At 37.9% G+C, this 115,343-nt stretch carries 111 protein-coding genes and 1 pseudogene (2 of these 112 running past the window's edge); 37 read left to right on the top strand and 75 right to left on the bottom strand.

All coding sequences use genetic code 11. The annotated features are described in order from the left end of the window. Positions 1–256: the 3' end of a galactitol-1-phosphate 5-dehydrogenase gene (locus BN997_RS03940; RefSeq protein WP_042529857.1), read on the top strand. 791 nt of this gene lie to the left of the window's left edge; 256 of the gene's 1,047 nt are visible here — the last part of the coding sequence; its start codon lies off the left edge, out of view; the stop codon is at positions 254–256. Between the two features lie 106 nt (positions 257–362). Here BN997_RS03940 and BN997_RS03935 read toward each other — a convergent pair whose 3' ends face one another. Continuing rightward, positions 363–938, bottom strand: coding sequence for a GNAT family N-acetyltransferase (locus BN997_RS03935; RefSeq protein ID WP_042529855.1), 576 nt, complete (start codon positions 936–938; stop codon positions 363–365). 32 nt (positions 939–970) lie between these two features. Continuing rightward, complete coding sequence (locus BN997_RS03930) at positions 971–1,567, bottom strand: NAD(P)H-dependent oxidoreductase (protein WP_042529853.1); 597 nt, start codon at positions 1,565–1,567, stop codon at positions 971–973. A 155-nt stretch (positions 1,568–1,722) separates the two neighbouring features. On the opposite strand from BN997_RS03930, the gene BN997_RS03925 reads away from it, so the two are divergent. Next, on the top strand, positions 1,723–2,319 hold the full coding sequence (locus BN997_RS03925; RefSeq protein WP_042529851.1) for a TetR/AcrR family transcriptional regulator: 597 nt from the start codon (positions 1,723–1,725) through the stop codon (positions 2,317–2,319). A gap of 152 nt (positions 2,320–2,471) precedes the next feature. Here BN997_RS03925 and manA read toward each other — a convergent pair whose 3' ends face one another. From manA to BN997_RS03910, 3 genes are all read right to left on the bottom strand, one after another. Beyond that, positions 2,472–3,428 (bottom strand): mannose-6-phosphate isomerase, class I, encoded by a 957-nt coding sequence (gene manA / locus BN997_RS03920; protein ID WP_042529848.1) that lies wholly within the window; start codon positions 3,426–3,428, stop codon positions 2,472–2,474. Between the two features lie 204 nt (positions 3,429–3,632). Continuing rightward, positions 3,633–4,520: a protein phosphatase 2C domain-containing protein gene (locus BN997_RS03915; RefSeq protein WP_042529846.1), complete on the bottom strand. Its 888-nt coding sequence runs from the start codon at positions 4,518–4,520 to the stop codon at positions 3,633–3,635. Positions 4,521–4,651: 131 nt separating this feature from the next. Beyond that, positions 4,652–6,163 (bottom strand): DHA2 family efflux MFS transporter permease subunit, encoded by a 1,512-nt coding sequence (locus tag BN997_RS03910; protein ID WP_042529844.1) that lies wholly within the window; start codon positions 6,161–6,163, stop codon positions 4,652–4,654. Between the two features lie 330 nt (positions 6,164–6,493). Here BN997_RS03910 and BN997_RS03905 point away from each other — a divergent pair, with 330 nt between their 5' ends. The 3 genes from BN997_RS03905 to BN997_RS03895 all read left to right on the top strand — a co-directional run bounded on the left by BN997_RS03905 (position 6,494) and on the right by BN997_RS03895 (position 9,126). After that, complete coding sequence (locus BN997_RS03905) at positions 6,494–7,381, top strand: TetR/AcrR family transcriptional regulator (protein WP_042529842.1); 888 nt, start codon at positions 6,494–6,496, stop codon at positions 7,379–7,381. A gap of 166 nt (positions 7,382–7,547) precedes the next feature. After that, on the top strand, positions 7,548–8,258 hold the full coding sequence (locus tag BN997_RS03900; protein ID WP_042529840.1) for a DUF6612 family protein: 711 nt from the start codon (positions 7,548–7,550) through the stop codon (positions 8,256–8,258). A gap of 319 nt (positions 8,259–8,577) precedes the next feature. After that, complete coding sequence (locus BN997_RS03895) at positions 8,578–9,126, top strand: competence protein ComK (RefSeq protein WP_042529838.1); 549 nt, start codon at positions 8,578–8,580, stop codon at positions 9,124–9,126. Positions 9,127–9,490: 364 nt separating this feature from the next. Here the strand turns inward: BN997_RS03895 and BN997_RS03885 are convergent, their stop codons facing one another. Beyond that, positions 9,491–10,279 (bottom strand): SDR family oxidoreductase, encoded by a 789-nt coding sequence (locus tag BN997_RS03885; protein WP_042529834.1) that lies wholly within the window; start codon positions 10,277–10,279, stop codon positions 9,491–9,493. A gap of 331 nt (positions 10,280–10,610) precedes the next feature. On the opposite strand from BN997_RS03885, the gene BN997_RS03880 reads away from it, so the two are divergent. The 3 genes from BN997_RS03880 to BN997_RS03870 all read left to right on the top strand — a co-directional run bounded on the left by BN997_RS03880 (position 10,611) and on the right by BN997_RS03870 (position 12,639). Further along, the gene (locus BN997_RS03880) at positions 10,611–11,366 is read left to right on the top strand and encodes an SDR family NAD(P)-dependent oxidoreductase (protein WP_042529832.1); all 756 of its coding nucleotides are present in this window, start codon (positions 10,611–10,613) and stop codon (positions 11,364–11,366) included. 37 nt (positions 11,367–11,403) lie between these two features. Continuing rightward, the gene (locus BN997_RS03875; RefSeq protein WP_175296998.1) at positions 11,404–11,775 is read left to right on the top strand and encodes a nuclear transport factor 2 family protein; all 372 of its coding nucleotides are present in this window, start codon (positions 11,404–11,406) and stop codon (positions 11,773–11,775) included. Between the two features lie 117 nt (positions 11,776–11,892). After that, a complete protein-coding gene (locus BN997_RS03870; protein ID WP_042529828.1) occupies positions 11,893–12,639 on the top strand; it encodes an SDR family NAD(P)-dependent oxidoreductase in 747 nt (248 codons plus the stop codon). Between the two features lie 487 nt (positions 12,640–13,126). On the opposite strand, the gene BN997_RS22840 is transcribed toward BN997_RS03870, so the two are convergent. After that, positions 13,127–13,270 carry a lmo0937 family membrane protein gene (locus BN997_RS22840; RefSeq protein ID WP_139089005.1) on the bottom strand — a complete coding sequence of 48 codons (144 nt, stop codon included), beginning with the start codon at positions 13,268–13,270 and terminating at the stop codon, positions 13,127–13,129. 440 nt (positions 13,271–13,710) lie between these two features. Here BN997_RS22840 and BN997_RS22095 point away from each other — a divergent pair, with 440 nt between their 5' ends. Then, the gene (locus BN997_RS22095) at positions 13,711–15,072 is read left to right on the top strand and encodes an SGNH/GDSL hydrolase family protein (RefSeq protein ID WP_052484895.1); all 1,362 of its coding nucleotides are present in this window, start codon (positions 13,711–13,713) and stop codon (positions 15,070–15,072) included. A 106-nt stretch (positions 15,073–15,178) separates the two neighbouring features. On the opposite strand, the gene cyoE is transcribed toward BN997_RS22095, so the two are convergent. Continuing rightward, positions 15,179–16,072 (bottom strand): heme o synthase, encoded by an 894-nt coding sequence (gene cyoE / locus BN997_RS03860; protein ID WP_338112876.1) that lies wholly within the window; start codon positions 16,070–16,072, stop codon positions 15,179–15,181. A 123-nt stretch (positions 16,073–16,195) separates the two neighbouring features. On the opposite strand from cyoE, the gene moaC reads away from it, so the two are divergent. Beyond that, a complete protein-coding gene (gene moaC / locus BN997_RS03855) occupies positions 16,196–16,678 on the top strand; it encodes a cyclic pyranopterin monophosphate synthase MoaC (RefSeq protein WP_042529824.1) in 483 nt (160 codons plus the stop codon). A 102-nt stretch (positions 16,679–16,780) separates the two neighbouring features. Here the strand turns inward: moaC and modB are convergent, their stop codons facing one another. From modB to BN997_RS03835, 4 genes are read right to left on the bottom strand one after another with little or no spacing between them, the layout of a single operon-like run. Then, on the bottom strand, positions 16,781–17,440 hold the full coding sequence (gene modB / locus BN997_RS03850; RefSeq protein ID WP_084612838.1) for a molybdate ABC transporter permease subunit: 660 nt from the start codon (positions 17,438–17,440) through the stop codon (positions 16,781–16,783). A gap of 9 nt (positions 17,441–17,449) precedes the next feature. After that, positions 17,450–18,220, bottom strand: a complete 771-nt coding sequence (gene modA / locus BN997_RS03845) for a molybdate ABC transporter substrate-binding protein (protein ID WP_042529820.1) — start codon at positions 18,218–18,220, stop codon at positions 17,450–17,452. Positions 18,221–18,234: 14 nt separating this feature from the next. Beyond that, a complete protein-coding gene (locus tag BN997_RS03840) occupies positions 18,235–18,753 on the bottom strand; it encodes a MogA/MoaB family molybdenum cofactor biosynthesis protein (RefSeq protein ID WP_042529818.1) in 519 nt (172 codons plus the stop codon). Between the two features lie 12 nt (positions 18,754–18,765). Then, positions 18,766–19,365, bottom strand: coding sequence for a molybdenum cofactor guanylyltransferase (locus tag BN997_RS03835; protein WP_042529817.1), 600 nt, complete (start codon positions 19,363–19,365; stop codon positions 18,766–18,768). A gap of 116 nt (positions 19,366–19,481) precedes the next feature. On the opposite strand from BN997_RS03835, the gene BN997_RS03830 reads away from it, so the two are divergent. Next, entirely contained in the window at positions 19,482–20,204 is a 723-nt protein-coding gene (locus BN997_RS03830) for a Crp/Fnr family transcriptional regulator (RefSeq protein WP_042529815.1), read from the top strand. Between the two features lie 12 nt (positions 20,205–20,216). Here BN997_RS03830 and mobB read toward each other — a convergent pair whose 3' ends face one another. The 11 genes from mobB to BN997_RS03775 form a co-directional block, all read right to left on the bottom strand. Next, complete coding sequence (gene mobB, locus BN997_RS03825; RefSeq protein ID WP_042529813.1) at positions 20,217–20,714, bottom strand: molybdopterin-guanine dinucleotide biosynthesis protein B; 498 nt, start codon at positions 20,712–20,714, stop codon at positions 20,217–20,219. Further along, positions 20,715–20,948 carry a molybdopterin converting factor subunit 1 gene (gene moaD / locus BN997_RS03820; protein ID WP_042529811.1) on the bottom strand — a complete coding sequence of 78 codons (234 nt, stop codon included), beginning with the start codon at positions 20,946–20,948 and terminating at the stop codon, positions 20,715–20,717. Further along, complete coding sequence (locus BN997_RS03815) at positions 20,945–21,418, bottom strand: molybdenum cofactor biosynthesis protein MoaE (RefSeq protein WP_042529809.1); 474 nt, start codon at positions 21,416–21,418, stop codon at positions 20,945–20,947. Before BN997_RS03815 ends, moaD begins: the two co-directional genes overlap by 4 nt. Beyond that, on the bottom strand, positions 21,411–22,724 hold the full coding sequence (gene glp, locus BN997_RS03810; protein WP_042529807.1) for a molybdopterin molybdotransferase MoeA: 1,314 nt from the start codon (positions 22,722–22,724) through the stop codon (positions 21,411–21,413). Before glp ends, BN997_RS03815 begins: the two co-directional genes overlap by 8 nt. Positions 22,725–22,736: 12 nt before the next feature. Further along, a complete protein-coding gene (locus tag BN997_RS03805; RefSeq protein ID WP_042535738.1) occupies positions 22,737–23,744 on the bottom strand; it encodes a MoeB/ThiF family adenylyltransferase in 1,008 nt (335 codons plus the stop codon). A 15-nt stretch (positions 23,745–23,759) separates the two neighbouring features. After that, positions 23,760–24,770: a GTP 3',8-cyclase MoaA gene (gene moaA / locus BN997_RS03800; RefSeq protein ID WP_042529805.1), complete on the bottom strand. Its 1,011-nt coding sequence runs from the start codon at positions 24,768–24,770 to the stop codon at positions 23,760–23,762. 117 nt (positions 24,771–24,887) lie between these two features. Further along, complete coding sequence (locus BN997_RS03795; protein ID WP_042529804.1) at positions 24,888–26,375, bottom strand: tetratricopeptide repeat protein; 1,488 nt, start codon at positions 26,373–26,375, stop codon at positions 24,888–24,890. Positions 26,376–26,509: 134 nt separating this feature from the next. Beyond that, on the bottom strand, positions 26,510–27,205 hold the full coding sequence (gene narI / locus BN997_RS03790; RefSeq protein ID WP_042529802.1) for a respiratory nitrate reductase subunit gamma: 696 nt from the start codon (positions 27,203–27,205) through the stop codon (positions 26,510–26,512). 11 nt (positions 27,206–27,216) lie between these two features. Further along, a complete protein-coding gene (gene narJ, locus BN997_RS03785; RefSeq protein ID WP_042529800.1) occupies positions 27,217–27,753 on the bottom strand; it encodes a nitrate reductase molybdenum cofactor assembly chaperone in 537 nt (178 codons plus the stop codon). A gap of 60 nt (positions 27,754–27,813) precedes the next feature. After that, positions 27,814–29,286, bottom strand: a complete 1,473-nt coding sequence (gene narH / locus BN997_RS03780; protein ID WP_042529798.1) for a nitrate reductase subunit beta — start codon at positions 29,284–29,286, stop codon at positions 27,814–27,816. Beyond that, entirely contained in the window at positions 29,276–32,959 is a 3,684-nt protein-coding gene (locus BN997_RS03775; RefSeq protein ID WP_042529797.1) for a nitrate reductase subunit alpha, read from the bottom strand. The genes narH and BN997_RS03775 overlap by 11 nt, the downstream gene beginning before the upstream one ends. Before the next feature lie 350 nt (positions 32,960–33,309). Here BN997_RS03775 and BN997_RS03770 point away from each other — a divergent pair, with 350 nt between their 5' ends. Further along, positions 33,310–34,821 carry a nitrate/nitrite transporter gene (locus tag BN997_RS03770; protein WP_042529794.1) on the top strand — a complete coding sequence of 504 codons (1,512 nt, stop codon included), beginning with the start codon at positions 33,310–33,312 and terminating at the stop codon, positions 34,819–34,821. A 58-nt stretch (positions 34,822–34,879) separates the two neighbouring features. Here BN997_RS03770 and BN997_RS03765 read toward each other — a convergent pair whose 3' ends face one another. The 11 genes from BN997_RS03765 to BN997_RS03720 all read right to left on the bottom strand — a co-directional run bounded on the left by BN997_RS03765 (position 34,880) and on the right by BN997_RS03720 (position 45,962). Next, positions 34,880–36,274: a serine hydrolase domain-containing protein gene (locus BN997_RS03765; RefSeq protein ID WP_042529792.1), complete on the bottom strand. Its 1,395-nt coding sequence runs from the start codon at positions 36,272–36,274 to the stop codon at positions 34,880–34,882. Between the two features lie 122 nt (positions 36,275–36,396). Next, on the bottom strand, positions 36,397–37,344 hold the full coding sequence (locus BN997_RS03760; RefSeq protein ID WP_042529790.1) for a ribose-phosphate diphosphokinase: 948 nt from the start codon (positions 37,342–37,344) through the stop codon (positions 36,397–36,399). Between the two features lie 415 nt (positions 37,345–37,759). Next, positions 37,760–39,115 carry a PTS cellobiose transporter subunit IIC gene (gene celB, locus BN997_RS03755; RefSeq protein ID WP_042529788.1) on the bottom strand — a complete coding sequence of 452 codons (1,356 nt, stop codon included), beginning with the start codon at positions 39,113–39,115 and terminating at the stop codon, positions 37,760–37,762. 17 nt (positions 39,116–39,132) lie between these two features. Beyond that, the gene (locus tag BN997_RS03750) at positions 39,133–39,639 is read right to left on the bottom strand and encodes a hypothetical protein (protein WP_042529786.1); all 507 of its coding nucleotides are present in this window, start codon (positions 39,637–39,639) and stop codon (positions 39,133–39,135) included. Between the two features lie 11 nt (positions 39,640–39,650). Next, on the bottom strand, positions 39,651–39,977 hold the full coding sequence (locus BN997_RS03745; RefSeq protein WP_042529784.1) for a PTS cellobiose transporter subunit IIA: 327 nt from the start codon (positions 39,975–39,977) through the stop codon (positions 39,651–39,653). A 258-nt stretch (positions 39,978–40,235) separates the two neighbouring features. Beyond that, complete coding sequence (locus BN997_RS03740) at positions 40,236–40,556, bottom strand: PTS cellobiose transporter subunit IIB (protein ID WP_042529783.1); 321 nt, start codon at positions 40,554–40,556, stop codon at positions 40,236–40,238. A gap of 45 nt (positions 40,557–40,601) precedes the next feature. Continuing rightward, on the bottom strand, positions 40,602–42,035 hold the full coding sequence (locus BN997_RS03735; RefSeq protein WP_042529781.1) for a 6-phospho-beta-glucosidase: 1,434 nt from the start codon (positions 42,033–42,035) through the stop codon (positions 40,602–40,604). A 255-nt stretch (positions 42,036–42,290) separates the two neighbouring features. Further along, the gene (locus tag BN997_RS03730; RefSeq protein ID WP_042529779.1) at positions 42,291–44,219 is read right to left on the bottom strand and encodes a BglG family transcription antiterminator; all 1,929 of its coding nucleotides are present in this window, start codon (positions 44,217–44,219) and stop codon (positions 42,291–42,293) included. Between the two features lie 38 nt (positions 44,220–44,257). Next, positions 44,258–44,395: a PTS sugar transporter subunit IIB gene (locus tag BN997_RS23810; RefSeq protein ID WP_354005224.1), complete on the bottom strand. Its 138-nt coding sequence runs from the start codon at positions 44,393–44,395 to the stop codon at positions 44,258–44,260. Positions 44,396–44,670: 275 nt separating this feature from the next. Continuing rightward, the gene (locus BN997_RS03725; protein WP_244882330.1) at positions 44,671–45,480 is read right to left on the bottom strand and encodes a cytochrome c oxidase assembly protein; all 810 of its coding nucleotides are present in this window, start codon (positions 45,478–45,480) and stop codon (positions 44,671–44,673) included. Next, positions 45,477–45,962, bottom strand: a complete 486-nt coding sequence (locus tag BN997_RS03720; protein ID WP_042529777.1) for a DUF2243 domain-containing protein — start codon at positions 45,960–45,962, stop codon at positions 45,477–45,479. The genes BN997_RS03725 and BN997_RS03720 overlap by 4 nt, the downstream gene beginning before the upstream one ends. 469 nt (positions 45,963–46,431) lie before the next feature. On the opposite strand from BN997_RS03720, the gene BN997_RS03715 reads away from it, so the two are divergent. Then, positions 46,432–46,770, top strand: a complete 339-nt coding sequence (locus BN997_RS03715; RefSeq protein ID WP_139089003.1) for a hypothetical protein — start codon at positions 46,432–46,434, stop codon at positions 46,768–46,770. After that, positions 46,771–47,151 carry a type II toxin-antitoxin system RelE family toxin gene (locus tag BN997_RS03710; protein WP_042529773.1) on the top strand — a complete coding sequence of 127 codons (381 nt, stop codon included), beginning with the start codon at positions 46,771–46,773 and terminating at the stop codon, positions 47,149–47,151. A 111-nt stretch (positions 47,152–47,262) separates the two neighbouring features. Here BN997_RS03710 and BN997_RS03705 read toward each other — a convergent pair whose 3' ends face one another. Next, the gene (locus BN997_RS03705; RefSeq protein ID WP_042529771.1) at positions 47,263–48,219 is read right to left on the bottom strand and encodes a helix-turn-helix transcriptional regulator; all 957 of its coding nucleotides are present in this window, start codon (positions 48,217–48,219) and stop codon (positions 47,263–47,265) included. Positions 48,220–48,330: 111 nt separating this feature from the next. On the opposite strand from BN997_RS03705, the gene BN997_RS03700 reads away from it, so the two are divergent. Then, positions 48,331–48,810, top strand: a complete 480-nt coding sequence (locus BN997_RS03700) for a GyrI-like domain-containing protein (protein WP_042529769.1) — start codon at positions 48,331–48,333, stop codon at positions 48,808–48,810. 171 nt (positions 48,811–48,981) lie between these two features. Here the strand turns inward: BN997_RS03700 and BN997_RS03695 are convergent, their stop codons facing one another. From BN997_RS03695 to BN997_RS03675, 5 genes are all read right to left on the bottom strand, one after another. After that, positions 48,982–50,904 (bottom strand): BglG family transcription antiterminator, encoded by a 1,923-nt coding sequence (locus BN997_RS03695; protein ID WP_042529767.1) that lies wholly within the window; start codon positions 50,902–50,904, stop codon positions 48,982–48,984. A 298-nt stretch (positions 50,905–51,202) separates the two neighbouring features. Continuing rightward, positions 51,203–52,591, bottom strand: coding sequence for a glycoside hydrolase family 1 protein (locus BN997_RS03690; RefSeq protein WP_042529765.1), 1,389 nt, complete (start codon positions 52,589–52,591; stop codon positions 51,203–51,205). Positions 52,592–52,601: 10 nt separating this feature from the next. Next, on the bottom strand, positions 52,602–52,910 hold the full coding sequence (locus tag BN997_RS03685) for a PTS sugar transporter subunit IIA (RefSeq protein ID WP_042529762.1): 309 nt from the start codon (positions 52,908–52,910) through the stop codon (positions 52,602–52,604). Between the two features lie 363 nt (positions 52,911–53,273). Continuing rightward, complete coding sequence (celB, locus tag BN997_RS03680; protein ID WP_042529760.1) at positions 53,274–54,557, bottom strand: PTS cellobiose transporter subunit IIC; 1,284 nt, start codon at positions 54,555–54,557, stop codon at positions 53,274–53,276. A 21-nt stretch (positions 54,558–54,578) separates the two neighbouring features. Beyond that, a complete protein-coding gene (locus tag BN997_RS03675; protein ID WP_042529758.1) occupies positions 54,579–54,887 on the bottom strand; it encodes a PTS sugar transporter subunit IIB in 309 nt (102 codons plus the stop codon). 317 nt (positions 54,888–55,204) lie between these two features. On the opposite strand from BN997_RS03675, the gene BN997_RS03670 reads away from it, so the two are divergent. From BN997_RS03670 to BN997_RS03645, 6 genes are all read left to right on the top strand, one after another. Continuing rightward, the gene (locus BN997_RS03670; protein WP_042529756.1) at positions 55,205–55,627 is read left to right on the top strand and encodes a PTS sugar transporter subunit IIA; all 423 of its coding nucleotides are present in this window, start codon (positions 55,205–55,207) and stop codon (positions 55,625–55,627) included. Then, positions 55,627–56,094: a PTS sugar transporter subunit IIB gene (locus tag BN997_RS03665; protein ID WP_042529755.1), complete on the top strand. Its 468-nt coding sequence runs from the start codon at positions 55,627–55,629 to the stop codon at positions 56,092–56,094. The genes BN997_RS03670 and BN997_RS03665 overlap by 1 nt, the downstream gene beginning before the upstream one ends. A gap of 24 nt (positions 56,095–56,118) precedes the next feature. Continuing rightward, positions 56,119–56,865: a PTS mannose/fructose/sorbose/N-acetylgalactosamine transporter subunit IIC gene (locus BN997_RS03660; RefSeq protein WP_042529753.1), complete on the top strand. Its 747-nt coding sequence runs from the start codon at positions 56,119–56,121 to the stop codon at positions 56,863–56,865. Further along, entirely contained in the window at positions 56,865–57,686 is an 822-nt protein-coding gene (locus BN997_RS03655; protein ID WP_042529751.1) for a PTS system mannose/fructose/sorbose family transporter subunit IID, read from the top strand. Before BN997_RS03660 ends, BN997_RS03655 begins: the two co-directional genes overlap by 1 nt. Before the next feature lie 14 nt (positions 57,687–57,700). Further along, positions 57,701–58,774, top strand: a complete 1,074-nt coding sequence (locus tag BN997_RS03650; RefSeq protein ID WP_042529749.1) for an SIS domain-containing protein — start codon at positions 57,701–57,703, stop codon at positions 58,772–58,774. A gap of 70 nt (positions 58,775–58,844) precedes the next feature. Further along, positions 58,845–61,610: a sigma 54-interacting transcriptional regulator gene (locus BN997_RS03645; protein WP_052484894.1), complete on the top strand. Its 2,766-nt coding sequence runs from the start codon at positions 58,845–58,847 to the stop codon at positions 61,608–61,610. A gap of 350 nt (positions 61,611–61,960) precedes the next feature. Here the strand turns inward: BN997_RS03645 and BN997_RS03640 are convergent, their stop codons facing one another. The 4 genes from BN997_RS03640 to BN997_RS03625 all read right to left on the bottom strand — a co-directional run bounded on the left by BN997_RS03640 (position 61,961) and on the right by BN997_RS03625 (position 65,268). Next, on the bottom strand, positions 61,961–62,203 hold the full coding sequence (locus BN997_RS03640; RefSeq protein ID WP_052484893.1) for a pepsin/retropepsin-like aspartic protease family protein: 243 nt from the start codon (positions 62,201–62,203) through the stop codon (positions 61,961–61,963). A gap of 117 nt (positions 62,204–62,320) precedes the next feature. Continuing rightward, a complete protein-coding gene (locus BN997_RS03635; protein WP_139089001.1) occupies positions 62,321–62,503 on the bottom strand; it encodes a P-loop NTPase family protein in 183 nt (60 codons plus the stop codon). Between the two features lie 277 nt (positions 62,504–62,780). After that, positions 62,781–64,295, bottom strand: a complete 1,515-nt coding sequence (locus tag BN997_RS03630) for a sodium:solute symporter family protein (RefSeq protein WP_042529747.1) — start codon at positions 64,293–64,295, stop codon at positions 62,781–62,783. Positions 64,296–64,398: 103 nt separating this feature from the next. Beyond that, positions 64,399–65,268, bottom strand: coding sequence for an N-acetylneuraminate lyase (locus BN997_RS03625; protein WP_042529745.1), 870 nt, complete (start codon positions 65,266–65,268; stop codon positions 64,399–64,401). A gap of 282 nt (positions 65,269–65,550) precedes the next feature. Here BN997_RS03625 and BN997_RS03620 point away from each other — a divergent pair, with 282 nt between their 5' ends. From BN997_RS03620 to BN997_RS03605, 4 genes are read left to right on the top strand one after another with little or no spacing between them, the layout of a single operon-like run. After that, the gene (locus tag BN997_RS03620) at positions 65,551–66,258 is read left to right on the top strand and encodes a FadR/GntR family transcriptional regulator (protein WP_042529743.1); all 708 of its coding nucleotides are present in this window, start codon (positions 65,551–65,553) and stop codon (positions 66,256–66,258) included. Next, a complete protein-coding gene (locus BN997_RS03615; protein WP_042529741.1) occupies positions 66,245–66,922 on the top strand; it encodes a FadR/GntR family transcriptional regulator in 678 nt (225 codons plus the stop codon). The genes BN997_RS03620 and BN997_RS03615 overlap by 14 nt, the downstream gene beginning before the upstream one ends. Before the next feature lie 10 nt (positions 66,923–66,932). Continuing rightward, on the top strand, positions 66,933–67,805 hold the full coding sequence (locus BN997_RS03610) for an ROK family protein (protein WP_052484892.1): 873 nt from the start codon (positions 66,933–66,935) through the stop codon (positions 67,803–67,805). Positions 67,806–67,809: 4 nt separating this feature from the next. Beyond that, entirely contained in the window at positions 67,810–68,481 is a 672-nt protein-coding gene (locus tag BN997_RS03605; RefSeq protein WP_042529739.1) for an N-acetylmannosamine-6-phosphate 2-epimerase, read from the top strand. A 112-nt stretch (positions 68,482–68,593) separates the two neighbouring features. On the opposite strand, the gene BN997_RS22090 is transcribed toward BN997_RS03605, so the two are convergent. Both BN997_RS22090 and BN997_RS03595 read right to left on the bottom strand, forming a co-directional pair. After that, positions 68,594–69,367: an excalibur calcium-binding domain-containing protein gene (locus tag BN997_RS22090; RefSeq protein WP_052484891.1), complete on the bottom strand. Its 774-nt coding sequence runs from the start codon at positions 69,365–69,367 to the stop codon at positions 68,594–68,596. A gap of 446 nt (positions 69,368–69,813) precedes the next feature. Beyond that, the gene (locus BN997_RS03595) at positions 69,814–70,377 is read right to left on the bottom strand and encodes an HAD family hydrolase (RefSeq protein WP_042529737.1); all 564 of its coding nucleotides are present in this window, start codon (positions 70,375–70,377) and stop codon (positions 69,814–69,816) included. Between the two features lie 221 nt (positions 70,378–70,598). On the opposite strand from BN997_RS03595, the gene BN997_RS23425 reads away from it, so the two are divergent. The 3 genes from BN997_RS23425 to BN997_RS03585 all read left to right on the top strand — a co-directional run bounded on the left by BN997_RS23425 (position 70,599) and on the right by BN997_RS03585 (position 73,060). Next, positions 70,599–70,985, top strand: coding sequence for a GntR family transcriptional regulator (locus tag BN997_RS23425; protein WP_244882329.1), 387 nt, complete (start codon positions 70,599–70,601; stop codon positions 70,983–70,985). Between the two features lie 20 nt (positions 70,986–71,005). Beyond that, entirely contained in the window at positions 71,006–71,320 is a 315-nt protein-coding gene (locus BN997_RS23420) for a UTRA domain-containing protein (protein WP_244882328.1), read from the top strand. Between the two features lie 279 nt (positions 71,321–71,599). After that, positions 71,600–73,060, top strand: coding sequence for an APC family permease (locus BN997_RS03585; RefSeq protein WP_042535727.1), 1,461 nt, complete (start codon positions 71,600–71,602; stop codon positions 73,058–73,060). A 263-nt stretch (positions 73,061–73,323) separates the two neighbouring features. Here the strand turns inward: BN997_RS03585 and BN997_RS03580 are convergent, their stop codons facing one another. Continuing rightward, on the bottom strand, positions 73,324–74,622 hold the full coding sequence (locus BN997_RS03580; protein WP_042529735.1) for a S8 family peptidase: 1,299 nt from the start codon (positions 74,620–74,622) through the stop codon (positions 73,324–73,326). 246 nt (positions 74,623–74,868) lie between these two features. Further along, positions 74,869–75,726: a non-homologous end joining protein Ku gene (locus BN997_RS03575; RefSeq protein ID WP_042529734.1), complete on the bottom strand. Its 858-nt coding sequence runs from the start codon at positions 75,724–75,726 to the stop codon at positions 74,869–74,871. A gap of 90 nt (positions 75,727–75,816) precedes the next feature. Here BN997_RS03575 and BN997_RS03570 point away from each other — a divergent pair, with 90 nt between their 5' ends. After that, positions 75,817–77,601, top strand: coding sequence for a DNA ligase D (locus BN997_RS03570; protein ID WP_042529732.1), 1,785 nt, complete (start codon positions 75,817–75,819; stop codon positions 77,599–77,601). Between the two features lie 519 nt (positions 77,602–78,120). Here BN997_RS03570 and BN997_RS03565 read toward each other — a convergent pair. The 5 genes from BN997_RS03565 to BN997_RS03545 form a co-directional block, all read right to left on the bottom strand. Next, positions 78,121–79,530 carry a M24 family metallopeptidase gene (locus BN997_RS03565; protein WP_042529730.1) on the bottom strand — a complete coding sequence of 470 codons (1,410 nt, stop codon included), beginning with the start codon at positions 79,528–79,530 and terminating at the stop codon, positions 78,121–78,123. A gap of 126 nt (positions 79,531–79,656) precedes the next feature. After that, positions 79,657–81,105: a M81 family metallopeptidase gene (locus tag BN997_RS03560; protein WP_042529728.1), complete on the bottom strand. Its 1,449-nt coding sequence runs from the start codon at positions 81,103–81,105 to the stop codon at positions 79,657–79,659. Positions 81,106–81,212: 107 nt separating this feature from the next. Beyond that, complete coding sequence (locus BN997_RS03555) at positions 81,213–82,610, bottom strand: PTS transporter subunit EIIC (RefSeq protein WP_042529726.1); 1,398 nt, start codon at positions 82,608–82,610, stop codon at positions 81,213–81,215. 538 nt (positions 82,611–83,148) lie between these two features. Continuing rightward, complete coding sequence (locus BN997_RS03550; RefSeq protein ID WP_042529724.1) at positions 83,149–84,561, bottom strand: glycoside hydrolase family 1 protein; 1,413 nt, start codon at positions 84,559–84,561, stop codon at positions 83,149–83,151. 259 nt (positions 84,562–84,820) lie between these two features. Continuing rightward, complete coding sequence (locus BN997_RS03545) at positions 84,821–85,606, bottom strand: MurR/RpiR family transcriptional regulator (protein WP_042529722.1); 786 nt, start codon at positions 85,604–85,606, stop codon at positions 84,821–84,823. A 181-nt stretch (positions 85,607–85,787) separates the two neighbouring features. Between BN997_RS03545 and BN997_RS23065 the strand changes: the two genes are divergently transcribed. The 3 genes from BN997_RS23065 (at position 85,788) to tnpC (ending at position 87,958) form a co-directional block, all read left to right on the top strand. Next, on the top strand, positions 85,788–85,958 hold the full coding sequence (locus BN997_RS23065; protein ID WP_175296996.1) for a hypothetical protein: 171 nt from the start codon (positions 85,788–85,790) through the stop codon (positions 85,956–85,958). Continuing rightward, the gene (gene tnpB, locus BN997_RS03540; protein ID WP_042528993.1) at positions 85,948–86,304 is read left to right on the top strand and encodes an IS66 family insertion sequence element accessory protein TnpB; all 357 of its coding nucleotides are present in this window, start codon (positions 85,948–85,950) and stop codon (positions 86,302–86,304) included. Before BN997_RS23065 ends, tnpB begins: the two co-directional genes overlap by 11 nt. Before the next feature lie 97 nt (positions 86,305–86,401). Beyond that, on the top strand, positions 86,402–87,958 hold the full coding sequence (tnpC, locus tag BN997_RS03535; RefSeq protein WP_052484890.1) for an IS66 family transposase: 1,557 nt from the start codon (positions 86,402–86,404) through the stop codon (positions 87,956–87,958). Between the two features lie 566 nt (positions 87,959–88,524). Here the strand turns inward: tnpC and BN997_RS23660 are convergent. The 3 genes from BN997_RS23660 to BN997_RS03525 are packed head-to-tail and all read right to left on the bottom strand — an operon-like array spanning position 88,525 to position 91,383. After that, entirely contained in the window at positions 88,525–88,650 is a 126-nt protein-coding gene (locus BN997_RS23660) for a hypothetical protein (protein ID WP_256705104.1), read from the bottom strand. Between the two features lie 16 nt (positions 88,651–88,666). After that, complete coding sequence (locus BN997_RS03530) at positions 88,667–90,115, bottom strand: sodium:solute symporter family protein (protein ID WP_042529720.1); 1,449 nt, start codon at positions 90,113–90,115, stop codon at positions 88,667–88,669. 17 nt (positions 90,116–90,132) lie between these two features. Next, complete coding sequence (locus tag BN997_RS03525) at positions 90,133–91,383, bottom strand: NAD(P)/FAD-dependent oxidoreductase (RefSeq protein ID WP_042529718.1); 1,251 nt, start codon at positions 91,381–91,383, stop codon at positions 90,133–90,135. Positions 91,384–91,969: 586 nt separating this feature from the next. On the opposite strand from BN997_RS03525, the gene BN997_RS03520 reads away from it, so the two are divergent. Further along, complete coding sequence (locus BN997_RS03520) at positions 91,970–93,019, top strand: M14 family zinc carboxypeptidase (protein ID WP_084612833.1); 1,050 nt, start codon at positions 91,970–91,972, stop codon at positions 93,017–93,019. A 232-nt stretch (positions 93,020–93,251) separates the two neighbouring features. On the opposite strand, the gene BN997_RS03515 is transcribed toward BN997_RS03520, so the two are convergent. Both BN997_RS03515 and BN997_RS03510 read right to left on the bottom strand, forming a co-directional pair. After that, entirely contained in the window at positions 93,252–94,106 is an 855-nt protein-coding gene (locus BN997_RS03515; RefSeq protein WP_042529716.1) for a glycerophosphodiester phosphodiesterase, read from the bottom strand. A gap of 158 nt (positions 94,107–94,264) precedes the next feature. Continuing rightward, positions 94,265–94,960 (bottom strand): poly-gamma-glutamate hydrolase family protein, encoded by a 696-nt coding sequence (locus tag BN997_RS03510; protein ID WP_052484889.1) that lies wholly within the window; start codon positions 94,958–94,960, stop codon positions 94,265–94,267. A gap of 209 nt (positions 94,961–95,169) precedes the next feature. Between BN997_RS03510 and BN997_RS03505 the strand changes: the two genes are divergently transcribed. From BN997_RS03505 to BN997_RS03495, 3 genes are all read left to right on the top strand, one after another. Continuing rightward, a complete protein-coding gene (locus BN997_RS03505; RefSeq protein ID WP_042529714.1) occupies positions 95,170–95,892 on the top strand; it encodes a GntR family transcriptional regulator in 723 nt (240 codons plus the stop codon). Between the two features lie 142 nt (positions 95,893–96,034). Continuing rightward, positions 96,035–97,423 (top strand): sodium/glutamate symporter, encoded by a 1,389-nt coding sequence (locus BN997_RS03500; protein ID WP_042535718.1) that lies wholly within the window; start codon positions 96,035–96,037, stop codon positions 97,421–97,423. A gap of 30 nt (positions 97,424–97,453) precedes the next feature. After that, complete coding sequence (locus BN997_RS03495) at positions 97,454–99,073, top strand: amidohydrolase (RefSeq protein WP_042529712.1); 1,620 nt, start codon at positions 97,454–97,456, stop codon at positions 99,071–99,073. Positions 99,074–99,269: 196 nt separating this feature from the next. On the opposite strand, the gene BN997_RS03490 is transcribed toward BN997_RS03495, so the two are convergent. Beyond that, a complete protein-coding gene (locus tag BN997_RS03490) occupies positions 99,270–99,572 on the bottom strand; it encodes a hypothetical protein (protein WP_042529710.1) in 303 nt (100 codons plus the stop codon). Positions 99,573–100,111: 539 nt separating this feature from the next. Between BN997_RS03490 and BN997_RS03485 the strand changes: the two genes are divergently transcribed. Next, on the top strand, positions 100,112–101,341 hold the full coding sequence (locus BN997_RS03485; protein WP_052484848.1) for an IS4 family transposase: 1,230 nt from the start codon (positions 100,112–100,114) through the stop codon (positions 101,339–101,341). A 145-nt stretch (positions 101,342–101,486) separates the two neighbouring features. On the opposite strand, the gene BN997_RS23060 is transcribed toward BN997_RS03485, so the two are convergent. The 16 genes and pseudogenes from BN997_RS23060 to BN997_RS03405 form a co-directional block, all read right to left on the bottom strand. Next, positions 101,487–101,657, bottom strand: a complete 171-nt coding sequence (locus BN997_RS23060; protein WP_175296997.1) for a hypothetical protein — start codon at positions 101,655–101,657, stop codon at positions 101,487–101,489. A gap of 164 nt (positions 101,658–101,821) precedes the next feature. After that, a pseudogene (locus BN997_RS03475) lies at positions 101,822–102,247 on the bottom strand (group II intron reverse transcriptase/maturase); the annotation flags it as partial. 991 nt (positions 102,248–103,238) lie between these two features. Further along, positions 103,239–103,982 (bottom strand): HAD family hydrolase, encoded by a 744-nt coding sequence (locus BN997_RS22085; RefSeq protein ID WP_052484888.1) that lies wholly within the window; start codon positions 103,980–103,982, stop codon positions 103,239–103,241. A 38-nt stretch (positions 103,983–104,020) separates the two neighbouring features. Beyond that, positions 104,021–105,172: a YhfX family PLP-dependent enzyme gene (locus tag BN997_RS03465; protein WP_042529704.1), complete on the bottom strand. Its 1,152-nt coding sequence runs from the start codon at positions 105,170–105,172 to the stop codon at positions 104,021–104,023. A 15-nt stretch (positions 105,173–105,187) separates the two neighbouring features. After that, on the bottom strand, positions 105,188–106,399 hold the full coding sequence (locus BN997_RS03460; protein ID WP_042529702.1) for a phosphopentomutase: 1,212 nt from the start codon (positions 106,397–106,399) through the stop codon (positions 105,188–105,190). Positions 106,400–106,454: 55 nt separating this feature from the next. Further along, positions 106,455–107,561 carry an aminotransferase class V-fold PLP-dependent enzyme gene (locus tag BN997_RS03455; protein ID WP_042529700.1) on the bottom strand — a complete coding sequence of 369 codons (1,107 nt, stop codon included), beginning with the start codon at positions 107,559–107,561 and terminating at the stop codon, positions 106,455–106,457. Between the two features lie 10 nt (positions 107,562–107,571). Next, a complete protein-coding gene (locus BN997_RS03450; protein WP_042529698.1) occupies positions 107,572–108,447 on the bottom strand; it encodes a phosphotriesterase family protein in 876 nt (291 codons plus the stop codon). A 117-nt stretch (positions 108,448–108,564) separates the two neighbouring features. Continuing rightward, positions 108,565–109,857 carry a YhfT family protein gene (locus BN997_RS03445; protein WP_042529696.1) on the bottom strand — a complete coding sequence of 431 codons (1,293 nt, stop codon included), beginning with the start codon at positions 109,855–109,857 and terminating at the stop codon, positions 108,565–108,567. A 21-nt stretch (positions 109,858–109,878) separates the two neighbouring features. Further along, positions 109,879–110,241 (bottom strand): DUF2620 family protein, encoded by a 363-nt coding sequence (locus tag BN997_RS03440; protein WP_042529694.1) that lies wholly within the window; start codon positions 110,239–110,241, stop codon positions 109,879–109,881. Between the two features lie 12 nt (positions 110,242–110,253). Continuing rightward, positions 110,254–110,619 carry a PRD domain-containing protein gene (locus BN997_RS03435; RefSeq protein ID WP_042529692.1) on the bottom strand — a complete coding sequence of 122 codons (366 nt, stop codon included), beginning with the start codon at positions 110,617–110,619 and terminating at the stop codon, positions 110,254–110,256. Positions 110,620–110,675: 56 nt separating this feature from the next. After that, entirely contained in the window at positions 110,676–111,755 is a 1,080-nt protein-coding gene (gene yhfZ, locus BN997_RS03430) for a GntR family transcriptional regulator YhfZ (protein ID WP_244882327.1), read from the bottom strand. Positions 111,756–111,764: 9 nt separating this feature from the next. Then, positions 111,765–112,022, bottom strand: a complete 258-nt coding sequence (cas2, locus tag BN997_RS03425) for a CRISPR-associated endonuclease Cas2 (RefSeq protein WP_042529688.1) — start codon at positions 112,020–112,022, stop codon at positions 111,765–111,767. Between the two features lie 276 nt (positions 112,023–112,298). Further along, positions 112,299–112,946 (bottom strand): hypothetical protein, encoded by a 648-nt coding sequence (locus BN997_RS03420; RefSeq protein ID WP_139088999.1) that lies wholly within the window; start codon positions 112,944–112,946, stop codon positions 112,299–112,301. A 285-nt stretch (positions 112,947–113,231) separates the two neighbouring features. Then, the gene (locus tag BN997_RS03415) at positions 113,232–113,996 is read right to left on the bottom strand and encodes an SDR family oxidoreductase (protein WP_042529685.1); all 765 of its coding nucleotides are present in this window, start codon (positions 113,994–113,996) and stop codon (positions 113,232–113,234) included. A 6-nt stretch (positions 113,997–114,002) separates the two neighbouring features. Beyond that, positions 114,003–114,983 (bottom strand): ABC transporter substrate-binding protein, encoded by a 981-nt coding sequence (locus tag BN997_RS03410; RefSeq protein WP_042529683.1) that lies wholly within the window; start codon positions 114,981–114,983, stop codon positions 114,003–114,005. Continuing rightward, positions 114,980–115,343: the end of an ABC transporter permease gene (locus tag BN997_RS03405; protein ID WP_042529682.1), read on the bottom strand. 395 nt of this gene lie beyond the right edge of the window; only the last 364 of its 759 coding nucleotides appear in the window; its start codon lies beyond the right edge, outside the window; its stop codon occupies positions 114,980–114,982. Before BN997_RS03405 ends, BN997_RS03410 begins: the two co-directional genes overlap by 4 nt.

The raw sequence follows: 115,343 nt of genomic DNA, 5'->3' as shown, positions 1-115,343 counted from the left end.
TGGCGATATTACCCTCCATCGCTATTATTTTGAAAGAATCGTCCGAAATGAATTGCGGATCTTAGGTGCCTGGAATGCATTATCTGCACCTTTTCCAGGGAAGGAATGGACTACGGGACTCTATTATATGAAAACAGGACAGCTAGATGTAAAGCCGATGATTTCTCATCATCTTCCGCTGGAGAAAGGTCCTGAGATTTTCCAACAGCTTATTCATAAAGAAATAGACGCTGTGAAAGTTCTTTTTCATCCTTAGGCTGTGAAATTGAAAAAAAGAAGCCGGAAACAGAGCTCCGACTTCTTTTTTGCTGCTAATCAAGCTGTACACAGTTCTTTCTTTCATTTACCTGCATGATGGCATATTACCGATTCTCCTTAATAAATATACTCCCTAACGGCAATCTCAAAATACGATTATACAGCTTTTGATAAAAAGAAATATCATAAGCCTCTGTCCCACCTAAATTATCCATCATTCGAAATGGGACAAAAAACGTATTTACCTTCATATCCGGATTCACAGCCAGTCCATTTCTTTCATAAAAGCGGATTCGCCGAAGCCTCGTTGCCTGATCCTTCTCATCCTTCGCAGCGTCCGGATCCTCCACCTCCAGTAAAATACCATCAGGAAACAACGCATTTAACTGACGAATGAGTTCACTGCCAAGGCCTTTTGATTGATATTTTGGAAGAATAGCCAGATATGCAATAAAAACACCTTTAAACCCAGGCGCCTTCTGATAAATAGCATAGCCATATTTTTCCTGCCCATCCGTAAGATAGACAGCTTCCCAAATGCTCTTTTTGAAATTACGCCGTATCACAAAACGGGGAAATAACTCCCCCCGGCCAAATTCCTGTTCTAAATAATTATAAAGAACCTTTATATTGATATTCGTTACATTCATTTTTTCTAAATAGTATTTCGTCGATTGCATGATAATCCTCCAGTTTCTATTTCAAGCATTACTTAGATTTTTTGCGCTTCTTTTGTCATTCGCTGTAAAAACCTTTTTCTGCTCTTTTCTTTTGTATATCTTAAAAAAGACATGGTATGTACTGTTGTTGGTGTAATGCCGCACATTTTAAGCACTTGCTTCTTTAACACTTTTCCATAATCTTGCTGTACGATTTTCGCATAGAATGAAGGGGTATCGTGGGTTGTAATAATCCAGCTTGTTTTATTTTTCAACAGACCGACTGGTACAATACCTTTATATTCATATGCAAATCCTTTTGCAAAAACACGGTCGATAAATCCCTTTAAAATAGCTGGCATTCCGCCCCACCAGATTGGAAAAATGAAAATAAGATGCGTTGCCCATGACACTATTTCTCTATATCCTTTTACTTCTTCATCGAACTGTAAATTTCTTCTTTTATGTGTATCATCAAAGTATAAAACCGGATTATACTTATCTTTATATAAATCAATAACCTTCACATGATGCTTTGATGAAATATTCTTTTCTACGGTTGAAAAAATAGCGGAATTAAATCCGTTATCATTTGGATATGCATAAATAATTACAATATTTTTTGCTGTAGAACGTTTATTTTGAACCATGTTATCCGCCTCTTCTTACATACTTTTATGAACATCTGTTTATTAATGTATACATGTATTATATAATCGCATTAATAAAGGAACAATATTCAATTTCTGTTCATCTGTAAATAAATAAACAGTTTCTCAAATAGTGTTTAGAAAGGATGAAAAAGATGGTGGACCGACGTACGAAAAAAACACAAAAAGCAATTAAAAATACCTTTTTAACGCTCCTGGAAGAAAAAGAATTAACGAAAATAACCGTTTCAGAAGTTTCCAATTTAGCGGATATAGGACGGGGAACCTTTTATTTACATTACCAAGATATATTCGACCTTTACAACCAGTTAGAAAATGAATTATTACATCAGCTTTTGCAGTGGATTGATGAACTATACGGCGGCAGTCAGTCTATTACGCTAACAGAATTTATGGAAAAAGTAGCAGAAGCTATTCTTCAAAACCAGAAGATTTTTAAACTATTTATGAATGAGCAAAGAAGCAGCCTGCTGCTGTCAAAAGTAAAAGAAAAAATTACAGAAAAAGAACTGGAAGACAGAAAGCGGCATGGCGTCCTTCAAAATGCTGATTTCGAAAAGTATAATGTTTCCTTTCAAGTTTCCGGTACGATAGAAGTATTAAATGAATGGATAAAAACTGGAATGCATCAAAGTCCGAAAGAAATATCAGAAACGATCTCGCGCATTATTTGTGATGCGGACGATATTGCCAGAACAGTCACAAAGATAAAATCTACTTCGCATACATAAGAATGTAAAAGAAATGGAGCTGCATACAGATACAGGAGTGTACAGCTCCACTTCTTTTCTTCATTTATTAATTACCAGGAAATGTTTGTTTCCCCTTCATTCACTTCAGACTGCTCAATAAACACGGGTTGTTTTTCAATGCCCTTCACCTGCTACGTATGAGACACAACCATCTCCGCATTTCCTTTTAAAGAAAATGCTTTTACCGTATGAGGAATAACAAAATGATTTCCCTTTTCAATAGAGAAGGTTTTATCATCTATCGTAATCGAAGCTTCTCCTTTGATTACACTCACCTGCAGAAAATCTTTATCTCTTTCCATCATGGCGTCTCCTTGTAAATCCCAATGATAGACCGTAAAATAAGTTTCCTCGACAAGTTTTTGGACTGTCAAATCCTCTATTGCTTCCTGAAGTGTTCCCACACTCGGATCTTCATGAGGTACATTGGTTACTTCAGCAGCCTGTTCGAGATGTAATTCCCTTGGCTCCCCGCTGGTATCCGTGCGGTCATAGTCATAGACACGATACGTAATATCCGAGCTTTGCTGTGTTTCTAAAATGACAATTCCTGCACCAATGGCATGAATGGTTCCGCTTGGCACATAGACAAAATCTCCTGCGGTTACAGGCACGCGTTTTAACAGCGTATCCCACTCGCCATTTTCCATTGCTTGCTTCAGCTCTTCCCGGCTGTCGGCATGATGGCCCAAGATTAATTCTGCTCCTTCTTCCGCATCCAGTACGTACCAGCATTCTGTTTTTCCATAAGGAACGCCCTCTTGTTTCTGGGCATAGATATCATCCGGATGAACTTGAACAGAAAGATTTTCATTCGCATCCAGGATTTTAACTAAAAGCGGGTACGTCTCTCCTGCAGCCTCTGCTCTATTAAATAATTCCTTATGGTTTTCCCACGCATCTTGAAGTGTCCTGCCCTCGAGCGGTCCATTTTTGATTTGGCATGGTCCGTTCGGATGAGCGGAAATAACCCACGCTTCGCCCGTACGTTCATAAGGCGTCGAATAACCGAATTCTGTTTGAAGCTTCTTTCCTCCCCAAATTCTTTCCTGCAAAACCGGTTCTAAAAAAAGTGGTTCATTATACATACAGATCCTCCTCAGAAAAATCTTGCTTCCCCTAAAATTTCTTATTGTTACCTGTTGCTCTATTCTTTTAAATGAAGCCTGCTTCCTTTAGTATAGCTTCTTTTATTGAACTTCCTCAAGCAGTTTCCCTATTCCTTCGCTTTACACTTCTCTTGTTGCATATTGTAGCGATATCACTTTCCGTGGAAATGAACTGCTGCCAGGTTATTTCGATTTTTCGATGAAACCTCTCTCTTCATCGCTGCATTCCAACAGTATTGCCGTTTTGTCATCAGCATACTTAAACCGCGGATACCTTTGCAGATAGATATCGCTTTCTTCTTGCTGTACAACATATTTCAACAACCGTTCAATGCCATACTCCATCGCATACATCGCCGTATCTCTCCAAACATCGCCATCCACTCCATAGAGCTGCATCCCATCTGTAAGCAGCAGAACCTTTTCCACCTGTTGAAGCGGAATTCTTCCATAACTTAAAAAATCCATCGCTTCCGCTGTACCATCCATAATGCTGTAACCCTGAACTGTATTTAACTTCCTTCGATTCGCTGCCAATGCAGGAATAACCTGTTCTTTCTCCTCTTGATAGACCTTTTGAAAAGCTTCTCCACTGACATCTGCGCCGATTCTCCCGGAAATAGCTTCATATAAATCAGAGATTACCTTTTCATCCAGTCGCATAACATGATCATAGGAAAGCGCCTGTATTCCGCCATCCTGATACTTTACAAAAATCATGCAATCCCCGGACTGTGCATACTCCATATACGTTTCATGTATTTGTATTGCTGCAATCCCGCAGGTGCTGCGTTTTTCTTTTGAAATGGCATTGATTTCCTGACCCAGCTCCTGTTTTGTCCTCTCCGCCAAATCTCTATTTCCTTGATGAATCAAGTCGATGAACGAAGCACCAGTATTCGTGTTATCTAAGCGATGCTGCATGGTTTCTGCTGCTATTTTCCCTGGCAAGCCTCCTACTCCAGTTGCCCCGTCAATCACTGCAAACAGCTTTCTTCCCAAATTTTCTACATAGGCATCTTCATTTGTCGGAGCACTGCCTTGCTTATGTACTTTTGATATGTGAATCATTCTATTCCTGCTTTCTTTGTTGATCAGATTTTAAATCAAATGAATAACCCTTTCCTTAGTTTAACATGCGAATAACGTCTCCATGCATAAAAAACTATCACCCGTCCATCAGATGATAGTTTTCTGCTTTCTTATTCTGCTCTTGATTTTGTAATGATTTTCCCGTCCGTGCCTACTCTCCGGATAAACAGCGCCAGAATAAATGCTAAACCGATAATCAACAAGGAGATAAAGAACGAGAAGTTAATGCCGTGAAGCATTGCCTCATTCATTATTTCTGTCTGCATCTGCTCTGCTGCTGCACCAGTCGGCATTTGTGACGGATCTATATTTTTCATTGCTTCCTCAGCAAGCGATTCTGCCTCACTGTTCGTCCGGCTGTTCATCACCGTAATCAGCAAGGCCGATCCGATAGCTCCAGATACCTGCTGCAGCGTATTGTTCATCGCCGTGCCGTGCGGGTTTTGATGCATCGGCAATTGGTTTAGCCCATTTGTCATAACAGGCATCATTACCATCGACATTCCAAAGGAACGAAGCGCAAAAATGACCATAAGCGATGTGATCGTAATCTCTAAATCCAACTGTGTAAAGAAGTACGTTGTCACACCTGTAATCGTAAGCCCGACAAGCGTTAATGTACGGGCACCGAATTTATCGAATAAACGTCCGGTAATCGGCGACATAATCCCCATCACAAGCGCGCCAGGAAGCATGAGCAGCCCTGCTTCAAATGGTGTAAATCCGCGGACAGTCTGCACATATAACGGAATTAAAATCATTCCTGAAAATAATGCCATTGCCAATACAACAGAAATGGCTGAAGATAAGGCAAACATCGGGTAACGGAAAATACGGAACTCAAGCATTGGATCTTCCATACGTAATTGACGAAGAATCAGCGCGACAATACTAATTACACCGACAATCAATGTCATATAGACAGCCGGATGACTCCATCCCATCTCTGAATCTCCTGCTGAACTAAATCCATACAATAAACCGCCAAATCCTAAGCTGGACAAAATAATTGATAGAACATCCAGCTTGATACCACGCTGGGGCGTAATATTTTTCAGCTTGAATACGCCGATTAATAAGGAAATCACAGCAATTGGGAAGACCACATAAAATAGCGTTCTCCAATCAAAGTGCTCCACAATCCATCCAGATAATGTTGGCCCAATCGCCGGCGCCACAATCATTACCAGACCGAAAGTTCCCATTGCCGTACCGCGCTTTTCAATTGGAAAAGCAGTCAGCATGACATTCATAAGCAATGGCATCATTACTGCTGATCCTGCTGCCTGAATCAACCTTGCCAGTAAAAGAATGGAAAAGGTCGGTGAAATAGCCGCTATTAATGTACCTAATGTAAACAATGTCATTGCGGTTAAAAATAACTTTCTATTTGTAAAACGCTGAATCAAAAACGCACTTGCCGGAATAAGAATTCCGTTCACAAGCATATATCCATTCGTCAGCCATTGAACCGTAGTCGGACTTACTTCAAATTCTGTCATTATTGAAGGCAGTGCTACGTTTAATAATGTTTCATTTAAAATAGCTACAAACGCCCCGATAAATAAAATAGCAATCATCCCGTAAGGCGGTTGTTTATGCATTTCTTTTATGTCTGTCATTATATACCCTCACTTTCTCTCCATAGGAAAAATCATGTTTCCTTCTGTCTGTTATGTTAAAATTTTTGTTGCACTGAAATACGTTTCTATGCTGCGTAGTGCTTTTCTGACATACAAATAACGGCATTAAGAAGAGGGTTAAAAAACATTTATTTGTTGTTTCAAAGCAGCCTCTCACTTAAGACTTAACTATTTTATACCTGTAGTCCAATAAATGCAACATAAATCTTTCAATGATTTTAAAATGTTGATATATCAAGGGATGTAGACTATCATAAATATTGTACACCTATTCTATTTTCGCAAAATTTTATATAAAGGGACGGTTACATGAACAAGAAAAAGAAACAAATTATTGAAGCTGCACAAACGCTTTTTATTAAGAAAGGGTTTTCTGCGACTCCAATCCAGGATATTTTAGAAGCAGCCAATGTATCAAAAGGAACATTCTATAATTATTTTTCTTCCAAAACGGAATGCTTAATGGCCATTTTGTCATTTATCAAGGAGGAAGTTATCCACGACCGCCATCAGCTTGCTCTTGGAAAATCCTCCTCAGACAAAGAGGTTTTTGTTAAACAGATTGCTGCCCGTTTTCATATTGATAAAAAACATAACCTGATGGCCTTGTTCGCTTCTTTGGCCAGTTCAGATACAGCACATCAAGAATTAAAAGAATTCCTAAACCAGCAATACCTGGAGGAAGTCACGTGGATGGCTGAACGGATTTGTGACGTGTTCGGTGCTAAGAAACAAAAACACGCCTATGACGATGCGGTTACCTGCTTCGGCACCATCCATTTAACCTCTAAAATATTAATGGATATCAACAAAACAGAAATTCCGATAGAAGAAACGATTTATTTTGCTCTCGGGCAGATTGAACGAGCAAACTTACATCCGCCCTTTTTACAGGCTGACTATTTTCTTCCCTACCATCAGATAAAAGATGCTGGAGAGCAAGACAGCAAAATCGAATTACAGCAAACTTTAACAGCGTTAAACAGCAAAGTGGACAAGCTGAAAAATGATAAATTGACATATTATCATCACTTTTTACTAGAACAGCTAAAATCAGAGAATCCCAATTTATTTTTGATGGAAAGTGTCATGAATTCCTATCAGAACGCCTTACTGCACACCGAATTAGAGGATAAGCGAAAATATATTCAAATACTGTATACGCAATTCATGGAGGAGAAAAGGGAAAATAGCTAACAATCGTTTTCCTTTCCAGAGTTAGAAAAGGTTTATTTTCCCAAAATAAAGAAAAAATCGCATACATTTTGATGTTGCAGCTAATTTACAAAACCTTTGTGAATGTTATAGACTATAAGTTAGAGTTTGAGATAATTCACCCATATTTAAGAAAGGTGGTGAAAACGTGAAAAAGATATACACTTTGCTTTCTATTTCCCTGCTATTCTTTTTGATTGCTTGTTCTCAGGAAGCAAGTGAAGATGAGGTTGTTGAAAATGTACTAAGTTCCCATCGTGATGTGAATCAATACGCAGCTGACTTTACAATTGATACATCTGACCTTACCAGAACGACAAGCTATAACATAGAAGTTCAAGTGACAGAGGACCCTACAGCACTGCATCAGATTTCTACAGCGGAAGCGGATGGAGAAGAAACCTCCATCGAAACGTATCGTGCCGGCGAGGAAATTTATACACAGGAAGCAGATAATCCTTGGGTAATGAGAGAAGCGGAAGAAAATGAACCTTTATTCAGCCCATCCTACAGAGAGGTTGTTTCTGTCCTGGAAGCTGTCATTGATTATGCTGAATTTGATTCGGAAGGCGGAACCTACACCTTTCATTATGATGGCTTTGAACGGGATATTTATGAAGCATTTGAAGGCCCATTCAATATTCTGTTAGGCGGTTCGGATATTGCTGATGAGGACATGACTTTAGATTACACCTTTGAAGTAAACAAGAAGGATTTCTATATTGAGAATTTAGAATACAACCTCTCCGTTGAAAATGAAACCGGCAATGTAGATATAAATATTCTTGTAAACTATGATGATGTAAATAATGTTGATGACATTGAAATACCTGATGAAGCGGTTGAAGAAGCATCTTAACCAGATGCAGTTGATACCGGTATCAGGTTTCGTTGAAATAGATGTGCAATAGAACCTCTTCGTAATGCGCTAAAGCTTTATGAGGGGTTCTTTTTATGCAGGCAAATGCTAGATTGGCCTCTTAGAAGCACACAAATTAGACAGGTCCAGTAATTTTTCTGATTGCATAGAAATAATTATAAAATTCATTTTTAAAAAATAATAGTTATTAATTTTTGAAAAATAAAAACATTTTATGTTTATTTATTATTTTGAATATGGTAAACTATTTTTATAAGATACATAATATGTTAAAAATATAAACACAAGGAGGGTTGTCATGGCACCTATTTATGAAATAACCGGGAAAACCATGGCAATATTGCCAGGAACAACATCCAAATCCGCATCAAAAGTCCTTGAATCAAATAATGAACATATGCTTACTTTCAAAGAAAAACCCTTTGAAATCATTGAGCAGAACTGCATAAAAAATCTGTCTTCTTATGCTGGGAGAAGAGCTTCTGTTCTTCATTACACAAGTTATACACAAAAAACCCCTGTCCCCGTCAGCGTTGCCCGGGGAATTATTGTATTTCCGACGCAGGGGCTTTCCAATAAAAAGTGTGTATGGATTTTTTACCAGCATGTTTCCAAAATCATAAAAAAAAGCGATGGAAGTGATATCATATTCAAAGATGGTACAACGTTATTTTTAAAAATCTCTAAAAAGCAATTAACTAATCAACTTTCGCGCTGCAAGCGGCTAAATGGAATCATTGAAAACATCGAAGAAAATGGGGTGCCGCCTTCAGAGGATCCATCTGAAGCATTAGGCAGGATTCTTAGTACGCTGATTCAAAAAGAACCTGTTGAGCCTCAGAAGTAAGCGTGACGTTTTTTAACAATCTCACAGCAAGACAATCACTCACAGGGATCATTCTTCTGAGTTTTTCACCTCATAAGTCTGGTTGCTCTTGTTCTGTGTATTGTTTGATATTTTCTAAATCAGAACGTTCACCATAGGAAATTGCTATATCCCGGTCTTCATAACAAGGATATCCTCTCTTGCCTCCTCTACAAAATACCCCCCTCTTTTTTTAAGCTTATTAGTAAACCAACAGAAAAACGCTCCCACCTTCAGGTTAAAGGAAAGAAGCGTTTTTACATTCGTTATAAATAGAATAGCCTTGTCCAACAGATTATTTTTTCTAGCTGAATTAAAACCATTAAAAATGAAATAAATCACATCATCAATAAGCCTTAACCACACCACCATCTATCAATAATGTCTGTCCGGTAACATACGTATTTCGATAGGAGCCTAAGAAGACGGCCGCATCTGCAAATTCCTCCGGCGTGCCGTATCGGCCGATTGGTATCGACGCCTGGACTTTATTTTTCCAATCCTCTAATGCAACCTGATTCTTTTCCGCATTTTTCTCATCGAGGCTCCGTAACCGGTCCGTATCAATTTTTCCTGGTCCTACGATATTAATTAATATATCATTTGCCGCATAATCCGCTGCCAGCGATTTGCAAAGAGCCTGGACACCGCTTCGAAAAATATTAGACAGCAGCAGCTCGCTGATCGGCTCTTTAATAGAAGTAGAGGCGATGTATAAGATTCTCCCCTGTCCATTCGTCTTCATCAAAGGAATCGCTTCTTTCATCGCCCGGATAGCACTCATCAAGGTTAACTCAAAGGCATCATACCAGTCCGTTTCCTCACTGGATTCAAAATCAATAACCGGCGGTCCTCCTGCATTGCTTATCAATACATCAAGCACGCCAAACTGTTCCTTCACAAAAGCAAATAAACGGGCGATATCTTCCTTTTTCGAAACATCTGTAACAAACGGAATTACTTCGCTGCCCGTCTGATTGGAAAGCTCAGCTGCTGTTTTTTTCAGAGTATCTTCATTTCTGCCGGTAATTATAACAGAAGCCCCTTCTTCCGCATACCTATTGGCAATTTCTCTGCCAATGCCTCTGCTGGATGCTAAAACAAGTACTTTTTTGTTTGTTAGTTTTAAATCCATTGAATATCGCTCCCTTTCATTGTTATTCATCATAATATCATATATGGTGCAAGTTATAGAAGGCTGACGCAGGTATTCATTAAATGGGCAAAAGCCCAGTTCTTATGTGAAATTAGCTTTGTCTGAAAAGCAAAAATATGTAAAGGGAATCCAATTAATTGACAGCTCCCTTAGGTTCCGAGGTGCTTGACCAAATCAATGAAAAGTATTCCACACTGACCGATTCCTTATGGAAAATTTTTCCGATGAAGAATTACATGAGCTGCATGGATATTATAAAAAAATGGTAGATAATCTAAAAGAATACAGAATAGATAAGGAGAAATGATGTATGTCTGAAGCAGAACAAATTGCAGTTATCACTGGTGCTGGAAGCGGGATGGGACGCGCTTCCAGCCTTAAATTGGCTGAGCAGGGCATGAAATTAGTCTTAGTTGACTTCAATGAGCAAACCCGAGAAGAAACACTTCGCCTGGTGAAGGAACAAGGAGGAGAAGGCATTTTTGTCAAAGCGGATGTTTCCAAAAGTGAAGACGTGCAGAATTATGTACAAGAAGCCGTTAAAGCCTATGGCCGCATTGATGTCTTCTTCAACAATGCCGGTGTCATCCAAAAGCCTTATTTATTGGCGGATATCCCGGATGAAGAATACGATCGCGTCGTTTCCATCAACTTTAAAGGGGTATTCCTGGGAATGAAATATGTATTAAAAATCATGGAAGAACAAGGTTCCGGTGTAATTATCAATACATCGTCAAGCTCAGGACTGCGCGTGGAACACAGCTTAGCAGTCTATTCTGCAAGCAAGCATGCCGTGGTCGGCTTGACAAAATCAGCTGCAAAAGAATATGCCGATAAAGGAATCCGCATCAATGCGATCTGTCCTGGCGGTGTGGAAACAAACTTGGTATCCGGCTTCCAAAAAACATGGGAAGAAACCGGAAACACACCGAAAATTGACTTTCCGATTATAGGACGCATGTCCGAACCAGATGAGATTGCTGATGTGGTTGCCTTTCTGGCTTCCCCAGGTGCCAGCTATATGACTGGATCTGTTCTTGCCGTTGACGGCGGGTTGACTTTATAAAAGGATCATTCCAATTAAGCAAAGGAGCATCGTATTGATGGACAACGCCACCATGAAAAAAGCATTACACGCATATGTTGATGCTTTCAACGCAAACGACATCGAACGTTTAATAGCTTTATTTTCGGATGAAGCAAGTGTGGAGGATCCTGTTGGCACACCGCCAAAAACAGGACGTAAAGAAGTGGAAGCATTTTACAAAGAAAGCATATCCGGCGCCAGGTTGGAGCTATTGGCGCCGCCGCGCGGATCTTATCGTAACGCAGCAGCCATTACATTTGCGGTTCACACAGAAAAGGAAGGCCAGCCAATCCGAATCGACGTCACCGATGTCATGACATTTGATTCCAACGGGAAAATTGCAACAATGCATGCTTATTGGGGGCCGGACGATATTCAGCAGCTTTAATGCTGCTGATCGCATGGAATAAAATAGATATTACTACACTCTCCTACCAGGCAAGACAGGAGTGTGTAACAAGCTTGCATGGACAGAGTATATAATTTATGGAAAAGGATGATTACAATGGGACGATTAACAGGGAAAGTAGCAATTATCACCGGGGCAGCTAATGGAATGGGAGCTTCAGAAGCAAAGCTTTTTGCACAAGAAGGAGCAAAAGTAGTCGCAACAGATATTAATGATAACGTATTAGATGAGGTAATCAACGAAATTAAAGAAAATGGCGGAGATGCCATCGGCCTAAAACATAATGTGACATCAGAGGATGAATGGAAACAAGTTATCCAGGAAGCTGTAACACATTATGGAAAAATTGATGTGCTCGTAAATAACGCAGGTGTATCCAGTCCGAAAACCATCGCACAAATGGAGATGGACGAATGGAATAAAGTCATGGATATCAATTTAAACGGCTGTGTTATCGGGATGAAATACGTTATTCCGGAAATGCAAAAAGCCGGCGGCGGCTCCCTGATTAATATTTCCTCTATCGGAGGCATTGTTGGGATGGCTGGTTCAAGTCCATACACTGCTGCTAAAGGCGCTTTACGATCTCTATCAAAATCTGCAGCTGTAGAATATGGCAAAGATAAAATCCGCGTCAATTCCGTTCACCCTGGTATCATTGAAACACCAATGACGGCAGATTCCTTTGCGGATGCAACCCCTTATTATCAAACATTCACCCAGCTTCCTTACTTCGGAAATCCGGAAGATGTGGCATATGGTGTGCTGTTCCTTGCATCGGATGAATCACGCTTTATGACTGGAGCTGAACTGGTTATTGACGGCGGCTGGACTGCGCTTTAATATGAGGTAGAAGTTTTCAAATTTATTTTGCTTTAAGACTCTAAAAGAATCTTTTATTCAGCAGATTTTAAGAATTGTGTCTGCTGGCAGGATCTTGTAAATTTATAAAATAGGATAGAACACCCTCTCTATGGTATCACTAATTTCCAGGCAATCATACCTGTTATAGAGGGGGAGTTTATCTATACAATCTTAATGACAAGCGTCTAAAAGAAGATATAAATATAATGGTTTGTGAATTTATCAAAATCTACTTTATCAGTTTTCCCTATACGAATATGGTAATCGATATCATTCTTCATTTCCTTTTCAACCAACGATATTTCCAAATGTATTAAAAGAGAATTAACAGTAAAATTATCTTATCTATGTATTATTGTACAACTGTGTATTCGGCGTTCATTACATTAAAAATGACAGTATTGACAATTTTAATATAATGAACTACCGTAATTTTTCCCTATTATCGGTTATTAAAAAAACTTATCTAGGATTTACGGCCAGTTATAAGTCGATAAATTAGTATAATCAAAGCTACAACTAATAATATATGCACTAGGTTTCCTGCTATATCTCCAATGAAGCCTAGCAGCCATAAAACCAGAATAACAATTAAAATGGTCCAAAGCATTGTCTGACCTCCTCCCTTCTTCTTTTAATAATCATTCCCCTTTCTTATTTTTAATAAACACCGTTAAGCAACTAAACTTAAGCATATGATGTTATTTCTATCACAATCAAAATCCGTTCTTCGAAAAAATTTCCTTCTCCTGTTTCTGCGATAAAATAGAGAAAAAAACGATTTTCTAGAATAATCACTGATATTCTTTATAAAATCTATAAAATAATTACTGTATGAAGTTTATATTTAATTATCTCAACATAACTGGCAATATGTCGAGATACCTTGAATATACTCATTTAAGGATTTTTCATGATTTATGATACATTTACATATAAGTGTTTGATGTACCGAAATGTATATTAGATATAAAATATGTACTAGCTCAAATTGAGTTACATAAACACTTGTCAGTCAAAGCAGCTTAGAAAATACAAGGAGGAGATATAATGAAAAATAAGCTTTTATTGACTTTTCTATCCACACTTCTAATCGGTGTGATTCTATCCCCTAGAGCAATGAAGGCTCAGCCGGCAGAAGGATATGATCCCGCTGATGAAATGTATATCAAAGCAGATAAAGATCACTACTGGAAAGGACGCTATTCCAACGGACGGGTCTTTTCTGAATATATCGCAAACGAATTAGCTGGAGATTACGACAATCTGATCAACTATGCGGTAGGTGGAGCTTTTAGCGGCGACATGGCAAGTACGGGAGAAGAGCATTCCAACTGGTCTTCTTGGTTAAAAGGCTGGGGCGGTGTTGAACAGACAGAAAGGTTTCTGGCGGATATGCACGGAGAAGCTGACCCCGAGGCTCTTTATATTATCAGCATCGGCGGAAATGATACATATGCTGTAGAAGATCTGGGAGTAGAGCCTGCAGCAGAGCTTGCAAGTGATTATTCTCTTGAAATGGTTCAAAATCTTGTCGAGGGCGGTGCCAAATATATACTACTGCCAAACCGTTTTGAAGATGAACGTACGAATCTGACCGATTTCAGTGATATCAGAAACCAGCAGGTCGTTCAAAAAGTAGAAGATTATCTTGCACTTGACAGCACTCCTGATGATGTAGAAGTGATTTATGGACATAATCAACAGCTGCGTGAAAATATTGATGAACAAGGTTTTGAAGAATTCGGATATAAAAGCATGGGCTTTTATCTTGTATCCGATTGGGTTCCAGCCTATGGCTACGCCTTAGCTTCTGAAGATAACAGTGATATTTTCCCTGCTAATGAAGCAGAAGACACCTATGGAGGTTATGGTCATTACTCCATAGACAGCGAGTATTATAATCCAGAATCAGCTGGCTGGGAGCCGGATGATTTCTACACTTACGACGAATACCATTTGTCTAATAGAAGTCAAAAACACGTAGCTACGTATCTTTTAAATTCCGACATTGCAACAGATGACAATGACGGCGTTTTTGAACAAGTCTATAATGGAGAAGTCAGCAGCTTTGCTGAAGCAATTGCCGACGGTAAAATACCTTCTGAGTATACAACCGTCTACACTTTTGGCGACAGCAGTATTGATACGGGGCGCGGTTTAGAAGTTACTACTGAATTAGTAGAAAACCGCGGAAAACCAGAGGTATCCTCTTATACTGTACAATCCGGAGATAATCTATGGAATATCGCAAAAAGGAATTATCCAGGAGAACAAGCAAATGCACAGATAGCGAAAGAAGTGCAAGCTATTTATCAGGCAAATAAAGATCAGATCCGAAATCCTGATTTAATATTTCCTTATCAAACAATCACTTTGCCAACAATGAATGACTCTAAAACAAGTAAATAATAATTGAAAAACTTAGGCTTATCGCGAAGTTCTTTGTGAAAGCCTAAGTTTTTCAGATACTTTCATATCGTCTTGTCATTTGATAAAGGGTAACTTCATTATTGCATTAAAGTGAAACCGGAAAAGTAGCCAAGATAAGTAATAGAAATATAATGACTAAATAATTAACCGAATATAAAAAATTCCATTGCGCCCATTTTCGAACATCCTTCATCCAAAATCCGGCAAGCGCTAATATAATCCAGCTAACGTTAAGAATGGCAGCAATAACGATAAAGAGAACTCCTAATTGTGCTATAAGAAATGGTAACGGCAGCAGGCAGGTAATATATACAAGCATTTGCCTTTTTGTCATTTCAAATCCATATACTACAGGGAGCATCGGAACTCCTGCCGCACGATACTCCTCACTTCTTTTTATTGCGATAGCAAAGGTGTGTGGAATTTGCCAAATAAATAGGAGTAAGAAAATCGTCAAAGGAACCGGATGAACCGCCGAATCCACAACCGCCCAGCCAATCAGCGGCGTAACAGCCCCAGAAATACTGCCAATAATTGTATTTAGCGTATATTTTCTTTTCGACCACATTGTATATAAAACAACATACGTAAACCAGCCGATAAATGCATATAAAGTGGTTTCCAAGTTAACAGCAAGAAGGAGGATAAATCCCAACGCAGTTGTACCAATACCAAGTGTTAATACTTGTTTGTCCGTAAAATGTCCTGTTACCGTCGGCCGCTTTTTCGTTCTCTCCATTTTGGAATCAATATCGGCATCAAACCAATTATTTATAATCAAAGCTCCGGCCATCACGAAAGTCGATCCAATGAGAGCAAGTATAAAGAGAAACCAATAATTATAGAATCTGGCATTTGTTATATAAATAGCCAACACAAAGCCTGTTATTACCGGAAGAACATTTGCGGCTAGTACATTAAATTTTATAAGTAACTTAATATCATTTAAGAAATCAGATTGTTTTTTTCGTTCCATCATTCATCACCCTTTTAAACGTATTCCACCTTTATATTCCGGATTCCTTTTACTGCCTATATTGAATTTAATAGTAGCTTAAGCTAAACTTATTATGTAATCTAAAAGAAAAGTCAGGTGACGAACATGGCAAATTTCACTCATTTTAATGACGATGGACGAGCAAAAATGGTCGATATTTCTAACAAAAATGAAACAGCTCGAAAAGCCATTGCAAGATCCAGTATACAGATGAATCAAATCGTTTATGAAAATATTACACAGCAAAAAATTAAAAAAGGAGATGTATTGTCCGTTGCCCAGGTTGCGGGAATTATGGCGGCAAAACAAACTTCCTCTTTAATTCCAATGTGTCACCCAATTCCTATTAGCGGCGTCGATTTATCTTTTGAATGGGTCCATACGGATAAGGAAATGTATGAGCTTCTCATCGATGCGGAGGTAAAAACAGTGGGAAGTACCGGGGTCGAAATGGAGGCATTAACAGCCGCTTCCGTAACCGCATTGACCGTTTACGATATGTGCAAAGCAGTAGACAAAGGCATGGTTATCGGCCAAACCTACTTACTTGAAAAAAGCGGCGGTAAAAGCGGAGATTATAAAAGATAATTCAGAGGAGAACTCCGCTTTCCTTTTTCCCTATGCGTAAAGATGATTATTTACTCCAATCCATAGAGCCTGTATTGCCAGCTTACGGGCTCTGCCAGCGTTTTAATCATTTGGTTTCATTCGATTAATGATTAACAGCAGTAAAAAAGATAAACCAATGCTAATTAAAACATAATACCAAGCAAGTGTTGTTTCTCCTGTTTCTATTGCCAAATAAATCGCGGTTGGGATGGTTTGCGTTTTTCCAGGTATATTTCCAGCAAACATCAATGTGGCACCGAACTCTCCAAATCCCCTTGTAAATCCAAGCACCGCACCTGTAGTAAGGGAACGATACGACAGCGGAAGGATTACCTTTATAAGCGCAGTCCAATCTCCCGCACCATCCACTTTCGCAGCCCCTACGATATCCTTATCAACCGCTAAAAATCCTGTTTTGATGGATTGATAGATTAATGGAAAGGCGACAACGATTGCTGCAATGATTGCTGCTGTCGATGTAAACAATATACTCTTGCCAGCTATATCCTCTATGAATTGACCAATCCAGCTATTTGTACCGAATATCATAATAAGAAAAAAGCCTACAACTGTCGGCGGCAGCACCAATGGCAGAAAAAAGACTGTCTCTATAATTGCCTTCCCTTTTCTATCTTTACGAATGATCCAAAAAGCAGATAAAATGGCTAAAAGAAATGCAATTACAGTTGCGATGGTTGCTACATAAAATGATAATTGAACAGGATGCCATGACCATTGCATGCTACTCACCTACTCCACTGGTTGAAATCCATTATTTTCAAATACTTCATTAGCTGCTTCACTAGATATAAATTGGCAGAAAGCATCTTTTGCCTGCTCCACGCCTTCTTCCTTTTCCTCACTTTGAAGCGCAGCAATATAATACTCAATTGGAGAGTGCAGGCTTGAATCAAAGGTTTGGACGACTGTTACATCTTTTTCGTCATTTACATCACTGGCATACACAATTCCAACGTCTGCAGCGCCTTCTTTTACCAACGTAAGCACCTGCGTAACATCTTTCGTATATATAAGCCGGCTCTGCTCTTCCAACTGCTCCCATACGTCTAATTCTTGCAGCGCTTCTTCTGCATAGGAACCTGCTGGAACTGCATCTGGTGTGCCGATTGCCATTACCTGATTTCCTGCCATAAAATCATTCAGAGAGGCTATATCCCCTTCTTTTGGTTTGATTAGAACGAGTTGATTTGTAAGTATTGCTTTTCCATTATCCACACTGTCTTGATCAGCTAATTTTTCATAGTCAACACTTGACGCAGAAAGAAAAATATCAACCGGAGCTCCCTGTTCAATTTGTTTCCGTAATGAACCAGAACCGCCATAGTTATAAGAAATGTGAATGTCAGGATATTCCTCTTCAAACATTTCCGTCAGTTCTGTTAAACTTGCTGTCATACTTGCAGCAGCAGAGATCGTTAATTCGGTTTCACTTCCACCCCCTTGAGAGCATCCTCCAGCAAGCAAAATTAAAATAACAATAAAAATAGAATACTTTCTCATATGAAACATCCTTCTTATCTCTGTTCTAAGTCCTTATGGATTTCTCTGACCATATGTCCGACTTCCGGCAAAATGATTTTTTCCATTGCTAATGTTACCGCACCAGTTGACCCTGGAATGGAAAAAATAACGCAATGGTTACGAACCCCGCAAATCGCTCTCGATAAGATACTGGCCGTTCCAATATCATATTGGAAACTTAAATGTCTGAACAGTTCTCCAAAGCCTGGAAGCTGTTTTTCAAATAATGGCTCAATCGATTCGATGGTGACATCTCGGTGAGATATACCTGTCCCGCCATTTACAATAACCGCCTCGATTTCCCCGCTGAAAACCGTTGTTTCTACTGTCTTCCGAATATGATCTTCATCATCTGATATAATTTCATAAAAGTTCACTTGATGTTCATGATTTGTTAATAAATCAATGATTTTCTTTCCACTTTTATCGGTTTCTTTTGTTCTTGTATCGCTAACTGTGATAACAGCACACGAAATATGTTTAGCTGCATGTTTTCGATGCGTTGTCAGCATTTTAACCCACCTCTAATTATTTTCATTTTTTGGACCAGCAATCCACTTATAATAATCCTCCCGCAGATTAATATTATAAAAGCATTTTTCCTCTTTCATCGGGATGTATCTTACGTTTAAATTCTCCAGTAATCGATGAACGGATAATATTTCTTTTTGAAGCTGCTCCAAAATAACTTCTTTTACACTATGATGATAAATAGAAATAAGCGGTTGGATTTCCCCTGAAACTACTGGCACGACCGCATCGATATTCTCTTTTTCATAGGATAATAACGTATGGAAAATAGCCGTATTTATAAACGGCACATCGATTGGTGCCGTTATATACCAATCTGCTGACAGATATTCCATTCCCGTATACATCCCAGCTAGCGGACCTGCTCCTTTAAAATACTCGTTATCTGTTATGATTGCTAAATCATCTGCTTCCTCATCGAATAATGCTTTCAGTTCTGTATTGGTTATCATCACAATGGAGACCGTGATTTCCCTCAATGAATCGACAGAATACTGATAGAAGTATTTCTCATCCATCCGAAGAAAAGCCTTTGGACTGCCAAACCTTCTCGATTGCCCCCCTGCCAGCAGGAGACCAGCTATGTTTCCCATACAATGCACCTCCTTGTGGTAAATTTCACAAATTCGTAAAGGAAAGAAAACCAACTAAAAAGATACGAGTGTTAAAATAGAAATAAGATGTTACATCCATAAAGGAGTTGATTGCTATGCAAACAAGCGCGTTATTACAATCAAAAACGGGAAAAGACAGTATCTCAGAAGAGCTTAGAGCAGTTTTACATTCAATCGGCACGGTAAAAAGTATGGAAAAACACATGTATCTCTTTCATGAAGGCACAGAATCAGAACAAATATTTATTATTAAATCCGGACTGGTCCAAGTTTCCAAATTAACAGCGGACGGGAAAGAAATGATTCTTCGTATTTGCAAACAGCAGGACATTATTGGCGAGTTAACAATTTTTAGTGATGATTCCAGATATATGCTGAGTGCTAAAATTATTGATAGCGGCGAAGTATTAGTTATTCAAAAAGATCAATTAGAAAAAGCATTAATGTCAAACCCGCATTTAACATTTGAATATTTAAAATGGACGAGCAGCCATATGCGTAAATACCAATCCAAAATTAGAGATTTATTGTTGAACGGAAAAAAAGGTGCATTATATTCAACCATCATCCGTCTTTCGAATAGTTACGGCATAAACAAAAAAGATGGCATACTAATCGATTTGGTCCTCACCAATCAAGAATTAGCTAAGTTTTGTGCTGCGACCCGGGAAAGCGTTAACCGGATGCTCGTCGATTTAAGAAAACGTGATATTATATCTATGGATAAAACTGGCCGTATTTTTATCAAAGACATCGATTATTTACGAGACCAAATTGGCTGTGAAAACTGCCCAATTGAAATATGCAATATCAATTAGCTGGTGCACTATTTATGCTTTCTTTTTTAACTGTTCCTCTAACCACTTACAAATTCCGTTATAATCATGTTGCTGAAAAACTGGAAATGGATAAGCATTTTTTTCAAGGGCTACTCGAGCGATGATAGCTTTTACGTTTTCCACTTTATCTAATAGTTCAAGATCTTTTTCATCGCTTATGAGTACCACCTTTGGAAAGGAGTATGCTTTAAATCCCTCTATAATCAATAAATTTATTTGCATCCATTCATAAATTTGAATCATTTCATCCAATGTCCAATTTTCCTTAGACAGCTGAAATACACCGTCTCCTTCCACTCCTGAAATAAGCGATCCTGCTTGTTTATGTTTTTCACTGTCTGTATCGGATATTCCCTCTGGAACACCGCCATGACCATGATGCTTTAAAGAGGCAGTACGGAATCCTTTTTTAGCTGCATGTTCGATTAATTTGCATGCAAGCGATGTTTTCCCGCTGTTTTTATACCCCACAACCTGAATAATATCCATTTACCCACCACTGACTGGCGGGATGAAAACAACAGTATCTCCAGATTTCACGATATCATCCTCCATTGCATATTCCTCGTTTACTGCCGTCATGACGTGATCGATTTCGAATAATCCAAATGCCGTTTTAAGCTGCTCTTTTAATGCTTTAATCGTTATGGAATCACATTCATACGCTAAACTATCTTTTCCCATTTTTTCCTGTAAGTCTGCAAAAAGTAAAATACGAATCATTTCTTCACATCCTTTACATCTGGACTTCCTTCCGGATAAGCAACCTTTTCTAATTGGTCTCCTACCCAGGTCTCTCCGTCCTCCCAATGTTCTTTTTTCCAAATAGGCACCATTTGTTTAATTCTTTCTATCGCATATTCATTTGCTTCATAGGCTGCCTTTCGATGTGGAGAGGAAACACAGATAACCACAGCGATATCTGAAATATCCAACTCGCCAATTCGATGTGTAATAGCAGCTTTTGAGTTTGGCCATTTCTTTTCAATCTCTGCTCCAATTTTTTGCAGCATTTTTACAGCCATCGGTTGATATGCCTGATATTTTAAATACATGGTACGTTTCCCGTTTGTCCACTCGCGCACAGTACCAATGAAAGTATTGATTGCTCCCGCTTCTCTGCGCTCTACTTTCTTGATGATTTCATTTACTTCTATCGGCTCCTCAACAATCTCGTATAATGAATCAACCATCGTTTCTCTGATCCTTTCTGGAATCGATATCCTTATCCAAAAATGGTTCCATCGTTATTCCTTCCTGATCTTCTAATAAAATGACGGATACATCCATTCCGGCTTCATAGCCTCTGGTCCCTCCCGGAAGCAGAATGAGAATATTGGCTTCCGCTAAAGAGGAAACAACATTTGACTTATCCAGCCCAACTGGTGTGGCGACTAAACAACCGTGCTGATAGCTTACATATCCTCTTACAAAACGATCAAATGGATTGGATTTCAGAAAATCCGCTCCAAGCTTTGCTGTTTCTTTCTTTAAAAATGGGTGGCTGCTATGCAAATATGTCCGGATAGCGGGCCGGGTATACAGTTCAAAACCGACATAGCATGCGGATGGGTTGCCGGATAGGCCGTATAATAATTTCCCGCCCTTTTCAGCTACTGTTGTCACACTGCCGGGTCTCATTTTGATTTTATTAAATAAAACATTGCACCCAAGCTTGGCATAAATAGCTGGTAAATAATCATAATCACCAACAGACACTCCGCCAGTAGTGATCAGCATATCCACCTTGACGATAGCATCCTTCACTTGGTTATAGCACATGTCAAAATCATCACTAAACTGTCCAAAGTACAGTGCTTCTCCACCTGCACGAGTAATTTGCGATTGAATCATATAGGCATTGCTGTTCCGAATTTTTCCCGGCTCCAGAGCTTCATCTACCTCTAATAATTCACTGCCAGTTGCAATCACTCCAATCTTAGGCCTTTTTGCGGCTGGTACTTTTTTATAACCAAATGTTGCAAGCAATGCTACAATTCCAGGTGTGATATAGGTTCCTTTTTGGGTAAGTATGCTTTCTTTTTGAGTGTCCTCCCCCATAAAGGAAATGTTGGTTCCTGCTTTGATATTTCTTTTTATCTGGATATATTTTTTTCCGTTTCTTTCTATCTCGTTTACCTCTTCAAGCATTACGACCGCATCACAGCCATTAGGAATCTGGGCCCCCGTCATAATCCGAACTGCTTCTCCTGCTGTTACCGGACGTTCAAAGACACTCCCTGCACCAATTTTTCCTGCTACCTCCAGTTCAACCGGATGATTACGGGATGTATGATCCGTATCTGCTGAACGTATCGCAAAACCATCATAGGGAGAACGGTCGAATGGCGGCACATGGTGGTCAGCAATTAAATCTTCTCCCAGAAAACGGCCATAGCTTTCTTCGATTGGAATGTATTCGACGCTTCCCGCCTTTGCAAAATGCATCGTACGTGTGATGGCTTCCTTTACGTTAATCGGTTTTCTTCTTTCTACCATAGTGATTCACCTTCATCCTGCTAGTTGATAATAAATGCTTTTGGCCTTTTCGATTGAATTCGTTCCATGAATCAGGGTTCTTCCATCTTGAAAGAAAACCAGACGATAGGACTCGTATTCCACGGATATTAAAAAATCATTGGCTTTTACAGCTCCCATTCTTTTTAACCGTTTCTTCAATATTTGAAAATCAGGCGCTTGGGTGGCTCTGATTTGAACGGTATTTCTGCCGCAGAGTACCTCTGATTTTGTACGGCATTGATAATTTAACGATGGATAGCTTGGATTCTCCCCGCATGAAGGACAAGTCTGTTTCTTCGCCCGCTCCACTTTCATGGTATGATACTGATTATTCCATAAATCAAAGCTGAGAAGGGACGTACGGAGAGCCGCTTGATCCTCTACTAGAATTTTCAACGCTTCTGTCGTTTGATGGGCGGCCACCATCTGTACAGCTGATGAAATAATTCCTGCAGAATCACAGGTTGCACCGTTGACAGGAATGGCATCGAGCAAACAACGGAGACAAGGAGATTCATTTGGAAAAATAGTGTAGCTCATTCCCGTACTGCCAACACAGGACCCAAATATCCATGGTATCGAAGCTTTCTGCAATAAATCATTTAGCATAAAACGGGTATCAAAATTATCTGTAGCATCCATAACTAAATCGATTCCTCGTAATAAGGGCTGTAAAGTGATTGCATCAGCATCCATCACATAGGCTCCTATCTCCACCTCTGAATTGATTTCATGTAATCTTGCTTTAGCTGCAACAGCTTTTGGGATTTGATTTTCCACATCCGCTTCCGTATAGAGCTGCTGCCTTTGAAGATTACTCCATTCCACATAATCCCGATCAACAAGTACCATCTGCCCGATGCCTGCCCGGGCCAGGTTTTCAGCATTTGCTGAACCAAGTGCCCCGCACCCAATAATCAGTACACGCTTCTCCGTGATTTTTCTTTGCCCCTCTTCCCCAATAGGCATAAATAACATTTGCCGGGAATATCGCTCCATCTCTATCACTGTCCTTTAACCGCCAATGTAAGACATTTCAATTTTACTTCTGTTTTTTGCAGATTCTTCAGTTCGTTCATCAGAATAGCGATCTGCCCGATGATTCCATATGTGTACAACTTCATCTTTGATTTCTTCATCACACATACCGGAACGCAGCATTTCTCTGAAATCAATACCTTTCTCCGCAAACAAACAGGTATACATTTTCCCATCTGCAGCAATCCTTGCCCTTGTACAAGTGGAACAGAAGGATTCTGACACGGAAGTGATAAATCCAACCTCTGCACTCGTGCCCCGGTAACGGTAGCGCTGGGCAACTTCACCGAGGTATGCCGGTTCCACAGGCTCCAGATCAAAATGTTGCCTTAGTTCCTCGAAGATTTGTTTCTTTGTGATGACCTTGCTAAAATCCCAGCCGTTTGACTGGCCGACATCCATAAATTCGATATATCTCAACGCAATTCCCTGCTCTTTAAAATAGGCGGCCATCGGAATGATTTCTTTATCATTCATTCCTTTTTTTACGACCATATTCACTTTCACTTCCAGACCTGCTTCTTTCGCTTTCCCGATTCCTTTTAGGACACGCTCCGGTTTGACCCCACTATCATTTATTGATTGAAATAATTCTTCATCTAATGCATCTAAACTGACATTGACACGCTGAAGACCGGCTTCTTTTAACCTCTCTGCCATATGTCCCAATAACGAACCATTTGTCGTTAAACCGATATCTTCTAACCCATCAATTTCTGTTAATTTTTTTATTAAATTGGGTAAATCTCTTCGTAAAAGAGGCTCTCCCCCAGTTAATCTTATTTTTCGAACACCCAAACCGACATAGATTTTGGCTATGCGTTCGATTTCCTCAAAGCTTAATAGCTGCTCTCTTGGCATAAAGACAAAATCCTTGCCAAAAATCTCTTTCGGCATACAATACGTACATCTAAAATTACAACGATCGATTACGGAAATCCGAAGATCCTTCAGCGGGCGGCCCAATTTATCTGTTATAACGGACACGTTGGCTCCCTCCTTTTATCTATCATAGGGCAAGTTTACATGATTCGACCGGGATAGGTTGTGAAAAACATCACTCACGTGTATATTTGTACATATTTATTTTTTCAATAGATGAAGCTATTGGTTCTTATTCGTCAGCTGTACAAATTTTTCTTCATATATTTTTCTTTTCTCTGGCTGGTCATTTCTGCTGTAGAAGTCAATGATACCGGCTAATGCTTCTTCCAGCAGTTCTTTATTAGGCGTTTTTTCGATTTGTTTAAACCCTTTTTCATAGCATTGTTCCGCTTTCTTTCGATTAGGTTCTTTCCTATTTTCATAACAGTATCCCAGCCGAATGAGAGTCAGGCCCTTTTCCTCTTTGCAATTGGAAATGTTATCGTAGGTGGCCAAGGCTTCTTCGTACAGTTCAAAAGCTTTTTCAATTTGATTTTGGTCGATATAGTTAAACCCAAGCGCTTGCAGTGTATTTCCATACGCCATCGAATTTTTACGGTCTTCCTTCTCCAAATTTTCTAAAAACGATGCAAAAACCGCTTCCGCTTTGTCATAGCTTTTCTCATCCGAATAAATTTTTCCTAATGCATATAGAAATTGCATACGAATTTTTGGAAAGGGATGAGATAACATTAATCCTTCTTCTAAATATTCTTTTGCCTGGCTAATTTTAAACGTCCGAATAGAGATGGTTCCAATTTTTGAATAAATATAGACAATCATAAAATGATTTTTCTCATAAATCTTTATTAACTGCCCCAGCGCTTGTTTATAATAATTGATTGCTCTAGGGAAGTTCCCCATATTTTCATCAATTTCAGCTAGCATCAACACAGCTTTAGCTATGTCTAAAGGAAATTCCTCTGGTAACGACGCAAGCGTTTTGATTGATTTCGTTATCACTTTTCTTGCTTCTTTTAAATCGATATAAAAGTTTATTTCACCAATTTTTAAGAGTTCTCTCGCTTCGGAAAGCTGATCTTTTTCCTTCTTATGAGTATTCCAGATTTGCTGATGCAGCTCCAGGGCTTCCGCATAATTTTCAATCTGCACCAATACATCAGATAATGTGTATTTAGCAGAAATTAGAACGGGGTGTGTTTCAGGCAGCGCCTCACTGTAATAATGCAATGCTTTCTCATACTGTTTCATACCGCTTTCTATATTTTCTTCATGTAAGGATACTTTGGCTAAACTGCTGTAAATCACACCATATGTGTACGCATCCTGATAATGATTTGTATCCAGAAGAGCCAATAATTTTGCAAGCTCTATTCTTCCATTGGACTCCTGGCCATATTCTATTTCTAAATGAGCATAATCCAGGTACGTATCAATAACCTCTTCTAAATAATCTTTCCCGATATTTTTGGAAAGGCGAATAGCACTGCGGCTGTACTCTCCAGATTTGTCGTAATTTTTCACTTTACGATAATACTTTCCCAAAACACTTCGGACAAAGAACTCCTCTGTTACGGAGAATTCTTTACCTCCCAGCCGACTTTCTAATACTTTGACCGATTCTTTCACTTCATCTAGCTTTCCATTAATAATGTCTTCCTTTAATTCTTGATAAACAGATAAAGGAAATTCCACATTTGTCGTCATAAACACTCACCACCTAAATTTATTATTGACTTTTTTGTAAGATGAGTAACTACGTCAAAGTTGTCAGGTTAATCCGACAACATGGTTAATCATATTCTCATTGATATAAATTAATAGTCAAAAAGAGAGCATGTTTAAAAGCTCTCTTTGGTTGTATTCCTTGGCACACGTTTTTTGTAAATAACATAGCTTCTGCGTAAATAGCGTAATGGGAAGCTAAAAGCGTGCACCAATCTGGTAAATGGCCAGATAACATATAATGCGAATGTACAGTAGATGTGTATCTTAAACCAAATTGGGACGGATTGCATCAGCTCTGGCTGCAGGTTAAAAATAAATAATCCTCTTAACCATGGCGCAATGGTTGTTCGATAATCAAAACCCTGAGCATCTACATTGAATGAAGTTGCTATCAAACCGGACAGGAGTGCTAAAAGAACAAAAATTAAAGCTGCCCAATCACCGGGAGAAGTGGTCGCTTTGATTCGTTTTACACTAATCCTTCGATAGGTTAACAGAAGGATTCCTGCAAATGCGGCGATACCAGCAGGCACTCCGAAACCGATGGCAATCATATGGTATTGATGCTCTGTAATCCCTAAGGCATTATAGAAGCCCACCGGAATAATCAAGCCAAGGACATGCCCGCCAAACACGAATAGGAGCCCCCAGTGAAATAAAAGCGAACCAACTCGTAGCTGTTTTTTCTCCAAAAATTCACTTGATTTGGTTGTCCAGCCGAATTGATCCTTTTGATAGCGATAAATATGTCCTAAAATAAAAATCGTTAGTACAATATAAGGAAATACGCCCCATAATAATAGGTCCATCTGTTTCCCTCCTAAATGGCGTCTTCTGTTACGACATGTAGTCCATGACTCTCCATCTGTATGAAAAGAGCCTCAAATAAGATATGATAAAAACTATTTTCCTTCTGTAATTTCTTTTGGATTTCAGCAATTGCTTTTCCATGCATATCTAGTATCTCATTGCTTGTTTCTACCGGGACATGGGCACAAAATTCTAATAGGATCGGTAAGTAATCTGGTAATTCCTTATCTGTTACCTCAAACCCATGTGCCTCATAATATTTTTTTAGTTTTAATAATTCCAGTCCTCTTTCCCGCTGTTCCCCTAATTTCAAATACGTTACATAAAGATTGGTTAACCTGCCGAAGTCAAAATGGTTAATATAATGCGCCACCCAGTCATCCAGCGACAAACGGTCAACCTCATGAATAAACTGCTGCAGATTTTCTTTGACACCATCTGTTGATAGTTCTTCTATCTCCTCACTTATTTCCGGCAAAAATTCTTTCATTTGTTGATTTGGATAGGTTAAAAGAAAAGAAATCAGTTGATAGATTGATGGATTCATCGTCTTCACTCCTTATTTGAAACCAGGATTGGCAAAGCCTTGTTTACCAATCCTATATTCTTATTGCAATACACCACAGCTTCCTGGTCCGCCTGCGAAGTCCAAACCGCATGCTCCCTGTTCTTCATAAAGGTCGGCAACTTCTTCTCTATGGCTTCTAGGAATAACAAATCGATCATCATATTTCGCAATCGCTAATAAACGATACATTTCTTTAATTGCTTTTTCTGTTAAGCCAAGTTCGGTAATCAAATCACTGTCAAAGTCCTTTCCAGTTTGCTCAGCCCGCATATAGCTGCGCATTACTGCCATTTTCTTAAGCACCTTACGAATATGACCGGTATCTCCAGCGGTTAACAAATTAGCAAGGTATTCGATGGGAATACGCATGTCATCAATTGCCGGGAAAATGTCCGCTGTATCTGCGGTACTCCCTTTGCCTTCAATCATGTTCATGACCGGGCTAAGCGGCGGTACATACCAAACCATCGGCATGGTTCTATATTCTGGATGCAATGGTAAGGCAATTTTCCAATCAATAATCATTTTGTACAGCGGTGATTTCTGTGCTGCTTCAATCCAATCCATTGGAATACCATCTTTTTTTGCTTGCTCAATTACTTCAGGATCATTTGGATCCTGGAAAATATCCAGTTGTGCATGGTATAAATCCTTTTCGTCTTCCACAGAAGCTGCTTCCAGTACTCGGTCCACGTCATACAGCATGATTCCGATATAACGGATCCGTCCGACACAAGTCTCTGAACAAATCGTCGGCTGGCCATTTTCAATTCTTGGATAACACATCGTGCATTTTTCTGCTTTATTGGTCTGCCAGTTAAAATACACTTTTTTATACGGACAGGAAGTCGTACAGTGTCTCCAAGCACGGCATGCATTTTGATCAACAAGCACGATGCCATCCTCATCTCGTTTGTACATCGCACCTGATGGACAAGAAGATACACATGGTGCATTAATGCAATGTTCGCAAATACGCGGGAGATACATCATAAATACTTCTTCAAATTCCGTTTTAATGGACTCTTCCATCTGCACCACGTTTGGGTCACGGAGTCCGGTAATATGACCTCCAGCCAGGTCATCCTCCCAGTTTGGTCCCCATTCCAAATCCATAAATTCTCCAGTGATTGCTGATTTTGCCCGGGCAACCGGCTGATGATTTTTTTCCGGACTGTTGGTCAACGTTTCATAATCATAGTTCCAAGGTTCATAATAATCATCCAGCTCTGGTTGGTGAGGGTTATAAAACAGGTTCATTAATCGGTTTGTTTTGGAGCCTGATTTTAAACGTAATTCACCCTTATGCAGCTCCCAGCCGCCTTTATATTTCTCCTGATCTTCCCATTGTTTTGGATAACCAATACCTGGTTTGGTCTCTACATTATTGAAGTACATATATTCAGCACCTGGGCGATTCGTCCATGTATTTTTACATGTCACACTGCATGTATGGCATCCAATACATTTATCCAAGTTCATGACCATCCCGACTTGCGCTTTAATCCTCAAGCCAATCCACCTCCTTCATTTTTCGTATAACCACATTTAAGTCACGCTGGTTTCCTGTTGGACCATAATAATTGAATCCGTAACTTAATTGACCATATCCGCCAATCATATGCGTTGGTTTTACATGGATTCTCGTTGGACTATTGTGCGTACCGCCGCGATTCTTTGTTAAGTTTGTCCCCGGCGTATGGATATGACGATCTTGCGCATGGTGCATAAATGCCATGGTTCTCGGAATCCGGTGAGAAACAACTGCTCTTCCAACGACAACACCATTACGGTTGAAGCATTCAATCCAATCATTGTCCTCCACATCAACCTCTGCTGCATCCTCGTTATTCAGCCAGATCGTCGGCCCTCCACGGAACAGCGTCAGCATCGGCTGAGCATCAAAGTACATACTATGAATAGACCATTTATTATGCGGCGTTAAATAATTTAACGTAATTTCCTTTCCTTCTACTTCCGGCCGTTTTGAGCTGAAAGGTTTTTGATTCAAAATTGGTTTAAATATCGCAAAGGATTCTCCAAATTCCTTCATTGTTTCGTGATCAACAAAGTAAGATTGACGACCGGTAATGGTTCTAAATGGAATCATTCGTTCAATATTCGTCGTAAAAGGAGAATATCTTCTTCCACCCTTTTCCGAGCCGCTGAATGCAGGAGAAGTAATAACCGTCTTCGGCTGAGCATTAATTTGTTCAAACGTAAATAACTCCTCTTCCCGCTCTTCCGCCAAATCCTTTAATTCGAGATTAGTTTTCTCTTCTAATGCTTCCCATGCTTTTACAGCGACCTTTCCATTGGTGGTAGAAGAAAGCATTAAAATGGCTTCACAAGCATCCTTCGCGTCGGTAATATCTGGATGACCATCAGCAATGGATCCATTATCAATTGTTCCAAAGGTATTTTTCGCCAGATTATATTCCTCTTTCATGGACCAGTTAATTCCTTTTTCTCCATAAGGCTTATTAACAATATTTGGTCCGAGCGATGTCATTTTATGATAAAGGTTTTTATAATCCCGTTCGACCACATGGATTTGCGGCATCGTCTTTCCGGGAATTGGATCGCATTCCCCTTTGGACCAATCCTTTATTTCTCCATAAGGCTGAGCCATTTCAGCTTTTGTATCATGATTTAACGGGGTAGCAACCACTTCCTTCATCGTATCCATATCGATTTCTTCCGCTAAATTGGAAACGCCTTTTGCCAATGATTTAAAAATATCCCAGTCTGATTTTGCTTCCCATGGAGAAGAAATAGCCGCATTGAACGGATGCACAAATGGGTGCATATCCGTACTGGATAAATCATATTTTTCATACCAGGTAGATGCCGGTAAAATAACATCGGAATACAAAGCGGTTCCTGCCATACGGAAATCCAAATTGATAAGAAGGTCTACTTTACCTTCTGGAGCTTCTTCGCGCCATTTTATTTCCTCGGGGCGAAGACTGTCTTCATCCGTATTGAGTACACCATGGGAAGCACCCAGTAAATGCTTCAAGAAATATTCATGGCCTTTTCCAGAACTGGAAATCAAGTTCGCTCTCCAGACAAATAAGTTTCTCGGAAAGTTTACGGGATTATCCGGGTCTTCAATCGCAAATTCCAAGTTTTTATCCTTTAATTGCTTAGCGACATAATTTCCAATTTGTTCCGATGTTTCATTTCCTGCTGCGTATGCTTCGTTGTATAAATCAATCCCATTTTTATTAAAGGTTGGGTACGACGGCAGCCAGCCTAAACGTGCTGCCAATACATTATAATCTGCCGGATGATCATATCTTGACTTATCAACCGTTGGACTTGCCAGCTCGTTAATCGATGTTTCTTCATAACGCCATTGGTCCGTTGCAAAATAGAAGAAAGAAGTACCATTTTGCAATCTTGCTGGTCCGCCCCAGTCTTTTGCTGATTGGACCGTTGTCCAGCCTTCTACAGGACGTAATTTTTCCTGGCCGACATAATGTGCCCAGCCGCCGCCATTGACTCCTTGTGCTCCAACCATCAGAACAAGGTTGACAACAGCTCTGTAAATCGTATCGGAATGGTACCAATGGTTGATTCCGGCTCCCATGATAATCATGGAACGTCCATTTGTATCAATGGCATTTTGAGCAAATTCACGAGCAATTTTAATTACTAAATTGCGGTCCACTCCGGTAATCTGTTCCTGCCATGCAGGTGAAAACGGCGCAATCTCATCGTAGGACGCAGCCGCCTCCCCTCCCAATCCGCGGTCGATTCCGTAGTTGGCAAGCATTAAATCATACACCGTTGCGATATATTCTGTCTCACCGTCTATCTCGATTTGCTTTACAGGTACGGTACGAGGAAGTACTTTCTTTGTCTCTGCATCAAAGTACGGCATATCTACAGAAACAACTTCATCTTCCCTGCCAAGAAAACTTAAAACCGGCTCAATTTTTTCGTTGGTTCTTTCATCAAATAGTTTTAAATTCCAGTTGCCTTTTTCGTCCCAACGAGATCCCATCGTGCCATGCGGGATGGAAAAATCCCCGGTAAGATCGTTGTACAACGCTGGTTTCCATTCATTGTTCTCTGATTCTATTCCAAGGTCTTTTGCATGTAAAAAGCGATTTGCTGTAAACCTTCCATTTTCCTTTTTCAAACGTACGGAAAATGGAAAATCCGTATATTGCTTCGCGTAGTCTTCAAAATAAGGCGTTTTATTTTTATCATAAAATTCATTTAAAATAACATGCCCCATTGCCATCGCAACTGCGCCATCCGTGCCTTGTTTTACCGACAGCCAGTCATCCGAGAATTTGGTGGATTCTGCATAATCCGGACTTACCGAGATGACCTTGGTACCTTTATACCTTGCTTCCACTAAAAAGTGTGCATCAGGTGTACGAGTTAACGGAACATTCGAACCCCAGGTAATAATATAGCTTGAATTAAACCAGTCAGAGCTTTCCGGCACATCTGTCTGATCTCCCCAAATCTGCGGGGATGCCGGCGGTAAGTCTGCATACCAATCATAGAAACTCAGCATTTGACCACCGAGAAGGTGCATGAAGCGGCTACCTGATGCATAACTGATCATGGACATGGCAGGAATCGGAGAAAATCCAACATTTCGATCCGGACCATATTTGATGGCAGTATATAAGCAGGAAGCTGCAACCAGTTTGTTTACCTCTCCCCAATCAGCACGGGCGAGGCCGCCTTTTCCTCTTGCTTGTTTATAGGATGCTGCCTTTTCCTTATCCTCTACAATGCTTTTCCAAGCTTCTAATGGATTTTCATGGGTTTGCAATGCTTCTCTCCATAGCGTAAGTAATTTTTTTCTTACATAAGGATATTTCACACGTAAAGGGCTATAAATGTACCACGAAAAACTGGCTCCTCTAGGGCAGCCGCGAGGTTCAAATTCTGGCATATCCGGGCCAGTTGTCGGATAATCCAACGCTTGCCCTTCCCATGTCACGATGCCGTCTTTTACATAGATGTTCCAGCTGCATGATCCCGTGCAGTTAACCCCATGGGTAGAACGAATAACGGTGTCATGCTGCCATCTTCTTCTATAAACATTTTCCCAATCACGGTTTCCTTCTTGCAGTTGACTATGGTTATTGGAATATTTCTCTTTCGGCTTTAAGTAATTCAATCTTTGCCAAAGCGGAGATGGTTTCTTCGCCATCTAAATCCCTCCTAATAGAATTGCTAATCAATCTATGACCTATTAAATCATTTCTTATTTCGGCTCGTTGTGAAAAACATCACACGTAGGACAGAAATTAAAATGGATTCAAACGGATAGCATATTGCTTGTTGTTGAGTGTTTGAAAAAGACTGCTATTACTGCCAAAAAGAAGTTCCAGCAAAAAAATCTTCTTTCTGTCTTCAAAAAAATGACACAAATCATGTGATTTATTTCACTACGTATTTGTGAAAGAAAGATTAAAATTTTCAACGTAATCAAATGAATAGAAATAGAAGCATCGAAAAAAACAAATGAAAGAATTACCTCATCATGGAAGGAGAATAAAAATGAAAAAACCCGGATTACAATTAATCTTACAGACTTCAAATCTATTTATCGGATTTATGGTGTGGGTACTGATTTCATCGCTCATGCCATACATTACAATGGATATTTCATTAACATCCGGTCAAGCATCTATTATTACGGCCATCCCTGTTATTTTAGGATCTTTACTGCGTATTCCAATTGGTTTTTATGCCGATCGCTTTGGGGCACGAATTATTTTTCTCATTAGCTTTTTGATTTTACTATTCCCTGTTTTCTTCTTAAGCATTGCCGACTCTTTCACAGATTTAGTCATTGGCGGCTTACTATTGGGGATAGGCGGAGCGGTTTTCTCCATCGGAGTGACATCCCTTCCAAAATATTACCCAAAGGAAAAACACGGTTTTATCAATGGCGTATATGGGATTGGTAACGTTGGTACAGCAATTACATCCTTTGGCGCACCTGTACTCGCTGGGGCAATTGGATGGCAAGGTACCATCCGAAGCTTCCTGATTATCTTACTTGTTTTTGCCGCACTTGTTTTTATCTTTGGGGATCGTTCAGAAGAAAAAGTGAAGAAATCAATGGCGGAACAAATCAAAGGTGTGTATAAAAACACAACCCTATGGTTCCTGAGCCTATTTTATTTCATCACATTTGGTGCTTTTGTTGCTTTTACCATGTTCCTGCCAAGCTTTTTAGTAGATAACTTCAGTTTAGAACCGGTAGATGCCGGCATTCGAACTGCTATCTTTATTGTGATTGCTACAGCATTAAGACCAATTGGAGGTTTATTGGCTGATAAATTCAATGCATTTATCATCTTAATGTTTGTATTCATTGGGGTAGCTTTCTCAGGCATCTTATTATCCTTTTCACCAGGTATCGAGTGGTATACCGTTGGTGCATTGGCCGTTGCGGTAACCGTAGGGATTGGAAATGGGACAGTCTTTAAATTAGTTCCCTTATATTTTTCAAAACAAGCTGGTATCGTCAATGGGATCGTTTCTGCGATGGGCGGATTAGGCGGATTCTTTCCACCATTACTATTAACAGGTGTAGCTAACCTCACTGGACATCATGCGATTGCATTTATGTTAATGTCTGAGTTTGCTATCGTCAGCTTTATCATCGTTATATTTATGTATTATCAAGACCGGGTAAGTATCGAAGGAAAAATCATTGAAGGCGTTGCAGAGGGCATGATGATAACGAATAAAAATAAAGTCATTCAGCATGTCAATCCTGCTTTCACAAGAATTACTGGCTATCACCAAGAAGAAGTCGTTGGCAAAACTCCTAAGGTGATTAGTTCTGGGAAGCATGATAAAGCATTTTATAAAGACATGTGGGAATCCATTAATAACAAAGGCTTCTGGCAAGGAGAAATCCAAAATCAGCGAAAAAATGGAGAAGTGTATAAAGAGCTGCTTACCATCAGTCCAGTTAAAAATAATGTTGGTGAAATAATACAGTATGTCGGCGTGTTTAATGATATTTCTAATATGAAGCAATCTTCTATAAGCTGAAAAAAATCCCTTGGTTTCCGGTCCATTCATGAAAACCAAGGGATTTTTTCCTCTATTCTCATTCCACTTTTTCCAATACCCTCTTTCCAACAAGAACCGAATGTACACAATCTCCATTCTTTGCAAAATAAATCCGCTCTCCCGTTTCCGCGATAAAATCATTTTCAGATATCGGGGAAAAGCATGTTATTTGTTCATTCCGATTCAAATAAAGCAAATCATCCTGTATCGATATGGAAGCTTTATTCCCTTCTCCTGATTGATACATGCCGGAAAACAGGTTTAAATTCAATGTTTTTCCAGATAACACATCATCTTTCTTGAAAGGATTCTCCGCTGATATCCCTAAAAGAATATGTAGTGCAGAAACCAATATCTTTTCAGCCGGGACATCGGCCATATTGATTAAAATGGAAGCAGATATTCCTTTTTCCTTAATGATTTGAAAATTAGAGGAAACTCCCTTTATACTGCCGCCATGACCAAACCGGATGTATTCCCCAATCGGATTTATTTCTATCCCGAAGCCGTAATCACCGCCATTAGGTAACGAAAAAGCGGAGGAAGTCATTTTTTCAAGTTTATCTTCTGAAATAAGACTTTGCCCCTGTATCCTGCCATTTAACCGAAGCAGCTCTGCATACTTCATTACATCGTCAGCCGAAGCCTTCCAGGACCCGTTCGTGTAAATAGCTCCTACATCCCACCAGGCTGGCGAATGAAAAATACCTGACTGCTTTTCTTGATAGGCATATAATTCCGTTACATTTTCTTTGTTAATAATGGATTCAGTCAAAAAAAAGGAGTTCTTTAGCCGCAGCGGGGAAAATAATTTTCTCTCCACATAATCGATAAACGTCATTCCGCTCGCCAATTCAATAATTTTTTGCAGCATCCCATATCCTTCATTAGAGTAATTGAACACCGTTCCTAGAGGACCTGACAATGCAAAGTCCATCCTGCTTATTTGTTCAATCAATTCATTCGCAGTTTGAATGGCAGAGTTATCCTCCCCCTGCCATTTTCCAAATAAAAAATCGCCATCCGGATCCTTCCTAATGCTTTTCATGCGGGCGTGATGAATAGAGGGCAATCCCGGTAAACCGCTGGTATGGGACATAAAATGCCTAATCTCCAGCTGTTTCAAGTAATCCTCTCTTGGCAATTTCAAATTGGGAAGCCATTCGGTTACTTTATCACTGCTATGCAGCCGGCCTTCTTCCTCCAGCTTCATAACCATCAGACATGTCAGGGATTTGGTGATGGAAGCCAGGCCGAATATTGTATCCTTTGTAATAGGAAGCCTTTCTTTCATGTTTCTGTATCCATAATATTTTTCATAAATGCTGTTGCCGTGTTGATAAATAGTTAGTGCCATGCCGGGGATTTTTAGCTCTTCACAGGTTTGATTGATTTCATTATTCAATTTTTCTTGTGTAGATTTGGATAACATGATTTGAACCTCCCTCTATATAAAAATACCCCAAACGTCAGTTGCTTGCTCTCACATTTGGGGTGTTGTATCTAAACTGAATCCTTTTGTCATTAATACAGGTATTTCTAAATGCTAAAAACTTATTCAAACAGGACACTGACAGAAGCATTGTTATGAACTCTCAGCACGGCATCAGCTAATAACGGCGCAATGGTCAAGGATGTGATTTTATTAATTTGTTTCTCCTCTGGCAGATAAATCGAATTGGTAATCACCAGCTCCTTGATGATAGAGGATTCAATCCGCTCCACTGCCGTCCCCGATAAAACAGGATGTGTACAGCAAGCATATATTTCTTCCGCTCCTCTACCAACCAGCGCATCAGCAGCCGATATAAGCGTTCCGGCAGTATCAATCAAATCATCGATAAGGATGACATTTTTCCCTGCAACATCACCAATGACATTCATTACCTGCGACACATTTGGTTTGGGACGCCGTTTATCTATGAGCGCAATAGGCGCGTCTAATATCGTTGCCATCTTTCTGGCACGACCTACGCCCCCATTATCCGGCGCAACAACAATAACCTCTTCCGTCGGTAATTTCTTTTTAAAATACTCCGCTAATACAGGCACTCCCATAAGCTGGTCTACCGGCAGATCGAAAAAACCTTGTATTTGCCGCGCGTGCAGATCTAATGTGATTATTCTGGAGGCCCCAGCTGTTTCGATTAAATCAGCAATCAATTTGGCAGTAATCGGCTCTCTGGCCCGCGCCTTCCGATCCTGTCGTGCATAACCGTAATACGGAATGATCACATTGATGGATTCAGCTGAAGCTCTTTTCATCGCATCAATCATAATCAATAGTTCCATGATATGCTCATTTGCCGGTTCAGAAGTAGATTGAATCAGATATACTTCACATCCTCTGACACTTTCTTCAATATTGATTTGGATTTCATCATCACTAAAGTGTTTTACAGAGCTTTTCCCAAGAGGAACATTTAAAATATCAGCGATCTCTTTTGCTAAGGTATAATGGGAATTCAATGAAAATAACCTTAATTTGGGACTACATTTCATTTTTTCAGCCTCCTGAATAATCCATCTCCGTTCACTGGGATAATTGCTTCTCTTCAACCAGCTTACGTGTACGATTATAATAAGTTATATTTATATTAAATCCTTTTGCTCGCTCTATCAAGGATTTCTGACATGCTTCTTCTTAATTATCTTTAAATTTTGATTTATTTATAGGTTTGGATAGTTAACCGCATTGATAACGCTGACTTTGAGTTTCGAATAATTTAATTTACTAAATCTCGTTTTATGTAGGATGTAGAATGAATAAACCATTTTATTATAATAGGATAGAAGTCAACACAGGAATATAAAATAAAAAAGCCCCTTAATGAAAGGAGCCTCATACTTTTATCTTCTATCAATTATTTTCTGTAACTTGGTTCATTTTTTGATTAAATCAGTTAGTTATTCTAAATCAAATTAATGAATCTTCCCCTTTTTCTTGTGCAACTAATTTTTTATCATACATTTTGAAGAACGGATACCAGATTACAGACGCAACTACTAAGCCGATTAGTGCAACAACAAGAGCCATAAAGTCCCCTGTACTAATGAATGCACCTACCCCTGGAGGTGTAGGCCACGGCATCAAGGCAACAATCGGATTAACAATTCCTATGCTAAGTGCCCAATAACCGATAGACGCAGCAACCATTGGTGCTAAAAAGAATGGAATAGCCATAAATGGGTTATATATAACCGGTAATCCAAATAAAATTGGTTCATTAATATTGAATAATCCCGGAACAAGAGATGTTTTGCCCAATACGCTTAATTGTTTCGATTTAGCTAGAAATGCCATAAATACACATAAACCTAAAGTCGCTCCAGCACCTCCTAAAAGAATAAATGCTGTTTGGAATTCACCTGCATATGGAATGTTTGCTCCACCAATATTCGCTTGCATATTATTCAGCCAAATCGGTGTCAAGAGTCCTCCTATAATCGTTGAACCATGTATACCTACAATCCATAATGTATGAAGGATGAAAGTAATTACCATCATACCTATCCAGCTGCCGGTTAAATTTGTCACAAAACCAAATGGAATTTGTATTAATTTAAATATATCTGTCCCCATTAGAACCAAAATACCGTTAAGGATAAGAACAACAAAAGCTGTGACAAATGCTGGTATTAAAGCTGTGAATGATCTGCTTACACCTTCCGGAACTTGTTCGGGCATTTTTATGATCCAATTCTTTTTTACACATAGTCTGTATAATTGCACAGCTATAATTGCCATAATTATCGCTGAAAAGACCCCTGTAGCATCTAAACGAGCAAGACCTTCATCTATTATTTCCCATCCACCTATGATCGTGGTATCCTCGTTAATAATATTTACAAGAGCCATTTCACCATTTTCCCAGACTAACTGAGGAATTGTCATAAATAAAGCGAAAATAGATAATAAACCACCATTTAAAGGACTTAAATTCAACTCTTCTTCTTCCGCAAATATTTTTGTATACTCATACCCGATAGTAAAACCAAAATATAATGCTAACAAACCAATTGTTGTCTTATTCGCCAACATATACAAAGCTTCAAATCTAAAGAATGTATTGTCAAAAAAACTTTGCAAAAATGGGAATGTTTCAGGAAGTATATTAAAAACTAGAAACATCGAACCTACAATGACGAACGGAATAGCAGCCATACCTGCTGCCATTATAGCACGAACAAAACGCCAGGAAGCCACTTTACCCATCGGGCCCATTAGATATTTTTCCAAAAAAGCAAATACTTTTCCTTCTGACTCTGCCATGGAAATCCCTCTTTCTATTATAAATTAATAGCTTCTTCATATTCTTTGATACGCTTAAAATGTTGATCCTTGTTATACTTAATGTTATATAAACGATAGAGCACAAATGCACTTAACAATATCCCCATACCTAAAACGACTAATACAAGTATTTTAGACTCCTCCTGTACCACTAAAAAGGGGTACAATTGATTGAATGTCACAGAGAATAATGTTGGCACAATCAATAGCAGATTTGTGCTTAATAAAATAGCAAAACTATATTTTGTATATTTAGCTTGATTAGTATGAGAACTGTATATTTTCATCTGTTCTACCATACTGATAACAATTGTTATAATTAAAATTAATGGGATAAAATAAAGTGAAGAATCACTTATCAACAATGAAATTAGCCAGTATATATTTGTGAAAAGAAAAAATGCAGTTATATATCTGACAAGTAAATATCTATTAAAATACATGGATTTAATACTTGTTTCTTTCCGATTTTTTTCTACTAGTTCCATTCCATTGGTTTTCATATACAAATCCCTCATTTATCTATTTTTGCAATTCTTTCATATAACGACAGCATTTCTAAAGCAACCTCTCGCAGCGTCATTGTGGTCATTAAATGGTCTTGGGCATGAACCATAATAATATCTACATTGACATCCTCCCCTGAAGAATACTGCTGTAATAAAGATGATTGCGTTTGATGTGCTGATAACAAATCATCATTGGCTTCTTCCAGTCTGCTTGCTGCACTTTCAAATTCATTATTTCTCATTAATTCAAAGGCATTATGAATCAATGTTCTGGAAGAGCCACTATGCAAAATAATATTAAAAGCAACGTTTTGAATTTGATCTTGTTCCATCCAATTCTTCCTTTCTTCTACCTCTGGTTGAAGCAGGTATAAATTAATTTTTCATCAGACAGGACTGGAAAATAAATGTTATTCTCACTCATGAATCTCATTTGCTATTAATGCAAGTGAGGATATACCTTGATTGGAACACTTTATAGAAAACAACCTGCCCCGTCTAATGAATTAATCCTGCTATTCCTGATGAGCTATTCTTTTAAAACAAACCCTTAAAACATAAATATCAATTTTTTATACATATACAGCCTATTATTCTGGAAGCTCTTCTAAAATTAAATTCGCTAACTTCTCGATTCCCATAGGAATTGGTACATATGCCTGCGGAGGGATATTTACAACAGGTTTCCCAGCACGGTCACCAGCACCCTTAAGCTGTTTATAGTACATCTTCGTTTGTGGACTTACTAAAAATAAATCGTATCTTCCTTCATCAATCATTTTTTGTCCTTCATTGGTAGAAGTAGCATCTACTTGAATTTCTTCCCCTTTTTCCTTTAAAAATTCTGTTGATTTTCTTGCTAATAAAGAAGATGACATGCCACCTGCACAAATAATTAATACGTTCTTCATACTTCATTCCTCCATGAATTTTACTTTTTCACTTAAACTAATCTATTACTGCAAATTCTCACCATTTGAGGCGATGACTTCTTTAAACCAGTAAAAAGAATCTTTCCGGTGACGTTCTAGCGTCCCGTTATCGTCATTATCTTTATCAACATAAATAAAGCCATATCTTTTTTTCATTTCTCCTGTACTTGCAGATACTAAATCAATGCATCCCCATGGTGTGTAACCCATCAGGTCAACACCATCTTCATCTACTGCTTTTATCATCTGCTCTATGTGAGTACGGAGATAGTTAATGCGATAATCATCTCGGATTCTGCCATCATCGTCGAACTCATCCACAGCTCCCAGCCCATTTTCTACAATGAATAAAGGCAAATGATACATATCAGTGAACCAATTCAACGCATAACGCAGTCCTTCTGGATCAATAGCCCAACCCCAATCAGATGTTTCAATATATTCATTTCTTACAAGATCCTTAGATTCGTTGTAATCATATGTTTCATCTGACTCATTATGGCTAATCGCAAATGACATATAATAACTTAAACCAATATAATCAACTGTACCTTTCCTTAAGACCTCTAAATCTTCTTCAGTTATATCTAAATTAAATTTCTTTCGTTCAAAATACCTCGTCATATGTCCTGGGTATTCCCCGTGAACATGAATATCTGTAAAGTAATAGCGTTTTTGCATTGCTTTTTGCGCCTTTAAAATATCCTTAGGATGAGAAGTTGACGGATAAATTGGGCACATCGCAATCATACATCCAATCTGGAAATCCGGATTAATTTCCTGACCAATCGTTACTGCTCTTGCACTCGCTACAAGCTCGTAATGAGCAGCTTGATACATGATTTTTTCACGATTTTCTCCTTCTTCATATTTGATACCAGAATTAGTGAATGGGGCAAAATCATCATGGAAATTTGCCTGATTATTGATTTCATTAAACGTCATCCAATAGGTCACTTTATCCTTATATCGTTCAAAGCATACTCGAGCAAATTTCTCGAAAAAATCAATGAGTTTACGGTTTCTAAACCCGCCATATTCCGTAACTAAGTGATAAGGCATTTCAAAGTGAGACAGTGTAATAACTGGTTCAATTCCATACTTCAAACACTCATCAAATAAATTATCGTAAAACTTTAATCCTTCTTCGTTTGGCTCTGTCTCATCCCCATCCGGAAAAATTCGTGACCAGGCTATAGAAGTTCGAAAGCACTTAAAACCCATTTCGGCAAATAATTGAATATCTTCTTTATATCGATGATAAAAATCGATTGCTTCATGATTGGGATAATTTTCACCCTCAATTACTCCATCAGTAATTTCACGAGGAACACCATGAGCACCTTTCGTCATAACGTCAGCAACGCTTATTCCTTTTCCTCCTTCTTTCCAAGCACCTTCCAATTGATGTGCGGCAACCGCTCCACCCCATAGGAATCCATCAGGTAGTTTAGACATCTGTAATCCGCTCCTTCCTATTATCTTGATTAAATCGCTTTCATTGCTGTGCTTAAAAAGTTACATACAACAACCTTGCAACTAACCTTTATTCAAGTTTTAATACTTTATTTACTATCAACTTTCTATGTCTTCATCTTAAAATAAAAACGTTTTCATCTGTAGAGGACGTTTTTCGGTTGGCAACGGAAATAAGTTAAAATCTATCAAACAAAAGGAGAGGATCTGCATAATCGTTCTGCAGATTCTCTCCTTTTATACCTTCGTCAGTACTTTTTTCATTTCAGCATATGTTTCGCACTGCAATAATTTTTGCACTATCAACCGATTATCCAATAACTTCACTAATACATCATACATTGGCTTTAAGTCATCCATCTTATTGTGTGTACTGATATTGAGCAGACAGATAAATTGAACAGGCTTTCCTCCCCACTGAATAGAATCTTTTAAGGTAACAACAGACCAAAAGGTTTCATCCGTTTGCGGGTTCATCGGATGCGGAATGGCTACCAAGTTACCAAAGCTGGTAGGAGAATATTCCTCACGTTCTAAAACAGAATGGATAAAATTTGTATTTACCATTTCAGCTTCCAACAGCTTATTTCCTAAAAACGTAATAACTTCTTCTTTGGAGGAAAAATCCATTTTTAAGTACGTAAAGGCTTCCCTCATATATCTTTCTATCATCTCAAAATCATTGTGTACTAATTTTTCTATTTTCCTTACATCCTGTTGCCCTAGCAATGTGCTTACTTGAATAACTGGAACAGATAATTTTTCAGGAATAGGAATAGTACTGATAATAAAATCTATATTATGCAGCGTTTGATTTTTCAAATTATAATACTCTGTTGTACCTAAGATATTTAAATCATCATGAAATCTATCTTTCAATTTTAATAAAAGTAATTGCGCTGTTCCTAAACCAGAAGCACAGACAATTAAACAGCGTTTTTTATTCTTTTCGCTCTTTTCCTGTCTCTCTAATGCTGCCTCAAGATGGAGTGCGATATATCCTATTTCATTTTCATCAATAGTTATATTCATATTTTGTTTAATCACATCTGTGCCGATAGTTAAAGCCGCTTCGTAAGAAAAAGGATATTTATTTTTAATTTCCTCCAGTAATGGATTTCTTAAATTCATTTGATACTTATACCGATTTATTGCTGGTTTTAAATGTAAACTTAATCCCAATAATAATTCTTCATCTTGAGAAAGATTGAATGAATAAGCATTATCTATTCGTTCTAGAATAATTTTGGTTAGCTGTTGGATATCCTCATCCAGTATCGTTTTTATTTCTTCTATTTCCGAATCGGAATGTGTCTTCTTCGTTCCTTGTAAATGAATAGCTAAATAAGCTGTTTCATTCACGGAAAAAGATACATTTAGTTTTTGTTCTATCTCTAACACAATCTCTTTTGCAATTGTATATTCTTTTTTATTAGTGATTTTACCCAATTCTTCTTGATACATCTCAACGACTTCTTTTTCGCGAATCCGCTTACAAGCTATGGCGATATGTGTGATTAAATTATGTAAACTGACATCAGTGATAACCGTTCTGTATTTCCTCAATTTAGATAGGATACTATCTCGGATCCACTCCATTTCGTCTTTTGGTAATATCTCTATCCAATCGGAGGCCTGATCAACCAAATTTGTCTTTTGATTGAAAATATACTCAGAAATACAAAAACGTATTTTCATTTCATCCCCATATACTTTAATTCCATAACCCGGTTTTTGGTCTAAAGACAAATGATAATTTTCCAATACTTGACGAATACTATTTAAATCACTTTGCAATGTCGAGCGGCTAATAAACATCTCTTCAGCAAGGTCATCCATTTTAATATAGGCGGATTGCAATAACAGTTTTTCCATTAAAAACTGGATGCGGTCTTCAGGTTCCGTCGGGATAACCTGGTTATCTTTTTCAGTTGTTTGTTTTAGAAAATGCTTAAATTTATCTTCATCGGTAATATTTATCCGATACCCTTTTCCACGATGTGATTCAATTGATGCCGTATCATTATTTAATGATTTACTTAATTCCTTCATGTCAGTCTGAATCGTCTTCGAACTAACTTGAAGAACAGCAGCAAGCTCAGCGCTAGTTTGTAATTCATCCGTTGTCAGTAACTGCTGGATAATTTGTTGCAGGCGGCTATTCATTTTATTCATTCTCCTTAAGTGATAACAATTTTTATTAATCAGTATAGAATAGATAATTTTATATGACAATTTCCATACCAGCTTTTCGAGGGGGGCATTATGTATTTACTTATGCTTTTTTTCATTGCTTCCACAAAAACACTTGTAGACATTCCTGCATTACATACTAATAAAATTTTTCTTCTTCGTAGTGTACCAATAAATAATTTTATGATAAATAATTATGTTTATCATGTTGATGTAAAGCTCTTTATCTAACACATTAGTTTGTCAAAATTTCCATTAATAACCAATTTTGATTTTAAAATCCTCTAAACAAAAAAAACCTATATATTGAATAAACCAGATAACTTTTCGGTCACATTCAATATATAGGAAAATAATACATAGACCCTGCCATTTCCATTCATTACACCTGTAGCAGCCAGTATCGACAGAAAAACATTCTCCCTTACCCCGTCACAGGATAACGAACTTCTCTTGTTCTTTTTGACTGATACCATTGATAGCACAAAATAATAATAATTACGATATCAACAGCGTCCCCACCATAATACATCAACATGCCCCCAGCTTCAGCCTCCGCTCTGGGTACCCCTTCTGGAGGATAAGCATAAATGACTTTGGAAAGAATCTTATGTCCTGCTAAAGCAAGTATCAATACCAAAGAACGATAGATATAACTGTATCGATATGGGATTGGGTCGATATATAACAGTGTAGCCGCAAAAAAGTATCCAGCTAGAAAAACATGCAGGTGGACAAGCACATGAACCCACATGATTGTTTCCATCATGCTGTACAAACCCGTCGTATAAAGCAGCCAAAGCCCGCCTATATTTAATACTGCAGGAACAACGGGATTGGAAAGGAAATGGAAAATCGGACTTCTTAGCACAGCAGTTACTTTTTTAGCATAACGTGTCGGCAGTGTTCGCAGAAGCAGTGTCATTGGTGCAGCCAGTACCATGAATAACGGACCGAGCATGCCTAAAAGCAAGTGGCCAAACATATGCATGGTAAAATTCTGATGCGCGATAGAAGCTAACGGATTTACAACGGTGATAAAACACAACACACTTCCTGCAGTCCATAAAACTGTGCGGTATATAGGCCATGCCTTGTTCTGTCTTTTTGAAAAAATAACTGCAGTAATGTAAAGCAATAGGCCAATGATAAAAGGGGCGCTTAATAGAATTTGTGTGATAGAATCCATCGAGTGAGTAGTATGCGCCATATTTTCATGCTGATGCTCCATCATCTCAGCTCACCCTTGTGCAGCTTTAGCTGTTTTTGCGTTTGGTAAACGACGATTCCCCCGGCGATTACCATTATTCCAGCAAGAATATTCCATATTAAATCATAGGGAAGCAGATCAACGCCATAACGAATCTGGTGCAGTTGCATCAGTTTATGCTGAATAATTCCATCGTATAAGTTAAATAACCCTGCTCCCAGTGTCATACCGCCTAACCACCGCTTTTTCCACCAAGCTCCCCGCCGCCTTAAATCAACCAGCATAAAAAGCGCTCCAACAGTCGCAAACCAGCTAAATGCGTGAAAGAGTCCATCGGAAATAAGACCAATTTCTGTAGTCGAACGATCATAAAAATGATGCCAGTGAAGCAATTGGTGAAAAATAGCTTCGTCAATAAAAGCAACCATCCCAAGCCCAAATAAAAAACCAGATAAAACGTTTCTGCCTGAATAGCTGAACTGTTCTTGCGTCAGTTCTTTTTTCATTATAGAAACCTCCTCTATTGGATAAAAAGCTGAAACAATGTGATTCCACAAGATTTATGACAACATTTTCAAATAAATTTTCACTCTTCCTATAAAATTCCTTATTAAAAAAGAAATATAACGTACAGACTTTCCTGAAGTCCTTCTTTCTTTTAAATAGTCATTCCCATTTCTTTTTTTTGGTAAACAGATTTTTATAATTGGATGGGGATTGGACTCTTTATTGGAGATGCCGTAGATAATGCTTGTTTTTATTGCTATGGCTGCAACAACCTTATTATGGCACATCAGTTCATATACACATAAATAATTAGGTAAGCTGAAATAATTCTCAATTCAAAGGTATCTTTTTCACATATTTGAATATAATACATAAAAATACGAACATTTTTTTGTTTGTTATTTTGCACATTTTTTTGTACAATGGAGGTAAGAAATGATAAGAAATAATGGAAAGGGGAGGTCAATTGTGGGAAAAATTTTAGATAGACCTTTCACTCGTAAAAATACAATTCCAGCTAGCCAATTAAGAGAAATTTCTCAAAAAAGGTTGCAGGAGATGATTAATGACAATCAATTGTTAGCTCTTATTATAAAAGATGAAATGGCTATAACTATGATGGGAATGGAAGAATTTGAAGCGTTAAGAGATTATGTAGAACAATTAGAGCAATTACTAGATGAAGCAGGCATAGTAAATCAGCTCAGTGAAACATATTTCGAAACACCCAAAAATGAGTTTATGGAAATGCCTGCAGGAATGTCAGCAAAAGAATATAGAGAATGGAGAAAAGGAACGAGTGATTAAATGAGCAAAAAAAATTATGAATCTAAATTCCACCCTCATTTTTTTGATATTTTGGATGATGCAACAAAGCATATGTCTGACGCAGAGTTCTCCAATTTTTTTGCATTATTTGAGCATGAACTTAGCATTTTAAATAAAGATCCTTATAGTAATTCAAGAAATTGCAAGTACGGAATTCTTCATGATAAAGGATTCCGTACGATGACATTTCATTCACAATTACCAAGAAACGGCACTGGCGACATGCGAATTATTTTTGAAATAGACGAAGAGTCAAAGCTTATTTTTTATTGGGCTGTCGGAAGACGAATCAACACCAGACCAAGGTCTAAAGAGGATATTTATTCCAAAGCAGAAGCGATGTTAAAAGATAGGAAATAATAATACATAGCATAGCTTGTGATGATGCAAGCTATGCATACGCACGACTTCACCAGATGAGAAGTGAGAACAAGCAGTTTGATATATCTTCATCATCTAACCAGGTCATAATTACCAATTTCTCATCCTGCTCCACACTCCCTCCAAAACCTCTCTCGGAATTCCCCTAATCTCTACATCCTCCCCAAGAAAAAGCAGCCAATTCACTATCTCACTAATTTCCTCCTCTTTTCTCACATCAACAAACGTGTTTAAACGCGCCCGAGTCTGGTAAGGATTAGTATAAGAAATAGAAACAGTCAGCGGATGATACTTTTTAAATTGAGCAATCGCCTTTGGTCCCAGTTCAAGCACGAGATTACTCTCTTCTTTCTGGGTGCGCTGCTTTTCCAAAATCTTTTTCCTGCTCATCCTATGCTTAACAGGATAGGTGCGAATATCCGTAAGCTGATCCACAGGAATAATCTGTGTCTTTTGCTCTTCCAAATGGAAGCCTTCCATCAACCAGTAGCTTTTCTCCCGGTAAAGATGCAGAAGATAAATCGGATAGGATTTACACTCCTCCCCTTCCTGTACAGTAATCCACAAATAGCTATCCATAAGGATGTGATGGATAAGCTGCTCCAACATCGGGTGAGGCAAATCAGACAAATCAAGCAGATCAGGATTATTTGGATTGGTCCCTTCAAATAGGAGAATTTGATTTAAAAGCACCAGATCATCCTGTTGATTTTCAGAGATAAGGCCAAGTAGTTTTTCAGCCAGGGACTGGCGGCTTTTCAAATAGGGAAGCTGCTGATTTCTGGTAGCCATAAACGCAAGAAAAAGCGCTTTTATCTCATTATCCGTAAAACGAACGGTTGGCAAGACAGAGTTATTCATAACAAAATAACCTCCGTCCCTTCCAACTTCAGCAACAAGCGGCATTCCCATCGCTTCAATTTCTTTGATATCTCGAATAGCAGTCGAACGAGAAATAGTAAATTCATGCATGATTTCTGATATAGTAAAACGTGAACGATTGTTGATATAGCGCATGATGGTATTGATCCGCTCCACTTTTTTCATGATATCCCCCTAAACAGTATCATTTTTTGACATGATTTAAGGTTAGTATAAACTTATCAAATGAAAATACAACGCATTTGATACAATTTTAAAAAAAGGATGGTTTTGAATATGGCTAATTATACGTTAGAAGAAAAAGACAGCTTTGTTGTGTTAGGCTTTGGTACAGATCTAAAGAGTGATTATACAGATTATATGGGCATCAATCAGGAAAAAGCGGATTTCTGGAATACAGTAAATGAGGATGGAACGCTTGATAAGTTAAAAACCGTTGCTGAAAATGAGTCTGTTTTTATTGTGAATGAAGCAGTGAATAACAAGATGATGCATTATGTCGGTGTGCTGACAAAAGAGACTTTACCTGATGCGACAAGGGTGATTCAATTTCCTCAAGGGGAATATGTTGTTGTCAAAGGAGAAGCGGAAACAGCTGAAGTCCTGCATGAGACACTTACTGGTATGGCTTTTGGCGAGGCTCTGCCGGCAGCACAGGATGTTGCGTATGTCGGCGGACCAAATACCTCTGTTGAGATGGGACAGCGCGACGGTAAGGTATTTGGTGAAATGTGGATTCCTGTAGTCCGGAAGTAATAATGTTCTGACAACTTAGATACCAAACAACCTGCCTGTGTATACAGACGGGTTGTTTGACTGATTATTACTTACCTATACAAAAGCATTCTTCTTATATTTCCTCTCTACAATCTTTTTTCTTTAATCTTATCAATGTTAGTTTATAATGAGATACATTAAAACATCCCATTACTTCAAATTTTCAACAAACTCTTTATAATTTCTGGCTTTTATCAATCTCTTAACCAACGTACTATTATCAATTATCTCTCCAAGCATTTCATACATTCCCTGCAGGTCTTCCTGAGAATATTTTTTGACACATAAAAGGCAAATAAATTGTACTGGTTTATCTTTCCATTTAATCGGTTTTTCTAACGTACATATAGTTAAAAAAGTTTTCTCCGTTTTCGGAGTTATTGGATGTGGTATAGCTACTAAATTGCCGTATGAGGTAGGGGCAACCTCTTCTCTTTCATAAACTGCTTCTATAAATGTATCGTCTACGAGGCCCTTCTTAATCAATTCATTGTTAAGAAAGCTTAAAACTTCATCCATTGTTTGATACTCTTTTCGAAGAAACATTAAATTTTCATTAAAATAGGTATTTATAGATTGGCTTTTCTCCTCTACAAATTGTCCAATTTTAATTAAATCATTTTCCCCTAGAATAGCATTTACCTGAATTACCGGCACCGAAATTTCACCAGAAATCGGAATAGAACTAACAATAAAATCAATATTATTTAAATTATAATTACGTAATTTATAATACTCCGTCGTGCCAACAACATCCAGTTCTTTACCAAATTGATTTTTCAATTTATAATAAATTAATTGAGCTGTACCAAAGCCCGAAGCACAAACAATTAAACAACGCTTTGGTCCTGACATCAGCTTTCTTCTTTCTATCGCCGCCCCTATATGAAGTGCAATATAGCCGACTTCATTCTCATCTATTTCTGCTCCCATTTCTTCGCTAATTGTCAGCCCAGCTGAAATAGCTGCTTCAAATGCCAGCGGATAATTCTTTTTTATCTCTTCCAACATCGGATTGCGGATATTCATACCGTACTTATATCGATTTACTGCTGGTTTTAAATGAAGGCTTAACCCAAAAATCAATTCTTTATCGTCTTTTATTCCCAAATTAAATTCTTGATCTATTTTATCCAGCGCTCTAGAAACATAACAGAGAATATTCTCATCAATCACTTCTTCTACCGCGTTATTTGCTTGAGAAAGCATTTTTGTCCCGAGCAAATGAAGTGTAATATAAGCTACCTCAGCTTGAGGAAATGTAATCTCTAACTTTTCCTCTATTTCCTTAACAATCTCCTGAGCTACTTTATATTCCTTCTGTTTCAAAATATCCTGTACGTCCATATTATATAGTTTTACATAATGTCCACTTTTAGTTCGTTTATAGGCAATAACAATATGCACTAGCAAATTATTCAATGCAATGTCTGAAAGAGTGATTTGATGAAAATTAATTTGATTCATAATTATTTGCAAAAATACATTTAACAACCTTTGATCAAAGCTTGTTAAATGTAAATCTCCCAATTGTTCACCCATTTCTTCCTTTCGGTCAAATATATATTCAGACATACAAAAACGAATCTTCATTTCATCCCCTTTCACCTTCAAACCATAATTCGGACGTACATCTAAGTCAATTTCATATGCAGACAGTATTACTCTCACATGCTTTAAATCATTTTGAATGGTAGACCTGCTAATATACATTTCTTCTGCTAGATCGTCTAACTTAATATAATCTTGATTAAGTAAGAGACGAATGATAATATATTTTATTCGTTCCTCAGGTGTCCGCGGAACATACTCGCCGACGGTTTGATCATGACTTGATATTTCTTTTAAAAAGTTACGAAAGTATTGTTCATCGATAACCTTCAGCTGATAACCCTTCCCTTTTAACGATTCAATCGTTCCACCATGCTCTTTTAACAAGCTAGAGAGGGCTTTCATATCTTCCCTTGTTGTTCTGACTGTGACATGATTTACGGCAGCAAGATATCTCCCTGCCACAGGAGCTTCTGCTGCCATTAATTCTCGTAATATCATTTTCATCCTATTTTCTAACATCTTTTTACTTCACCTTACTTTCGGGTGTGTAAATATATTTATTTCTTCTATATAAATTATTTTAACAATAAAGGTCCTGACTCAAACATAGAACCAGAACCTTTACCTATATTGTTTTTTAGAACCACATAGCAAACTTTAAAGTTTTCACAATCTCAATTATAAATGCCAAACAATTATCTGAGAAAAAGCATTCTTGATTCCGTATTTAAATCCACAGAAAACATTTCAAAGTGGACACTTACAAACAATCTAAAGAAAGCGGACCGCTGCGTCGTTTTTTAATAGAGTTCTCTTACTAAAAACCATTATTTTCGGAAACCTCTTTAATCCAATGTGCACTTTTCTTCGGTGTACGTTTTTTAGTTTCTAAATCAACGGAGAAGAAACCATAACGGTTTTTATAACCATTCATCCACGACCAGTTATCCATAAAGGTCCATAAATGATATCCCTTAGCATTACATCCCTCTTGAATTGATTTATGCAGCCATTTTAAGTGTCCCTGAATAAATTCAATACGATAATCATCCTGAATTTCTCCATTTTCCAAGAATCGTGCTTCATCTTGAACTCCCATTCCATTTTCAGAGACAAAGGATTCAATGTTTCCATAGTTCTCCTTTAAGTTAATCATAATATCATAAATTCCTTTTTCGTAGATTTCCCATCCACGGTATTGGTTCATTTTTCTACCCGGCATTTCATAGTTATCGAAGAACCAGTCTGGCATAAAAGGACTATATGGATTTGGTAAATGTTCTTTCGCTTTCACACGGCGTGGTTGATAATAGTTAACACCTAGAATATCAACAGTGTTAGCTTTGACAAGTTCCTTATCACCATTTTCAGTGATGGGTAATTGACCATACTCCTTTAATATTTCAATTAATTCCTCAGGATATTCTCCCAACACAGCCGGATCTAAAAAACTACGGTTAAAAAATAAGTCTGCAATACGTGATGCTTTTATGTCAGCAGGATGTTGACTCCGTGGGTAAGATGGAGTCAGATTTAAAATGATACCTATTTTGCCATCTCTCATTCCTAAAGCACGGAAAGCCTCAACTGCTTGAGCATGAGCAATCATCGTATGATAAGCAACCTGTACTGCACGCCTTCCATCTATTATATTAGGATAATGGAAATCATAAAGATAACCGCCTTCTACTGGTACAATAGGTTCATTGAATGTAAACCATTTAGAAACACGATCACCGAACAACCGGAATGCTTCACGGGCATACGTTGTATATGCATCAACAACTGATCTGCTTTCCCACCCTCCTTCTTCTTGTAACTCATATGGCATATCAAAGTGGTATAAATTCACAAAAGGTTCAATACCATTAGCAATTAATTCATCAATGACATGATTATAAAATTTCACAGCTTCCTGGTTTACTTCCCCACGTCCACCTGGGATTAGACGAGACCAAGAAATAGACAGACGAAATGTATTATGCCCAATTTCCTTCATTAATTGGATATCTTCTTTATAACGGTGGTAAAAGTCTGAGGTGGTTTCTGGTCCTACCCCTTCATAAAAACGATTGGGTTCTGTTTCAAACCAATAATCCCAGATGTTTTTTCCTTTTCCATCTTTATTTGCAGCACCTTCCGTCTGTGTTGCTGATGCTGCACTTCCCCACCAAAATCCTTCCGGGAACTTGTATTGTATAGTCATGATATACCTCCTAATTTTTATGATGATATAATTCAATGATCTCTGTTGCTAAATCACGAACAGTCATAGCATTCATTAAATGATCTTGTGAGTGGATTAAAATAATATTGATTTCAGTACTTTTTCCATTAGCTTCTCCTTGAAGCAGGTTTGTTTGAAATTCATGTGCTTTATTTAGTTCCTCACCCGCTTCAATTAATTTACTTTCTGCTTCTTCAAAGTTTCCTTCTTTCGCTTCTTGAATGGCTTCCATTGCACTAGAGCGACCATTTCCTGCATATAAAATAATTTGAAATGCAATTTCTGTAATATTTTTCATGCACTTTCCCCTCTTTTCAATAGCTGAAATCCTATATTTTATAAAACGAAACTTCCTTCAGTGGGAGTTTTTGCTTTTCTCCCACTGAATGATTAGTTGAGTGATTCAGGGAGTTAGCGCCCGTTATCTCCACCTAAATAAATTTATTCCCTCTTTTTATTTTGAGACGGGAGTTTTACGGGCGGTTCTCCGTGATAAATAGGATCGGTCCCGTTTTTACCGGTAGGACCGTTTTCTTGTTAGATTAATAATTTATATTCTTGTAGCGACAATCCCTTCGGCTCATAATTCGCTGTGTATCCTTTATCTCCCAAAAGATTGCTTTAATCCATATTTTAATAAATAGACAATGGTGCTTTATTTTTAATTGCTACTTTTCTTCTCATTTTCATAATAGCTTTTATCAATAATCTTAAGGAAAGGCCACCAGATTATCATTACGACTACTAAGTTAAATGCTTGCAGTACTGCCCCCTGCCACGCATTTCCTGTCGCTAAGAACCCACTAAGCAGCGGCGGTGTAGTCCAAGGCACAATAATTCCTGCAGGTTTTGGTACGATTCCAGTTGACATTGCAAAATACGTAATAATCGTTACAACTACTGGTGCAAGAATCCAAGGAATGAGAGATAATGGATTCATAACAATTGGTAATCCAAAAATGATTGGTTCATTTACATTAAATATACTTGCTGGTGCACCTAGTTTGCCAAGTTCTTTCATCTGCCTGCTTCGACCTATTATTAAGATTAAAATGATAACTGCTAACGTCATACCAGTTCCGCCCATACCAACTAAGAAGGTATCAATAAACTGTTTGGTTACAACGTTTGGTATTTCTTGACCAGCTTGGAATGCTTGTAGATTTTCATTATTTAAAGCGTACCAGATTGGGTCAAATACAGAGTTTATAATAATCTGACCGTGCAATCCAAAGAACCAAAATACTTGAATTAAAAGAACAGCAATAATTGTTGCTGGTAAACCGCTGCCCAGTGCAGTCAGTGGCTCTTGAATAAGCGTATAAATAAAATTCTGTATCGTATCGAATGGAGTAAAGCTGAATACAATTCTGAGAACTAAAAAGATGGATAATGTCAAAGCAACCGGAATCAATGCACTAAATGATTTAGAAACCTGATCTGGTACTCCAGCCGGCATTTTAATTGTCCAATTTTTTTGAGTGAAAAATCTATATAACTCAGCGGAAACGAATGCGGTAACAATTCCCAAAAACATGCCTTCCGCACCTAAGCTTACAGCCGGGATAGCACCAGCCACTCCTTCAAGAACTTGTGGTGTTAATATTAAGAAAGATGCGATGGCAACTGTACCACCATAAATAGCTTCCAAACCGTATCGCTGCGTTAACTTATAACCAATACCTACGATAACAAATAATCCCATGAGGCTTAACGTTGATTCTGATGCTGGCGCTAATGCATTTTGGTAAGTTGCAAACGCTTCTTCTCCAATTAACCTATCTAAGAATGGCAGATTTGCCAAAACAACGAAAATGGAACCGAAAATAATAAATGGTAACGCAACCATGAACCCATCACGTAAAGCTGTTAAATATCTATTGTTGTTTAATTTATCCGCAATCGGCAACAGAATATTTTCCAAAAACTCCATAAACTTATTCATTTATTACTCCTCCTTTGACGGTTATTTTTCAATCAATTCTAATGCTTGATTTAAAACAGCTTCCCCATCTACACGTCCATATGTCATTGGATCAATAACATCTAATGGAATTCCAACTTCTTCTGCCACAGGAGTATACTTCTTCTTCATGAATCTCATTTGCGGGCCAATCAAAAGAACATCTGCCTTTTCCATTTCAGTTGGTGCTTTATCTTGTGCAACAGCCCAGATAGTTACTTCAATACCTTTAGCTTCTGCTGCTTCCTCCATTTTTTTAACTAATAGACTTGTTGACATACCTGCTGAACATGCTAATAGTATTTTTTTCATCTATAATTCCTCCTAAAGTGTTTTATTAAAATAATGTTTTGTGAAACTATCCTTATAGTAATTCTAAAACGCTTACAACTAAACACATTGTTTTTCCTCTTTGAAGGGGAAATACATTAAGATGCACAAAAAACATCTACACTCTCCAGTGTTGCACAAATCTTGCTTCATCTGCCTGCGCTCCGCCATATATAAAAATTCTTCAGCTTCTCAAACATTGATTCTACAACATCCAACGAACATAACCAACACTAAAACCTTTAATACACACTATTTTGGCATGTTTTTTGCTAGATAAAAGTAAAGGAGGTGAACGAATGAGGTGTTTTATATTCGCAACACACGGCTATTTATCAGACGCATTTGTATATTCCATAGAAATGATACTGGGACAGCAAGAAAATATACACTCTATCAAAATGAATCCAAATACGAGCACAGAATCTATCAAAGAACAATTGCAAAACATAGTTGCCCAGCAAGAATCTGATACGGAATATGTAGTGCTCACAGATATTTTAGGCGGAAGTATTACTAATTTAATGGCCGAATGGATGACGAAAGAAAATATTCATGTTCTAACCGGAACCAATCTCCCAGTGGCTATTGAATTAATCAGTAACAACGAAGATATTAGTCTCAAACAACTTGTTCACAAAAGCATCTATCAAGGAAAAGAAGGGATTGTCTATGTTAATGAAGTTGTCGAAAGGCAGGAACAGGAAAGGATGGAATTCTGATGATTAAACTGGTAAGAATCGATGATCGGTTATTACATGGGCAGGTAGCTTTTGCCTGGTCAAAGCACTATGACATCAATATCATCTTGGTGGCGAACGATAATGCTGCTCAGGATAAAACGAAACAAATGGCTTTAAAAATGGCTAAGCCACCAAGTGCCAAGCTTTATATTAAATCAGTTGAAGACGCTATCAAAGATTTACCAAAATTGGACAACCCAAAAATGAAAGCGTTAGTCATCATTGATTCTACTAAAGATGCAAAAAGCCTTGTAGATGCCTCGGATAATATTAAAAGTATTAATGTTGGCGGAATTCGAATGGCAGAAGGAAAAAAATTAATTTCCCGAGCGGTAGCAGTAGATGGAGAGGACATTAAAAATTTAAAGTCCATTGAAGAAAATATCGAAGTAGAGGTTCGTCAAGTACCTAATGATACAAAGAAATTATTTAAAAATCTTGTTTAAAAACGCTTTGGAAGGAGGAAGAAAATGCTGCTGGAAGCAATATTGATAGGGCTTGTCGGAGCAGTTGGAATCCTGGATGGCCGGATTTTTGGACAGACCATGATTGAACGTCCATTAGTACTTGGCCCAGTGGTAGGGCTGATTCTGGGGGATCTGCAAACAGGTATTATCGTAGGTGCCACGCTGGAATTAGTTTGGATGGGAATTGTCGGCATTGGTTCAGCCACTCCCCCGGATGTTACTACTGGAGGAGTATTAGGGACAGCATTTGCCATTATGACAGACAGTGGTCCAGAAGTTGCCTTAGCACTGGCTGTACCAATTGCTATTTTAGCACAATCTTTAGGAATTCTGGTTCGAACGGTAAATACTTTTTTCATTCATCGTGCCGATCGTTACGCCAAGCAAGGAGATACAGGAAAAATAACTCTTATGCATTGGCTGGGTATCTCTTTATTCTTTTTAAATGGATTTGTACCAAATTTTTTAGGGATTATGCTGGGCTCAGAAACAGTTGAGGCTTTTGTTAATAACATTCCTGCTTTTATTACGAATGGATTAGAGGTAGCAGCATCGATGTTTCCGGCACTAGGTTTTGCTTTGTTACTTCAAATGACTTTTAGTATGAAGCTTTCCCCTTATTTCTTTTTAGGTTTTGTCATTGCTATTTACTTTGGCGTTGATATCACCGGGGTCGCTATTATCGGAGCCATCGTTGCAGTAATACTTTATCAGTTAGATAAGTCTGATGAAGAGGAGGTTTCTTTGTAATGGAAGAACAAAATAAACCGGGCGAGATTACTAAAAAAGATTTAAGAAAAGTGTTCTGGCGCTCTTTTACACTTCAGGGCTCCTTTACCTACGAACGGATGCAGGCTTTGGGCTACCTTTATTCTTTAATTCCGTTATTAATTAAATTGTATCCTAATAGCAAAGAACGTTCGGAAGCGTATCAGCGCCATTTAGCATTTTTCAATACAACCCCGGCCGTATCCAGCTTTATTATGGGGATATCCGGAGCCATGGAGCAAAAGAACGCAAAAGACAAAGAGAATTTTGATAAAACCACAATAAATAATATTAAAGTTGCATTAATGGGGCCACTTGCTGGGATAGGCGATTCATTTTTTTGGGGAACATTTAGAGTCATCGCTGCTGGTATAGGCATCTCACTAGCCAGTGACGGAAATTTGTTAGGTCCAATTTTATTCCTGGTTTTATATAATGTTCCACATTTTTTAGCCAGATACTATGGAACTTTCGTAGGGTTTAATAAAGGAACAGATTTGTTAGACAAGATTCAAGAAAAAGGGCAATTTGAAAAAATATCTTTAAGTGCATCGGTATTAGGTTTGATAGTGATAGGAGCAATGACAGGAACGTTGATTGACCTATCCACTCCTCTCTCTTTCAGTATGCAAGGCAGTGAAGTAAACCTGCAAGATACACTGGATGAGATTATGCCAAAAATGATACCGCTTGGTCTAACCTTATTTATACTTTATCTATTAAAGAAAAGCGTCAAAGTAAACTATATTATGTTAGGAATTATTGTAATAGGAATTGTGAGTTCAGTTTTAGGTATTTTCTAAAGGAGGAATTGAAAATGACTGTTAATTTAATGCATCAATATATTTTGGAAGAAAAGGAAGTACTGCTCCATTTACTCGAAAACAGAAAAAAGATTGTAGGATCTGTGATTCCATCTGTAAATAATGAAGTGAGAAATGTATATATTATCGGTTCAGGGACTTCTTATCATGCGGCGTTAGCTGCCAAGCCACTGATAGAAGAAGTAACTAATTGGGAGGTTCACCCAACTTATCCCACCCACTTTATGCAAGAAAAAATATCGGACAGCAAAAACAATCTTGTTTTAGGTATTTCACAGGGAGGCAGCAGTCTGTCTACGATAAATGGGATAAAACGTGCACAGAAAATGAATATCCCGACAGTTGGAATTTCAGAATATAAAGATAGTAATCTGGCCGATATATCTGATTATTATTTACCTATTGAAGTAGGAGACCAGGAAAAGGCTGGAGCAAAAACGAAAGGATATGTAGCATCTATCCTCACCTTAATGTTATTCTCATTAGAATTTAGCGAGTATAATCAGTTACTAAGTGACGAGAAGTACAATAACTATTTGGCAAGAATGAAAAAAACCTTCGAAAAGCTGGATGAAATTGTTGATGCTTCAGAAGAATGGGTTTATCACATCAAAGATGATTTGACAAACGCCCGCGAAATCATGGTTATCGGGTACGGGTCCCATTATGCCACAGTATTAGAAGGGGCATTAAAACTTCTAGAAACGGTAAGGGTTCCAGTCATCGGGTATGAGATGGAAGAGTATATGCATGGTGTGTATAATTGCGTCAGTGAAGATAGTAACTTTATTTTTCTGGCATCCCAACACGAGAATCGGGAAAGATTACTAGCATTGGAAGAATTTCTGAGTAAAGTTACAAACCATTGTTATTTGATAGGAAGTGAAAAAACAAATGCTTCTCCGAAAGATTTGATTATTTCCAGAGATGAAGATTCAATATTTAGTGTCTTTGAATATATTATTCCTCTACAGCTTCTATCTGCTGTATTAGCAAATGAAAAAGGAATTGATCCTGCAGTTTCTAAATTCCAAAATTTCCATCAGCTGATGAAGAGCAAATCATAATAGGGCATTGCAGCGTATCTTCCGCCACGGATACGCTGCAATAACTATTTATTTTAAAAGGATGAGATAGATGGATATAGATCAACTAATTCAATTTCTAAGTCAACAATCCATAAATAGGAAAGCGCAGCAGCTGGGAAAAGGGGCTACGGCAACTTTGTTAAGCGATACATTTCAAATGAATCGAAGTGTAGCAAGTCGCCTGTTAAATGACTTATTTCACCGGCAAGAATTAATAAAAGTGAATTCGCGTCCCGTTCTATTCTATGAGAGAAAAACATTGGAAAACTTCTATCATAAAAGAGTGGATACATTTGTCTTTAAAAGTATTTCTGATTTAAAGAGCTATTTTTCTATCAATGAAAATATTTCAGATCCTTTCCAAGAGTTTATTGGTGAATCCATGGATACAAAAAATATGATTGAACAATGCAAGACAGCAATCAGTTACCCTCCGAGCGGGCTGCCAATTCTGATTACAGGAAATTCAGGTGTGGGAAAGAGTTACTTAGCAAAATTGATTTATGATTATGCTTCCAATGAAGAGATTATTTCAAACAATGGGAAATTCATTACTTTAAATTGTGCTGAATATGCAGATAATCCTGATTTAATTACTGCGAAACTATTTGGTCATGTAAAGGGAGCTTTTACCGGAGCGGATAACCACAAAATGGGTATTGTAGAAGCCGCGAATAACGGGGTATTATTTTTAGATGAAGCACATCGATTATCTTTTGAGAGTCAGGAAAAGTTATTTCTGCTAATGGATAAGGGAGTCTATAATCCCTTAGGTAGCAATGATATAGAGAAGAAGACAAATGTCAGGGTTATTCTTGCTACCACAGAGAACCCTGGCGAAGCTTTTTTACCTACTTTTACAAGAAGAATACCAGTGATTATCGATTTACCATCTCTTAATCAAATGTCTCTAAAAAACAGACAGACATTGATTAAAAAATTTTATAAAGATGAAAGCAAACGAATAAACAAAACCTTGGATATTTCTAAAAATGTAATCTACACACTCTTTAAATATGATCCTCCCGGCAATATAGGTGAACTTAAAAACGTTATTATTTTTTCCTGTGCCAGTGCTTTACAGGAAAATTCCATGGCTGATGACAATATTTCCATTAACATCAGACATTTGCCTGAGCATTTAATAAAACTATATGCAGACAATAAGTATTATTTAAACTATCAATTCAAACATATCTTTTTAGATGAAATGGTGATTGATTACGAAGATGGACCTACATTAGCTGACAAACATATTACAAAAACAGAAAGCATAATCCATCATTTGTTTAAAGATATACAGACTAAAGTAAAAAATCATCAAGATATACCTTTTTCGGCTCTAGTAGAAGATGTAAAAAAATATTTAGACGAACTGCAGTCTTTTTCTCTTTTAGAAAGCTCTGAACAGAAAGTTAATACTATCGAAAAATTATTGTTCAATGTTCTAAAAGTTTATGATTATACCTTCTATTCACAGCAGACTATTTCAAAAATAACGAAGTATATTATTTACCGAAATGAATCATTTTCAGCGTTAACAGATGAAGAAGGTGTTTTTAGAAAGCTTTTAGAAGGCTTAAAACATGTTTATCCAAGAGAATTCAATCAGGCAAATCTGATTAAAGAAGAAATGGAAAATGTATTAGGATTAACAATTAATTTACTAGATTTGAATATCATTATTTTGTTTTTAAGAAGTTTCGAGAAGCTGACGGATAGTAAAGGAATCAAATCAATCATTGTCTGCCACGGGGAGAATACCGCTTCAAGCATTGCAAATGTAGCCAATAGATTATTGGGAAAATATCTCTTTCAAGGGTTTGACATGCCTATAGAAGTCTCTGTTTCAGATGTTATCGAGAAAATGAAATTATTCCTTAAAACCATCGATAACCATAATGATATTATTATTTTTGTAGACATGGGTTCCCTTACACAATTATCTGATCGATTAGAAAATAGCTTTAAAGGAACGATTGGTTTAGTCAATAATGTGACGACCTCCATGGTCATTGAAGCAGGAGAAAGTATCCTTCAAAACAAACCAATCAAGCAAATATTAGCGAAAATGAAGAAACAGATACCAAAGTATCAAATCATTGAACCTCCTGCAAACAAAAAAGAAAATGTTATTATTACTACCTGTGATACTGGTATCGGAACGGCTATGAAATTTAAAGAGTTATTGGACAGGATATTTAAAAACATAAAAAATATTGATGTTATCGCGTTTGATTATTCAACCTTGGAACATAACGAATCAGAAAGCGCTTTATTTGACTCGTACAACATTTTGGGTATTGTAGGAACATTGGATCCTGAAATAGAAGGAATACCCTTTGTAGCTATTGAAGACATAATCAACGGAGAAAATCAATTTAAATGGTATGAGATTCTTGGAACCGTATTGACAGAAAGCGAGATAACCGTACTTAACGATAAGCTTCTTAAGCAGTTCTCAATGCAAAGTGTGCTTGATCATATCACGATATTAAATCCTGAAAAAATCATTAATCATGTTGAAAGAGCATTAAGCTTGTTACAGGAAATATTTCAAATTAAATTATCTAATTCTTCCAAAATCAGTTTATACATTCATATCAGTTGTTTGATAGAAAGACTCGTCAAACAACAGCCAATAGAGATTTATGCAGAATTAGATAATTTTGAGCATAAGCATCGAGAATTTATAGGGGGTATTAAAAAGGCGTTCATTCAATTGGAAAATGTTTATAACATCACTCTGCCGACGAGTGAAATCGGTTATATCCACGATATTATAAAGCACAATCATCTGGATTTTGCGTATTAGAATTATAATTAAGACGCTTCAATGTGTTACTGGCTAGAATATTATAGATGTTTATCAAGGTTCAACCTATTAAAAACTCTCCGATATAGTAAAATTTTTTCATAAGTTCTTCACTATATCGGGAAGTTCATTTTTTAACTTTTAATATATCCTTTAGTTTTTCTAAGGAGGTCAGAGAATTCTTTTTAATAATATCTCATTATACACCTTAAAAGATGTGCTTACTTATCAGCATTCCGGCTGTTCATACAGTCGGGATATTAATTATTAATCCAGTATCTGAGGTGTAGATTTAGAGGATTAAAAATAGAGGTGGATTCATATAACATTAAATTTTTATAACCAATTTATCAACTACTTGATTTTATACCAGGAGTAAGTTCTAATTTTTTTAAATCAATCACAAAACGATGCTTTTTTAATATGTCCAAACCCAGTAAAGCATTATGGTTGTTCGGCAACATACCGACATCTATTTCAAAATTTTTTATTGTGAAATTACCAATAACAATATGATTCATAGCCTTTGTATAAAAAGGTACTGTACTACCAATCCCATATGCTTCATAAATAGCATCTCCATTTTCATACATAACACCGATTTCTTCTAAAACATAAGTTGACCGTCATAGAATAATTTCATATCCCCTCCCCACTTTCACCATAGGATCTCTCCGTAAATGAATAATAAAATCTCGATTAGAAGTATGCTACAGCATTGTACCTTCTTTAGCATGAAAGAATTCTTTATTAGCATTCTTCTCTGAAACTGATTGAATCAGTTCTACTTCATCAACAATTTTTTTATCTCCTTCTTCATGATAATCCAGTATAGAAACCAATATAAACTGATTAGGAAATAATTCTCTCGCTTCTAGCCATCTCATATTCATATTCACCTTCCTATTATAGTATAAAGAAATACAGTATTTAGCTTAACCACCTTACCTTGTCAAAATATAGAAGATTCCCTCCCCGTTTTAACACAATCTCTAATACGTCCTTATATATTCAGTAAAGAAGGATTCATCATGATTAGTATAATCTTTGCTGCCTTGACAGAGTAATTGAAACATTTTAACTTCCCTATAGCTTCTCTTGATTAAAAGTATGATTTACCCCCACAAAAAAACACCTCTGCCCATCACAGCAACAGAAGTGTCTTTCACATTATTCCGCCTTACTTACCTCATCTGCATAACCTTCACTTTTCGTATAAATTGTTAACCCCTTAATATTCTTTCCTTTATCAGAAAAAACAAAACTCGCCAGATAACCGACAACAAAGGAAACTAAGAAGGAAACCATACTCACAGCAAATGGAGTCATATCCGTTCCTTGGACAAAATAAGCTACAATAGCCGCAGTTCCCAAACCTATAAAAACACCCGGCGTGTTTGCCCGTTTCGTTAAAATGCCTAATGCGAATACAGCTGCGATAGGTACTCCAAATAATCCAGTTATATCTAAAAATAGATTCCATGTTTCTGCTCTATTGGTAGAAACCAAGTATAACGCGGCAGTCATTCCTAATACGCCAGCAATAATAACTACCAACCTTGCAAGTAATACATCATTTCCCTTCTTCTTTTCAAAAAAGCGCTGTTTAAAATCAGTAATCACACAGGCAGAGATACTATTTAAACTGGAAGAAATAGTTGATTGAGCTGCTGCAAATATTGCTGCAATCAATAACCCTGCTACACCAGCTGGAAGCGTTGTTACAATAAAGTAAGGAACAATAGCCGACGTATTTACCTCTTCCGGTAAACCTCCCGAATTAGAGTAGTAACTATACAACATCGTTCCCATCCCATAAAATATCGGAATCGTAATAAGTGCAAGCGCTCCATTTGTCCAAAGTGATTTATTCGTTTCTTTCATAGATTTCGTTGTTTGGTAACGCTGTACAACATCCTGACTCGCTGTATATTGATGCAAGTTATTAAAAATCGAACCTAAGAAGATGATAGGTATCGCAGCTGCAGCAGTTCCAAACTGAAAGTTCCCTGCAGTGATTAACTTATCATTCTCTAAAGCATCCGAAATAATTGTTGAGAATCCGCCATTTATATAGTTTATCCCAACACCAATGACAAGGATAGCTCCTCCAAGCAGGATGATTCCCTGAATAACATCGCTCCAGATGACACCCTCTATTCCACCGAGGAAAGTATAAATAATACATAAGATACCTACGATAGAGGCAATCAACATGGGGTTTATATCTGAAACCGATGTAATGGCAAGCGTAGGCAGATACACAACAATTGCCACACGTCCAATATGAAATAAAATAAATAATAAACTTCCCACAACTCTTAATGACGCCCCAAACCGTACCTCTAAATATTCATAAGCACTGGTAACGTTCAGCTTTCTGAAAAAAGGGATATAAAAATAAATCAGAATTGGAATAATTGCAAAAATAGCAATATTCCCTGCTGCATAAGACCAATCTGTCAAAAATGCCTGCTCAGGTGTAGACATATACGTGATCGCACTTAATGTCGTAGCATAAATACTAAATCCTGCTGCCCACGCCGGGATTTTCCCGCCAGCAGTAAAAAATTCGTCTGTATTTTTACCAGCCTTCTTTGTAAAATAAAGACCCACTCCCAGCATTGCAATCAAGTATACAATAATGACCAACCAGTTAGCCGTTCCCAGCCCTATTTTATCCATCTTATTTCACTCCTCGAATTATAAGATTTTTTACACACCTTCTGATAAAGCGTTTTCTTATTTAAGCGCAAAAGCCATTAAAAATGACTTTTGCACGCATATATTACAATTGGAATTGCTCTACTAATTTAACTACTTCTTCCTGCTTTGATTCATCAAAAGCTTTCATTGGCTGCTTGGTTGTCCCTGCGTCGATTCCTTTTACTTTTAAAATTTCTTTCAATGTCTGATAGATTCCCAGTTCAAGCACTTTTTCAATTAAATCATTGGTAACATGCTGAATTTCATAAGCTTCGGAAACCTTATCCTGCTGGCAAAGTTCAAATATCTGTTTTGCCCGCTGACCGTTTACATTGTATGTGCTGCCGATGGCTCCATCCACCCCGGAAATAGCACCGTAAATCAACATTTCATCAAAACCGGAATAAATCAGTTTATCAGGAAACTTATTTCGCAGTCTTTCTAACAGGAATAAATTGCTATCTGTAAATTTAACACCAATTACTTTTTCATTCTCAAACAGTTCTTCAAATTGAGCCGTTGAAATAGCCACACCGGTTAAGGCTGGAATAGCATAAATAATCATATTATTATTCGTTTTTTCAATGATGGTTTCATAGTAGGTCTTGATTTCTTCAAAACCAAATGGATAATAAAACGGTGTCACTGCAGAAAGACTGTCATAGCCTAACTCTGTAGCATATTGTCCTAACTCTACCGCTTCATCTAAATTAATCGAACCAACCTGCGCAATTAATTTCACATCTGACTTTGCTTCTTCTTTCACTGTTTTAAAGATAAATTTCTTTTGTTCCAGCGACAACATGAAATTTTCTCCAGAGCTTCCATTAACATATAATCCATCGACTTTTTGCACATCTATATTCTGCCTTACAATTTCTCGTAAACCTTTTTCCTTCACCTTTCCTTCTTCATCAAAAGGAACCAATAATGCTGAGAAAATACCCTTCATAATAAAAAACCTCCAAAGTAGTTGAAATAAATAAGTCTTTAAATATATAATATGGTCAGACCAATTTTCGATATGTTCATCATAGAAGGTGTCACCTTAATTGTCAAGATAATTTTTAGTAAATTTCGATTCCTGTATGCGTTTTATTTCTTTGAACCTTGAGAACACGTTGGCAGGAATGATAATTCTTTTAGATGCAAAAAATTATTATTATCTTCTTTTTTGCCTTCTGCTTATGCTGCTTCCTTATGTGTTATGATTATTCTATTAGGAGTGGTGTAGATGGCAATTCAAAAAACATCATTAGTAGAAATAGCAATGGATAGGATTAAAACATATATTCTTGAAAATAAATTAAAAGAAAATGATAAACTGCCTACGGAAAAAGAACTTATTGCCAAGCTGCAGGTAAGCAGAACGGTAGTAAGAGAGGCGTTAAGATCTTTAGAATCTATTGGTATCTTAAAAATCAAACCCGGCGGCGGAGTTTTTGTAGGGGACTCTGATTTCCGTTCAATTAAATCCATTCTCAAACATCATTATGAAGCTCATGGCGTAAAGATTAGAGAGCTGGTTGAAATCAGAAAAATTCTGGAGCTGGGTGCTTTAAGGCTGATTATCGAAAAAAATTTAGATGTAGATTTCGATTACCTGGAAAGCTTGAATCAAGAGTACTACCAAGCAATTACCCATAATTGGGACACCAAAAAATATGATCAGCTGTTCCACCAGCATATTATCCAAGAAGCAGATAATGAAACGTTTTATAATTTCACCGAGGTGATTCAAGAGTATTTCTCGCTTGTAAAAATTGATTTAATGCAAAGCAAAAAAGACTTGTTAGCATCTTACAAGGAGCATAGCGAAATACTGGCAGGTCTCAAAAACAAAAATTTAGAATACAGTCATAAAATCATGTCTGTACATTTTGAACCTATCTTTGACTATATTTATGAAATGGAAGGGTTAAAAGAAGATGGAACCAATTAATGCATCGGAAAGAAAATCTTTAAAACAAACAATTATTCAAGAAATAAAACAATACATTATCGATAATAATTTAAAAGCAGGCGACAGGCTCCCCGCAGAAAGAAAATTTATGGAAATATTCGGGGTGAGCCGTTCTGTGATCAGAGAAGCATTAAGTTATCTGGAAAATACAGGTGTAACCAGAGTCCGCCAAGGGCAAGGTGCTATTTTAAATGAATCGAATATTGACAAATTACTTGATAGCTTCTTTTTTCTATGGCAGGTGAACGGCGGCGACTTAAAAGACATTCAAAGCCTGCGTGTCATATTTGAATCCAGCGCAATGGAAGAGATTATTAAAATTGAAAATAACAATAATCTTCTCAAACTGAAAGAGTCAGTTATAAATAATAGAGAAGCCGTGACAAGAGAAGCGTTTATAGAAGCGGATATGAACTTCCATAAACAGCTGTTAGAAGCCACGAATAATGTGTTGTTTATACAGATGACCAATATGATAACCAGCTACTTTTTTGAATCTGCATCACGTATCGATATAACACATCAAGAATTTCAAAAAATAAATGATGAACACGAAAAAATGGTAGATATGCTAATTAACAAGGATGTGGAAGGAGCAAAAAGTCTATTGACGGCTCACATAAATAATACGAAGAAAGTTTAGGTGGTGGAAGGTGAATTATGTATCGATAGATATTGGTGGAACGTTCATAAAATATGGCGTGATGGATACGAACCACGTCTTTCAATTCCAAAGCAAAGTGGAGACAAAAGTAAATATAGACGATGCCATCTATCACCAAGTAGAAGCCATTATTACGGAACAAAAGCACGCATACACGATTTCAGGAGTCGGCATCAGCACAGCTGGAATCGTTGATAGAAATAAAGGTGAAATCGTTTATGCCGGCCCAACGATTCCCAACTACGCAGGAACGGCTTTTAAAAAAAGACTGACGGAAAGATTGAATGTACCTGTATATGTTGAAAATGATGTGAACGCAGCCATGCTGGGCGAAGTTTGGAAAGGCGCTGCCAAAGGAGCAGACAACGTATATTGCTTAACGCTCGGTACCGGCATCGGAGGCGCTCATTACGATAATCATCGATTGATTGATGGAGCTAATTTAAAAGCCGACTCCATTGGCTACCTTTTATATGATCCCGAGACCAAATTGAATTACGAGCAAAGAGCCTCCACTTCAGCACTGAATAATGTGCTAAAAAGTGAACTTGGAAATGCATTTCATGCTGAAAAAGCGTTTGAACTGGCGCGCTCCGGTGACATGAAATGCTACGATGTGATTTACAAATGGACCGCAGAAGTAGCAAAAGGTTTAGCCCAAATCATTCTAATGAAAGACCCTGCGATAATACTAATTGGCGGAGGAATCTCCAGACAAGGGGACTATCTGCTGAATCTCATTAAAAATCAGCTAACTATTTTCCTGCCAGCTCATTTTTTAAATACCGAATTGAAAATAGCGCAACTCTATAACGATGCTGCTTTATACGGAGCAGTCTTCCCATTCTTTAAGGAGGATTGATAACATGCTAGAAAAAGTGGAAAAGTCTTTAATCGTTTCCTGTCAGGCATTACCTGATGAACCGCTGCACAGTTCTTTTATTATGTCTAAAATGGCGTTAGCAGCAAAAGAAGGCGGTGCTGCCGGCATCCGCGCTAACACAAAGGAAGATATTTTGGAAATAAAAAAAGAAGTGGGCCTGCCAATCGTAGGTATTGTTAAGAGAGATTATCCTGACAGCCCTGTCTTTATTACGGCCACCTATAAAGAAATAGATGAACTTTTAGAAAGCGGCTGTGAAATGATCGCTCTTGATGCAACTGCAAGGAAACGGCCAAATAAGATAGAGCTTAGCGAATTAGTAGATTATATACGCAGTCAGAACAGCACTGTGGAAATCATGGCGGATATCGCTACATTAGAGGACGCAAAAATAGCTGAGCGTTTAGGATTTGACTGTATTTCCACCACCCTTCACGGGTATACAGAAGAAACAGCCGGAGAAAAACTCTATCATCATGATTTTCAATTTTTAAAGGACGTATTGGAAGCAGTTCAACTCCCTGTTATTGCAGAAGGAAATGTCATCACTCCAGAGATGTTTAAGCGTTGTCTGGATTTAGGTGCTTATGCGAGTGTTGTCGGCGGAGCAATCACCAGACCGAAAGAGATTACGAAGCGATTTTTGGAAGTTTAACTATTTCTGCTTAATGAAAAACAGCTATGGAGGTGGTACCGACCCTCCACAGCTGTTTTTCATTTTCTTCTATTATTAAATTTTTTCTTAAAGAGATGTATCAGTGGATGACTTACTCACATCCAACCCCGTCTTCATCCCGATCTAGATGAGGGCCATATCCAGGATCACCTTCACGCACTGGTGCTGCACCAGCTTCTCTTGCTGCCGTACAGTTCTGATATTGCACATTGGAACTAGAGGATGATTCACTCGAACCCGAACTAGAATCAGATTCTGAGCTGGAGCTAGAGCCAGATCCGGATTCAGAGCTTGAAGAACTGCCGCTGGAGCTTGCAGTAGCCGAACTGGATTCTGCACTTGTCACCTGAGACTCCAAGTCGCTAATGTCGCCCTTTAAGGATTCATTTTCTTCAGATAGTGCATCAACTTCATCATTTAGAGAGTTAATTTGCTCATTTTCCTCTTCCAAGGATGCTACCAGCTCTTCATACTCCTCTATGTCGCCAGATGCTTCCTCTGCCTCTGCAGTTAAATCAGCTATTGCATCCTCATGCTTGCTTTCCAGTTCTGCAATCTCAGATGTATGCTGCTCTTCCAGCTCCGTAAGTGCTTGTTCATGATCTGCATGGATGCTTTCTAATTCACTGTTGAGTTCTGTGTTTTCTTCTGTTAACTCTGTCACCTTTACTGCATTTTCATCTGATTGTTCTAAGCCCATTCCAAAAGCACTCAAAACAAATCCACTTATTACAGTACTGTAGAACACTCGTTTATTTAACACTTTTTCCCGCTTGAAAATTTTCTTCTGAACAAGATGGACAATGATGTAAATAAATGCAAAAAATAATACTAAACCTCCTAGAGACTGTAACGCATAAACCACTATTCTTTTCTCCCCTTTTAATTACTGCAGCTCAAAATAACTGAAGTTGCAGCTTTGTCTATTTTTTGCATCTATATCCTATTTACCTGCTTGAATGATTGCTTATCTTATTATGTAATAATGTATAAAGTTCGTTATTTATGTTTTTGTTTATAAAGTATTCGGCGTCTGCAACAGGATATAAAGACACAATACTATAATCATAGTTAATTATACCTTAAATAACAAGGGAAAATGAAGTATTATTTGCTAGTTTTGATAAAAATTGAATAATTATCTTTATAATTGTTGAAATTTTAATTTTTACAGCTTTATATTATTTTTAATAAATAATTATAATACTAAAAAAGTGAGACAGATTTTACTCTGCTCACCTTTTATATTCCCTGTCGTATCACTGTCAACGGAAAGTTCTGTCCTGATATTCTGCGTAAAATAAATAGTATTTACTCCATTCTCTCCTCCCCGCCGCACCCAACAATCAACTCAACCGCTCTCGGCACCTGCTTCACATCCCAAACAGGCACAATCCACGGAGGTGTAATAACCTTCTCATCAAAATCCTTTCTTACAGAAACCTCCGGATTTTGCAGCCAAATTGAATGCATCCCAACTTTATTAGCTCCAATAATATCCGTGTCCCATGTATTACCTATCATAATCGCTTCATGAGGCTTGATGTTCAGTGCATCCAATACGTTGTGATATACGATGCCATCCGGTTTTTCTGGAATAGCTGGATCCAGCTCTGATTTCGTCGCAAAGACATATTCAAATCTATCTAAAATATGTAATCTTTTTAATAGATTTCGAACAACGTCGCTGTCACTGGTTGCTGTATTGCTGAGAATCGCATGCTTTAAACCCATATGACTTATGGATTCCAACACTTCCAGTACATGTTCCCTTAATTCTATTTCCGGATATTCCGTAAGCGGTTTTTCATCCATTCTTCCGTTTGGCGGGGTCGTTAATGTTTCTCCCAAATCCCATATGATGTGAGTTACCATCCATTTCATCCTCTCATTTTTATTCACGTTTCATCCTTCTATTAATTCATGTACAGTATATCGTGAAAATAGCATCTTTCCTAATCATTAGAAGAAGATGCTTTCAAATAAAGTTCTCCAAACTCCCCTTCGAAATCACCCGCCCTCCATCAAAACATGCTATGATTAGCTAAACAATCAACAGCAAAGGCTTTTATGACAAAACCAATGGAGGGACAACAATGAGCTTAGACTATACCAATTCCATTCCGCTTCATGTCCAATTAAAGCAAAAAATAGAGCAGAACGTATATAATGGCCGTTATGCAGATAAAATCCCCAGCGAAAGAGAATTAATGGATGAATATTACGTCAACAGAAGTACTGTCAGACAAAGCATCCAGCAGCTTGTCCTGGAAGGCATCTTAGTGAAAAAGCCGGGAAAAGGAACCTTCATTGCGGTAAGTACCATTAATGACTGGCTTGGAAGTCTCAGCAGCACCTCTGAAAATATGGAGAAGATGGGAATGACTCCAGGAGCAAAACTGATTACATTGCAAGAAATTGAATTATACGGAAGGTTAAAAAAGTTACCAAGCTGGAAAAGGCCCACCATTTTAAAAGAATAAGATTCGCTAATGATATTCATATGGGAATCGAAAGGCACTATTCCCCCGTTGCCTTAGGAAAGAAATTAGCACAATTCAACTTGGATCAGGAGACATTCTATGAGCTGCTGGAAAGGGAGTTAAAAGTCAAAACCTTTCAAGCAGAGCAGGAAATCAGAGCGGGAGTTTCCACAGCAAGTGGTTCAGGATTGTTGCACATTCCGGAGGGATCAAGCATCATGATTGCAGAAAGAAAAATCACTGATAAAAACGGCGGTTTTGTCGAATTTGAGAGAGCTTTTTATCGGGCAGATATGTATTCCTTCAAAATAAAATTGTCGAGAAATAGCAAATAATGACATAATCCTCTCCTTCGTGTTAACTGGTACGGACATTCTAACCATCTTGAGAAGACGATGTTATATCGTATAAAATATGGGTATACCTATGTATATTAGCAAAATTGGCATTCACCAATCTGTTGGCTGAATGCCTTCGTTGTCTTTATACGGATAGCAGGGTTTTATACGGTTTAATCTGTCAAAAACAGACAATTTTTTTCAAAATAACACCGTCTATCATTCAGAAAAAATTCATACCATTCCATATTCGAAGGAGATTAACTTATGAGAGAAGTGAAAAAGAGAGAGACACTGACCAAAACACTCAAGCCGCATTGGGTCTGGGCGATTGCGTTAGGATCAGCCATTGGCTGGGGAGCCTTTGTGCAGCCAATCAATTGGATGTCCACCGCCGGACCGCTCGGAGTAATAATCGGCTTCTTTATCGGTGCCTTGCTCATGATTCTGATTGCCGTCAGCTATGGGTTTCTGATAAAAAGCTTTCCCGTTTCCGGAGGAGAATTCGCTTATGCCTATGTCAGTCTCGGCAGGACGCATGCTTTTATTTCCGGATGGTTTTTAACCTTAGGGTATATCTGCATCGTGGCACTGAATGCATCTGCATTTGCGCTGATGATTAAATTTATCTTTCCAAGATTGATTGAAAATATCCCGCTTTATCAGATTGCCGGCTGGGATGTCTATTTGACCGAAATTTTAGTAGCAGCCATTTTACTCGCTTTATTTGGATTTTTTAATATTAGAGGAACGACCCTGTCAGGAAGTATGCAATTCGTTTTTTGTATCGTTATGATTGCAGCTATTTTTATTCTGCTGCTTCTCGTCGGCATCCAGCCAAGTGCAGGTTTTTCTAATATTACACCAATGTTCCCGCCAGAAACAACAGCAATTGCTGCGATTATTTCCATTGTTGCCATTGCTCCATGGGCTTATGTCGGCTTTGACAATGTTCCGCAAGCTGCAGAGGAATTTGATTTCCCATCCCATAAAGCATTTCGTTTAATCGTCTTTGCTATTTTAGCTGCAGCTACATTATACAGTTTAATGATTATAGCAACCTCCATGATTCGCCCATGGGAAGGCGTTGTAGAAGAAAATCATATCTGGGGAACCGGTTATATTGTTGAAGAGCTGCTCGGACCTTTAGGGTTAGCCATCCTTGCAGTCGCATTGACAATGGGAATTTTTACTGGGTTGAACGGCTTTATCATCTCATCCAGCCGTCTATTGTTCGCCATGTCCCGGGCAAAGATTATTCCGGAAGGCTTCTCCAAGCTTCATCCGAAATATAAAACGCCATACTGGGGCATCATTTTCGCAGTAATTGTTGCGATGCTGTCACCATGGTTCGGAAGAGAAGCATTGATGTGGGTGGTAGACATGTCCTCCATCGGTGTAACCATTGCTTATTTATATACATGCTATGCAGCTTCTACCTTATTTAAAATGAAAAAGGATCACACCTTTAACGAGAAAAAACATATTGAAGCGCCCCGGAAGAAAATTATCGCTATTCTTGGGATGATTTCCAGCATTATCTTCCTGGGATTGCTGCTTATTCCAGGCTCTCCTGCATTCTTAGGAGTAGAGTCCAGAATTGCTTTAGCTGCGTGGATTATTTTGGGAATTATCTTTTACCTGATCAAGCGCAAAGATCTCAAGAAGATTCCGGAGAAAGAATTGAGTTATTATATTCTCGGGAAGGAAGAGATTGAGATTGAGAAGGATGAGTAAATAGATAGGAACGGAAAAAGGATTTTCAAATGGAAGGTTTGAAAATCCTTTTTCCGTTCTTGTGTGATGAATTAAATTATTCACTTCTATTTTATAGTAAGAAGAATGGAGCAACACCAATATTATCGATTGGTATTGGTGACAGATGCATACCCCGGCATATACCTAGAGCCGAATCATGAAATACGGCATCTTCCGCAGCATAAAATACCTTGTTTTTTATATCAGCTTTTCTCCCAGTCCTATTGCTTAACCTGACTTTCCTACAAAGCTTCAGATGGAGCTGAGAGCTGGTAATTCTTCGCCATACGAGCAGCACTTTCTGCTTCAATATATCCCCATACGTCATCAAGCGTTGGATGAGAGGTTGCTTTTAAGATACTCTTAATATCATTCGGACTAAGATTCGGATTAGCTTCCAGCATAAGAGCAATAATCCCTGCACAAATTGGTGTTGCCATGGAGGTACCTGACAATTGAATATAACTTTCATCGATAACCATCTCTGGCAGTTCCGATTCAATTGCCGATCCTGAAGCCAGCAAAGAAATAATGTTGGTGCCTGGGGCGTAAACATCCGGTTTAACGAGCGTATCAATCGTAGGGCCTCTGCTAGAATACTCTGCGATAACGTCATCCGCACGCTCTAACGTGTTCTGATCATCTGTCGAACCTACTGTAATAATAAATGGGTCGATTGCTGGTGTACTGATAGTTGCTGCACTAGGTCCGCTATTTCCAGCAGCAGCAACGACAACTATTCCTTCATGCCATGCAGCTTGAGCAGCTAGCGATAAAGGATCGTCCCGGAATGATTCATACGCCGGAGCCCCAAGCGAAAGCGAGATAATCTGAATATGATGCGCTTCTTTATGGTCGATACACCATTCCAAGCCTTCAATTATGGTGGATAACCTCCCGCTTCCTTGTTCATCCAGAACCTTTATTCCAATGATAGAAGCTTCTGGTGCAGGGCCTGTATACTTTCCATTGGAGGCACTTCCATTTCCTGCAGCATCCCCTGCGCAATGTGTCCCATGTCCATTATCATCATACGGATCATTTTCCCCATTTATAAAATCTTGAAAAGCTACAATCCGATTCGCAGGGGTCGTCAAGTCTTCATGCGGATAAATACCTGTATCAATTATTGCCATCGTAACGCCTTTTCCAGTTAATCCAAGCTGTTCTCTTACTTTTGCAGCGCCTGTTTGCTCACTGGCAATATCCAAAAAGGAGGTTACAATCCGATCGTAAAAAATACGATCTACTGCTTCATGGTCTTTAATTTGTTTAATTCTATCCGGTGTTAGATGTCCTTTTATAGCATTTATACTGTGGAGTTCTCTGCCTAGTTTATTATGGGAGTCAACGTTGCATACTTTTAAGAGGTCGTCTTTTTTTCCTTGCTCACAATTCTTTCTTAAATAAACGATAATGGGGATTTCATTGTTGTTGGTTTCTTGATTAGTTACTTTCCGAGAATTTCGTAATTGTTCCACTAAGCCAGGGTCAAGTTTATGTCCGGCATCTTCGAACCATACTTTTTTCCGTTTGCTCATCTTACTCCTCCTCGTAAAATATTTATTTTGCATACATAGATTACCACTAAAGAATATAGAAAACAATCGGACAGGTTTACTATTTTTAGAAGATTTTAAATAAATATACAGTAGTTTTATTGTAAACTACCATTTAAATTTGTTAAAGCAAAACGGATTTATTGCCTAACATCGACTGTATATCATCTTCTTCTAAAATAACAGGATAACAAATACCAGCCCCCGATATTAAGGACTGGTATCCTTTTATGAAGTAGCCTTTTTTGTCTTTGCATCCCTTTTGGTAGTAGTCGTTTTCTTTTTCGGCTTCGTTGTTTTAGGCTTATCACTTTTAGCACGATCCAACGATTCCTGCAACGCATCCATTAAATTAACCACATTATCCGGCTTTTCTTTGGTGTCTTTACCAATTTCAACTTCTTCATTGTTTTTCTTGGCTTCGATTAATTCCATGAGTGCTGTTCGATAATTATCTTTATATTTTTTTGGTTCAAACTCAGTGGTCAATTGTTCTATAAGAAGCTTGGCAGTATCCAGCTCTTTTTTACCAACTGATTCTTGACTAGGAACATTGGGTACATCTCCAACTTCCCGAACCTCATCCGGGTAATGTATTGTTTCAACTACTATCGCAGTTTTATACACTCTGATTACAGCAAGCTGTTCTTTAGAGCGTATCATCATTTTTGCAATTCCAATCTTACCAGTATCTGTTAGCGCTTCTCTCAGCAATGCATATGCTTTTGAGCCGCCCTCACTAGGTGATAGGTAATAGCTCTTCTCAAAATAAACAGGATCAATTTCTTCCAATTGAACAAAATCAACAATCTCTACAGCTTTGTCTTCTTGCTCTTTCTTTAGTGCTTCTAATTCTTCGTCATCCAATATAACAAATTTATTTTTTGCGTATTCATACGCTTTTACAATATCCTCACTTTTTACATCTTTATCGCAATTTGGACAAGTCTTTTCATATTTAATAGGCATCTTACATTTCTTATGCAACTGCCGCAGTTTTATATCCTTATTTTCAGTAGCGGCATGCATTTTGACAGGGATATTGACCAAACCAAAACTGATTGTTCCTTTCCACATCGTATGCATTCCGTTCACTCCTTTTTGATTTATTTTGCTGATTTGTATGTTTTTTATACAAAGATATGAGGCATCCTATTTAAAAAGAGGTGATTATATATGGACTGGATGAAACCAATAGAAAGAACAGATATACCAGAGGGGGATGAATGGTTGTATGAGGTTAAATATGATGGGTTTCGCTGTGAACTAAGCTGGACTGATAAAAATATTATTTTAACTAGTAAGAATAACCTGGATATCTCTAATAAGTTTCCTGAAATTATTAACTGGTGCAATGATAATTACGATTACTTTAATAGCAAATTACCACTAAAAATAGATGGCGAACTTGTCATATTAAATCATCGCTACCAAGCTAATTTTGCAAAAATCCAAGCACGTGGCAGGACGAAAAGCATTGACCGTATTAAAAAACAAGCAAGTAATAGACCTGCAGCATTGATGGCATTTGACATCAAGGAAATAAGAGGCAAGAAACTTACCAACAATAATTTATCTTTACGGAAAGAAATTCTTCATCAATTATTAGAGCCGGTTTCCGATAACGAAGTTTTAAACTGTGTAGAAATATTTTCTTCTATGAAAGAAATCCAGAAAGTCATTTCAGCATCAAAGTGCGAAGGTATTGTTGCAAAACGAAAAGACAGCACTTATCAAAAAGGTAAAAACCACCATGATTGGTTTAAGATTAAAAATTGGAGAGTGGTTCAAGGCATTTTAACAGAGTATAACCCAAGTAATGGTTATTTTGCTGTGAACGTATTAGATAACGATAATTTAATACGTATCGGTACATGTAAACATGGCTTATCTAAAGAATCGTCTGAAACAGTACAAAAACTTTTTAAAGAGCAGGGGAAATTAGTCGAGGGGAGTTATCATCTACCTCCTGCAATAGCCAGCATGATCAATACACTGGATTTATATAAGGGAGAGTTGAGAGAACCTAATTTTAAGAGTATTAACCCCAACACTTCATATACTGAATGCACATTGGATAAATTACAGTTAGACATGGCTCAAATTCCAATCGAGACTTCTAACACGGATAAATACTTATGGCCAGATGTTTTTAAAAAGAAAGACCTCTTAGTTTATATCAGAGAAATATCACCTTGGATGCTTCCATTTTTAAAACAACGCGCTTTAACAATTATTCGCTGTCCCGATGGGATAAAAGAAAAATCGTTCTTTCAAAAAAGTATACCGAATTATGCACCGGACTTTTTATCATTTGATGCTGCTGATGATTTAATTGTGTGCAATCAGTTAGAAAGTTTAGTTTGGTTAGCGAACCATGGTTCCATCGAATACCATGTTCCTTTTCAACGAATTGGACAAGTAACACCCTTAGAAATTGTATTTGACCTTGACCCGCCTGATAAAGAACATTTTGTTTTAGCGGTAAAAGCAGCCAAGCTATTAAAGCAGATATTAGATGATTTAAATCTTGTATCTTTCGTGAAAACATCTGGAAACAAAGGGCTACAAATATATATTCCTATTCGAGAGGGGAGCATGACATACGACGAGACAGTTTTTTTTACCGAGACGGTAGCAAAAACATTAGAAAGAGCATTTCCAAACGATTTTACGACAGAACGATTAAAGAAAAAAAGAAAAGGACGTTTGTACATCGACTATATTCAACACGGTCAAGATAAAACATTGATTGCTCCTTATTCGCCAAGGATGACAAAAGAGGGTACAGTTTCTATGCCTTTATATTGGAATGAAGTCCATAAGGGATTAGAACCAACAGCCTTTACAATTGGAAATGCAGTAGAACGTCTACAAGAGGTCGGATGTCCATTCGCTGGATATTTCGAAACGGGTAGCAAACAAAAGTTAGATAAAGTGTTGAAAATGGTTAAAAATTAAAAGCCTATTTCTGATTCCATTCTAACGCTATTTACATTATCTATTATAAGTAATAATCACAATTGCAGAGTTACGGACATAAAATGGTCCATGGGATATTTGGCAACTCCTTTGATAGATAGTAACTTAAAAATTAGATGCCCGATTTGCATAACGGGCGTCTTTTTTGTTTTCTTATCATATTTATACATTTGAATCCTTAGTAGAAGAATGAAAAACATTACTAGGAGAAATAAAATAGCCTGACACTGTCAAAGAACTGGTGACAGGCTATTGCCTAAATTTATATTTTCCCGAAAAAATCCCTTTTGTATTATTACTGGATAGTTACATCTCATTTTTATAGTATTTTATTTCATTTCTTTTTTGAGAAAGAATAAATTTTCATATCTCTTAATACTCAGAGCATAAGGCACCACATCGTTTGTTTTCTTTTACCTTTCTTTCTAATACTTAAAACTCACTCCACGTTGCTGCTGTAAATATTTCAAAAAATTTAGGCGCAATGATTCAACTTTATCAGTCATGATCATAATAAAACGCAAGCTTCTTATCCAACAGATATGGTCGCAAATAAGCAACCATACTGCATAACGGTAAAACATCCTCGCTTAATTGGATGCCGAGCGTCTCTTTTATATACGCTTTTCTTTTCATCATCCGTTCCCAAAGTGCCGGATAATGATCTCTAAGCTCCTGTTTTAGCACATCGTCCGCAATGGCTACTGTACTTTCCGCCGAAACACCATCGTATCCATCAACACGCGGAATAATATCTGTTTGAAAAATCATGCCGCTTTTGATAACTTCCTCTGAATCCCTATAGATTGGCGACGATAGCCATTCTTCATCCGCCGTCAAATGTCCTGGACATAGTCCCCAGTGATATGCTTCCTGTGGCAAAACATGGTTCATCAGCTTATACATATCCCCGCCCGGCATTCCAATTTGGATATTCTCCAGCCAAGCTGTAATTGCAGTATAGTACGGTGCTGCCAGATCTTCTATATAATGCTTTTTACTCTCCGGTAAATCCTCGCTGTTCATAACAGCATATCCTGCTCTGCTCGATAATCCGCCTTTATATCCTACGGTTAAAGAGATGGCATCCCCTAGTGTAACCTTTTTAGAAGTTGGGTATAAATTACCGTTTTCGAATCGTTTACCCGTTGATGCAATCGTGACGACATTATTTTTTTGACCGTAGGCATGGAGTTCATTTCCTAATTCCATTTCAGAAATGCCAACCTCCAGCTTGTCTATCGCACGCAAGACACAATCTGCTGCCAGGGATGCCCCAAATTCATAATGAGCCATTTCATTCGCATTATTCACCCTGCGAACGCCACGATCCCCGCCGATGAAGATATCTGTATGGTTCGTAATAGAACCTTCCTTCCCGACCATTTCCCGAACCGTATCTACAATAAAAGAAGGAACATCAAATAAAGTCCGGTTATCCTCTACCTGGCTGGTAAAATGCTTCCATCCAGCCATTCCAATTTTCATTGCATCCTTGATTCCGGCTTCCTGAAGAACACTTGACATCTTACTGTGAGGCTCCATCGGCTGATTAGGCAAGGAAAAATGCGGACAATGAATTCCTTTTGCTGGAATTCTCGAAAATTGTACTTTATTATAGTTTTCATTTCCCAAGACCAGAAAAGCATCTCCATTAGCATGCAGGACTAATAAAGCCTCTTCAAATCTAGGAATAAATCCAACTAAATATTCAAAATTCCCGCCATGTTCCACATCCGCGTAAACCAGCAGCGCATCCAATCCATCGTGACGCATCTCATCTAATATCTTTTCTCTTCGTTGCTGCATCGTTGTATCATCCAGCAATATTGGAGTCCCTGTGCAATCTGGAGCAGGAGCATCCATTTCTATTAATTGTGCTTTTTTAGAATCATATTGTTTTTCCATTTAACTTGCCTCCAATGTATACATGTTTTTATTTGATTGGTTTTATTAATCAGGGGGACATGCATTTATTCCAATCCTGTGCATTACCTTGTTTCTTAGCAATGGGTAGTACCATTCTTGCTCTTTCTAAATATCATCAATAGGAAACATGGGGCGCATAATGCGCTTGAATGGAAGTTTTGCTGTGTCCTGCAGCGTTGCCCCCTGCGTTAATGACATGATATTTAATTTCCCCTCTTTTTTTAATTCCGGGAAAATATATCCCTGTTTAACAATGATAATATCATAGTCTCTATAATCGAGACCAGCCGCATGAAACTGTTCAATTTCAACAAACGGATGGTTGTTTCCTGAAACAACGATATCTATCGGTTTATCCTTGATTCTGACGGTTATACAATCACCAAAGTTCCCCTCTCTCACATAAGCATAACCAGCTAAATATCCTTTCGCTTTAATAACAACATCTAAATTTACATTTGCGGATAATTCGTCTATATCCATTCCCAAAGAAATGCTTGTTTCTTCCCCCGCTTCATAGCTTTTCAGCTTATCTAAGGTTTCTGCGTCATGAATACTGGCAAATAAAAACCGTTTGTTATGACCTTCATCAAGATGTAATACCTGACGTAAAATAAAGGTATTGCTCCCTACCGATCCCGATGTTACATTATCTCCTGAATCCGTAATGAACACTGGCTTTCCTTCGCACGCTAATGCCATTTTCATTGCTTCCTCCGGCTGTGCAGTTAAGCCAGTATAATGGAATTCATAACGTTTATTCCATACATATTCCGCCAACTGATCCGCAATTTGATCTGCATATTCCTGATCAGCCTCTGTTGAAGGAATAACAACAATTCCACACCCTGCAACATCACAGTCATGACGAATATACCCAACATGCCAGGAACAGCTTAATATTCTTGAATCCGCTTCTAATTCATCCATATATTGATTCATCGATTTTACTGGTTCATCTGCGGAGACGCTTTGTTCTCCGCCTAAAATCATTGATAATTTACGATATACTGGGGTAATATGTTGACGTTGCTCCAACAAATCAACGAGCTTTTCACAAATAAATTCAATTGTTTCTTTAATATCTGTATGTGGAGATTCGCGATAACTGCGAATCAGTGTGGTACTTTCTACATACGCTTTAGACAGGTTACCATGCGGATCACTTACTACCGCAATTGGCAAATAAGGGCCTGTCAGCTTGCGAATCATCTTCATAATATGATGATCCCCAGATCCGCCTTCCAAATCTTCTACTTCACTCGCTCCGTGTAAATGAAGAAAAATCCCATCAATTTCATGAATATGCTTTTTAATATCTTCCAAGATTCTCTTTTCAATATAATCAAATGCCGTTTTTTCTAAAACGCCGCCAGCTGATGCATCAGCATAAATGGAAGGAATTATCTCCACACCTTTTTTAGCAAACACATCTTTACATTTCATTTCCCGAATGCAATCCTCTCCAAATAAGAGATCAAAATCCTCTAAATTACTTTTATACGGAATATTGGCATTCGATTCAAGAATAAATCGTGCAATCAAAACTTTCATCGATTTCACCTCATCAACTTTTTTAAGAAATATATCCGTTCCTTCCAGCCTTTCAAGGCCCGGATATATTTAGTAAATCTTTTTATCTCCAATGAAAAATCTTTATTTTATTCAGCCTTCTCTGTTGATTTCGTTCTTGAAATAATAATCCTGCAGGAAATATAGGAGACAACCACCCCAACAATTCCTACGATTGCCGCTAAAAATAAATTCCCTAATCCTCCTTGATTATCAATGAAGAACATCGCAGTAAATAACCCTGGGGTTCCACCCATAATATAGCTTTTCAATCCAAATATACCAGCAACCAAACCAGCACTTGCAGCTCCAATAGCAGTGCCTATTAATATTTTAGGCCGCGTAATCAAAGCACCGTAGAAAGCGGGTTCTGTAACCCCGCAAAGTGCGGTTACACCAGAAGAAACAATCATACCCTTCTTCGCTTTATCATTTTTTATGGAAGTAGCTGCTGCTAAAGCACTTCCGCCAATGCACAGGTTGGAGATGAACCCCATAACCATAATGGCAGGGTCATATCCAATCGTTGCAACACTGTTAAAACCGATTGGCATAATCGCTTTATCTAATCCAAACATAACCATATAAGGATAAGCCACAGCGAATACCGGCATCGCCAGTCCGCCGATTGTGCTCATTAACGTTGTAATCCCTGAACCCACATAGTCACTTAAAAGGGTTCCGATAGGTCCTAACACGATTAATGTTATTGGTACAACAATAATCATCGTTAATAGCGGTTTCAAAAAATAGATGACGATTTCAGGAATAACCTTCTTAAAGAATTTGTCCACGAAATACATAAGCCCAACACCAAGCATAACTGGTAATACGCTGGTGCTATAGTCCACCGCTGGAATTCCGATTCCTAAAAAACTTAGCCCTTCTTGACCGCTAATATTCGAGCTGACAAGCAACGCTCCCAATACTGCTCCCAAAATAGGTTCCATTTTTAAACGTCTCGCCATTGTAAATCCTAGATAAACTGGTAAGAAGGTAAATGCTGCATTGAAAATAGCATCGATAATGACTGCAGTGCCAGATTCCATGTCTAAACCAAAATAGTTGATTAATAGATTTTTAACGGCAAGAATGATTCCGCCAGCAATCAGTGCTGGAACAATAGGCATAAATACAGCAGCCATAAAATTACCAAATTTATTTAAATAGTTCATAAAACTCATTTTTTGCGGTTCTTCCGCTTCTTTTGCAGAGCCTGCTTCGTTATTTTGCCCCTCTTTCCACCCCGACACCTCTAAAAAATCGTTGTATGCTTCATTAACATTAGGCCCGATGATAATCTGCACTTGGCCGGCTTTCTTAATGACACCTAGCGTATTTTCAATCCCTTTTAACGCTTCCTCGTTTATCAGTTTCTCGTTATTATAATGTAAACGAAGTCTAGTGGCGCAGTGTTCAACATAATTTAAGTTATCCACGCCGCCAACGTGCTCCAATACTTGTTTTGACATCTCAACATATTTCATTTTTTATTCCCTCCATTTCTGCCTGCTTATTAATAAAACAAAATTTCACTCAGCGGGATTTTTACGGACGATTCTCCGCGATAAATCCAACAATGTGGTACTAAAACAAAATTTAAGTCCTATTGACGTCTGAACAAATTAATATGTTAACATTTTCACAATCAAACCTTTTATAAATAAAATCGATTCTTCTGGCTGTGTAGTTATTTTAGGTTAAGATGGGAATTCGATAGCGGAGCAGCCAAACCCATAACATCGATTCCCTTGTAGACTTTTACCTGTCTATAAAATACCGCTTACATAGTTAAGCACATCTAAGTCGGCTTTATAATCACCATACGATTTATCAAGGACAACAATTTTATTTCTGTTATTTTCATTTATTTCACTATATAGACTATACCATTCCGTTTGAAAAAGAGCTTAAGCGGACATGCATCATCACACTAGAAACAAATGGACAGGTTTTACCCCTTCACTTTCATGCCCGCCAAACTCTATTTCTTTCCATCATCCATCAGCAAACAAATAACTGTTTTTAGATATCTCTGTTTTCCGCAATTAGATTTTTATACCAATAGTAGCTTGCTTTCGGTATCCGTTTCGTATCATTCTCAAAATCGATCCGGACAAGCCCATATCTTTTTTCATAGCCATTAATCCAGCTGTATAAATCCATCGTGGACCACATATAGTAACCCTGTACATTCACGCCTTCTTCACGCGCTTTTAACATGTAATGAATAAAATCTCCACATAGCTCGATTCGGTTATCATCATTTACATATCCATTCTCATCAGGTGTTTCATATTGTCCGTGTCCATTTTCCGCAATATATACTAAAATACCCCCGTACTTTTCTTTGATTTCCATCAAAGCATTATACATACATTTAGGATAAACTTCTCTTCCCCAGAGGTTTCTTTTAACATGAGGATCAAAGGAGCTTTCAAAGACATGTTTAATGCGTATCCCTTCTTTTGAATTAGATCCTTTCCCTCTGTTATTATGGAACACTTCTGTTTCACCTTCAGAATAATCGGTTACATATTGACGGTTATAGACGTTCAAGCCAATATAATCTACTTTACCTTTCGCAAAATCAGAAACGTCCTCTTGATAGACGAAGCTTGGGTCAACTCCCCAATCCTGAAGCACTTCACCTAACTCTTCTGGAAGCTTCCCAAATACACTTGTATCCAGAACCATGCGATTATAAAAAACATCCGCTCTTAACCTTACTGCATCTTTTTCTTTTGTTGCAGGATCCAATTCAACATTCCCGTTATCATGAACAATACCGATTCGGCCATCCATGCCTAATTTCCGGTAAGTATCAACGGCCTTGGCACTGCCTAACATCAGATTATAGAGAACATTCCAGAAACGATTAAAATCCAGCTTGTAGTTTGGCGGGTAGTTACCGACCACATAACTGCAATAAGCATAATACCTTGGTTCATTTACCGTAGACCAAATCTTCACCCGATCTCCGAAATTTTCAAAACAAACTTTCGCGTACGCATCAAAGGCATCGATAATTTCTCTATTTTCCCAACCGCCAATTTGAGACAATTCATATGGCAAATCATAGTGAAACAACGTCGCATTCGGAGTAATCCCTTTTTCCAGGCAATAATCGATGACATGATTATAAAAATCAATTCCTTTTTGGTTTACTTCGCCAACACCTTGTGGAATAATTCTCGCCCATGAGATAGAAAATCGATAGGTGTTTTGGTTACCCGCTGCCATCAGGTCGATATCTTCTTTATATTTGTGGTAAAAATCAGAAGCGATATCACCATCTACCTGATTAATATTTAAAGAACTGTTGTGGTTAAAGACATCCCATTCACCCAGACCTTTTCCATCTTCATCCCAGGCTCCTTCACATTGATATGCTGCTGTAGCAGAACCCCATAGAAACTTGTCATGTACTTGATTCATTTAAATACCTCCCTGCAATAATGATGAATAACCTTCATCTAAATCCAATGTTAGCACTTTCAAAAAAACGGAGTAGTTCAGAATTTGAACCATAGCAAGATTACCATGGTTAGTAATCCGGAAAACAAAAAAGCCCGCTTCATCAAGTAAGGCTTTGGCATGATATCCTTTTTATCCAGCAATTTAAACAAGCTATAAATGTGCTAAACGGATTTACAAAGTTATTTTTTATGAAGGCTTTTGAAAACAAACAGCATAGTCATGTATACAATGACAAATACTGCATCGATAATAAATCAAGAAGATAAGTAATTCCGTACTTTCCATAAATCCCTAAATAATCAGCTGAGAAACCATCCTTGCTAATATAAAAAGTTTTATCATAGCTATTCTTCAATTTCTCCGCTTTATTTCCCGTTATTAGAAACTTATGTCCTTTTAAACTCTGAACAAATTCTAATGACAGCTCCGCAAATTTACCAGATGCAGAGATGGTAATAATGACATCTTCTTCATGAAGTAATTTCAGAATTTCATTCGTGGTGAATGACCCAGAAATAACATGAATCACTTTTGAGGCAAACATCAGCTCTTGTTGAAATCTTAATGCATTGCCACTCGTATTGTTTGCGCACAGAACCACTACATTTACATCCTGATTGATTAACTCACAAAGATAATTGATATCCTCGTCTGTTATTTGTTCGTCAATGTCAGTAATCATTTCATCAACTAGATTTTTTATATGAATGCGATAGTCAGGCTCTGCTTTTATGTCCCGATGTCTTAAATCACTGGGAAAAACAAGCTTGGAAATGGAGTTCTTCAATGAACTGAAATTATCATATCCTAACCTTAAACAAAACCTTCTCACGGCAGATCTGGATGTAAAACATTCCTCCGTCATTTCCCATATGCTGACGGAAGAAATACGATATAAGTTATTCAAAATAAAATGAGCCAATGTATAATCGGTGTTTTCTGGATTTTCTGAGTTAATGATGAAGGACAAGGAATTTAATAAACCTAAATTATTTATTTTCATTTTTACTCACCGTCACTTACCATATAATAATGTTGCTGTTTTTGTTATTGAAAATAATATACTGGAGTTTAATATAGTTATTAACGTACCCAAAGGTAAGCGGGAAATAATAGACCGCATTCTATTATAACGGAACTACCTCTATACTTGGATTTAACAAGTAATAGGAGGTAGTGTTTTCATGAAGGAAAACCCGATTGTTCCCGTAACGATCCCAGCATCAACTTCCTCTACGCCTGTAAATCCAGTAGCGGAAGTTTCTTGTCATTCTCTACAGCTGACAATTTTTGAAGGTTGTCAGGAATCTTTGGCAGTTGCCTTGATAAAGGAGGTGTGCCACCATGCTGGTTGACTTCTCCCAGATGAAAAATTGTTATTTAGTCTGTGGCTATACAGATCTTCGCAAAGGCATTGATGGTCTGGCTTCCGTAATCACCAGTCAATTTCAATTAGATATTTTAGATGAATCTGTTTTCCTATTCTGCGGGAGAAGGACGGATCGATTTAAAGCTCTCTGGTTTGATGGAGAAGGTTTTTATTTACTTTATAAGCGATACGATCAGGGAAAGCTAACTTGGCCGCGTTCGCAAACCGACGTTGAAAAACTGACACCAAAACAAATCGAGTGGCTGTTTGACGGTTTTTCCATCTATCAAAAACAAAAAATTCAACCTGCCAAATTAGGTGTCCTCACTTAATCATGGGGGAGAGAAATTTTTTTAAAAATTTTTTCTTCCCTTTTTGATAAAGTGTGGTACGATAAAAGAAATTATTTGGACACAGGGGGTGAATACGTTGACAGAATTGGAAAAGAAGCTGATGAAACAAATCGAACATTTGACAATTCAAAATGAAAAACAAGCAAAACAAATTGAACAGCTGATTAACCAGCTGACCAATATGAATCGTCGACTATTTGGAACATCATCCGAAAAGAATCCTCAAGGTCAACTCTCCTTCTTCGAAGAAGACAATAATTCCCCTTTTAGCGAGGCAGAGCAACCTGCAGACAAAGCCGTTGAAATAGAGACCATCTCTTATCAGCGAAAAAAATATCAAGGGCAGCGGGCCGATATCACAAGAGACTTGCCTATCGTGGTGGAAGAACACACTCTTCCGTCCGATAGCCAGGTCTGTTCGTGCTGTGCCAGCCCATTAAAACATCTTGGGAAGCGAGAAGCTCGAACGGAGTTAGAGTTTATCCCAGCTCATTTAGTAAAACATGTACATTATGAACATGCTTATGAATGCTTAGCCTGTAAGAAAACCGGTCAAAATCACATTCTCCGACAAAAAGCACCGGAACCAGCCTTAGCTAAAAGTTTAGCTGGACCGAGCGTGTTAGCCTGTAATCTCTATCAAAAGCTGGAGATGAGTATTCCTTATCATCGTCAGGAAAAAGAATGGGCAAGATATGGATTGAAGGTTTCCCGGCGAACGTTGGCAAACTGGGCGATTCGAAGTTCCGAAGAATGGCTGGAGCCATTGTACCAACAAATGAGAGAAAAATTACTTCTAGAACCTGTGCTCTCCGCTGATGAAACGACCTATCAAATTTTACGCCGGGCAGACGAAAAGTCAGCTACAGCCGATGCGAGGATATGGTTATTTCGAACAGCGGAAGCCGCCGAACATCCCATTATTCTCTACCATTCTTCCGAGACGCGCCGGTTTGAAGTAGCAGAAACCTTTCTCAAAGGATTTCAAGGACTTCTTCATTGTGATGGATATTCCGTCTATCAAAAATTAGAAGATGTGCAGCTTCAAACGTGCTGGGCGCATGTTCGGAGAAAGTTTTTAGAGACCAATGATTCAAATGGACAAGGCGCTGTCGGCGTCCATTACTGTGACCAGCTTTTCAAGCTGGAAAGGCAATGGAAAGATTTATCTCCAGAGGAACGCCTGCAGCAACGCCAGCTGGAAAGCAAGCCGTTACTGAAGGAGTTTTGGGGATGGCTGGACGCTCTCGTTACAATGAAAGGTCCTTTACAAAAAGCTGTGGATTATACACAAAAGTTAAGGGATTCCCTTCAACGCTTTTTAACAGACGGACGCCTTTTCATTAGTAATAATCTCGCAGAACGTTCCATTCGGCCTGTCACCGTCGGACGTAAAAACTGGTATTTTTCAACCAGCGTAGCTGGAGCTCATGCGAATACCATTGGATACAGTGTTATCCAAACAGCTAAAGAAAATGGAATTGATCCGTTTGAATACTTAACCGTTTTATTTACGGAACTTCCCCAGCTTAATATTTTTCAAGACTCGGAACAATGGGAAAACTATTTTCCATGGAGTCCTTATATCCAAGCCAAGGTGAAGCCACTTTCAAAACATATAAAACGAGCATAATAGCCCTAATGGAGCTTCTTTACAAAAAGTTTACTCCTTTTAGGGCTATTTGTCATGGCGTCATATTATTTCCCGCTTACACCCAAAGAATTTAAAATATGTTCTTATTTCTATAAATTCTATTATACGGGGTGGAATCCGAAATTTGAAAATAAAAAGAGATTTCGTTACTAAATTAAGAACTATATTGACATTTTATCTGCTCCCATTACACTAAAAAACCTGGAACAACACATATCAATTCAAGATATTGTTCCAGTTTTTTTATTTATTCTATACCATTCAAAAGATTTTTTCTTGACTCGTTTCCAGAGGCCATTTCTATCGGCATCAAAATTATTATGATAGAAGATTTATTTGGGTTTATTAAAAAGCACAAATAAGCTAGATAGTTATTACTTTATTAATAAACTGACAGTTTATTTTATACTCTCTATAAAATCTCTAAGGAGTTTTTATTTATTAATTGTCGCCTTAAGTTTATAATTCGGTACACTCCAACCCTATCAATTATTACTTCCATCAACGAAATCTATTACTTTCTATCCCCATCATTTTCCACCCCCCTATTCATCTCCCATCTTTCCCTTCTTCCGCTCCATCCCAAACTTAATCCACCCATAAATCACCGCAACCGCTCCAAAATAACAAACACCAATAGATAAATAAGCTAAAATCTCCCAAAATATCATGTGTGATTCTCCTCCTTTATCCCTCAGGATCAAGATCCTCTTGCATAAATGCGCGAGTTGGCTGTTTATTCTTCGTCAATTGATGTGCAATAAAGAATGTAAACAGGTTCATGCAGATTCCAACAATTAATGTAGGGATTTGGAATGGTTCGTTAAGGCCGTAATTCCATAGGAGAGAAGAGATAATCCCCGCCAGGATAGCTGGTATCGCAGCGTATGGCGATACTTTCCTGTCTCTCGCTTTCCCCCATAATAATGCAATAATAATAACGGGAACAATGGACGGCGCCCAAAGGTCAAAAATGAATACCATTAAGTCGAAAACATTTGGAATTAAAAGGGCAACAAGAATTCCGCCAATTCCTACGATAAGTGTGGACCATTTGGCAAGGTTAAGCATTTGCTTATCTGTTGCTTTCGGATTAATAAATTCTTGATAGATATCCCTCGTGAAGATGGTGGAAGCAGTATTTAAGATAGAATCTCCAGTGGACATAACGGCTGCAATAAGCCCTCCGAAAATCAATCCGACAGCGCCGGTTGGCATATGCTCTAAAATTAATGTGGTAAATACAAGATCCGGATCGGTGCCTGGAAGAAGAACAACACCCGCTAGTCCGATAAAAACGACAGCAGTTGTCATGAAAAAGTAAAAGATGCCAAGGTAGGTCACCGAGCGCTTACTATCTAATGCATTTCTGGATGAAACATACCTCTGAATGTAAAAAGGAGCTAATGCTTCCCCCAGTAAGAAGGTTAAGAAGAAAGCAATCATGGCAGCAACGGTCCAGCCGTCGGTAAAATCTAAAATGCCGGCATCGATGGCGCTGACTTTTTCAACGATGGCTGGTACGCCGCCGATATTATTTAGTGCCAATGTCAATGTTGTTGCAACGCCGACGGTTAAGATAATAAATTGAATGGCATCCGTATAAATAACGGCCAGCATGCCGCCTCCCCAAGTGTAAATTACCGTAATAACAGAACCCAAAATAGTCATTGGAATATAATCAAATCCCGTCAAGGTTTCCAGAATTCTTCCCATTGCCAGCACCTGTACCCCAAACATTCCTACGCTATATAAGAAAGAAAAGATACCGGACACCAATTTCCCAGAGCGTCCATAGAAATATCCAAAAACATCTCCTACGGTGTAGACATTCCCCAGATTTCTAACCCGCGGCGCGACAAATTGTCCGATTAAAATTTGGCTGAAAACAACACCAAAAACGGCAAGAAAGATAACCACACCAGTCTCGTAAACGAACGCCACCCTGCCAATGGTTGCTCCGCCGCCGGCTAATGTTGCTGCAAGCGTCGCAAAAATAAGAGCCATTGGCATGGAACGGCCGGCAACGGTATAGTCTTTAAAACCGGAAATTCTTCTCATGGAATAGTAACCAATGTATAAGACGAGCGCTAAATAAAATAATACGATAATAACATCAAAGGTATTTACTGGCATATATCTTCCCCCTCATTTTATGATTTTTCAAATCGTGCTGGTGAGAAAGCTTCTATATTCAAGTCTGTTTGCCCGGTTAGGATGATTTCGGAAATCATTTTCCCGCTTACGGGTGCCATAGCCAAGCCTACCATGGCATGACCGGTACAAATATACATATTGTCCAGATGAGGTATCGCCCCAATGACCGGCATGCCATCAGGAGTCATTGGTCTCATCCCTCCCCATTCTTCTTCGGTATCTCCTTTGATTTCTTCCTTTAGATATTGAGATGCAGCCGACCGAATCCCCTGCACACGTTTCTTATCGATGTTTACATTTTTTCCAGACAGCTCCATGGTTCCTCCGATGCGGATAGCATGGTCAAAAGGAGTAATTCCTCCCTTTAAATCACCTAGATAAAGCGGATGATCGATTTCTGTTTTAGGATTCGTGATTGTAATACTGTAGCCTTTCCCTGCAGTCAGCGGCAGCTTATAATTCAGCTTTTTTCCTATATCATCAGACCACGCTCCGGCGGCCAGCAGGAACGCATCCGCTTCAAAAACTTCCTGCTTGGTCTTTACCGAAGTAATCTGATTCTCCTGCTTTTCAATATCTATCACTTCTGTATTTGAATACAGCTTAACTCCCAATGCTTTTAATTTTTCCACCATCCCTTTGGAAAAGGATTCCGGGCGAATATGGTATTGATTCTCTAAAAAAATGCCGCCCTTCACTTCATCGGAAAGTGCAGGCTCTAATGTTTTAACCTCCTGCTGATTTTTGTACTCCGGATTTTGATGTCCATACTGATGCGAGACAGCTTCCAGGCGCTCTAATTTCTTCTTAAGGTTCGCCTCATGGAGAAATACAAACAGCATTCCTTTTTTATGCAATTCGAAATCAACGCCATCCTTTTGAATCTCATTAAATAGAGATAAGGTATGCTTGCTCGTCGTTAATAAAGCCTCTTCCCCTTTTTTAAAAGCCGCTTCATTACAATGTTTCATAAATTGCGTCAACCAGCCGGACAGCTGCGGCATGGCAGAAGGCTTGATATAAAGCGGGCTGTCTTTTTTCATTAGCATTTGGATGGATTCCGTTACCAGCCCGGGCATTGGCACCGGCTCATGAATAGCCGGGCAGACCCACCCTTGATTTCCTCTGGAGCACGCCATGCCAAATTCTCCCTTTTCAATAATCGTCACGTCTGCTCCGGATTTTCTTAAAAAATAAGCACTGGTAAGGCCGATAACGCCTCCACCAATTATGATTACTTTTTTCAAGATAAGGACTCCTTTGTTAAACATTTGTGAAACAGTAAGATTAATCAGTAATTATTAAATTTTTCGTTAATTAAACAAATGCTTTATTCGATGGATTGTTCTATCTCGAATTATTGCCTGGCAACACATAAAGCTTGTTTTCTGACAGACTTATTTAGCACCCTCTTGATATTTTACAATTTTCTAATTTCTATTATACAAGATTAGACAGAATATTGCTTTATTTTGTTTTAATTTATTTAATATATGGCAGTAATATCAACTTCTAATAAATAGGTTAATCTTTAGCTTATCATTAAAAACTCTTACTTTTCCCTCAACAGCAGCACAACCTATTAGCCTTATAATCTACCTTATCCAAAATATAGCACATTCCACAGCATCCCACATAAGATACAACAATCTCATTTACATTATTCTTAACTAATCATGTTTCTATCATTCACACATCCTATGACCGTATTCCCTATCAAAACACCTTCACACTTATTCAATAATAGATAATATTCTCTATTTTTATAATTTTACAAGGATTTGTATTCATTCCTAGCGAATTTGATAGTATAACAAAATGGGAGGGGTATCTATGAAAAAGATAAGCAAAAAGCTTTTAATGTTCAGTCTTGCCGGGGCATTTGTTGTGGGAGGATCAATCCTTACTTCACCGGCTGTCCATGCAGTAGGAAACGGGCCAAATTACAATGGCAATGAAACGGTTAATACTTCCATTCTTACTACCTACGATGAAATGGTTGATTATCTTAAGAAACAGGACTCAAAACAAAGTCAAATGGAATTGGAAGTGATTGGCCAATCTATGAAAGGTCGCGACCTATATCTTGTTAAATATATCTCCAACCCTGAAAACCCAACTATTCTTTTTTTAACACAACAGCATGGTAACGAGCAATTGACAACAGAAGGGACGCTTGAGTTCATTAAACACCTGGGAACTGGTAAAACAAAAGGTGTGCTAGATAATGTGAATGTGTTGATTGTTCCGATGTTGAACCCTGATGGAGCAATGGGAGATGTAGATTTTGATTTAGATGATTATATTGCTAGCGGAGATCGTCATCTAACAAGATACAATGCAGCAGGCGAGGATTTAAATCGTGATCATGTGAATAAAGTTTTCCCGGAAACACAAGCCCTGCATAATAATGTATTAAGTGCTTACGATATTGATTATATGATAGACCTGCATCATCAGGGAGCTAATAGTGAACGTGATGGAGAGCTAGTGTCTGGTTCCATTCTTTATCCGACTACGGAAAATGCAGACCCCGAAGTTGTTCATAAATCCAAACAATTAGGTGCTGTGGTGTTTGATAAAATAGATTCAACTGGTTGGGGACATCTTGGTAAATATAATGGCGGTTCTGCCGAGACAATTTCCCGAAATGGAATTTCTGTCGAATACGGAATCTCTACCCTGTTATTTGAAATGCGCGGCATGTCAGATCATTCCAATGAATCCGCCATTTTAGGACAAAAAAGTAATGGCTATTTAATAAAACAAACAGTAAATACGTTGGATGCTGCTGTTAGGGCCATTTCAGATGGATCTATCAACAATAAAGATGTTTCTTTTTGGGATACTTTACCAACACAATCTACGAGGACAACGGAGTAAATAGTTATTTCCCCATAAATCATGATAACTCGTACTATACCTTGAACTTCTCTAGGCAGTTTTAGAAAACGGAGCATTTAAGGGATTCTAAGAAAGCGATTATTACTTTCTTAGAATCCTTACTTTGGTGTGGAATCTTTAACTTTCTATTAAAAAGAAAAGCACCTTCTCCGTTTGGATTTTGGCGCACTCTATCTGAGTGTTGAATTCCAGTCTAGCTTTTTTAAGACCCTTAGTTTTTCACTGGATGTCTATAAACATATTCGGGAAAGTCGGTAATAATACCATCCACGTTGCGTTCAAATAAGTTATTTGCTTGTTCCTGCGTTCGCACTGTATAAGGATATATCTTCATCCCGGCAATATGAACACGGTCAACAAGCTCATCGGTAACAATGCTCATATTTGGGTTGAAGAAATCAGCAAAAGTTGTAAATTGTGCCAACTGTTCATCGGTAACATTTGCCCAAGAAGTACCCGCAAGGACACCGTGAGGGATATTCTGCAGAAGTGCTTTTGATTGTTGCACAGATGCATGATTAAACGACTGGATAATAATTTTTTCGTTATTAGGCTTATGCATATTACGCTCCATTAAGGCTTCAGCGACTTTTTCTTCTACGCCTGGATACAATTCAGGCGATTTTAATTCTATTAATAACCCAATCTTCCCTCGATATGTATCGATTACTTCCTCAAAAGTAGGAATTTGTTCACCCGCAAATTCTTGTCCGAACCAACTTCCGGCGTCCAATTGTTGAATTTCTTCAAGTGTGTAACCCCCAACAGATCCTGTCCCATTTGTTGTACGATTGACGGTTGTATCGTGAATGGCTATCAGCTCTCCATCCTTGGTCATTTGTACATCAATTTCAATATAATCGGCTTTCATTTCAAAGGCTTTTTCAAAAGCAGCCATTGTATTTTCCGGAGCATGCCCTGACGCTCCCCGATGTGCAATATTAACCATTTTTTTCTGTTGTTGAACTGCCTGAGTGCCACTACCATTGGATGCGAATGCAGGAACTGTGAACATGGACGCAAAGATCATTACTGTTAACGATAAAATAGTAATCTTTCGTATCATAATCTTAACCTCTCCCTTTTTCTGTCTTACTTTTTATTATAGAGGTAATCTATTAAGTAAATGTAAACTGTAAGATAAAGAGATGTAAGATAAACTAAGAAATTCTTAATAGTTCAAAAAGTTTGCAACATTGAAGCTTCCATCTTTACTACCAAACCCTAACCTCCATCCAACGCCCTTCCAACAGCCTCAACATAATCATAAAATTCCTCTGTCCGATTATCCCGATTCCCAGACGAAAAATCCCCCTCCTCAAAAAAAGCCATTCGCTGCGCAGTGCTGATCTCTAATTGAACTCCTTTGCTCTGCCTATTTTGATTAACAATATTGTCCTTTTCTTCCCCATTGATTTCCTTCGGTGCATCACTTACGGAAAATCCAGCTTTTTTTAGCTCTATCTCGATAGATTGAGCTAATGCTTCATCCAATCCTCCCAAATACGTGTGTTTTTCCAGTTCGTCCTCGTATCCATGGAAAGATACGGTATAGTAACTGTCTGAGACAAGGGCTACTGCCTCTGGTTCATCGAAGTTCGTGGAATCAATATGCAGGTCCGTATTGTTTGATGCTTTGATTCCTTGAAAAGAATAGAAGGAATAGTCGCCTGCAAAAGCTAATTGTTCCGCTAAATCCGTTGTACCAGGCTCTATCCCTCCGCCATGGATGGCTATGCTGGCAATATCCGGATTTCTTTCTTCGGAACTGATTCGATAATCTTCATCCTGCCTCTCCTGTTGATGAAGTTCGTTAAAGTTTTTATATTTATCGTTCCCGTTACTTCCATTGACTAGCAGCATCGCTATCATTATAACGGCCAGTGCTAGTCCCACAATCATAAAGTTATTTCTTTTCATCGCTGCTACCTCTATTTCATGTATGCCATATTCTCTTTACCATTCTCTCATTCTACTATATCAGGCATCACATCTGAAACGTCATCAATATACTACCAGTCATTTATCGAACTTTTCTGCTTTCTCCACCCACTCCTCTGCGTCAAACATGCTAAAATAAGCATAACGATGAAATAATAAGTCAAACAGCAGCGAAAGGAAAAACAACCATGACCTTAGACTATACAAACTCCATCCCGCTTCATGTGCAGTTAAAACAAATCATTGAACAGAAAATATATAACGGCGATTATGCCGAAAAGATTCCCAGCGAGAGAGAATTGATGGATGAACACTATGTAAGCCGAAGTACGGTGAGACAAAGTATCGAACAGCTGGTTCGGGAAGGAATCTTGGTGAGAAAGCCGGGGAAAGGAACCTTTATCGCCGTTCGAACGATTAATGACTGGCTTGGCAGCCTTCACAGCACCTCGGAAAATATCGAGAAAATGGGGATGGCGCCGGGAGCCAGATTAGTAGCCTCCCAGGAAATCGAGTTAGTTGGAAGATTAAAAGAAGTGACCGGTTTAGATAAGGCACATCACTTTAAAAGAATAAGGTATGCAAATGATATTCCGATGGGAATTGAAAGGCATTATTACCCTGTGGCATTAGGGAAAAAGCTGTCTCAATTTAACCTGGATGAAGAAGCATTCTATGAGCTGCTGGAAAGAGAATTAAAAGTAAATACCTTTCAGGCGGAGCAGGAAATCAGAGCCGGAATCTCCACCCGGGATGATTCAGAGTTACTGAATATTCCTGAGGGGACAAGCATCATTATTGCAGAAAGAAAAATTACTGATGTCCATGGAGACTTCGTGGAATTTGAGAGGGCCTATTATCGGGCGGATATGTACTCCTTTAAAATAACCTTGTCGAGAAATAGCAAATAAAAATAGAATAGTTATTGTTTTTTAACTGGTTAGAACATTCTGACCTCCTTGAGAATACTGGTGTCTATCGCATAAAATATAAATACTATTTTTGCAGTCAAAATTAGACAGCTTTTTTAGGGAGGTCATCCATGTGAGTTTTATGATTGCATTCAGTATCGCAAGTATCCTGCTTTGTGCCGGTATGATTATTCGGGCCAAAGTAGCTTTTATTCGAAATATGTTAGTGCCTGCTAGTGTCATAGCTGGTATTTTAGGCATGATTGTCATGAATACAAATCTTATCCAGGCAACCAATGCCGAAATGTTCACTGTAATTGTTACGCAGTTATTTACGATCACGTTCATCTCCATTGGCTTAACAAGCAATAACAAGGCGAATAACGACCATACTGCCGGGAAGCAGATTGCCAGAGGCTCCCTCGGAATGGGCATGCTCTGGAATCTATTATATGCACTCACCCCTGCTGTCGGCGCAGTTGTCATTTTACTCGTCGGCGGTTATTTCGGAATGGACGCCCTATATGGGCTGCTTATCCCCTTTGCCTTTACACAAGGACCAGGGCAGGCGGCAACATTTGGTTCTATTTTTGAACAGCAGTATGGAATAGAAAATGCAGCGATGGTTGGCCTGACCTTTGCGGCAATCGGTTTTATCGCCTGCTTCTTAATTGGCGTCCCTCTTGCGAAATATGGGTTAAAACGCGGGCTAGCCAAGAAATATGGCGAATCCGAAATCAAAGATTATGTCAAACGGGGCTACTACACGAAGAATGAGAAAAGAGAATCAATCGGACAAGAGACGGTATTCAGCGGAAATATGGATACGATGACGTTTCACTTTACGATGATTGGTATCTGTTATGTGCTGGCTTTAGGAATGGCATCTCTTATTTCCATGATTCCTGGCATAGGTCCGACGCTTGGCGGAATGCTGTTTATTTACGGCATGCTTGCCGGCTATTTTGTGAAAATGGTATTGAAAAAGCTGCAGCTGGACCATTTGCTGGATAATACCTTTCAAACGAAAATTACCGGCTGGTCCACCGATTATTTAGTTGTCTGTTCCTTTATGGCCGTTCAATTCAGTATCATCGGCCAGTGGATTGTTCCAATTATAATCGAAGCCGTTGTCATAGCTGCGCTTACTATTGCAGTCGTTTTATACTTTGGAAAGCGCTTAGGCGGCGACAACGACTTTTCCCGGACGCTCGGTTTGCTTGGAACCTCGCTGGGTACGGTTCCAAGCGGAATCGCGCTTGTACGGATTATTGAGCCTTCCCTGCGTTCCACCACAGCCATCGAATTAGGGATGATGAATATTCCGATGATGTTCTCTTATATAACCGTTTCAACGATTATGATGATTATGGCCGGGACATTATCCATCACAGCTGGAATTCTATGGTTACTGGCACCAGTCCCTATTTATTTGATTCTATTAAAAGTATTTAAAGCATGGGGCAGAAAAACATACGATTTTAAAGAGGAAGCTGAACCAATCAAAAGTAAGAAAAAATCCTATGCATAATCTACAGCGAAATAAGGAGTGAAATCTGCAATGCAAAAATTATATTATGGCGGCAATATCATTACGATGACTGGAGAGAATGACAACGCCGAAGCAGTGTTAGTAAAAAATGGGGTTATCAAAAAGCAAGGCAGCCTAGCAGAAGTGAAACAAGCAGCCAGCCCTCAGGCAGAAAGCATTGATTTACAAGGAAATACCCTGATGCCTGCCTTTATCGACCCACATGGTCACGTTTCGATGGTTGGTCATTTTTCATTGATGGCTGATTTAAGTGAATGCGATAATTTTGATGAAGTAATTCAAGCACTAAAAGCATATATTCAGGAAAAAGAATTAAAAAAAGGCGATATTGTCGTCGGATGCGGGTATGATCATAATTTTCTTGCAGAAAACAGACATCCAACGAAAGAGATATTGAATCAAGTATCCACGGAGCATCCTATTTTGATTTTACATGCTTCCGGCCACTTAGGCTGCACGAATGATTTGGGATTACAGGCAGCAGGCATAAACGAGCACACTTCCGACCCGGAAGGCGGTACAATCGGCCGGGTTGCAGGTACAAATGAGCCAAATGGCTATTTAGAAGAAAATGCCGTGATGGGATTACAGAAAACCCTTTTTAAAGATGTGAAACGGGATGAGTTCAAACTGGCAGAGTATGCCCAGAATGAATATATCAAAAATGGAATTGCAACCGTTCAGGACGGCGCATCATCCAAAGAGATTATTGACTTATTCAAAGCCTTGGCCCAGCAGCAAAAGCTAAAAATCGATGTGGTCGCCTACCCCGTATTTGATGCAGAGCCGAAAAAGCTGATGGAAGAAAATAAAGATTATGCCAAAAAATATCAGAACCGCTTTAAAATCGGCGGATATAAAATGTTTTTAGACGGGTCCCCTCAAGGGAAAACAGCTTGGCTGACAGAACCTTATGAGGGCGAAGAAACCTACCTGGGATATCCATGGTTCAAGGACGAACAGGTCAAACAATATACCGATGCAGCAGTCAACGATGGCGTGCAGCTATTAACACACTGTAATGGAGATGCCGCTTCTGATCAGCTGTTACGGAACTACCAAGCATCACTGGAAGAATCCAATCATCCAGATAAAGAGAATCTAAGACCTGTGATGATACATTGCCAGACCGTAAGAAACGACCAATTGGATACCATGGCCGGCTTATCGATGATCCCCTCCATCTTCGTCGCGCACACGTATTACTGGGGAGATGTCCATCTAAAAAATCTTGGCGACAAGCGCGGACGCCGCATCAGCCCGGCAAGATCCGCATATGACCGTGGTCTGTGCGTGAACTTCCATCAGGACGCACCTATCGTCAAACCGGACATGCTGCATACGATTTGGTGTGCGGTGAATAGACAAACGAGAAATGGTGTGAGCATCGGGCCCGAGGAATGTATCAGTGTCTATGAGGCGTTGAAGGCTGTCACGATTAATGCCGCGTATCAATATTTTGAAGAGGATGATAAAGGGAGCTTGGAAGATGGGAAAGTTGCCGATTTGGTGATTTTGGATCAGAATCCGATGAAGGTGGATACGATGGATATTCGTGATATTCAAGTTTTGGAGACGATTAAGGATGGGGAGACGATTTATCGGAGTGAGGTTCGTACTGTTCGATAGTTAAGGGTTTTTAGGTTAGGAATGCAATAGAGCGAAGCAACCAAACAGGAATTAGAAAGAATCCTGCTCCCCTCTTTTCGACCTTTATATGTTTTAGGATAACTATCTATTTATATATTGGATTTCAAAAAAGAAACTCCGCTGAGATTATATCAGCGGAGTTTCTTTTTAAAATACCAGCCAGCTAGCTTCACTATTATAATCCTAAAGCTGTTATTATAGTGGATAAAGCAGCTGTACTATTCAAACCTCTCTCTATCCAGTTCAAATACTTATTTGCTTCTTTTTTATCTTCATTTATTAAAGATTCTTGAAATTTATCATAAAACAACATATTTTGTTCCTTACTTATTTCATCTTTTGAATGCAGTCTAATTTCTTTTTCTAGTGCTTCTAAATCTGACTTGTCTATGGAATATTTTTCAATAATTTCACTTTGAATGTTCACATTATCCAAGTTGGAATGATTAAAACTGTTACTAATCTGCTTATTTCCCATATGAACACTTCCTTCAAAATGATTGATGATGATATTTGGCGAGTTCTCTTTTAATACTTCTAACTGTTCTCCACTAAAATTACTAATCCAATCAGGATTAAAACGTTCCTTTTCTTGTTTTAAAGCTGAGGGGTGGAAACTTGCGTGCTCATTAGAGTTTTTTTTTCAGCATTTTTTCTTCTTATATATTCTTTGTAAGAAGGATTCAAGTCAAATCGCGGGAATATATCTTTTTCATTCAATACAAATTCAGTCCCACATCTGGGACAACTTAGCGCTTCTTCTTCAAACTTTTGATAGTCATTAATTTCTCCAATCGTTTGATGACAATCAAAATCGGGGCATCTAACTTCCCACTTAAGATATAATTCATCTACTTTTACTCACTAGCGTTGCATAAAGTTTTTAACCAAAAGTCAAGAAAAACAATATATTGGAAAATTAGGAATAATGGGAGTTTTCAATACAAATATCCATAAAAAAACCTTATAATAAGGGAATGGTAGTCCTGTCCAAATCCCAAATTATAAGGAGCTCGTATGGACAATCATACCATAAAAACAGTATTCAAGGAATACATTCATCCATTAGATTCAAAAGTGATTCAAAAAATGATCGATAACGCGGAAATTGATAAGTATGTTAAAAAGTTTGATGCACTTACATTTATCAACGCATTTATTTATGCGCAGATGAAGCAGCTGGATAATCTACAGCGGATTAGTGATACGATTACACGCAAGAAAACTGTTCAAAGACTGGTAGGCATAGAAAGCATCAGTAAATCCCAGCTTTCTCGGAAGAATAGTGAGATGCCGCCTGCCATTTTCCAGGCTATTCTGCATCATTTGATTCAACAAATACACCAGCTGCTTGGGCCTCAAAAGGCAGATAAAGCACTTGGAGAACTGCATTTGATTGATTCATCCACCATTTCTATGTGTTTGAGTCAATACGAATGGGCAGATTTTCGGGAGACCAAGTCGGGCGTGAAGATGCATACGTCCATTGTCTTTTGCGATGGCGTCTCCTATCCAAATGAAGTAATCGTTACCCCTGCAAGACCGGCAGACGAAACACAGCTGGATGCATTGATTGTACCGGATAAAAACGTGCTTCATGTATTTGACCGGGGCTATTTTAACTTTACAACGTTTGATGCCTATTGTGCAGAAGGCATTCGGTTTGTGACACGCATCAAAACCAATACGGTTGTTAAGGTTATAGAAGAATTATCTATTGACCCTTCTTCTCCAATTACCCGTCACGCCGTCGTAAACATTGGAAAGATGAAGCATCCAGTACAATTAGTAGAGACGGTAGACAGTAAAGGAAATGAGATTCGAATCATTTGTAATGACGCCAAAGTGAATGCACAAGAAATCAGTGATCTTTATCGCAACAGGTGGCAGATCGAATTATTTTTCAAGTGGGTTAAGCAGCATTTAGTAATCAAAAAGCTGTACGGAAAAAGTGAAAATGCCGTATATAATCAACTTTTTCTAGCAATGATCACTTTCTGCCTGACCCTGTTAATGAAAATCAACTTAGACTATCGAGGAACCCTGCTGGAAATGTTGAACTGGATTCGTGATTATTGGACAACATCCATGGAACAGTTTATTTCCGACATATTCAAGGGACCAGAACGTACATCCAAAGGGCGACGAAGGCTGGAGCATGAACGAATTTTTGAAGAAACTTTCAAACAATACGAAACAGGAGAAGCTGGTCATTTAGATGATGTAACAATCAACTCAATCATTTAAAAAGTATATAAAATTCAGAAAATGGATGAAGGGCTACCTTGCATACCCATTGTCTTTTTTTAAAATAAGACATTGTCTATATCTGAAAATTACAATAATAAATCAAAATTTACAAAGCATATTGCTTACTTTTGCATTTATTTTTTTATGCAACGCTAGTGACTTTTACTAAATCAATAAGATGTGGAAAAATATCTTTTACAGGAGTATTTACGTATTTAGCTACTGCAGTTGGGTAAAAACTTTTCACTGGAGACATTGCCAGCATTTCAATATATTCAAGAACTTTATCCCTGATTTCATACTGAGCAACCATACGATTCCCTCCTACTTTGCTAAATTTACTATCTATATTATAACGTTTTCTCGAACATATGCAATCATCTGTTCAGTTGCCGGAGTAGCAAAAAATATACTGCGCGATTTCATACCAATTCTAACAGTATATTCTTTTTCTATTCCACCCTCATTAAACCTAAATCTAAAACCGTATGAATGTTTATAAAATCTAGCTTCACATATTGGCTCTAATACTTGTTTGAACATCTGTTGAATTAATCTATCTCTCATTGGAATACCTAATGGGCGTTTCTTGCCATTGGATTTAGGTATTTCAACCCTTCATACCGTTTGAGGTTTATAATTCTTTAATGCTTTTCGAATTTCATCAATATATTCATCAACGTTTTCAATCTTGTATTTATCAATCGTGATGCCATTAGTTCCCGCTGTTTTTGAACCTGTATTCGCTTTGATGTTTCGAAAGGCTAATAAGATATTGTTTTTCGATATGATATGTTCATATAGCCTGAGACCTTTTGTAGCGTTGTTTTTACTTCGTTCATAAAGGTCATCAAATATATCTTGCATACCGTAGTATTCTGTATGTCGTAACGCTGTACTCACCGATGGATTGTATCTCCTTCCTTACGGAAAATCCCAACATCCTAATCGACCCTGTGAGTTTCATTTAGTTGATTTAGTTTTCAAAGACAAGACTTGGGACCATCCTCCACGCTCGTTACACACTTCCACGGTACTATGTCCCTACTTTCGCAAGAATAAAGTCACTTCAATAAATACTTATCTTATAGACCATCCCGATAGTAGTCGTTTAATAATGGATGTTTCTTACTTAAAATCTAGCTTTACATATATCCGTAGGTGCTTCTTTTAAGCAACTCTATATCCTCGTTTGTTAGATATTCCGAAGTTCCTATACACTACTTGTACTTTTCGGTGTTTGACACTGCGTTCACAGCATACGTCTTTCGAACGTATTAATTTCTAGACCCGTACATTCGCAATTTCGTCAGTCCAATTGGACATCCTCACCTTAGATATTTTGTAGCATCCCGGCCTATCATGAACCATATTCTATATAAGCAACTTAGGTTCATTTCAGCCGACTTCACCTAGCTTCATACACATTCTGACTACTACCATTATATGCATGTAGGAGGATCAGATAACCCGTTTCAGCTCAACATGACCGCTTTCATTCCGAGTTTTGATTAATCAGTAGTAATTGCTTGATAGCAATTCTCCTATATCGTGCATTGGCACTTATAAGGAAACGTTTCGCACAGTACATTAATTCACAAACTATATGTCAGCTCATTTATTCCTGAATTAGAGCAATACATGGTTTTCTAAAGGGGTTGTTATGGGATTTATATTTATGAAGGTCCCTGTTTTATGCACTATTAAAGTACATAAAACAGAGACCGATGTTAAAAGTGGTTTTAAAATGGAAAAGTACATACTGGTAAACATGGACACAACCATATCTATATGATATCTCTCATTATATAGGCTATTAACTAGTGCAATTATAAGGCTAAGATTATCTACAGTTAAACCCTAATAATTAATACAGAAAGATAATATTAGTTTTCTAAATATTAAATATCACTTCAAGCGCTCTTGCTACCCCATGATTATCATTATCCTTAACAATCATTTCAGCACTCTTTTTTACATCCTTTGATGCATTCCCCATGGCTACTCCCATTCCGGCAGCCTTTAACATTTCAACATCGTTTATACCATTACCAATCGCAACTACCTCTTCAGGTAATATACATAACTTTTCAATTGCTCGTTCAATGCCCGTCCATTTAGATCCTTTTGGATACACTTCAAGTCTATTATCTTCTTCAAAAACAAATTCTTCAATTACTTCTTTTTTTATTACCCTCCGATATTGAGTACCTGTATAAAGTGCTAATCGGTGCGCATCACAGTTTGTATCAGGTAGATTTACTTTTTCTGCAAATGGCATTAAATGTTCCTCGTATTTAGGATGATTAGAAAGAGATGTTTGATACGAAAAATGTATAAAGGTACCAGCACACCTAATAGTTTTACGGCAAAGATGATGGGCAACATTTGATGGTATTTTCACATCATGGATTAACTCATTATTTAAAAATACAAGACTCCCATTATAGGCAATATAGAGAGAGCATCCAAACTTTTCCCCATAAATTTCAGATGCTTCCACAGACCTTCCTGAAGCTAAGCCAACAATAATTCCTTTCAGTTTAACCTTAGTAATCGCTTCTATAATTTCATCTTCAAGCTGACCTTTGGAATTTAACATGGTACCATCTATATCTATAAAAACCGCTCTATACATATTGTCACTCCCTCGTATTATCAGCTATTCAAATCAAATCAACTGATTAAATTCCCCATAGAATCGTATATTCCTAGAAGTTTAGGACTAGAATCTAGATTTTCGACAATCGCAATTTGTGCTTTTGTAACAAAAATTTGTGTTCGAAATGCATAGATAACCGTGTCACCAACATGTATGTCATTAGTGTTCAATGTTCCATAATAATCTATGTTCGTGGGGTCATTTTCAATAATTGATATTTGGCTTAAACTATTTTTTTTTGATCCGACCAACGCATTCTTCATACCAGAGCGCGGGTAAAATCCACCACCAAATACATAAGCTTTGTTATCATACAGATGAGATACTTCCGAAACATAGACCATTGCTGGTTTTTCTGCCAAGTCTTCCGAAGCATGTAATGGAGTTGTCCCTGTCAATGCATGACCAGGTTCCGCTTGTGACGCACCACTTTCCTTTAATAATTTCATCGTTACAGTAGAAGTGGCACTGGGCATATTCATTACAAGATTTTTATGGCCTCTGTTAATCAAATATGATTTTGCACGTTGCATAGAAGTTACATTTGTTGTAATGGAGGGTATGTTATCTTGTATTAAAATACAAGGGAAACTGGTTAAACCACCGATTTTAATGCCCCCTAACTCTTCCAGTTTTTCAATTTCCGCTACTAAATTTTCAAATGTAAATCCACCCTCTTGACCGTTATATATATAATCATCTTTATTTGCCATCCGAATAAATATCTTTTGTTTTTTGCCTTGTTGGATAGCAATATCACTTATATTTCGGGCATTTTCATAGCTAAAAACAGTAATAAAATCAGGGTCAAGATTTAATATCGTTGGTATCATATTTTTAGGAATTTGTACGAGATGCCCAACATGCCCAATCTTAATCCCATTTTTATGAAGTGTAATGGCTTCCCAAGGATCTACCGCAACTGCTTTTTCAATCCCAGCTTCAACAATTGCTTGTGCCACTAATGGATTTCGACCAAATTGTTTTGTCATGAATAATAATTCAATATCCTTTTTTTTGGCTTCTAGCGACAAAACCTTAGCATTATTCTGTACAGCATCCAGGTCAAGTACATACGTATTCGGGGTAATCACTCCTAGTTGATGAAGCTCCACTGATGTTTCTATTAATTTCCGATTGCGGTTTTTTGTCACTTCTAAAAACATTTACCTTTCTCCTCTCTACTTTTGTTGCAATAATGGAAGAAAAGATGTTCCATTTTCTGTTTCACTTAACCTCAAATAATCTGCAGCTGTTGCAGCAATATCTGATAATGTTTTTCGTTCGCCTATATGTGTTGGTGATAGTTGTTTATGATAGGCTAAAAGATACGTTTTTTCCCTTGTATGTTGGTTATGTCCTATTGTAGGATCATTCCCATGATCAGCACTCATAATTAATAGGTCCTGCTCGGTCATTTTTTCAAGTAATTTGGGTAAATAGTTGTCTACCACTTCAATACGATCTGCATATCGTGTTGGATTCTGTGCATGACCTGCTAAATCCGTTTCTTGTACTGTTGCGGCTATAACACCATTTTCCACACTGTCCATTTCATTTAAAATATTCTTCATAACTTGCTCAGTATCAACGCCAGGGAATTTATTTGCCCCTTCACAATAAATAACATCCTGCATTTTTCCTACAAGAGAAACATCGTGCCCAGCTTTTATTGCCAACGTAGGTAGCTGGAATTCCGAAGAAATACCAAATCCTAAATGACGTACTTGATATCCTTGTTTATATACATTAGATTTCGGAGAATTCACCCCTACTAACCCATCTTCTCTTCTTTCCACTGATTTCTGTAAGTGTTCTGGAGTTACATTTTCTCCACCAAGTGCAATTACACGATTGACTCTAACATTATTGCGTACACATTGACCAACTTTTAACACTTCATCAAATGGAATATAATTCAGTGGTGCACTTACATTGTAAATTTGCCCGTAATCTGTTTCTATATTATCGGCAACAATCACTAGATCATTTACTAATAAATATGGTAATTCAGGGTTTGGGGAAATAACTTTGTACCCTTCTTTTTCAAGAGCATGTTTTACTTCATCCATATTTTTAACAAATGGGGCCCTATATGCTTTCTTAGGTTTTGTTCCCATAATCTCATTATGACCTTCAAAACTGTCTGCTCCTTGATGCATTAAGTTCAAAACGCCGTAACTTGCAATATTATTTATATCTTTTAATGTAGCATGATTTAAAATTTTATTGATACCTAAACTTTCTATGGTTGGTATTTTTAAAGCTGGTACTGTATCTATTATATGACGGAATGTGTTCGCTCCAACATCTTGGGGATGGTAGTCTTTTGCGTCGTCCATATAACCGACACCTAAACTATCCAAAATTAAAATTATAACTCTTTTTTTCATGATAAATTTTCACCCCTTCGTATTTATCCTGTAAGCATGGTAGGTCTATATATAACTAATAACTTTCTTTTGCTCGTTGAATAGATAATGTTAGGATTCTTTTAATTGTTTCAGCACCACTTCGTAATGGGTTAATACGAATCATTTTATCGGCCAAAGTTTGATCTGAAGCTAGGAAAGTACCCGATACTCTATAAAACATTGGTACAAATTCATATTTTGATTCAGCACCTACTGGATTAGGTGTTGCACCTAATTCGTTTGCATGATATAGTACTTTTTCAGCAATTGGCTCGTTAAACTCTACAAGCAATACTTTCGATTGGGCATTTGCAAGATAGGCATTTTTTACGCCTTCTATGACCCCTTTATTAAGCATAGTAACCAACTGATTATTTACGCTTGCTTGTATTGCCAACATTACCGGAGCATAGACTAGACCACGTAAAGCTTCTATTGCCTCGTATCCTTGAACTTGGCTACCACCAGAGTAATTTTCCTTTTCTATTTTATCGATTAAAGCTGCCTTTCCAAGTATTAACCCTACACCTTCAGGACCTAGAAGTTTGAACAATGAAAAAGTCGATAAGTCGCTTCCAACTTGAGTTCCAATACTTTCTACCTTCATTGCTGCATAGTTATCATCGGTAACTATAGTTACAGACGGATTTGCCGAACGAATAGCTTTAATAGTTTCGGCCAAATCATAATGATCATCTATTTTTTGACGGGTATGTTGAATGAGCATACCCTTTATTTTAGGGTTTGCTTTAATGATTTCGATCATTTTATCATAATTATGAAAATCAACTTTTATAGGTTCAACACCCATCATTTCTAATGTTGTTTTACTCGTTGGATAAATAGGAGCATCATGAACAAGTATTTGATCACCTGGCTTCAGAAAACTCATAAACCCAAATCTTAACGCTCCTGTACCAGCACCACGAACGAACATCGCTCTTTCTACTCCAAAATATTCAGCTAATGTTTCCTCTACTCTTTTCGTATATTTTGGCTTATTTAACCCTTTTACCACACCTAAATCACCAAGTGAGAGTATTTCATCCCCGCGGAAATGTTTAGTAATAACATCAATTAAATAAAATTGCTTTCTTTGTGCTTCTTCCATGGACAGACTATTTAATGGGTATGCTTGCATAGTATTCGCCTCAATCATTCATAAAAGTAAGTGGGTTTTTTACTAACATTTTTTCAATTGATTCATCCGTGACTCCATAAGAGTTCAACAACGGAATAAATGAATCTAATAAAAAGCTATATCCTAACCCGTCTCTATATTCTAAGTGTGATTTTCTAGTTATATCCATAGATAAAAATACACGATCAATGTAACCTGCATCTTGTATTTTCTTTAATATTTCCGCACGAATACGATCTGGCATATAGCTTTCTTTTCCAATTGTATCAAACTCCACATATACTCCGTCTCTCAACATTTGCAAAATATAATCTGCATCACTTGTTAGATCCACATGACCAATCACTACTTTATTTAAATCAACTTTACGCTCTTTAAAAAAGGCAACTTGCTCATGTCCTAATGTACCAATAGAAGTGTGGGTAGTAATCGGTTTATTCGTCTCTTTATGAGCAATTACTACAGCTTCAAAAACCTTTCTTTCCGTATCCGTCCATTTATTGTAGCTTGTACCTATTTCTCCTATAATATCAGCTCTTGCCTCCGTTCCTTTTATCCCTTTCTTTATTTCTTCAATCATTCTTTCTGCTAATTGCTCTCTCGTTTCTCTAAAAACCTGAATGGGATAAAATTCATCTTGATAAAAGCCAGTTGAAAAGATAATATTGATCCCACTTTCTTCAGCAACCTTTTGAACAAAAGGAATGTTCCTTCCCATACCAAAATTGGTTACGTCTACTATATTCCGAACACCTTTTTCGTATAGCTTTTTGTACTCCTTGACAGTTTCAGAAAACACATCCAACTGACAGTCCTCAGTTTTTTTCACTTCGGATAGATCGATCGTTGTATGTTCATGCATATACGTAATTCCATTTACTAACATTACAATCACATTCTTTCCTCAGGTTTAATTTTAATGTTGTTTATTCAATATAAAATGAGGACCTCTCCAACGTTGTACTGAAAATTGTTGAAGAGGCTTCCTACATATTTTAATTAACTACCATAAACCTACTAAATGAAGAATATTTACTAAAATACCTAATATAATAACTGCTACTGGACCAACTGCTAATTCCACAAGTGGTTTCTTCGCCAAACGATTTAGTAGGTAAAAACCCATCACCCAAAAGAAACCAATACCAGGAGCAAAGTTTTCCCCAGCCATCGCACTACCTATTAAGATTGCCATCCCTAAAACATCTGCTAATGAGGTACGGATATGCTCTCCCATTTCACGAACACCTGGTAGTTTGTCCATACTTTTCGTAACTACTGATAACAACATTACTTCCGCATACATAACACCTGCTCCAACTACAAAAGCTAATAAGGGAATATCTCTAAATACGAGACCTACAACAAATACTAGAGTGGTCCCAGCCAAACCATATACTCCGGTTACAATTGCAGTCGAAAATACTAATGGAATGAATCCTATAGCACGTGCAAAAGTTGCTATTGCTCCTTCTGTATATTTACCTTCATTAATAAGTGCTTGCGGCATAGCGTCGACAGCTAGAATCAACTGAGCAGATACTAATGCAACAAGTCCTCCCATAAGAGCAAGCAACCAACGGTTTTTTTTAATTTTGTTTACACGTTCTGCAAAAATACTCACCAAATCTGCATTAGTAGATTCATCTCCACCTTTTACTTTAGCAGCATAGTATACCATCATTAACATTCCAACCAATAAAGACATACCTTCAGGACTTAGTGAAATATCATATGAAGCAACAGTAAATGAACCAAATCTAGCAAACAATAAATATGAAATTAAAGTTATAACAGCAGTACTAACAGCTTTTTTAAATCCATGTTGGTAACCGACGGCTACTGCAGGGAAAACTGTAAAAGAGATAATTATTGGATTTCCAACAAGGCTTAATGAGTCTAAGAAATTAACCGGAAGTAGATCAAATAAATCTACTACAAATTGCAATCCTAAACATACACCTATACTATAGGCAGCACCAACCACACCAGAAATAATCATTCCTTTTTTACTATCTGGCGTCCATATACCTATGATATCGGAAGCTAGTAAAATACTATGTGCAATAATAATCGCTGCACCTATAGAAAGAGGTATACCAAATCCGACTATTAAACCAAAGCTTAAAGCAAAGCTAGTAGCTGCTAATTCCTTTCTCGTAATACGCCCCTCCAAATATTCAGGCATGATTGGGCGTAATCCATCATTAAAAACAGCTACTCCTCGATTAACAAGAATTGAACCTATTGCCCCAACAGAGGCAATAGATATAAGTTGAAAAATTGTGAATTCCAAACTCCCCACTCCCTTATATTTTTATTTATTTAGTAATGCAGGAATCAAATCATTTAAAACGTTTTTACTAGATGGAGCTGTAAAACCAAACGCTACTTTTCCACTATTTACTTCTGCTACAATTTCCTCTGTGCTTTTTATTGTACTTGGTGATGATAAGGATACACAGTTGTCACGACCTAATAATGCTAATGCCATCGCAAGTGCACCACCGGAACCGGTTTCACAAGCACCCACATAATAATCCGCCTGTTTATTTTTCATCGCCATAACAGCATCCAGGTCACTTTTCACTGTAACCTCGACTTTATTTCCACCTAATTCTTTTATTTGTTGTTCAATTGCTTTCTTATTTAATTGACCACCTATTACAATTTTAATCATGATAAAATCCTCCTATTTATTATTTTCAATTACTCCATGTAAGTGAAGATAGAAAAAGTCCCGTTCTTCTTTCGGTAGTTTCTGATTTAATTGAGCATTTACAAAAGAGATTATTTCTTCAATATCATCTTTATATGGGGTTTGGTTTATTTCCTTCATAATATTTTCAGAAGGTCCCTCCAATGTTTCACCCCTTTCGATTCTAGTTAAAGCCATACACAAATGTGTCCAAAACATATCTGAACCATCTAATGACTGTTTCTTATACTTGCCTGATAAATAATCAAAGGTTTTATTGCTAACATCATACGCAATGTTTGTTATAGTCTCTGTTTCTAATAAGATATTTAACTTTATTTTCATTTCTTGTTTTTCCAATTCCCTAACCTCCAATCTACTGTATATAGTATATTCATAATAAGAAATAATTTCCTTTAATAACGAGGTATTATTTCTCCTCTTTCCACACTTTTCTGAATTTGAAGTATTCTGTCCTTTTCGACTGAATTCCACTTTTCTTTCATTTCTTCTTCTCTATCACTGTCAATAATAATTACTGCTTCTGATGTATCTTTAGACATTTTCCGTGCCTCTGGCGATTGGAGTGAAATAGATTTAAAAGTTTGAATCATTTTTTTTTCGTCTACATTCCAAATAGTCGCATCTATTTCCTTAGCCTGTAACTTATCAAATAGTTGCATATAATTCACATCAACAAATTGAACGTTTCTACCCTTGAATTCCGCTAGTGTTAATTGCATCTGGTCAAGGGACTCCCTGTCAACTCCAACCTTCATACCCTCTTGAACTCCAGGATGCTCTGAGCCAACTAGGAAAACTTTGTGAGAAGAAACATAGCTATTCGCTCCTAGACTTTCTAGTATTTTAAGATTAGGATATTTGGATAATGTAGCATTTGCGGTCATCTTGGAAACAACTGCATAATCACATCTCTTTGTTCGCAGCGCCTCAACTCGATTTGCCCCACCTCTCATATAGATCAAGTTGACTCTTTTCCCAACAGTTTCAAAAGCTTCTACTATTCCACTAGCCAAACCTTCATACTTTCTTGAATAAGGTAGTGGCATCGAACCAATTAATGGTGCAATTCCTGCAATTTCAAGCAATATATCATCATCTTTCCACATTAAATAGGTACCTAGATGCCCTCTTGCTTCTAACTTAATCGCTTTCATCTCTTCTAGTAAACGTAGAGCATGCTGAACTGTCCCTCTACCTATGGACAATGTATCACTATAATCAGAGACACGAGGTATCTTTTCCCCTTTTTCTAATTCAATCAACACTTTTGCTATCTTTTTTGCCGCTAAACCATTTTTCGAATAAAACTTTTCCCACATTTGCAACTTCCTTCTATAATATACTATATTTTGTATACTGTTATTATAAGCGCTTTCAATTACTTTTGCAAGAGGTAAATTTATTTTTTTAAGTTTACCGCTTTTCTCTTTGTAAAATAAATTTAAAGATGATTTATGGATTAAACAAAGCAATTATGAAATTCATTCACCTAATAATAAGCGCATCCGCTCATATTGTTTTTCTGTCACAAGCAGCCGCTCTAATAGATCCTTTGGGCGGTAAATTTCTTCTAACTTTTTCAAACTGTCTTTCCATCGATGTCCATTGCATAATCTGCAGTAGACGGAAAATTGCATCATATCAAAGGCTTCATCAAGCAAATAATTCCTAAAGCGTGTATAATCTCTCCGTTGCTTTTTGGTTTTTACCGGTAAATCAAAAAATAATAGAATTCTCATAAAACCGCTCCTATTCATATTGATGTACCTTTGCCGGAAGCAATGCTGGTAATTTCAGATAAGAATAATCCTGTTGTCGACGGATAGACCTGCGCTTTTCGTAATCATAATATGGCGCCAACTCATAGATTTTTTGCTCCTTTCAATCTATTATCAATTTATCTATCAGTCTCTCCAAATCGACATAAATAGGTACCATCGAATAGCGACCTTCTTTTAAAAACATGTCTACCCGGACAAGATTTCCATTTTTTGCAATTCCACAATTTACTTGTCTCATATGTGAATTCTTTCAACTTCTACCTTTACCCGGCGGATTGGATTTCCTTTGTCTTTCTTGCTTGGTTTGTAAAGCGGTTCAGCAAACGCCTTCTTTTGATTTCCATTGTGCTGAAGAAAACGTGTTTTAATTGCTTCATATGTTGCCGGATCTGTATCCTTATTCACCATCAGAAAATCACCATTTTTATCAAATTTGATATCCTGCAATGCTACACGCTTAACCCCAATTGTTCTTCCTGAATTTTCTTCAACGCCTCCATGCATCATAATGGTTTCTTTATGTGCCAGACCAGTTACGGAATGTCTCGCCATACGTGAGACCATCATGTAATGAGGAAGCGGCTGGTTGGAATTCAATGCCTGAAGAATCTTTTCTGGTCTTGGCCACGTATTTATATGCCCAAATAAATCATCACGAAAATTATCCCAAGGCTGCGGAAAAGCTGGTGCTTTTCTATATTTATTACTTTCTTTCATTCGATGATAATTGGTTATACGATGAATCATGCCATTATCCGTACAAGCTACAACAACAGCGTCGATAGCGTGGTGAAGATGTGTTTTTTCACGATGTTTTTCCAGCCTTTTCAACACCTGCAACAACGATAGATGTATATGGAGATTTGATTCCAAGCAAGCCATCAGAAGCTGCTTATACGAAATGCTTAATACAACAGAAATATTAACATATTGAATAAAAGCAAGCCATCAGCTTTTAAAAGAAAATAGTTTATACTAAAAGGCATGTGCTATTACAAGAGTTATAGATTCTCCAGTACGAAAGATAAAAGTATTAGATTACTATAACTCTATGACAAATAGTTGATGAGCTGACTGTGTAAACATTTGATAAAACTTCCTCATGTATTCTCTATAAATAAACCGAGCAATTATATTTTTAAATGGTTTATTGCTAATCCTCTCAGCTTACTTCATGACAAGCCCGCCGTCTACATAAATCGTTTGCCCTGTCACAAACCTGCTCCAATCAGATGCAAGAAATAAAACCGGGCCCACAACATCATCAGGCCCCGCAATCCTTCCAAGCGGAGTTGCATCTGACAGTTCATCTTTTAATACTTCTTTAGTATGCTTTGTCGCTTCTGTCGGGTAAACCAATCCTGGAGCAATCGCATTCATGCGTATTCCCACTGTACCGAGATCCTTTGCCATGCTTCTTGTATAGCCGATAATTGCTGCTTTTGCAGTCGTATAATCCTGGTAAGGAACAACCGGGTGAGCAACGAGATTAGATGTAATATTGATAATACTTCCCGTTCCAAACTGCTGCATTGATGGTAAAACTCCCTGTACAAGTAAATGTGCTGCTTTCAAACTGCCGTCAAGCTGTGTTTTATAATCCTGCCATTCCATTTCCCATGCTTTTTTTCGATTTTCTGCATCAAAAACATACGGAGCAAAAACATTATTTACGAGAATATCAACTCGTCCAAAAGAGAGCATGGTTTCCTCCACAATCAGCTGAACACCTTCTTCTGTCGCAACATCTGCACCGACAGCAATAGCTTGTCCCCCAACCTTTTCACATGCCTTTACTACTTCCCTGGCAGCTACTTCACTATGACGGTAATTCACAATCACAGAAGCTCCAGAAGCCGCAAATCCTTTCGCAATTGCTGCGCCGATTCCTCTGCTTGACCCGCTCACAATTACTACCTTTTGTTTTAACATACGACATCACTGCTCCTTTATATTTTCAATATAGTCTCCCATCTCCAGTTGTTCAGAAATCAAACCCAGCTCATAATAAGCATCCGCTCCCTTTTGGATGATATCCATATCCATCACACCAAGTTCGCCATTCTCATCAAGACTGGCAGCATTCCGCAGTTCAATAATTGCTTTATTTAATTTTTGTTCTCTTCCATCAATTGCATAATCACTTGCTAATTGTGCAGCTGCATCTGGGTTCTCCATCATCCATACAGCACTTTCCTCATACGCTTCCACAAAAGCCTGTAAGGTTTCTTTATTTTCCTCAAAGGTCGAACGTGTAACAACAAAAAAATCACTTGGAATGTTTAAATAATCGCGAACTTCGAAAACATGCGCATCCGTCAGACCTTCTCTTTCAGCTGGAATCAGTGCGGTGTCTGTAGCAGCGGCTGCATCCACTTCTCCCTGCAGTAATGGAGCAAAATTCGCAATTCCCGTCTCAATCAAATTAACATCTTTTTCTGATAAACCTGCTTCATGCAGCAAAACAAGCAGGTTTTGATATGTACCACTTGCGCGGCTGTAAATACCAATGCGCTTCCCTTTCAAATCGTTTATCGTTGAAATAGATGAGGACTCATTTGTCACCACATTAAAGACATTTTGGGGATATACCGTGTAAATAATAACAAGATCTTCTCCCTGCGCTAATGCACTATAAACAGCCCCAGGATCTGTAAATGCAATATCCGCATGACCAGAGAGCATGGTTTTTAATGCATCCTGTCCACCGTTCCCAGGAATGAGGGTCAGGTCTATCCCTTCCTTTTCAAAAAATCCCTTTTCTTCCTCGACAAGTAAATTGGTCTGTTCCACAATGGGCTGACTCCAGTTAGCAAGCGTAATAGATGTCCGTTCTTCCTCCGAGCCATGACTGGAATCGTTACAAGCTGTCAGGAAGCCTGCTAAAATAATTAAGATACCTAGCTTGATAATTTTCAATGCTTTTCTTCTCCTTTTTTTAAATGTAGCAGCTTCCACTCTAATAAATTGACCAAGCCATATAACAAGAAGCCAATCAAAGCCAAAATAATGAGTACAGCAAACATTAACGTCGTATCCATCATGCTTTGCGATGCAGTAATCAGCGCTCCCAAGCCTTGATTCGCACCAATAAATTCCCCTACAATCGCTCCTACAAGTGCTAAAATCACAGCCACGCGTAACCCTTGAAGGATAGATGGAAGGCCTCCAGGAATCTTCAAATGCCATAATGTTTGTAAACGGCTGGCATGCATCAGTTTAAATAGAGCGAGCTGTTCGTTATTCACCTGCCGCATTGCACTTGCTGTCGCCTCTAAT

The sequence above is a fragment of the Oceanobacillus oncorhynchi genome (genome assembly GCF_000821065.1).
Lineage (GTDB): Bacteria > Bacillota > Bacilli > Bacillales > Amphibacillaceae > Oceanobacillus > Oceanobacillus oncorhynchi.
This window is presented reverse-complemented; position numbering and strand designations above follow the sequence as displayed.

Coding starts and splice junctions, on each gene's coding strand:
- BN997_RS22095 (WP_052484895.1), top strand. CDS start 13,711: ATGAAAAATAAGCTTTTATTGACTTTTCTATCCACACTTCTAATCGGT.
- BN997_RS03870 (WP_042529828.1), top strand. CDS start 11,893: ATGGGACGATTAACAGGGAAAGTAGCAATTATCACCGGGGCAGCTAAT.
- moaD (WP_042529811.1), bottom strand. CDS start 20,948: ATGATTCGTATTTTACTTTTTGCAGACTTACAGGAAAAAATGGGAAAA.
- modB (WP_084612838.1), bottom strand. CDS start 17,440: ATGCAATGGTCATGGCATCCTGTTCAATTATCATTTTATGTAGCAACC.
- BN997_RS23060 (WP_175296997.1), bottom strand. CDS start 101,657: ATGGTTGCTCAGTATGAAATCAGGGATAAAGTTCTTGAATATATTGAA.
- narI (WP_042529802.1), bottom strand. CDS start 27,205: ATGGACCTATTATTATGGGGCGTATTTCCTTATATTGTACTAACGATT.
- BN997_RS03465 (WP_042529704.1), bottom strand. CDS start 105,172: ATGTTTTTAGAAGTGACAAAAAACCGCAATCGGAAATTAATAGAAACA.
- BN997_RS03695 (WP_042529767.1), bottom strand. CDS start 50,904: ATGTTAGAAAATAGGATGAAAATGATATTACGAGAATTAATGGCAGCA.
- BN997_RS03575 (WP_042529734.1), bottom strand. CDS start 75,726: ATGCATACGATGTGGAAAGGAACAATCAGTTTTGGTTTGGTCAATATC.
- BN997_RS03765 (WP_042529792.1), bottom strand. CDS start 36,274: ATGTTATCCAAATCTACACAAGAAAAATTGAATAATGAAATCAATCAA.
- BN997_RS03805 (WP_042535738.1), bottom strand. CDS start 23,744: ATGGAGCGATATTCCCGGCAAATGTTATTTATGCCTATTGGGGAAGAG.
- BN997_RS03670 (WP_042529756.1), top strand. CDS start 55,205: ATGAGGTGTTTTATATTCGCAACACACGGCTATTTATCAGACGCATTT.
- BN997_RS03580 (WP_042529735.1), bottom strand. CDS start 74,622: ATGAGCAAACGGAAAAAAGTATGGTTCGAAGATGCCGGACATAAACTT.
- BN997_RS03650 (WP_042529749.1), top strand. CDS start 57,701: ATGACTGTTAATTTAATGCATCAATATATTTTGGAAGAAAAGGAAGTA.
- BN997_RS03930 (WP_042529853.1), bottom strand. CDS start 1,567: ATGGTTCAAAATAAACGTTCTACAGCAAAAAATATTGTAATTATTTAT.
- BN997_RS03625 (WP_042529745.1), bottom strand. CDS start 65,268: ATGAAGGGTATTTTCTCAGCATTATTGGTTCCTTTTGATGAAGAAGGA.
- BN997_RS03895 (WP_042529838.1), top strand. CDS start 8,578: ATGGCACCTATTTATGAAATAACCGGGAAAACCATGGCAATATTGCCA.
- BN997_RS03665 (WP_042529755.1), top strand. CDS start 55,627: ATGATTAAACTGGTAAGAATCGATGATCGGTTATTACATGGGCAGGTA.
- BN997_RS03420 (WP_139088999.1), bottom strand. CDS start 112,946: ATGGCTTGCTTGGAATCAAATCTCCATATACATCTATCGTTGTTGCAG.
- BN997_RS03705 (WP_042529771.1), bottom strand. CDS start 48,219: ATGAAAAAAGTGGAGCGGATCAATACCATCATGCGCTATATCAACAAT.
- BN997_RS03440 (WP_042529694.1), bottom strand. CDS start 110,241: ATGATTAAAATTGTAATAGGTGGTCAATTAAATAAGAAAGCAATTGAA.
- BN997_RS03840 (WP_042529818.1), bottom strand. CDS start 18,753: ATGCTGACAACGCATCGAAAACATGCAGCTAAACATATTTCGTGTGCT.
- BN997_RS03635 (WP_139089001.1), bottom strand. CDS start 62,503: ATGAATATGAGATGGCTAGAAGCGAGAGAATTATTTCCTAATCAGTTT.
- BN997_RS03460 (WP_042529702.1), bottom strand. CDS start 106,399: ATGAAAAAAAGAGTTATAATTTTAATTTTGGATAGTTTAGGTGTCGGT.
- BN997_RS23660 (WP_256705104.1), bottom strand. CDS start 88,650: ATGATATTTTGGGAGATTTTAGCTTATTTATCTATTGGTGTTTGTTAT.
- mobB (WP_042529813.1), bottom strand. CDS start 20,714: ATGGATATTATTCAGGTTGTGGGGTATAAAAACAGCGGGAAAACATCG.
- moaC (WP_042529824.1), top strand. CDS start 16,196: ATGGCAAATTTCACTCATTTTAATGACGATGGACGAGCAAAAATGGTC.
- BN997_RS03690 (WP_042529765.1), bottom strand. CDS start 52,591: ATGACTATACAATACAAGTTCCCGGAAGGATTTTGGTGGGGAAGTGCA.
- BN997_RS03515 (WP_042529716.1), bottom strand. CDS start 94,106: ATGATACGAAAGATTACTATTTTATCGTTAACAGTAATGATCTTTGCG.
- BN997_RS03710 (WP_042529773.1), top strand. CDS start 46,771: ATGAGCAAAAAAAATTATGAATCTAAATTCCACCCTCATTTTTTTGAT.
- BN997_RS03815 (WP_042529809.1), bottom strand. CDS start 21,418: ATGGTTGATTCATTATACGAGATTGTTGAGGAGCCGATAGAAGTAAAT.
- BN997_RS03875 (WP_175296998.1), top strand. CDS start 11,404: ATGGACAACGCCACCATGAAAAAAGCATTACACGCATATGTTGATGCT.
- BN997_RS03745 (WP_042529784.1), bottom strand. CDS start 39,977: ATGGAACAAGATCAAATTCAAAACGTTGCTTTTAATATTATTTTGCAT.
- manA (WP_042529848.1), bottom strand. CDS start 3,428: ATGTATAATGAACCACTTTTTTTAGAACCGGTTTTGCAGGAAAGAATT.
- BN997_RS03730 (WP_042529779.1), bottom strand. CDS start 44,219: ATGAATAGCCGCCTGCAACAAATTATCCAGCAGTTACTGACAACGGAT.
- BN997_RS03555 (WP_042529726.1), bottom strand. CDS start 82,610: ATGAAATATGTTGAGATGTCAAAACAAGTATTGGAGCACGTTGGCGGC.
- BN997_RS03725 (WP_244882330.1), bottom strand. CDS start 45,480: ATGATGGAGCATCAGCATGAAAATATGGCGCATACTACTCACTCGATG.
- BN997_RS03550 (WP_042529724.1), bottom strand. CDS start 84,561: ATGAATCAAGTACATGACAAGTTTCTATGGGGTTCTGCTACAGCAGCA.
- BN997_RS03660 (WP_042529753.1), top strand. CDS start 56,119: ATGCTGCTGGAAGCAATATTGATAGGGCTTGTCGGAGCAGTTGGAATC.
- cas2 (WP_042529688.1), bottom strand. CDS start 112,022: ATGAGAATTCTATTATTTTTTGATTTACCGGTAAAAACCAAAAAGCAA.
- BN997_RS03795 (WP_042529804.1), bottom strand. CDS start 26,375: ATGACGACAAATGTGGAATTTCCTTTATCTGTTTATCAAGAATTAAAG.
- BN997_RS03615 (WP_042529741.1), top strand. CDS start 66,245: ATGGAACCAATTAATGCATCGGAAAGAAAATCTTTAAAACAAACAATT.
- BN997_RS03505 (WP_042529714.1), top strand. CDS start 95,170: ATGACCTTAGACTATACAAACTCCATCCCGCTTCATGTGCAGTTAAAA.
- BN997_RS03510 (WP_052484889.1), bottom strand. CDS start 94,960: ATGAAAAGAAATAACTTTATGATTGTGGGACTAGCACTGGCCGTTATA.
- BN997_RS03775 (WP_042529797.1), bottom strand. CDS start 32,959: ATGGCGAAGAAACCATCTCCGCTTTGGCAAAGATTGAATTACTTAAAG.
- BN997_RS03530 (WP_042529720.1), bottom strand. CDS start 90,115: ATGCCAGTAAATACCTTTGATGTTATTATCGTATTATTTTATTTAGCG.
- BN997_RS03720 (WP_042529777.1), bottom strand. CDS start 45,962: ATGAAAAAAGAACTGACGCAAGAACAGTTCAGCTATTCAGGCAGAAAC.
- celB (WP_042529760.1), bottom strand. CDS start 54,557: ATGAATAAGTTTATGGAGTTTTTGGAAAATATTCTGTTGCCGATTGCG.
- narJ (WP_042529800.1), bottom strand. CDS start 27,753: ATGAATCCATCAATCTATCAACTGATTTCTTTTCTTTTAACCTATCCA.
- BN997_RS03450 (WP_042529698.1), bottom strand. CDS start 108,447: ATGTTAGTAAATGGAATTACGTATATGCATGAACATACAACGATCGAT.
- BN997_RS03620 (WP_042529743.1), top strand. CDS start 65,551: ATGGCAATTCAAAAAACATCATTAGTAGAAATAGCAATGGATAGGATT.
- BN997_RS03570 (WP_042529732.1), top strand. CDS start 75,817: ATGGACTGGATGAAACCAATAGAAAGAACAGATATACCAGAGGGGGAT.
- BN997_RS03910 (WP_042529844.1), bottom strand. CDS start 6,163: ATGACAGACATAAAAGAAATGCATAAACAACCGCCTTACGGGATGATT.
- BN997_RS03835 (WP_042529817.1), bottom strand. CDS start 19,365: ATGGGAAACATAGCTGGTCTCCTGCTGGCAGGGGGGCAATCGAGAAGG.
- BN997_RS03455 (WP_042529700.1), bottom strand. CDS start 107,561: ATGCAAGCATACCCATTAAATAGTCTGTCCATGGAAGAAGCACAAAGA.
- modA (WP_042529820.1), bottom strand. CDS start 18,220: ATGAGAAAGTATTCTATTTTTATTGTTATTTTAATTTTGCTTGCTGGA.
- BN997_RS03415 (WP_042529685.1), bottom strand. CDS start 113,996: ATGTTAAAACAAAAGGTAGTAATTGTGAGCGGGTCAAGCAGAGGAATC.
- BN997_RS22840 (WP_139089005.1), bottom strand. CDS start 13,270: ATGCTTTGGACCATTTTAATTGTTATTCTGGTTTTATGGCTGCTAGGC.
- BN997_RS03545 (WP_042529722.1), bottom strand. CDS start 85,606: ATGAAAATAAATAATTTAGGTTTATTAAATTCCTTGTCCTTCATCATT.
- BN997_RS03740 (WP_042529783.1), bottom strand. CDS start 40,556: ATGAAGAACGTATTAATTATTTGTGCAGGTGGCATGTCATCTTCTTTA.
- BN997_RS03735 (WP_042529781.1), bottom strand. CDS start 42,035: ATGTCTAAACTACCTGATGGATTCCTATGGGGTGGAGCGGTTGCCGCA.
- BN997_RS03770 (WP_042529794.1), top strand. CDS start 33,310: ATGAAAAAACCCGGATTACAATTAATCTTACAGACTTCAAATCTATTT.
- BN997_RS03520 (WP_084612833.1), top strand. CDS start 91,970: ATGAAAAAGATAAGCAAAAAGCTTTTAATGTTCAGTCTTGCCGGGGCA.
- BN997_RS03655 (WP_042529751.1), top strand. CDS start 56,865: ATGGAAGAACAAAATAAACCGGGCGAGATTACTAAAAAAGATTTAAGA.
- BN997_RS03760 (WP_042529790.1), bottom strand. CDS start 37,344: ATGAAATGTAGTCCCAAATTAAGGTTATTTTCATTGAATTCCCATTAT.
- BN997_RS03675 (WP_042529758.1), bottom strand. CDS start 54,887: ATGAAAAAAATACTATTAGCATGTTCAGCAGGTATGTCAACAAGTCTA.
- BN997_RS23065 (WP_175296996.1), top strand. CDS start 85,788: ATGAAGGAAAACCCGATTGTTCCCGTAACGATCCCAGCATCAACTTCC.
- BN997_RS22085 (WP_052484888.1), bottom strand. CDS start 103,982: ATGTATAGAGCGGTTTTTATAGATATAGATGGTACCATGTTAAATTCC.
- tnpB (WP_042528993.1), top strand. CDS start 85,948: ATGCTGGTTGACTTCTCCCAGATGAAAAATTGTTATTTAGTCTGTGGC.
- BN997_RS03645 (WP_052484894.1), top strand. CDS start 58,845: ATGGATATAGATCAACTAATTCAATTTCTAAGTCAACAATCCATAAAT.
- BN997_RS03630 (WP_042529747.1), bottom strand. CDS start 64,295: ATGGATAAAATAGGGCTGGGAACGGCTAACTGGTTGGTCATTATTGTA.
- BN997_RS03485 (WP_052484848.1), top strand. CDS start 100,112: ATGGACAATCATACCATAAAAACAGTATTCAAGGAATACATTCATCCA.
- BN997_RS03880 (WP_042529832.1), top strand. CDS start 10,611: ATGTCTGAAGCAGAACAAATTGCAGTTATCACTGGTGCTGGAAGCGGG.
- BN997_RS03560 (WP_042529728.1), bottom strand. CDS start 81,105: ATGAAAGTTTTGATTGCACGATTTATTCTTGAATCGAATGCCAATATT.
- BN997_RS03830 (WP_042529815.1), top strand. CDS start 19,482: ATGCAAACAAGCGCGTTATTACAATCAAAAACGGGAAAAGACAGTATC.
- BN997_RS03750 (WP_042529786.1), bottom strand. CDS start 39,639: ATGAAAACCAATGGAATGGAACTAGTAGAAAAAAATCGGAAAGAAACA.
- celB (WP_042529788.1), bottom strand. CDS start 39,115: ATGGCAGAGTCAGAAGGAAAAGTATTTGCTTTTTTGGAAAAATATCTA.
- BN997_RS03500 (WP_042535718.1), top strand. CDS start 96,035: ATGATTGCATTCAGTATCGCAAGTATCCTGCTTTGTGCCGGTATGATT.
- BN997_RS03595 (WP_042529737.1), bottom strand. CDS start 70,377: ATGGTAACTCACATCATATGGGATTTGGGAGAAACATTAACGACCCCG.
- BN997_RS03605 (WP_042529739.1), top strand. CDS start 67,810: ATGCTAGAAAAAGTGGAAAAGTCTTTAATCGTTTCCTGTCAGGCATTA.
- BN997_RS03915 (WP_042529846.1), bottom strand. CDS start 4,520: ATGATTCACATATCAAAAGTACATAAGCAAGGCAGTGCTCCGACAAAT.
- BN997_RS03885 (WP_042529834.1), bottom strand. CDS start 10,279: ATGGATTTAAAACTAACAAACAAAAAAGTACTTGTTTTAGCATCCAGC.
- BN997_RS03490 (WP_042529710.1), bottom strand. CDS start 99,572: ATGGGAAATAAGCAGATTAGTAACAGTTTTAATCATTCCAACTTGGAT.
- BN997_RS03685 (WP_042529762.1), bottom strand. CDS start 52,910: ATGAAAAATATTACAGAAATTGCATTTCAAATTATTTTATATGCAGGA.
- BN997_RS03935 (WP_042529855.1), bottom strand. CDS start 938: ATGCAATCGACGAAATACTATTTAGAAAAAATGAATGTAACGAATATC.
- BN997_RS23425 (WP_244882329.1), top strand. CDS start 70,599: ATGAGCTTAGACTATACCAATTCCATTCCGCTTCATGTCCAATTAAAG.
- glp (WP_042529807.1), bottom strand. CDS start 22,724: ATGGTAGAAAGAAGAAAACCGATTAACGTAAAGGAAGCCATCACACGT.
- BN997_RS03640 (WP_052484893.1), bottom strand. CDS start 62,203: ATGTATGAAAATGGAGATGCTATTTATGAAGCATATGGGATTGGTAGT.
- BN997_RS03700 (WP_042529769.1), top strand. CDS start 48,331: ATGGCTAATTATACGTTAGAAGAAAAAGACAGCTTTGTTGTGTTAGGC.
- BN997_RS23420 (WP_244882328.1), top strand. CDS start 71,006: ATGGGAATCGAAAGGCACTATTCCCCCGTTGCCTTAGGAAAGAAATTA.
- cyoE (WP_338112876.1), bottom strand. CDS start 16,072: ATGATGGAACGAAAAAAACAATCTGATTTCTTAAATGATATTAAGTTA.
- BN997_RS03905 (WP_042529842.1), top strand. CDS start 6,494: ATGAACAAGAAAAAGAAACAAATTATTGAAGCTGCACAAACGCTTTTT.
- BN997_RS03495 (WP_042529712.1), top strand. CDS start 97,454: ATGCAAAAATTATATTATGGCGGCAATATCATTACGATGACTGGAGAG.
- BN997_RS03925 (WP_042529851.1), top strand. CDS start 1,723: ATGGTGGACCGACGTACGAAAAAAACACAAAAAGCAATTAAAAATACC.
- BN997_RS03565 (WP_042529730.1), bottom strand. CDS start 79,530: ATGGAAAAACAATATGATTCTAAAAAAGCACAATTAATAGAAATGGAT.